We start from the raw sequence: 115,343 nt of genomic DNA on the forward strand, positions 1-115,343 counted from the left end.
ATGTCAGCAAAATTTTGTGTCTGGAAGATCCGCAACTTTTAAAAGGGGTGTTTCGCGGTGTCGAAATGGCAATTGGAATGCGTTTGCACAGCTTAATTATGGCGGCTGCTGAAGGCTGTCGCTGTTTTGCTTTGAGTTACGATCCTAAGGTAAATCGCCTGATGGAAGAATTGGCGATACCTGGGTGGGATTTAGCAACTTTACCAGATGACACCAATTTGATTGGTAAAACTTGGATGGAACATTATGCTAATGGCGATCCGTTATCACCTGAGCAAATACAATCTTTAGTTGATAGAGCATTAATGCACCGTGAAGTTTTGTATGAAGCATTAACTTGACTTTAAGTCAACCAGATTTAGATTTACTCGATAATTAAGACTATGCTACCGCGTACATTTTATTGATATGAAACAGGTATCCCATCCACGACGCACCCGCATTCTACAAGCATCATTAGCACCTGAAGAAGTACGTAACCGTCAAAAACAGCGCGACCATCTTGCAATGCAGTGTCGTGCCATTTTTGAGCGTTTACGTCCAACTTTGATTGAAACACATTACAACTGGCATATTGCTATTGACCCTGAAACAGAACAGTACTTTATCGATCCAACGCTCTTGGGGATAATGCAAAAAATCCACGAAGCTTATGACAACATTAACAAAGTTAAACTTACTATATTTCGACTCAACGACACGGGAACCTGCGGCAGGTTATGATTGCAGGTTCATTTGGTGATAATGGCGAGCTATTATTTGAAATTCAGCTTGTTGCTACTAATAATGAACTATTTGCTGTTGAAGCTTTACTCGATACTGGCTTTACAGATGGGTGGTTAGCTATTAATACTCAAGACTTGGAAGTATTAGGGTGGCCATTGATGGCCGCACAAATTGAAATGCGAACAGCAAGAGGGGAAGCACGATTCGATATTTATGAAGGCAAACTAATTATCGATGGAACTGAAGTTATAATTCCTGTTCATGTTGGAGATGAAATTCCAGATACCATAATAGGCTCATTGTGGCTCGACACTATGCAGCTAGTAGTTAATAAACCGAAAGGAATATTAACCCTTGAAATGGTAGATGGTATTAATACGTCGTGTGATGAAAATATAGGCTAATGAATCGTTTTACCGCTGACAATTCCTGACCACTGGACTTTTTTCTCTTGTTCCCGGCGGTAAGAAAAGAAATGCTCTGGAGTTTGAAAAGTACAATAAGGAGCGATCGCAATTTGTTCTCCACTAATTCCCAAACTTTCCAGCTGTAAAACATTTACTCGCCGCACATCAAGTTTTACCTTTCCTGGATTGGGGTCTTCTAATAAGGGTGAATTAGGCAGATTTTGTAATGCTTGGACAATTTTTTGCTCGTCATTATGTGGTATAATGCTGGCTCCGACTTGGGCAGCTACCTCAAGAGAAACTTGGTAAACTTCACCTGCGATCGCCGGCCCCATTGCAATACGTAAATCATCGAGTTTGCTGCCTTGGGATTTGAATCTGGCGATCGCTTGAGGGACAATCTTCTTGGCAGTACCCCGCCATCCGGCGTGTATTGCTGCCACAAGTCCAGTTTTCACATCGCCAATCAGCAGGGGCGTACAATCTGCACTAGCGACCCAGACAGCTTGTAGAGGCTGTTCGCTAATTAGAGCATCTGCCGAGGCTAAACCATCCTCAAGAGTGCTGCTGGCAATTTCTTGGGGGGTGAGAACACTATTACCATGTACCTGCTTTAAGCGATAGACTGATGCCTCTGGTTGCAGTATGAGTGTAAGATCTTGTGGCGATCGCGGCCAAAACTGGTGAGTAAAGAAACCGTGATGCCAATTTTCCAGAATACTGCAAGTTAAATAGGGCAGTCCTTCCCAATTTCGCCAGTGCCAAGTGTGCATCATCAACCAAACCTAAAGAGAAAATCACTCATCAGCCAATTAATGCTAACTTGAACGAGGCCATTTAGGTTACTGCTGTGGAATTTAATCTGCAAAATTTAGAAGTAGCCTTGCAAGCAGGGCGAAAGTATCCGTATTTACCATTTTCTGTGCATTTTTTTGAAAGTGTCTCCTCAACAAATCAAATTCTCTGGGACATGCTAAACCTTGGGGCGACTTCGGGAACAGTAGTAATTGCAACTTCACAGACAGCGGGACGGGGACAATGGGGACGCCAATGGATTTCTCCAGTTGGAGGATTGTATCTTTCGCTGGCGATTTCTTGCGATGGCAAAATAGAAGCTACCGACAGCTACCAGCTAACTTTCGCTAGTGCTTGGGGAATTGCGTCTCAATTGCGCCAGCACAACGTGAATGTTGGGATAAAATGGCCCAATGATTTAGTTTTAAATGGTCGCAAGCTAGGCGGCATTTTGACAGAAACCAAAGTAAACAAAGGACAAGTTACACAAACAGTAATTGGCGTTGGTATTAACTGGATAAACCCAGTACCAGAAACAGGAATTAATCTGGAATCGTGGCAAGCTTCCCAAAATTACAGACCAATTTCTTGTTTGGAAATGCTCGCCTCTACGGTTTTACTAGGAATAGAATCCGGTATGCAGTGCCTCTTCCAAGAAGGAATAAACATACTCTTATCTCGCTATTTAAATTTGCTTACAAATATGGGCGATAAGGTGTACGTCAATAATCTTTCAGGTACTGTAGTCGGTGTAACTCCTCAAGGAAATTTACGAATTGATTTAGAAAATTATGGGACAAAAGAACTAATTACACCGGAAATTTATATTGAACCCGGTACAATCAGTTTGGGATACCATAAATCTTCGGTTTAAATTTCAGGTTTGTTCAAAATTTCGCTCTTTCGGCAAGGCAAACCACTAGCATCATCTCTTTAGGCTAATTACACACAACTGAGAGAACAAATGACGCAGCGCCAAAATTCTGCCCATCATCGTTTGCACTACTTATGGCAGCGAGGTGTGACAAAAAAACGTTTTGCCTCGACGCTACCAGCACAGAGTCTCTGTTGGCTAAGCAGCGTCAGTCTCCTAAGCGGCGGCTTCGTGTCTGCCCAAACGGAAACACAAATAGACAACATCGTTCCCACTGTTGAAAGTTCCCAGCCAGCAGTGGTGTTTACAAACCCAGTGAAAAAACAGACTGTTGCGCCGGAAACAGCTCAAACACAGCCAGACTTTGCTCAACGGCGAACCAGACTCAGACAGAGACTACGCAAGCCAGAAGTGGCTCAATCAAAAGAACCAATTAGGCAGTCTAAGCCTAAAATCGAAGCTGCTGAACCTGTTGTTATTATCAGACAGTCTCAGCCTAAACCAGAAACTTCGCAGATTGCTCCTGCAAGGGTGAGACAAGAAAAACCTAATGCTGCTCCTCGTCCCTTACCTGAAAAACTCCCACAAGTTGCTCAACCAGCAAACAACTCCAATAGCGCTGTCAGGGCAGCCATAGAGAAAGCCAAGGATTATAATAACGCCTATATTGACCCCAATAGTTATGATACCGGTGCAACGGGCACTTATCAAGCACCGAGTTCCGTAATCCTCACAGAACGTTCTAGTGGTTGCCGAGCCACTTTGCCTTCAGGGCAAAGCGTATCTGGTGGGGTTTGTGCTAAAGCACCCCAAACTGGGCGTGTAGCCAATTCTAATGGGAAATCAGCACCTAATTGGCTCAGAAGAAGTGAAAACGCTCAGCTGCCAGTAGTTCCACCAGTGCGACAGGTGGCAAGCGCTAGTAACAATGGCAGATGGCGTGCTGTTCAAAGTGTTTCTAGTGGTGACAATAAGACTGGATTCCGTCAGAATCGATTTATTCCTAGTCCCAGCGATTTTGGCCCCACCAAGGTTAGTGCGACTCCCATTGCCCCCAGTGGCGGTACTTTACCACCACCAATGGCAGATGGTAACATAGCACCCCGCCCCAGCACTGTAAGTTACGACTTCTCGCTGGCATCAGTATTGCCACAAATTCCCTACAGTCCTAGAATCGCCTATGGTGGTACGGGAATGATGTATCCGTTGTCAATTCCCGCTTCCATTACTTCTGTGTTTGGTTGGCGAATTCATCCCATTACAGGTACCCAACGCTTCCATGCTGGTACAGACTTGGGTGCGCCTACGGGAACACCGGTTTTGGCTGCTGCTGGCGGTCAAGTGGAAACTGCTAACTGGCTGGGTGGTTATGGTTTAGCTGTTATCATCAATCACAAATCTGCTGAACAAACTCTCTACGGCCACATGTCAGAAATCTTTGTTCAACCAGGTCAATGGGTAGAACCTGGAACTGTGATTGGGCGAGTCGGTAGCACAGGTAATTCCACAGGCTCTCACCTGCACTTTGAAGTCCGCCACCTCACGCCAAATGGATGGGTTGCAACTGACCCAGGCGTAGAATTACAAGGCGGCCTGGCCCAGTTACTTCAATCCCTGCGAACTGCTCAGGTAAATCAGGAACCAGGGAGTTAACTGGGGAAAAGGTTAAAGGTTAAAGGGAAAAGGAATAAATTTAATTTTTCTCCTTTTCCCCTTACCCCTTTCCCTTTACACATGCCTAATTACAAATACCCGTGTTCTGCTAAGAATGCGGGTGTAATGTCGTTTATACTATTATTATCAGGGTCTGTGGTGTGTGGTTTGCCAGAATAAAGGAATTTTTCCACGTATTTGCCGAGAATATCTCCTTCTAAATTGACTAAACTGCCAGGAGTCAAATAGCGAAGATTTGTCTCGGCATAGGTGAGAGGAATCACCGCCACCTTGAATTGGGAAAATTCCGGCTCATATGTAGCTACTGTGAGACTGATGCCATTGACGGTAATGCTACCTTTGGGGACAATATAGCGTGCGATCGCCTCTGATGCACTAAAGGTCATTTCCCAAGAAGTCGCCGTTTGTTCTGCCATTAACAATCGCCCGATGCCATCTACATGACCCATCACAAAATGACCGCCGACTTTGCTGCCAACTCTGAGCGACGCTTCTAAATTGACATATCTCTGTTGGGTTTGCTCGCCTCCCAAAGTCGTGCGGCGTAGGGTTTCTGGTGAAGCGGTGGCGATAAAGCCATCTTTTAAAACTTTCTCCACCGTCAAACAAACGCCATCCACTGCAACACTGTCACCATAAGCCAAATCTTGCATAATTACTTCACCCGATTGGCTAACACAAGTAATTTGCCAAGAATCGCCCCCTAAGGGTTTCATCGTTCCTAAAGCTTGGATTAATCCTGTAAACACCGCTTTTTTGCCAAACTAACTCTATTTATTGCCTAATTTTGGCAGAAATTAATTAGTAATTGTCACAGAAATTGAGAATATCTGAGTATATTTTCTGACTTTTTTTTCTATGAGGAATATTAACACATTATCATCCTTCACGAGGCATACTTGGGTAAGAAGCTTATTGTTTAAGCTGACCCATTTGAATTACTCTGGTGTACACCACAAGTTCGGAGTTTAATAGAAGCAATTATAGAGAACGAATGCTTATGTTTATTACTGTCGCTAAACCGCCTGGACAAGAGTACTATTTGTTACACACTATCCAAGGCTCTCAAAAAATTGTAGAGGCTTAGCCAATGATTGAAATGAAAGTCGCTGGCATAGCATTAGATGCCATAACCCGCAGCCCGATCGTCCTTTTGAAAGATTCTTCAGATCGACGGGCTTTGCCTATTTACATCGGTCAAGAACAAGCTAGGGCAATTATGGGCGCACTGGAAAATCAGAAGCCTCCCAGACCCTTGACTCACGATTTGATGGTGAATCTTCTAGAGACCTGGAACATGACTCTAGAGAAGGTGATTATTCATTCCTTGCAAAAGGATACCTTTTATGCAGCCTTAATTGTCCAGCAAGGTGAGGTGAAAAAGGAAATCGACGCCCGTCCTAGCGATGCGATCGCCATTGCCCTCCGCACAAATACTCCGATTTGGGTAATGGAAGAAGTCATCGCCGATGCCTCTATCCCAGTTGACCGCGATGCAGACGAAGCCGAACAGCAAGCCTTCCGTGAATTTGTTTCTAATCTCCGTCCTGAAGATTTGATCAAGCGCTTTGGTAATGGCGACAGTTAAAAAAGTTATGAGTTAAGAGTTATGAGTTAGGAGTTATGAGTTATGAGTTAAAAGTTATGAGTTAAGAGTTAAGAGTTATGAATTACATTATTCAACTGCTCATTTCTCACTCCTAACTCCTCACTCCTCACTCCTAATTCTCTTAACGATGCAATACCGACGCTTTGGGAAAACAAATTTGCGCCTCTCGGTTTTTTCCTTGGGAACAATGCGCTACCTGGCTGACTTTGAAAATGCCCAGCAGACAATCGAACAAGCCTTAGCCTTAGGAATTAATCATCTAGAAACTGCCAAAGGTTACGGTAAAAGTCAGGAATATCTTGGTAAGGCGTTAAAAGCTGGTTTGTCAGTCCCCCGAACGAGGCTGCACCTCACTACCAAAATCCCACCTACACCAGATTCCGACACCATGCGTCGGTGCATCGACGAATCCTTAGAACAATTACAAATAGATTATCTAGATTGCTTAGGCATTCATGGCTTAAACACTTGGCAACATTTGGAATGGGTACAAGCCAAAAATGGCTGTATGCAAGCTGTCGAAGAAGCCGTTGCTGATGGTCGAGTGCGACACGTTGGTTTTTCGACCCACGGGACATTAGAATTAATTCAGGCAGCGATTAATACAGATATTTTTGAATTTGTCAATCTGCATTATTACTATTTTTTCCAACGCCACGCGCCAGCGATTCAACTAGCTAACCAAAAAGACATGGGGATTTTCATCATTTCCCCTGCTGATAAGGGAGGACGCCTCTACACGCCACCCCAAACCCTTAAAGACTTGTGTCAGCCGTATTCACCATTAGAACTAAACTATCGATTTTTACTTGCAGATAACCGTATAACTACTTTGAGTGTCGGGCCAGCTAACCCAGATGAATTAATCGAACCTCTGCAAGTTGCTAACCGAGATAATGAACTTACGCCAGAAGAAATTTCTGCATTCCAGCGATTAGAAAATCAGCAAAAAATTGCTTTGGGAATTGATAAATGTAGCCAATGTTATGCTTGTTTACCATGTCCGGAAAATATCAATATTCCAGAAGTATTGCGGTTACGAAACCTCGCAGTAGCTTATGACATGAAAGACTATGGCCAATATCGTTATGGAATGTTTGAAAATGCCGGTCATTGGTTCCCTGGAATGAAAGCTAATCGATGTACAGAATGTGGTGATTGTTTACCCCGATGTCCTGAAAATTTAGATATTCCAGCTTTATTGGAAGATGCTCACCAGCGATTAAATGGCAAACCAGGTAGGAGATTGTGGGGATAAAAATATAAATAGGAGTTGGAATTCAGAATATTCGTTAACCTAAGTATAAAAGTCACCACTCAGTCGAACACTTGCCATTCTCGCTCCTGAGTTATGAGTTCTTTTTTGCTACAATTTATAAAGATTAAATAAAGTCAGGAAGATCCGCTGTACTTGGGGTATCTCGCAATACGGTTCGGTTAAGATCCCCCCGCCTACGGCGACCCCCTTAAAAAGGGGGTAAAAGAGGGTTGTAAACCCCCTTAAAAAGGGGGGTTGGGGGGATCTTCGAGGAATAAACCTGTTAACCGAACCGTATTGGGGTATCTCGCGGCAAGTAAAGATGAAAATTAAAAAAAAAGAAATATTCTACGCCAATCACTGACGGTTTTCCGGTACAGTGGACGGGCTATAAGCTTAGTATGGACTACTAGCCGATCGCTTACTATTTTTCTGGCTAGTTTAACTTTAGTGGCTGGTATTTTACCGGCAGCGATATCTTACATAAGTAAGTTGATTGTTGATGCAGTGGTATTTGCCTCTCAGGTTAGCTCAGGCAGCAACGGTTCTGTTAATATTTATCCTTCTTTGTTGTATGTAGGATTAGAAGCGATCGCTGTAATTTTACTAGCAGGTAGCCAACGGGGAATCATCATTTGTCAATCGTTATTGCGGGCGCTACTGGGTCAGCGAGTGAATGTACTCATCTTAGAAAAGGCGCTGACACTCGATCTTAGACAGTTTGAAGACTCAGAATTTTATGACAAATTGACCAATGCCCGACGAGAAGCATCAGTGCGTCCCCTTTCCTTAGTAAACCGCACCTTTGGCTTAGTACAAAATGCCCTTTCGCTGATTACTTACGGTATTTTGCTAGTTAATTTCTCAGTTTGGGCGGTGCTAATGCTGATTTTGGCCGCCATACCTGTATTTATTGCCGAAACAAAGTTTGCAGGAGAAGCCTTTCGCTTGTTTAGTTGGCGTGCATCAGAAACCCGTCAACAGCACTACTTAGAGAATCTGCTAGCAAGAGAAGATTTTGTCACAGAAGTCAAACTCTACCAACTCGGAGAGATGTTGCTAGGACGTTACCGCAACCTGTTCGATACACTTTATGGCGAAGACCGCGATTTGACTCTGCGGCGAGGATTGTGGGGGTATCTCCTGAGTTTAGTCAGTACTGGCGCTTTTTACGTAGCTTATGCTTGGATTGTGCTGGAAACAGTGCGAGGTAAGATTTCCTTGGGAGACATGACAATGTATCTGACTGTGTTTCGCCAAGGACAGTCTACTTTCTCCAATGCCCTGACTTCTATTGGAGGGATGTATGAGGACAACCTTTATCTATCAAATCTCTATGATTTTCTGGAAGAGAAAGTACCAAAGTCTTGGGGTAAGGCAACCGTTGGTTTAAATCCCCAAGATGGTATTCGTTTTGAGAACGTATCATTTACTTATCCGGGAAGTTCCAAGCCAGCATTGAGAAACATTTCGCTGCACTTGAAACCGAGAGAGAAACTGGCAATTGTCGGTGAAAACGGTTCCGGTAAGACTACTTTAATCAAACTACTTACCCGACTCTACACCCCAGATTCTGGGCGAATTTTCTTAGATGGTTTGGACTTGCAAGAATGGGATGTGGATGTGTTGCGGCGTCGCATTGGTGTGATTTTTCAGAACTTTGTCCGCTATCAATTTACTGTGGGTGAGAATATTGGCGTCGGCGATGTAGAACATCTCGAAGATAATACTCGTTGGGAAACTGCTGCCCAAAAAGGCATGGCGCAATCCTTTATCGACCAATTACCGCAAAGCTTCCAGACTCAACTCGGCCGTTGGTTTAAAGGAGGACAGGAACTTTCTGGGGGACAATGGCAGAAAATTGCTCTGTCTCGTGCTTTTATGCGATCGCAAGCAGATATCTTGGTGTTAGATGAACCAACATCAGCGATAGATGCCCAAGCTGAGTTTGAGATTTTCAATCATTTTCGGGCTATTACTCAAAAGCAAATGGTACTTTTGATTTCGCATCGGTTTTCTACGGTACGAATGGCTGACAAAATTTTAGTAATAGAAAATGGGGAAGTTATAGAACAGGGAACTCACGAAGAACTGTTACAGCTAGGGGGACGTTATGCCAAATTGTTTCTGTTGCAAGCAGCCGGTTATCAATAGGAAAGGGGTTAACAGGCTTGATTAGAAGTTGTTTATGAAGTGAGTCAGGTAGTATTTTGCGTAAACTCATAATGTTTTTAAACGCAAAGTAAACGCAAAGGAACGCAGAGTTTTGCCTAATTTATTTCACTAGGAATTAATGAAATATTGTACTTAGGGAATTCAGATAGGGAACATAAAAACTCTATCTAACCTGTTAACCAGTTCGGTAAACATGGATAAAATATTTTTAGTGCCTAGATACTCCATATCGTTAAACATTGTTACCCCATAGAGCTATGCAAATAACACAACAGCGATACTATACTCCAGAGGAATATTTAGAGCTAGAAGAAGCTGCTGATTACAAAAGTGAATATATTGATGGGCGAATAATTCCTATGGCGGGTGGAACAGTAAATCACAATCAAATAGCACTTAACTTAAGTGCTGAGTTAAATTTCGCATTTAAAAAGCAGAACTACCGGGTTTTTATGGGTGATGTTCGTCTATGGATACTCCAAAAGCGTACCTACACTTATCCAGATGTGATGATTCTGGCGGGTGAACCGGAGTTTTTTAACAACCGAAAGGATATAATTCTGAATCCCCAGATTATTGTTGAGGTTTTATCAAAATCTACCAAAGGCCACGATCGCCAAGATAAATTTGAAGCTTACCGGACTATTTCTACCTTCCAAGAATATCTGTTAATTGACCAAACTCGAATTCGTGTAGAGCAATTTTCCAAAACTGGGAAAAAGCAATGGACGCTTCGTGAATATGATGAAGAAGATGAAGCGATCGCACTTACAACTGTACCCTTTGAAATTTCATTGCAGGATTTATACAACAAAGTAAATTTTGAACTTGTTGAGTCGGAAGAGGAAAGTGCTGATGTTGAGCGATTTGGGTAAGATGCGATCGCCCCTTTTTGGTAAGGTGAGAGGTGTTAGGATTACCATTCCTAATATCTGTGATTACATCTTTGTTGTCTCGGACTAGCTTTCATTATGTTGAAGACAATAAAAATAGACAATTTCCGTGGTTTCTAGTCCTTCGAGCTTCAGCAACTTGGTAGAGTCAACTTACTTGTTGGTAAAAACAATAGCGGTAAAACATCAATACTGGAAGCTATTCAATTTTTATGCTCACGAAGTAATCTTGACCCACTACGTCAGACAATGGCAATATGCTCAGGAAGTTGTAGCAGAAGCAAAAAATAGAGGAGCATTATTTATAGATTCTCATATTGATAAAGCTTACATTTACACATGGTTAGCTTGGCAAAAGCCACCAGGACGACAACTACATAACGCTATCGAAGAAGAAATTCTGAATCCACAGCATCCGAAAGCAAAGACATTCGTAACCTGGTTTAAGACTTTATACGATTTATAACCGTGAGATATATTGAGTGATAAAATTTAAATTGCTCAAATTTATTAAATATTGTTGAGGTCAAACTTGTCTTTAGCAGAAAGCCTTAAGATTAAAATTTATGAAATTGTAGAGAAAACTCCAGATTGGTTTCCAATATGCTTTAATTTTTACAGAAATGCAAGTAATTACTTAATAGATGAAGGATATCCAAGTCAAATCTCTTATAAAGACTTGTTCCTCCAAGAATATACAACTGGAGATGCTTTAACTTCAGGTTACATTATAGGTCAATTTCACTCCTTCATAGTGTCCCAAAAGGCGGCATTCATTGCTATTGAGGTTCCCGGTGTACCTTTTGCAAATTCACAGAGGGAACATAACAATTCTATTTTGAAAGAGATAGCTCAACCCTTTAAAGCAGAGTTTGATGGTACGTCATGGGGTGAAGACGGAATCATCCAATGGGATGCTCAAGATCCTCTTACACCAATTCATCCAGAGCTGGCGTTAAATAGGGATGTTTGGACATTTCCTCTGGAAGTAGGTACATGTTCACCAACAACTCTATGGGTTCGCTTTATGGATTGGGGTGGTTGGGCGAGATGGCCTTATCATTCTCAATATATCTATTTATTTGCAGCCCCCAAGCAGCTTAGTATAATGAATAACTCTCTCTTTAAATTTAATTGAGTCGTAGTCAAAGTTCCACAAATAGTTACCATCTAGTGTTAATTTTTTTTCAAACTACATTTATAAATGCAAAGTTTAAATTTTTTCTGCTGATTTTTTACTGCTTCAAAGAGATTACTCGTCTAGAGAAAGAATAATTGCTCTAGGTTAGCAAGGATAAATGTCTACCATCCTACATAAGCTTAGATAAGATCGCTCTTGAATTTTGTCGCCTTTGATATTTTCCTGATTAAGCTAAGCAAACTCTCTAATTATCGTTGCTATTGGCAGAAATAGTGAGAGTTCATTGTCTTGAAAAGGAATAAACTCATACTTGAGATAAAATTCCTTTGCCTGAAAATCGATCGCATCAACTCTCACAGCATATATTCCAATTTCTTGAGAAGCACGAACAGCGGGATAGAGAGCATCTGCTAACAATTCGCCTCCCAAACCTTGTCCTTTAACCGAATTATCTACTGCTAATCTTCCAATCAGCATTGCTGGAATTGGATAGGCAGGCATTCCACGATGATAAGCTTCTGGTAATGATTCATACTCAATAACGCTGGCACTGACAGTATAATAGCCATCTATCTTCAAGCTTCCTGATGCCGGCATTGCTACAAATGTTTTAGCAATTCCTTTATTATCATTTTGCCGTGCATATTTCTTGAGATAATCATTCAAAATTCCATAACCACAATCAAAAGAATCTCTTTGGTATTTTTTATCAATTGGTACAAAATTCCATTTTGCTTTGCTATTATTTGCCATATTTCTGTCTATATTGCTGAATAGCAGATTTGAGTTTTCCCTTCAGTTCTGGCGGGTTTTCCATTACTGATATAAACAAATCTCTATCAAGATTAGACAGCACCAGCCTTTCATTCGCATCTATATCTTGCTTGGCGATCGCTAATACATGAAAAAGTGTATAAGCACTCAACGAAATTCCTTTAAGACTTGCAGCACGTTCTAATAGTTCTTTTTGTTCTTGGGTGACTCGTAAATCGATACGGCAATCTTTTGCAGATGATGTTTCTGACATGGGTAATTAATACTTTTAGCTGAGTCTATATTTACAGCATAACCAATATTAGTGGACAATGTACACACAAAAATTTGAAACAGGCTAGTTTTTTCATCACCTCCAGGTGAATTAAAACACTAGCGTGGAGATAACGATCGCCCCCACCATCCCCCATCAACTTAGGTAAGATCGCTATGGTGCTACTTAACCCCAAGTCTAATGAAAAGCGATCGCTCCCCTTCTTCACTCTCCCTTCAACGTCCCGAACTACTTGCGCCAGCAGGTAATTGGGAATGTGCTAAAGCTGCTGTAGAAAATGGGGCGGATGCGATTTATTTCGGTTTAGATCGCTTTAACGCCAGAATGCGGGCGCAAAATTTCACAGAAGCAGACTTACCCAGCTTGATGAAATTTCTGCATCGTCGCGGCGTAAAGGGTTATGTCACTGTAAATACACTCATATTTCCCAAAGAACTAGCAGAAGCACAACAATATCTCCGCACGATTATTGCAGCGGATGTGGATGCGGTAATTGTTCAAGATGTTGGTATATGTCGTCTTATCCGTCACCTATCGCCCGATTTTCCCATCCATGCTTCTACGCAAATGACCATTACCAGTGCAGCTGGGGTGGAATTTGCCAAATCCCTTGGCTGTCAATTGGTAGTGCTGGCGCGTGAATGTTCTCTCCAAGAAATCAATAAAATTCAGCAGCAGATAGCCCAACAGCAGACATCGCTACCTTTGGAAGTTTTTGTTCACGGTGCTTTGTGCGTGGCTTATTCCGGCCAGTGTTTGACGAGTGAAGCTTTAGGCGGACGTTCTGCCAATCGAGGTGAATGCGCCCAAGCTTGCCGGATGCCTTATGATTTAATCTCTGATGGGAAAGTTGTAGATTTAGAGAATCGCAAATATTTACTCAGTCCTCAAGACCTCGCAGGATTAGATGTTTTGCCCGATTTGGTGAAATCAGGCGTAACTTCTCTCAAAATTGAAGGCCGCCTCAAAGCCCCGGAGTATGTTGCTAATGTCACCCGTGTTTATCGGCAAGCTTTGGATCGGGTGATGGAGGAATTGGACGCGGGGACGCGGGGACGCGGGGACGCGAGGAAAAAATCGGAAAAAATTTCTTCTTCTCAGGAACACTACAATTTAGAGATGGCATTTTCTCGTGGACTTTACACGGGTTGGTTTGGCGGAATTAATAATCAGGAATTAGTTCATGCGCGTTTTGGTAAAAAACGTGGAGTTTATTTAGGTGAAGTTACTCGCATCCACAACGAACAGATAGCAATCAAACTAGAAGCGCCTGTTAAACCAGGAGATGGAATTGTGTTTGACTGCGGTCACCCAGAGGCCAAGGAAGAAGGCGGGCGAGTGTATGGGGTAGCCTCCAAAGGTAACGAAACTCTGCTGACCTTTGGGAGAAGCGATTTAAACTTACGTCGGGTGCATGTCGGCGATAAAGTTTGGAAAACCAGCGACCCGGAACTTGATAAGCAACTGCGTCAAAGTTTTGCAGGCGAAAACCCACAATTCCAGCGTCCGATTGACTTGGAGGTTTATGGAGAAGTTGGTCAACCATTGATTGCGATCGCCCGCGATCGCCTTGGTAATATTGTGCAAGTGGAGTCTGAAATTTCACTAGTAGAAGCCCACACTAAACCCTTAGATACAGCCCGTATAAAAGAACAATTCGGTCGTCTTGGTAACACCCCCTTCTATTTGGGAACCCTAATCAACCACCTCAGCGATGCCATCATGCTACCCGTAAGCGAATTAAACCGGATGCGACGGGAAATCGTGGCACAGTTAGAAGAGTTGCGAAGTCAACCCAAATGTTGGCAATTACGTCCTAATGTCTCCTTCCAAGACTTACTCCCCTCCTCATCTCACTCATCCCCATCATCTCCCTCTCTCATCGTTTTGCTGCGAAATCTCAAGCAATTGCAAGCCGCACTACAAGGAGGTGTTGAAACACTCTACTGTGAATTTGAAGACCCCCGCGCCTACCAAGAAGCCGTACAGTTAGTACGCCAACAAGCGCAAACAGACAAAGAAAAATTTCTTTCCCATCTTCCCACCATCTGGGTTGCGCCACCCCGAATTACTAAACCTGGGGAAAATTGGATTTTGCAGCAGGTACGCGCGTGCAAAGCAGATGGTTATCTAGTACGCAACTATGACCAACTGCAATTTTTTGCCCAAGACCGTTGTATTGGAGATTTTTCGCTCAACGTTGCTAATCCTTTAACAGCAGACTACTTTCGGCAGCATTTTGGTTTGGAAAGATTGACTGCATCCTACGATTTGAATATTACTCAACTGGAAGATCTGGTTAAAAGTTGTCCGCCCCAGTGGTTTGAAGTGACAATCCATCAACATATGCCAATGTTCCACATGGAACACTGTGTATTTTGTGCTTTCCTATCTCAGGGAACAGACTACACTAACTGTGGACGACCTTGCGAAAAGCATGAAGTGAAATTAAAAGACCGCGTTGGTAGCGAACACGTCCTCAAAGCTGATGTAGGTTGCCGCAACACTGTATTTAATGGTACTGCTCAAACTGGAGCCGAGTACGTGCAACGTCTCATAGAACTTGGTTTAGCGAACTTCCGCATCGAATTTGTTAATGAAACACCAGAGCAAGTGAGTAAAACAATACATTGCTACAGTCAATTATTGCAAGGTGAAATTACAGGTTCCCAACTTTGGCGAGAGTTGAAACTGCAAAACCAGCTAGGTGTGACTCGCGGGCCATTGGGAGTGTCTGGACTGCGGTAACCATTATTACAAGCCGCTACATTCAACACTGGCGAGCAACTTGTCTAACTATTTCCACAAGCCTCTGCACTATTGGGGATGTCTCGTTTTTTCGCCAAATCATTGCAATGCCCACTTTTGGGGTAGATACTTGTAGACTTTTATAAACTACCCCAGTACGTTGGAGATTTTGCAAAGATGCTGGCACGATCGCCACACCCATTTCGGCTGCTACTAAACTGACAATTGTTTGCATCTGGATAGCTTCCTGGGCAACATTGGGGCTAAAGCCTGCTTGCTGGCAGAGACTGATAATTAAGTCGTAGAGTCCTGGTGCTAATATCCTGGGAAATAAAATAAATGGTTCCCTAGCAAGGGATTTCAAACACACAGTAGATTGATTGGCAAGCAAATGTGTTTCAGGTAATGCCACCATCAGCGACTCTTGAAAAATTATTTCCCAAGTAAATCTATTTTCTTCAACAGGTGGACGCACGAATCCCACATCCATTCGACCTTCTCGCAACCATTCTAACTGTTGGTCTGTAGTTAGTTCGTGTAACTCTAAGCTCACACCAGGAACCAAACTACGAAAGGTTCGCAGAATATTTGGCAAAATATTATACGCGGCAGAACTGACAAAGCCAACCACTAACTGTCCAATTTCGCCCCGACTGGTTTGCTGCCCAACTTGGATTGCCTGTTGTAATAGCCTCATAATTTGCTGGACTTCACCTAAAAACACTTGTCCCGCTTCAGTTAACTGCACATTTCGTTTCGTGCGGTGAAACAGTTCAAAACCTAACTCCCCTTCTAGCTGCCGAATTTGTTGACTCAGGGGAGGTTGGGCAATATGCAAGCGTTCTGCTGCTCGCCCAAAGTGCAGTTCCTCTGCCAAAATAACAAAGTAGCGCAAGTGCCGTAGTTCCATCTTTTACCTAAACTCATATCTTTTAAATATTAGTTAAGGTCAAAATATATATTGGACATAATTAAAAAATTTTTTTACTGTAGTGATTAGCCAATCAAACAATTTTGGATTTTAGATTGATACAATGCTTTTCCCTAATTTAAAATCTAAAATTCGGTCATTAACTTCAAGTTGATAGTTGACGATTGGCGAATTAACACATTGTAATTTCAGAGTTTATGAATAATATTTCAACACTCAATAATAATTGGGATACTTCCCTTTATGAAGATAAGCACGCCTTTGTTTGGCAGTACGGCGAAGACTTATTGCAATTACTCAATCCCCAGCCAGGAGAATCGATTTTAGATCTCGGCTGTGGTACTGGGCAACTCACACAAAAAATTGCCCAAACTGGTGTCCAAGTATGGGGAATTGATAGCGCACCTGCGATGATTGAAAAGGCAAGAGAAAACTATCCTGATATCCGCTTTGATGTTGCTGATGCGGCAAATTTTCAAGTTGAACAGCCTTTTGATGCTGTGTTTTCCAACGCTGTACTGCATTGGGTGAAACAAGCAGATAGCGCGATCGCTTCCATACATCAAGCCCTAAAACCCGGAGGGCGTTTCGTCGCAGAATTTGGTGGTAAGGGGAATGTGCTGGCGATCGCCACAGCTTTATCCAACGCCTTAGAAGCAATTAATATCCCCGCACAAGCTCTAAATCCTTGGTATTTCCCTAGTATTGGTGAATACGCCACCCTATTAGAACAGCAAGGCTTCGATGTCATCTATAGCACCCTATTTCCTCGTCCAACTCCTTTATCAGAAGGAGAGGCAGGTATGGCAAACTGGATTCGGATGTTCGGTAGCAGTTTTTTAACAGGACTTTCTGATGAGCAACAAATACAACTAATTCGCGTCGTGGAAGAATATCTTAAGCCAACACTGTATCAACAAGGAAACTGGTTAGCAGACTATCGAAGAATTCGCATCGTTGCTATTAAGATTTAGATTGTGCGAATTTTGACTAGTGCCTTAATTATGAATTAGTATCAGTTATGCATATACCTAAATTGTGCGGTCAGAAATCATTTTCATTACTACTAACTATTAGCCTCGCTGCTTTAATAGTTCCTCCCTCACTAGCGCAAACGTCCCCAATACCGTCGCCTTCTAGTGCGCCTTTAGAACTAGATTTATTGACCAAGCCAACAGACTACATAATCACAGCTAACACCATTAACCCAGTACAATTAACCGTTCCTAGTTTATGGTGGGCACAACAAAATTCTGAGAAAAAGCTATTGGATAATTGGATAGCATATCCAGCTTTTGAAAAAGAACCTGCGCGAGTTGATTTGATAGTGAATCAGCAAATTTGGAGCTTATTAGACTATGTGCAGCGCTATGATTTTGTGAATCGTTTAGGTAGCACTGCACGAAACTTTGGCTACAATATGCGGGTATTTAATTATCAAAAAGAATCTTTAGCGACCTACACTTGTAACTTTGCTACAAGCCCAGCTTTATGCAGCATCCAGATGGGTACTCAAAACAAGATAGGATTGGGGCGTTAGAATGCGATTTCTAAACGTGCGCTAGTCATCCTCAAGGCTGGCCTTAGGCTCATAGCGACTACACAAAGATGCCCATTTTTTAGGATACAGTAGGTATTAAAACAGACCCAATACTTCTGCGTCTTGTACCCCATACCCATCCCCAGTTCCTAGTATTAAACGGACACGCGGGTAATTGTTATGTCCCAAAAAAATGAAATACCTATTCTTGTTTTATCTCTCCTAATTACCGTTGGCTTAATAGCTGGCGGTTTTTGGTGGTTCAGTAGAAAATCTGGTCTTGACTTAAATCAAATTAATTCTCGTAGTACTAACACACCCCAACCTCCATCAGCACAACCTAGTGCTAACACTTTCGCCTCAGTCCAGGATGTTCCCACTGGATTATTCAATTACGGAGGCAGTACGTCTTGGGCACCAATTCGATTAATAGTTGACCCAGCGATTCAAGCAGCGCGAGGAGAATTTAGGCTGCGTTATGTAGAACCAAGCAATACATCTCCTGGTTCTGGTACTGGTATCCAGTCGCTGATAGATGGTCAACTAGCTTTTGCCCAGTCTTCTCGACCAATTTTAGACCAAGAGTTTAGCCGCGCCCAGCAGCGTGGGTTCGCTTTGAAACAAATTCCTGTAGCAATTGATGGTTTAGCAGTTGCAGTTAACCCAAACCTGAACATTCCAGGACTGACGGTAGACCAATTAAGGTTAATTTACACTGGCAAAATCAATAATTGGAGCCAGTTGGGCGGTTCCAACATCCCAATTAAGCCTTATTCCCGCCGAATTGTTGATGGCGGTACGGTAGAACTTTTTGTCCAAGACATCTTGGGTGGCCAAGCTTTTAGCTCCAATGTGGAATTTATTTCCACCACCACCCAAGCCTTGCAAAAATTGGCTGGTAATCCTGGTGGCATTTACTACGCTTCTGCCCCAGAGGTGATTCCTCAATGTTCGATTAGAGCCTTGCCGTTGGGGCGCACACAAGGGCAATATATTGCTCCCTACCAAGAACCATTTGTCCTCCCGTCTGAATGTCCTGGTAAACGGAACAAGTTAAACATTGAGGCTTTTCAATCAGGAAAGTACCCCATTACCCGGAATCTGTTTGTGGTGGTCAAACAGAATGGTCAGACTGAGCAGCAAGCAGGTGTCGCTTACGCCAACTTACTGCTGACTGAGCAGGGGCAGGGACTGATTACCCAAGCTGGGTTTGTCAAAATTCGCTGACACTGCGATGGCATTCAGGCAGAGTGGCGGAAATCGCCCCTCTGAACTGTGCTTTAACTGGCTCTATTAATCGACTCTGCTGGTAAGCAAATGAGATTATCGCCTTGGGTAAGGATTAAGCCACGTTGACGCAGCTTGCCCATTAAGCGGGTGACGGTGACACGAGTCGAACCAATCGCGCTACCAATTTGGGCATGGGTAAGGGGGAAAGGCAGACAATAGCCGCGAATTACATCCGGGTCGGTGTCGCTCATTGCAGGCTCTCCATATTCCTCAATCAACAATGTGAGGAATCCCAAGAGTCGGTCAATTGTGCGGCGTTGTCCCAAGGCACTCAGCCATAGCAGCTTACGCTGGTGCTGATATCTAAAGGCATCCATAACTTCCCGGCGGAAGTGAGGCCAGTTATCTAAGTCGTGCCAGTACATCCACAGCACCGCAGTTTGGTCAACATGAGCGTAAGCTTGGAGTGTGAATGGTGACTGAGCAACAATTTCAAAGGGCTGTCCCGCTCCAACAAAACCCAAGAACGCTTCCTCTGGAGTTCTGTTGATTCGTCGAGACGTTAGCTGGCTGGCAGTGGCGCTAACTTGGGCGGTTCCTACCATACGGATTGCACCCCTTTGCACCAAATATAGCAATCCAGGCCGGGCTGGAATGCGCTCATCTTTGCTGAAGGTGCGGCAGCGGTAGTGTTCCTGAGCCCAGTCAAGAATCCGTTGCCAAGTTAAAAAAGGCCGTGATGCCTCAGAAAAAGAAGATGGAGATTGCATAGGTAACAAAGAGCGTTCGGCTGAAGACAAAGACGTAATCGAAAGGTGCAAGGAGTGTCTTTGTGTTGGCTGATGCAGGCTTAACGCCTAACAGCGCCAGCCATCCAAAGAATAGAAAGCAAAGAATTACTCTCTACTCTTTTGTTATACTTCTTACTGTACAATGATGGTAGTAAAGTTTACTCACTATTCATCGATTATTCATCAAATTTTATCCTACTCTCATTTTTCTTCATCTAGATTAAACCTATATCCGGAGATAGGTGACACCAAATTAACAAATATACTTTACAAAGCTATTTACGTAAAATTATGTGTTTAATAAAATACAAGCATTCAGTTACGCGTCATTTAAACAGTTACTGTATGAATGTTTAAACAAATATTTAAGTATTAATACTGAAAATATCAAAAATGAATACATAAAAGATAAAAAAATTCTTCTATATAAAGATAGAAACAATAGAAAAATTTTCTATACCTCAAGTGTGGCGTTGCAAGTGTCAAACTCTCAGAATCGAAAAGCGATGGAGCTTGCCAGTGCGATCGCCCTTCATCTATCTGCAACCTGTGGCGACGTTTTTAACGTGCAAATCGTTCCCTCTGGTTTGATACATTTTGAATTAGCTGACTCAGCCTTAGCAGGTTGGTTACAAAGTCTGGTAGGAGAGTGGGGAGATGGGGAGATGGGGGGCAGGGGAGCAGGGGTGCAGGGGAGCAGAGGAGCTTTAGGTTTCCCCTCTGCCCCTCTGCCCCTCTGCCCCTCCGCATCTTCCGATGCCCAATACCCCATATCCCATACTTCGGCTGCGCTCAGTACAAGTGCCCTATTTCCCGTTCAACATGCCCATGCACGTTGCTGTTCGCTAGTGCTGCTGGCTCACCGAGAGGGATTGATTCAACTTAAAGAACCACTTGCAAATACTAATCCAAGTGTTTGGAGTGTTCTCTCCCCCAACCCCATACCTTGGTTCGACCGCGATGGAAGATTGCGGCTAAATCATCCAGATGAGCGTCGTTTAATTAGCGAGTTAGTAGGGATGGTGGACAACATCGAGTGTCCAAATGTTAGGGGTTCTATGAAATGGGAAAAGGCAGCATTGACTTTGAGCCAAGCTTTTGAAGACTTCTGGCGTAATTGCCGGATTTGGGGTGAAGTAAAAATTATGTCACCAGAGTTAGCCCAGGCTAGGCTGGGATTGCTTATGGCTACTCAGTCGGTCTTAAAATTTGTGCTGGAGGAAAAGCTGAAAATTTTTGCACCACCGGAGTTATAAAAAACTTTCATCAGAGCTATTGACTCAATGCATCACCTCGGCTACATTAGCTCTTGTGTGAGGAGCGAACCAGCAGGGGCACCGAGACGAAACACGGCCAGTCGTCGGTGTCCTTTCTGATTAGTATGGGTTAGGTTGGAAAAAGTACCCTCACTGGAGCAAAAACTTTTCAATTGCCACTGCTGCTCCGTCATGGTCTACACTAGGGGCTACCCACTGACCGATCGCTTGCACTTCTGGCGGTGCGTTTCCCATAGCTATACCAATACCCGCATACTCTAGCATTTCCAGGTCGTTGAAGTTATCGCCAATAGCCATGACGTTGGCTATTTCTAATCCCAGCAATTCTTCGGCTAGATAACGTACAGCAGTTCCCTTATTCACAGAGGCGTTAGTTGCTTCCAAGAAGGTGGCAACAGATGTTGTTAAATAAAGTTCAGCGGGTGTATATTGGCGGCGCAAATTCCCCAGTACCTCGCTGATGAAATTTGTGTCATTGCACAAAGCGAGAATTTTTGTCGGTTCATTTGTTAAAACTTGGCGTAAATCGCCCACGGCAATCGGGACAATATTAGAACGCCCAGCATAAATTTCGGTTTCTTTGGTTATTTCCCTGACGTAGAGTTGGTCATTGATGTAGAAGTGGATAGATAAAAGCGATCGCAATTGAGGGTGTTCAAAATAATCGAGTAGTTGGTGGGCAAGTTCTCTAGAAAGCACTAAATGGCGATGAATTTTTTGGGTAATGGGGTCTTGAATCCAAGCTCCTTGATAAGCCATTAATGGTAAATTAGAGCCGATTTCTTGGTGAAAGCGCAAGGCTGAACGATACATACGGCCTGTAGCGATCGCCACTTGAATGCCTCGTGCTTGTACCGCAATCAGGGCTTGTTTTACAGGTTCGCTGATGGTGTTGGAGTGTCCGGCGATCGTCCCATCGATATCTACAACCAGTAGTTTAATATTTTTGGCAGATGCGTTGTACATAAATTCCTTAAATTTAAAGTTCCAGTTAGAGGTTATACCATTTTGGATTTTAGATTTTGTAAAAAATTTGAGACAACACTTCTTTTACTCAAAGTTTTTGAACGCAGGAAATCGCGGAAAAATCAACTAAACATCAAAAAGGTTTTCTACCCTACTCCCCACTCCATAACCACAATAAAAAAACCCGATTCTCGAAAGAACCGGGGATTTACATTTAAGTTAGGAAATTTGATTTATAGGTAGAATAGAAAAGATTTACCTATTCAACTAAAGTCTATGAATTTAAGACTTTAACCAAGATTTTTTTGCGTTGTGACAACAGACAAAGCCCAGCAACTAAGCCAATTCCAAGGGTTGTCGATCCTTCAGGTACAGACTTTAATTCTTCATAGTTATAAGTTACTTTGACACCTGCTTTGGCATAGGTATCAATATAGGATCTAATGTTGCCCGATCCTGAAACTAGGGAGTCGGCTATAGCTGTGAATAAAAAGTCTACGTTGCCATTACCAGTGAAAGACTGCAAAAATGTGGCATCAGTGAAAGTCTTGATACTAGATTGTGTGGCGGTTAAGTTAGAGATAGTCTTTCCAGATGTGCCGCTATAATCGGTGACGCCATCGTATTTGGTAACTTGATACTGGGAAGTATATTTTGGATTTAATGCCAACAAAGACTGATTATTTAGTTCTAAACTCAATTGGCTGCCAAGGGTTACTGTAGCTTGACTTGCGCTTGGGCTTCTATTTTCAAAACCTGCATTGCCAAGTATATCGCCAGTAAATTCTATGGTTACACCTTGGAGTGTTCCAAGAGATGAATTGAATTTTTGGACGCTCAAAGGTGCATCAATAATATCTGTAAAATCGTAATTAGTGGAGCTAGTGTACGAGAGAGAACCAGCATTAGCTATTCCAGACGTTGCAACAATTCCTGCTAAAGTCGTGGCAGCACCCAGAGTGTTCAATAGTTTTGTTTTCATGATGGAAGATGCTTTTGAAAAGACGAATCATTACGGGATTACTAAATTATTTCTAACTCGTAACTTTTGCTTCTAGGCTTGATAAATACACGTAAATTTATATGAATTTTTTATGTTCAAATTCCTTTAAAAAACATACATTTTCACCAATATATGAAGTTTTGTTAAGAAAGGCATCTTAAGGTAGAGGAATTTCAATAAACCAACTGATGCAGTATGTAAACAAGGAGGCTTCTGGCTAGAATAGGGCTATGTCTGAAACTACTGCTACTGCAACCTCAACACGTCCGACGTTCATCCTCGTAGATGGACACTCCCTGGCTTATCGTTCATACTTTGCTTTTGCTAAAGGGCGAGATGGAGGACTACGTACAAAGACGGGGATTCCTACAAGTGTATGTTTTGGTTTTCTTAAGTGTTTATTGGAAGTAATGGGAACGCAACAGCCACAGGCAATGGCTGTAGCCTTCGATCTGGGTTTGCCCACCTTCCGACATGAAACAGATGATACATATAAAGCCGATCGCAAAGAAACACCAGAAGACTTTATTCCCGACTTGGAAAATCTGCACGAGTTACTCGATGGCTTGAATTTACCAATTTACACAGCTGCTGGCTATGAGGCGGATGATGTTTTGGGAACCCTAGCACAACGAGTAACGGCTGCGGGGTATAGGGCGAAGATTTTGACTGGCGATCGCGATTTATTTCAACTGATAGATGCTGATAAAGAAATCACTGTTCTAAATTTTAGTCCAGATGCCTTAAAGCGTTCTACAAATAGCATCACTGAATTTGAGGCAGAACAAGTTAAACAAAAGTTGGGCGTTTTACCTTCACAAATTGTCGATTACAAAGCCCTTTGTGGTGATAAATCAGATAATATTCCTGGGGTTAAGGGAATAGGAGAAAAGACAGCAGTACAGCTACTTAATACCTATGTTTCTCTTGACAATATTTATGCTGCTTTAGATGAAATTCCAGGCGCAAATCAGAAGAAATTGGCAGCAGGGAAAGAAGATGCCTATAAGTCTCAATATTTGGCAAAAATTGTTTTGGATGTTCCTCTAGAACTTGATTTAGAAGATTGCAAATTAAAAGGATTTGATACGGATGTTTTATCGCCAATTTTAGAAAAGCTAGAATTTAAATCGTTTTTAGCTAAAATAAACGACCTACAGCAACGCTTTGGCGGTCAAGCTGAAGAAGCACCAAAAACAGAAACAGCAAAAATAAAACCAGAATTTGAAGACCCAGATCTTTCATTTTTTAGTTTTGCAGAAACACAAGCTGCACAAGAACAACCTGCATCATCAATTCAACCACGCATTATTGATACTGAAGCAAAGTTAACTGAATTATTGGGAATTTTGCAAAAATTCACTAATCCAGAAACACCGATTGCTTGGGACACGGAAACTACAGATTTAGAACCAAGAGATGCTGAGTTAGTAGGAATTGGTTGCTGCTGGGGAACGAAATTAGATGAAGTTGCTTATATTCCTGTTGGTCACAAAACTGGAGAAAATTTAAACAAAGATGTGGTGCTAGAAGCACTACGCCCAATTCTGGAAAGTGCTGATTATCCCAAAACTTTACAGAATGCTAAATTTGACCGCTTAGTTTTCAAGTGTCAAGGGATTAACTTGGATGGAGTGGTATTCGATCCCATGCTGGCAAGTTACTTGCTAAATCCAGATTCTAGTCATAATTTGATGGATTTAGCGCAGCGATATTTGGGATTAACGGCGAAAAGTTATTTAGATTTAGTTCCAAAAGGTAAAACCATCGCTGATGTAAATATTGCCGAAGTAGCAGATTACTGTGGTATGGATGTTTATTCTACATTTGGTTTAGTTACAAAACTGCGTGCGGAATTAGAGAAAATTCCAGCTTTGTCTAAGCTATTAGTGGAAGTAGAACAGCCGCTAGAAGCAGTTTTAGCACGAATGGAATATATAGGGGTTCGCATTAACTCAGATTATCTACAAGAACTTTCGCAGCATTTAGAAACAGAATTAGCCAAATTAAAAGAGAAAGCAATAGAGATTGCTGGGGAAAACTTTAACTTGGGTTCTCCTAAACAGTTGAGCCAAATTTTGTTTGAAAAGTTGGGATTAAGTACAAAATATTCTCGGAAGATTCAAACAGGTTATTCTACAGATGCGGCAACATTAGAAAAACTCCAAGAAATCGATGGAACTGGATTTGTTGAAACGATAACTGAATACCGCACTTTATCTAAATTAAAGTCTACTTATGTAGATGCTTTACCTGCATTGGTGCGTCCAGATACTCAACGGGTACATACTGATTTTAATCAAGCAGCTACATCAACTGGTAGGTTATCTTCTTCTAATCCAAATTTGCAAAATATCCCGATTCGTACAGCTTTTAGTCGTCAAATTCGCAAGGCATTTTTGCCAGAACCTGGTTGGTTAATGGTGGCTGCTGATTACTCACAAATCGAATTACGAATTTTAGCTCATTTGAGTCAAGAACCCATATTAGTGCAAGCATACCAGCAAAATGAAGATGTTCACTCTGTGACAGCACGATTAGTATTTGAAAAAGAAAATATCACATCAGAAGAACGAGCGATCGCAAAAACTATTAATTTTGGCGTGATTTATGGAATGGGTTCTCTAAGGTTTTCTCGTTCAACGGGGATAGATAAAAGTGTTGCCAATGAGTTCATTAAGCGGTTTAATGAAAGGTATCCTAAAGTTTTTGCTTATTTGGAGCGAGTAAAAAAAGAAGCGATCGCTCATGGTTATGTAGAAACTATCCTCGGTCGTCGTCGTTATTTTGATTTTACTAACAACAGTTTGCGCCACTTAAAAGGCAGCAACCCAGAAGATATTGATTTGACTAAATTGAAGAATTTGGGTGCTTATGATGCGGGTTTACTACGCTCCGCTGCCAATGCACCAATTCAAGGTTCCAACGCTGATATTATCAAAATTGCGATGGTGCGGCTGCATAAAATTTTGCAAAAATATCAAGCGCGTTTGTTATTACAAGTTCACGATGAATTAGTATTTGAAATCCCTCCTGATGAGTGGGAAGAATTACAACCGCAAATTAAATCCGTGATGGAGAACGCAGTACACTTAAGTGTACCGTTGTTGGTAGAGGCGCGTGCGGGTGAAAATTGGATGGAAACTAAGTAAGTTGAATATCTGGAAGGGACTGGAGACTGGGTAAGGGTTCTCAAATTTGAGAGCTTTAAACCCAATCATCCTAGTCCTTTTAGTTATTCCCCTAAGTAATCCCACTTTATTCAAAGATACCAAGCTCAAGTTAAAGCTTTGGTTAAATATGGCTTTTTGTAGTCGAAAATACCAACATAATCAGCCAATTAGTATAATAATGTTTATTGTCAAGTGAGTAATCACTGACGCCACTATAAATCCATAATTCAAGAAAGCTTTTTTAAATAAACCTTGTATAGATATTGGGGGGTAAAACAGTCACAAAATTCTTTGGGAATTTTGAACTAGTTTTTACTCGCCTTTTTTTATATCAGCAGGACTAGGCAAAAGTCTGCAAAGCTAGTTTCTAGTTTTGAACGTATAACTACTAAGAGAACTAATGAATTTTTGCACTAAATAGTGCTGAGTTTGTTCTGGAATTCTTATAGCAATTGTGCGTGAAGATGCGCGAAACTATATGAGGAACAAAACTCACAACGGACTTGATTATGTATCATCGTTGGCTTTTATCTGTTTTAGCATTTTTTTTGAGTATAACCTTAGTTGCTTGCAACACTGTTAGTACTCAGCAGCTACCAACAAAAGTAACAGATACTACTGAAAAAACTAACTCAAATTCGCAGCAATTACCAAAACCAACAGCAAAAAGAGTTGTTGCTCTTTCTTCTCTATCAGCTGATATTATCGCTCAACTTGACCAAACAAAAATTGTCGGAATTACTGGTAGTAAATTATTTAAAGATGACTCTCGTTTTAAAAACATTCCTCGTGTTAGCGAAGGTCAAAATCCTCCTAATTTAGAGAAAATTGTGGCACTTAAACCAGATTTAGTTATTGGCGCAGAAGGTTTTTCTACTATTCCGATTCAAAAAATTAAGCAATTAGGAATTCCAACTTTGCTTACCCAGGTTAATAATTGGGAATCTCTAGAAAAGTTGACTAAAAGACTAGCTGAATTAATTGATGCCGATCCTCAGCCTTTGCTAAATCGTTACAAAAGTTTCTTGCCAGATGGTGCTAATCAAAGTATTACGGCTTTGGTGCTGGTTAGCCGTCAGCCAATTTTAGCACCTAATAAAAATAGTTGGGCGGGAGATTTACTAACGCAATTTAAGGTGAAAAATCTGGCGGCAGAATTACAAGGAAAAAGCCCAGTTGGTGGTTATGTGACGCTTTCGGCTGAGAAAGTTTTAGAGGCAAATCCGGATGCGATAATTTTGGTTAATCCTCCGCAAGGTAATTCCGAAGCAGGAGTTTTAGATTCTTTGAAAAAAGAGAGTTTTTGGAAGCAATTACAAGCAACTCAAAAGAACCGAATTTATGTGTTTGATTATTATGGTTTGGTGAATCCAGGGAGTATAGATGCTATAGAAAAGGCTTGTCAGCAGTTGAAACAAGATTTGTTTGGAGCAGAGCGTACTTAGGGTAAAAAATATAATTTAAAAATTGACATATTTTTGTCTCACGCAGAGATGCAGAGGCGCAGAGAGGGTTAAGAGGTTGTTTTAATCTTTTGCAGAATTGATTGGTTTTTGACGAGATGGAGTGTTATTTTTACCTTGAAAAAAGCCTCCTCCAAGACTGCGGAAATATAGCCCGCCTATGGCGAGTAAAAAACCAATATATGCCACGGCTTGGACGAGATAAATTTTGTCGCTGTAGCCAAATAAAGATTTGAGAATAATGCCAGGAAATTGTTCTTCTGGCAAAATTGTGGAAGTATTTGAGACAATTGGGCCTAAAATACAGGAGTGGATTTTAGTAAAGCGTTCGTAATAGAAACAAAGGCTTTGTGTGGCACGACTGCTAAGGGCAAAGTTCGCCACGGCGTCGTCAAAATTTTTCAAGGCTGAAACTACTAAGCCAGCGACAATCAATACTAATAAAACGCCCATTACTTGGAAAAATTGGCGGATATTAATTTTGATGCCCCATTTAAATAAAAGCACACCTATGGCGATCGCTACTGTCAAACCTGCAACTGCGCCGATGCTGGGTATTAGTCCTTGTTGAAAGTTAGCAGCAATGAACAAAACAGTTTCAAAGCCTTCCCGAACAACGGCAATAAAAACTAAACTAAAAACACCCCAAGCGGCATTTGAGTTTTTTGTCAGTGCTTGTGTAACTGCTCCCTCAACTTGCGCTTTCATAAATTTGGCTTGTTGAGTCATCCAGATGAGCATCCAACTGAGCATTGCGATCGCTAATACGCTAAATACACCTTCTAGTAGTGGCTCAACTACAGAAGTATATTGAGGATTAGCAGCTCCCACTACTTGAATTATCCAACTGAATAGCACACCTATCAAGCCACTAACGGCAATACCAACGCCAACACCAGCATATACCCAAGGCTTCAGATTGGATTTTTTAGCTTTTTTGAGTAAAGCTAACACAATTCCCACAACGAGGGCAGCTTCTACTCCTTCTCGGAGTGTAATTACAAAAGTAGGTAGAGCAGTACTAAAATTCATCTTTTGTCCTTTGTCATGCGTCTTTTGTCATTAGTCAGTTGTCATTTGTCCTTTGCAAATGACTAGTGACTAATGACTAATGACTATTAACTAAAATCACGTAACATCTTTTTCAGTTCGAGATTATGCATCTCCTCTTGTCCTATCATGCCACGAGCGAATTCTTCTAGATAAACACTGGCATTGTTGACAGTTTCTAGGAGACTTTTGTAGAGATCTAATGCCTTTTTTTCATGGGATAAGCTTTCTGCCAAAATATCTTTGACTGTATGCTTATAAGTTTCTTCCATCGGGGCAATTTTTAAGGAAGGATGCCCATCTAAACCTGTGAGAATTTCTCCTACTTGTTGGGCATGAAGTAAGGATTCGCTTGCTTGTGCTTTGAAGAAAGCCACTATAGGAATGCGGTTTGGGCCAGTCACCATTAAGGAATAATGTGTATACCGGACTACTCCTGCTAATTCAAATTCCATGATGGCATTAAGCAAATCAATGGTCTTTTTTTGGTCAAGTTCTTGCATCAGTTGTTAATTGAAGTGACTAATAGAGTCCAATTAGTTAGGAATTAGGAGTTATGAGTTGGAAGTTGATAATTTCTTAATTCTTAACTTTTCACTTTTTTACAGACGCGGCTAACCGCATCTGTACCTCACTCCTAACTCTTAACTATCTCCCAATTTTAAACACCTTATTCTCAGCTTCCCATTAAATCAAAATGTTATCGTTGTGCTTGGGAACTTGATTTATCAATCACTTTTTGAGAGTTTTCCTCAATGGTTTTCACCAATTTGGTAACATCTTCTGGAGTCTTGACTGGTTTAGCTGGTGGAATTGCGGCAGGCCAAACTTTTATGAGTTCGGCAAAACTGGTATTAATTGCTTTATCTGCTTCGGCATCTTGTTGAGCTACTTGGCTGGAAATTCCTTTGTATAATTCATTGGCATAGGTGACAAATCCACGAGAGTCTTGATACTCAATTGCAGCGGATATCTTACCATTTGCGATCGCCGCGCCATATTCTGAGTTCGCTGCATCCAGCAATTCGTTAACTACCTGTAATACAAATCCTGGTTTTGAACGTTCTGGTGCTGGTAAAGCTGCGATCGCTCCATCAACTGCTGCCACTGAAGAAGTAAAATTAGTTTTAACTTTACTATCCTTGGGACTAGATTTTACTAAATCTTGCAAACTCACCAAAGTTGTCTTAAATTCTTTAACTTTGCGCTCATTAAGTTGGTCTTCTACATCAACATAAATCTCCTCAACAGGATGCCCAATATGAGGTTCTGCCTGTTTCGGCTGATTTTGATCTAGGAGTTCTTTTGCTACTAAAAGATGTCCTTTCATTAAGCCTAATTTAGACATGTAGTCAACATCTTTTGCTTCACCTGTAAGTACCACATCTTGAACGCCAACCTGGTCTTTAATTTGGTCGAATTGCTCTTGAGTAATCACTTTTTTTGTGACTAAATCTTCTGGACTACCGTAGGGCCGATTCGCTTGAATTTTGTTAGATAAAGCCGGTACGCCGAGTTTGGCTTCAAATTTATCTAATTCTGACAATATAGCAGTATTAATGTTGATTTTTTCTTTACCACCGTGACCGCTATGATTGCTATTATTTGCTGCTGCCTCTGTTGCTTGGGGAGTGGCAGCTGGCACTGAGGGATTTTCTGCGGTTGGCGTACTGCTACAGGAACTCAAGGTAATTATTGCCGCAGTCGCAACAGTTAAACAGATATAGCGAAATTTTATCATTTTTGTTCCTCACACAATTTAAATTTATTAATTGTTGTATTGCCAAGCTAGCCGAAGGTGGTTGACGGATTGTCATAGATTGTACTTTCGCATATAATGATATTTTTTATCAACTAGTTAATTTAAAATTTTCAGCAATTAATTACAAATTATTTAGCTTGTGGATACCTTGGCTAGAAATAGTTAATTCTTTCGTCAATAATTTTTAACTTTCTTTTGAGATTTACTGTCAGGAATTACTTCAAATTGACCCATACAGCCGTTTTCGGCGATCGCATCTTGATGGGGATGAAACATATATTTACCTGGGTAGCGAAAAGCAAATTCTAAAATGTGCCTTTCTGCTATACCCATCGTCAGCACATCAGTTTTTTCGCTAGCTGTCATACTCATGCCATAGCGATAAACATCAAAAAAGTTAGCGTGGAGGTGAAAGGTGACAGCCGGATCGTATTCAATAATGTTGAGGACGTACAGCCGAATCAACTGATTTTGATAAATAGGAATGGGATGATGCATGTAATGATGAGGCAGGCCGTTAAAGGCGTAATAATCATTATGGCTATCATCATTCACGTCATACCCAGCCATCACTAGTACAATTTCATCGGCTGGGGGACGGGGAGTCGGAGGATCGATGATAAACATGCCGTACAGTCCCTTGGCAATGTGACGGGTAACTGGTTCGATATGACAGTGGTATAAATGAACGCCATAAGGTTCGGCATCAAATTCATAAATTGTGGCTTTGCCGTTGCTGACTGGACGAACACCATCCATTTCTGCTGGATGAACCCCATGAAAATGCAAAGAGTGAGAATGTCCGGCGTTATTGAGAAATAATATTCGCACGCGATCGCCTTGTTTGGCCCGTAGCGTTGGCCCTGGTATGCGGCCGTTTAAATCCCAGATGTTGTAAGAGACAGCACTATTGAGCTGAATAATGGAAGTACCCGCAGTTAACTGAAATTCTCGGATAGTACGCCCATTTTCTTGCTTTAGCGTCCCATAGTCAAAATCCCTTAGCATCTTCATCGGGTTAGCAACCTTGTCTGATGCTTCCATATCGAATGGTGGTACCTTGACTATTGACTGACTTTGTAAATTTAGCGTTTGCCAAAGTGCAGCTGCACCACTCACTCCCACACCTGCTAAGCCCAGCTTTAGTAATTGACGACGACTCCAAAGTTTTTCCTTACCCAAAGCGAAGTTGTAGGGCATGACAGTTAACAGTTAGCACCAAAAAAGAATTGAAAATCATTTGCAATTGTCCTTGTGTATATTATATGAATTAAAAATCATTGTCAATAAATTTGAAGTGCTTCAAAACGGTTACCAAAGTTATTAAATTCACATCAAGTTAAAATCTACCTTGAAAATAAAAAGCAGAGTCTTCCTGTTTCGTTCTTAGTTGTGCGTTTTCCTATAATTAGCTGCCTTGGAAGACTCTAGGCAAGTTTTATATATGTTTCAGCATTTTTACTTAAAATAAAGTATAAATAAAATCGAAATAATGACTTTTTTTGTATCTATTTTTGATATAGTTAATACCTTAACAGTAATTAAATTTCAAACAATGTATACCATAGTACCTGGTTGAACCTCAGCAAAAAACTGTTGGTAGGGTGTAGCATATTTAATTGGGTAAGAGATAAAATAAATCGGAATTTTAAAGACTTTCGATATTTGGCAACATAATATTTTGAATTTTTAATTAATCTCGTGTCATCTTCGCGTTAATCAAAACCATATGTCATTGTTTTGTTATTTGTATGGACTTTGTGTGTAGATTTCTGCATCACCCTTAGCCAATATTGAAAGGATAGTATAGTATTCACTAAGGGCAAATTAGCCAAGACATTTCATACCCACTTGTCAAATAGGAACTTTATCGTATATCTTTTTGCAATCAATAGGCATTATGCCCTTTAATTGATGAATTACCCAAATTAATTATCGGAGATCAAAATGAGTAGTTTTTCTCATATTTCACTATTGCAGAAGACCGCAACTATTACGTTGTCCAAGCCAGTGCAGATAACGCTTTATATGCTGCTATCTTCTTTGATTATTTGGACTGCCTTATTCTCCACCTATCCTGCGGCGCACAACGCAGCACATTCAGCGCGACACCACACTTTAGGCGTTGCATGTCACTAAATTATCTAATTCCAAAATGTTGCTGGTGGATTAGACAATTGTTTGGCAGTTAATAAAGCGATCGCAACGGAATTCAGGAGTCAGTCGTCAAAATTTAAAATGAATTTTGACGACTAATGGCTCAAAATATAAAGTTTTTGTACTTCAAGCAAATAATAGTTTGTTACTTGTTAATTAGCATCTTCATCCTTCCCCAACATCAGCTTTTATGAAAAAATATCGACTTTTTGGAGTTATCAGTGCTGTTTGCGTCACGTTGTCAATTCTTTATTCCTTAGTAGGTAATTCTCAAACTCCTACTTCTAGAGTGTTACTTTCCACCAACCCGTCTTTAGAACGTATTCTTCCCTTTGAAGCAGGAACAGAAAGACATCAATCTCCTGTTAATTTGACACTACAAGCTGTTGATGCGGCGGGTAAATCTTTAGAAAATGCCAAAATCAGCTTAGAGATTTTAACGCCACCATCTAATCCCTGGTTAACAACAGATTTTCCAATTGTTGAGGGGACAAAACTGTTGCAAATGAATGCTCTAGCACCTGATGGTAAGCTAGAAATTCAGCAGATGTTACCCATACGAGGAAACTATCAATTACTGGTTAAAGTGTCACCGTTGGTAGCAAATACCTTTGCTCCTTACGAGCAAAGTTTAAATCTTAATGTTCGAGAAAATCCAGTTAAATATAAATATTTTGTTGTTATCGCAGCAATTTTATTAGCAGTTGGATTGTTGGGTGGTTGGGTTATTGGCGGACAACAAGAACTTCAACAAGGAGAAATTGCACCCCAATCAGTGCGCCTTTTATTAAGTAGCTTGACTGTGGTAGCAATATTAGCTTTATTATTTATTAATGTTAGTGCAGAAGTCGCCGAAGCTCATGGCAGCGGACACCACTCAAGCGATACCGAAACCATCGCACCATCATCTCAAAAATCGCAAGGATTAGAAATCCAACTCCAGGGAGATAAAAACGCCACTGTCGGTAAACTTGCGAATTTAGGGTTACAGGTAAAGGATAGTACCACAGGACAACCTATCAAAGATGTAAGCTTGCAGGTAAGAGCGATCGCTCTTGAAGATAATTTAACAGTCTTTGCCTACAAAGGACTTACCGACCAAGAAGGTAAGTTAACATGGCAAGAACAATTTTTTGATGGTGCGCCACACAAAGTCGAGGTGGAAGCAACTCCCAACCCAGGATCTAGCCGTCAATTTACACCAGTAAAAGTAGCACAAGAAGTTGAAGTTGAAGCGATCGCACCACCAATTTATATTCGATTGATTGGTTTATTCTACTTTACTGCTATTGTCGGTATTGGTATGGGCATGGGATTGCTAATACAGCATCGACGAACACCACAAGCAAGGGGAAATTCGTAATATCCAGTTTTATAGTGAGAATTTCAGCCAATATAATAGTTTGCATTAAGTAAGTGTAAGTAGGCAACAATCAAACTATATTACGCAATCTAAAAATATTATATTGGCTGTTAATAAAGGCTGGAATTGTTACTCCAAACCTTTAATTATTGAACCTTGATATTATATGTTAAACAGACAATCAGTAGTTGCCAGACATTTTCCCCCAACAGCAATTACAAAATATTTTCCTCCTATTTGGCTACGATTTTTAATCGTTATTTTGTTAATATTAGGGATATTTTTTCGCTTCGCATATCTGGATCGAAAAGTCTACTCACACGATGAAGCGTATACCTCATTACGAATTTCTGGTTACACGAAGACAGAATTTGTTCGACAAGTATTTAACAGCCAAGTGTTTGCTGTTGGAAATATACAAAAATATCAACAACCTAATTCTGAAAAAGGTTTAATTAATACAATCAACTCTTTGGCAGTGGAGGATGCTCAACATCCTCCACTTTATTACGTAATGGTTAGATTATGGATGCAACTTTTTGGCAATTCAGTAGCGACTACAAGAAGCTTGTCAGCCATAATTAGCCTCCTAGCTTTTCCTTGCATTTATTGGCTATGCTTAGAATTATTTCAGTCACCCATAGCAGCATGGATAAGCGTAGCTTTTCTAACAGTCTCGCCTTTCCATCTGCTATATGCACAAGAGGCAAGAGAGTTCAGTTTGTGGATGGTGACTATTTTGCTAGAGAGTGCTGCACTGCTGCAAGCAATCAGGCTGAGTAACAAGAAGTTTTGGGGGATTTATGCAGTAACAGTGGCGCTAGGATTATACACTTTTTTGTTTTCTGGGTTGCTGGCGATCGCCTACGGTATTTATGTATTTGCTATCGAACGCTTTCGATTCACTAAAATTGTTAAAGCTTATTTAATAGCAACTAGCATCGGCTTTTTAGCTTTTATTCCTTGGATTTTAATTCTTATTAATAGTTTATCTGAAATTGAGCGCACAACAGCCAGCGCTCAAGCTAAACAATCTCTGTCAATTTTAGTTTCTGGTTGGATTAGTAATATTAGCTATTTATTTGCTGATTTTTGGCGCTACGAACCATTTTTTCCAGATTTAAATTTGCCAGTTTTGCGCTGGGGTAGATTTTTAATTCCCTTAATACTAATCTTGGTACTATATTCATTTTTATATCTTTACGATCGGGCAGGCAAACAAGTTTGGTTATTTATTTTTCTCTTAGGTGGAGTACCTGCTTTAGCTCTCATTTTACCCGATCTAATTATTGGAGGTAAGGTCAGTCTGCGCCCTAGATATGTCACTCTGTCTTATGTAAGCATTCAGCTAGCTGTTGCTTACTTACTGGCGGCTCAAATTATTTCTTCTAAATTAATAGTCCGCAACTTTTGGCGATTAGTAATGATAATACTAATTTCCAGTGGAGTTTTATCCTGTGCAGTCAGTTCTCAAGCCGAGACATGGTGGAATAAAAGCAGCCATACCAATCCTCAAATAGCTCGAATCATCAATCAAACTAAGGAGCCACTACTAATTAGTAGTAATTATTCCTTAAATATCGGCGATTTAATGTCTTTAATTCATCTTTTAGATAACAAAGTACAGATGCAATTGGTACTTGAACCAAGCATACCAAAGATTCCTAAGAATTTCAGTAAAATATTTTTGTATAATCCTTCCAAAAAATTTAGAATCGAACTGGATAAAAAATACAAATTAGTTGATGTTTTTCACAATAGTAGGTTATGGCAACTAGAACATAAAAGCAGCTAAATTTTTATATAGTATTTCTTTTTGATTCTCAATAATTTAGTATACTTATTAAGTAAAATTTTATTATTAGCAAAGTTATAAAATTAAAAATTTTCGGATAAATTAAGAGAAAAATGCTGACAAAAATTTCTGTTGAAAAAATTCTTGACCGTGCCTTGATGGGGTACGATTTATCTCCCCAAGAGGGAGTGGTATTGTTACAACAAACAGAACCAGAGGCGATCGCTGCAATACGCATCACATCTGATACTCTACGCCACGCACAAGCAGGCGATACAGTTACTTACGTAATAAATCGTAATATCAATTTTACTAATATTTGCGAGCAGCACTGTAGTTTTTGTGCTTTCCGTCGCGATGATGGCGATACAGACGCATATTGGTTGGATTGGACGCAAATCTTGGAAAAGGCCGCAGATGCAGTGAAACGGGGTGCTACAGAAATTTGTATGCAGGGGGGATTAAATCCGCAAGCACAAATCAACGGCAAATCTTTACCCTATTACCTGAAATTAGTAGAAACCATCAAACAGGAATTTCCCCAGATACATCTACACGCTTTTTCTCCCCAGGAAGTGCAATTTATCGCCAGACTTGACGGACTGGAATACACTGATGCGATCGCTGCTTTGCAAGATGCTGGGGTTGGTTCAATGCCAGGAACAGCAGCAGAAGTGCTAGATGATACAGTCAGGCGGATACTCTGCCCAGAAAAGATTGATACAGCTACTTGGTTAGAAATTATCAGCACCGCTCACAAATTAGGCTTACATACCACCAGTACCATGCTATCTGGGCATATTGAGAGCCACGAACAGCAAATTGGACATTTAGACAAATTGCGATCGCTGCAAAAAATAGCCATCGAAAAGGAATATCCAGCACGGATTACAGAGTTTATTTTATTACCCTTCGTTGGGCAAGAAGCACCCAAACCCTTACGTCGCCGCGTCGGACGCGACCAACCGATATTGCAAGATGCACTACTACTAGGCGCTGTAGCCCGGATTTACTTAGGAAATTGGATTCCGAACCATCAGCAGAGTTGGGTAAAACTAGGACTAGCTGGTGCCACAGAAGCCTTAGCTTGGGGTTGTAACGATATCGGCGGCACTTTAATGGAAGAACACATTACCACAATGGCAGGTGCTTTGGGCGGTACGTGTATGGAAGTGGAAGCATTACAGGGTGCGATCGCTTCTTTAGGACGACCTTACCAACAACGGGATACTCTTTATCAAAAAGTCATTAGTCATTAGTCATTGGTCATTGGGCATGGGGCATGGGGCATCGCTTATTAATTCATCTCCCCATCTCCCCATCTCCCCATCTCCCCACCTCCCCATGCCCCAATCCCCACTAAATTGATCCCCAAGATACCAATCCAAGATACGATGGACGTTGATTTACGTATCTTTTAGTTAATGCATATGAAGCGCTATTGGTCGCGTCTGCTTGCGCTCGTTTTGGTTCTATCTATCGGCTTGATGGGTTGTTCTGGCAGTCCAGATAGTTTGAGTGGTGATTATCGCCAAGACACCTTGGCTGTGGTCAATATCATGAGAGAAGCCATAAATTTATCACCAGATTCACCAAACAAAGCAGCAATTCAAGCAGAAGCGCGTCAAAAAATTAATGACTTTTCAGCTCGTTACCAACGAGCTAACTCTGTTTCTGGTCTTGGTTCCTTTACAACTATCCGAACAGCCCTCAACTCCCTAGCTGGACACTATAGTTCTTATCCTAATCGTCCCGTACCCGAAAAACTCAAAAATCGCTTAGAGAAGGAGTTACAACAGGTAGAATCAGCACTCAAGCGTGGCGGTTAACTCTTAACTATTACCTATTCCATGATTAAGAGTCAGCAGTCTCAAGTTTTGATTCTTCAATCTTGAGTGGAGCCGGGGACACTCTGCCTCCACTCTTGGCTACCTTCTCAACTTGAATCTCAGTCTGAGTTTAAAATTTTATACTAAACTCATTAATACTCCCTGAGATGATGTTTCAAAGCTTCTCTCCTACTTGGAGAAAGTTTGAAAGTATATATCTTGACGTTCAATAAATATTATTAAGTGTAAGTCACAGTATTTTTAAGTTCAAAAATTACATTTACTTTGGCAGATTTTCAATAATTAGGGCAAAGTAGAGTTTATCAAATACCAGGATAAACTCGCTTTGTATTTAGAGGTTGTTTGAAAAGTGATTGGCTGTGATTTTAATCGCATTGTTACCCCCCTTAGTCCCCCCTTATCAAGGGGGGAAACAAGAAAAATCCGGTTCCCTCCCCTTTCTAAGGGGAGGGTTAGGGAGGGGTAAAAAATATTTGATACATCAATCGTGAGTTTTCAAACATCCTCTTATGTGTTTTATATTCAAGTTTATGTATTTATTATGTTTACAAAAAAATACGGCAACACAAATAGATGTTTGCCAGTCTTGAAAAAGTAGGTTTTAAAACCCCGATCGCTCAACTATATAATTTGATACAAGTTGCTTATGACCATCTGAGTTGGAGTAATTGATTTTTGTGTCCATCTACTAGCAGGTATGTTTAATCGTCCTTTGAACGTTGCAAGATCGAGATTATTTTGGCGACGCCTATTCGCTGTTGTTTTCAGTAGTAGCTCATTACTTTCTAGCTTTGGGAGCCAACCAGCAAAGGCGCAAGTAACCCAGTATTGTCAGTTATCACCAGCGGCGGCGCGAGAAAAAGAAAACTTACGTTTGTCAGCCCTCAAAGGCAATCAAAATGCCCAGGCTCGATATCAAAAAATATTACAAGAACAGGCACAGGACTTACGCGAGTGCCGTAGTCGGACTTGGCCCCAAGTCCAAGCCCTTTGGTTGCGCTTGTATCCCTGCGATATTCAGCCAGGAACAATCGATCTGGTTATGGATCGGATTGTTAACGGTGGCTATAACCAGGTCTATTTAGAAGTATTTTACGATGGGCAAGCGTTATTGCCAGCAAATGGTAATCCGACGGTTTGGCCTTCTGTGATTCGTACTCCGGGAGCAGAAAACATCGATTTGTTGTCTCTAGCAATTAAAAAAGCTCGGCAACGGGGTTTGAAGGTTTACGCGTGGATGTTTACCACAAATTTCGGCTATACTTACGCCCAGCGAAAAGATAGAGAAGCTGCGATCGCTCGCAATGGCAAAGGTCAAACAAGCTTATATGTTGTAGACAACGGCTCTCAAGTATTTATCGACCCCTACAACCCCCAAGCAAAACGCGACTATTACCAATTGGTGCAGGAAATTTTACGCCGTCGTCCAGATGGCTTGTTATTGGACTACGTGCGCTATCCCCGACAAGCAGGAAGTGATTCCATCGCCACCAAAGTCTCAGATTTATGGCTATTTAGTCCCGCAACTCAAGAAGCTTTATTTAAACGGGCACAGAATTACAAAGGACTGGACTTAATTCGCCGCTTTTTGAGCAAGGGATATGTCACTGTTGGAGATGTCGCAGAAATTGATAAACTTTATCCTCAAGAAGGCGAACCCCTTTGGCAAGGACGCATTCCCCCAACAGCCGGAAAATCAATTCAGCCTGCAACTGATAGACAACCGCTTTTACAATGGGAATTGTGGCAACTCGCCGTTGCCCACGCCATGCAAGGAATTCTAGATTTTGTCACCATCGCCAGTTATCCAGCAAAACAGCAAGGTATTCCCACAGGAGTGGTGTTTTTCCCTGACGGTAACCAAACTGTAGGACAAGGCTATGATTCCCGTTTGCAACCTTGGGATAGATTCCCTACTACACTGGAATGGCATCCCATGTCTTATGCAACTTGCGGTAATGCTAGTTGTATTGTGTCGCAAGTGCAGCGGGTTTTGAGTATGGCAAAACCGGGTACAAAGATAATCCCTGCTTTAGCCGGTCAGTGGGGAAAACCCGTTAGTAATCGTCCACCGCTAGAAGTGCAAATGCAAGCACTTCGTCAATTTGCTCCCCAACTCAAGGGAGTTAGCCATTTTGCCTATTCTTGGCAATATCCTCAAGATGATAGCGATCGCAAATTTTGCCGCAATCGCTAAGCTGAATTCTGAATTCTGAATTCAAGCCAAATCCTCTGGTGTATTACAGTTAAACAACATTTCTGGTTCTGGTAGCGGCAAAACTTCCACAGGATATTGCCGCAACCACTCTTGAAACGATCGCCCCCCTTGGTTGATAAAATCCAAGAGTTGTGGCAAACACCGACGGCGATAAAAACCACAAAGAGGTTCCCAGCCTTTGGGATGATGAGCTAAAGCGGCGATCGCATTATCCCCCACGCCATCGAGTCTAGTTGCCCATTCTTGCAAAACTTCAACCTTTAATTTCGGCAAATCGCAAGCCAGCAATAACACCCATTCTGTCTGTACTTGGGCTAGTCCTTGAGCAAACCCAACTAAAGGGCCGTGGGCTAGAGATTCTCCAGATATCGGCACTTCTCGGATAAAGTGACAACCAGATAAAAGCAAGTCTTGATAGCGTTCTGGCCAAGGAGTAACTATATAAACAGTATCGGCACAGCCTTTAGCAATCCGAGAAACTCGCTCTAACAATGGCATCCCTTGGACTGAAATCAAGGCTTTATCCTGACCCATACGAGAACTCTTGCCGCCTGCTAAGACTATGGCAGTTAATTCGTTGCGGGTCGTCATTTTCGCTTCACCTAATTCATCTTATTTTTCTGGCTCAAAAAAGGTAATACACACACCAGCTACATCAATAATCGCAAACTCTTTCATTCCCCAAGGTTGTGTTTGCAGCTGACCGTTGGGATGAATAATTTGTCCGCCTTGTGCTTGAAATTCTTCATAAAGTTGCTCAATGCCATCAACTTCGATCCGCAAAGTTGTCCATTCTGCAAGGCGTCGGTCGTCATTTTTTTGCAGAAAAATTTCTGCACAGTCGCGTTTGATAATTGCCATAGTGACGGGATCGCCTTCTTGATAAATTGTTGTAAAACCAAGTTTTTCATAGAAAGCGATCGCTTTTTCCATATCGCCACCAGCAGGAATAATGGGAGTTATATTTCCAAGTACGGGCGGTTTTTTCATGGTTATGCGTCCGATGTTGTCAAAATTATCCCCTATTTTGACTTTGCTGGACTTGCTGCAATAACCGCTCTACACTTTCTGCTGGTGCAAGGCATTTCAAACCTTGGCAAACTAAACCAACACTTCCCTCTGGTAAATCAGATACCACAGTAAAAACAGCACTCGGCAGAAAGTCGGGAATAAGAGAGTTTATTTGCTCTGTTGTGCTGCGGATCAAAGTTGAATTCCGATACCAATCCAAGGCTGTAAATAAGCTCGGACAAGCTTGGGGAGCGCGATGCATTACACTCCTAAAAGCTTTTAAACCTTGTTCTGCTAAATCCAAATAATGTAGATTATCGGTGAGTAAAGCCAAACGTACAAGGTTAGCGATCGCTACTCCATTGGCTGATGCTGTGGCGTTATCGGCATAACTCCGTTCGCGCACAATTAAATCTTGACTTGCATCGCTTGATGCGTTATAATAACCGCCTAGTTCTACGCTCCAGAGAAATTCGTTAAATTCATCTTGGATAGCGATCGCTCTTTCTAACCATTGCTTGTGTTCGGGATTGGCAGCTTGTAAATCCAAAAGAGCTTTAATAAAAAAGGCGTAGTCTTCAGACTGGGCTAAAAGCGTTGCTTCTCCTTGATAGTTCAGTCGGTGAAAACGCCCATCAACAAACTGACGGTCTAAAATGAAATTCGCTGCTCGTGCTGCTAACTCCAGGTATGACCCTTGTCGAAATACTCCCGCAGCCCTAGCCAGCCCAGAAATCATCAAGCTATTCCAAGCGACAATCATTTTCGTATCTGTCACCGAGGGAATGCGACCCGGCCAGTTAGTGGTTTTCGCTTCTTGGTTGTTACGAGCCGGGGGAAAAATTTCAACTGACTCAGGGCTAGCGCCATAGCGAATTGTAAACAATTTGCTCAGTGCTGTTTCTAGCGTTGCACTCAGTTCCCCGGTATGGCGTCTTTGCAAAACATTCTTGCCTTCAAAGTTACCGTTAGGGGTTACCGTAAACTGTTGTTGTAATTCCGTGAGTTCTTCAGAGCTTAACAGTTGTTGTAATTCGCTGTAACTCCAAACATAAAATGCTCCTTCCTCTGGCTCCACTGCTGTGGGTTCGGCGAAACTGTCGGCATCTTGAGCTGCATAGAAATAACCTTCAGGGGCGGTCATTTCCCGTTTCAGCCATTCTATGGTACCAGCGATCGCCCTTGCAAAAGCTGGCTCTTGTATTCCTCCACTCCACAAACCAGCTAGATACTCGACAATTTGTCCGTTGTCGTAGAGCATCTTTTCAAAATGGGGTACTGTCCAAGTCGGGTCAACAGTATAGCGATGAAACCCGCCAGCTACATGGTCGTAAATTCCTCCCAGTGCTAGGTCTAGTCCCCGCTGCGTACAAACTTCCTTGCCATCATAGCGAGATTCAAAATTAAATCGAGTTCCCCGCAGTGCTAATTCTGCATAGGGAATCATCGGAAAGCTATTGCCAGTTTGATTGGGAGTAATTATGCCTGTGCTGGTTTCCCAACCTTGTCGCAGTAGTTCGCGATCTTCAAGCTCGTTTGTTGTAGCATCTTGCAATACCGCAGACGCAAGCAGCGACTCAATAATAATGGCTTTGCGTTGCTGTAAGTCTTGTTTTTCTGTATCGTAATAACGGCGTAGTGCTTGTAAAACTTGTAAAAATCCAGGACGACCATAGCGTTGGTCTACAGGAAAATAAGTACCAGCATAAAACGGCACTAAATCCTCAGGGGAAAGAAAGACATTTAAAGGCCAACCCCCTTGACCGCTCATCATCTGTAAAGCCTGCATGTAGATGCTATCGAGGTCTGGTCTTTCTTCTCGGTCTACCTTGATGGGAAGAAAGTTAGCATTCATGTAATTGGCGATCGCTACATCCGAAAAAGCCTCGCCTTCCATAACAGTACACCAGTGGCAACTGGAGTAACCAATGGAGAGAAAAATTGGTTTATCTTGCGCTTTTGCAGTTGCAAGTGCTTCGTCACACCAAGGCCACCAGTCAATCGGGTTTTCGGCGTGTTTTCGCAGGTACAGGCTCTTAGCTTCAGCAAGACGATTAGTCATAATCAAATGCAAATAATTGCCTTCTTTGCTCAGTCTACCTTGTTGCCAGGAATGTTCGTCTAGATTGCTATGTATACAAGGGACTCCCAATTAAAAAAATAGCCATTTTTGTAGGGTGTGTTAGCACAGAGAGTACGGCACCGCCAGGTATTTGGGTGTGCTACGCCTTTCGCCTAACTACTGTATATTTTATTTTTTGGAAGTCCCTAACAAAAAATCCTACAAAAAGATAATGCTTCAAGTAGGAAAAAATAAACTTCAGTTAAAGCTAAAAACTAAAACCGATACAGTTTGAGCTAAGAAAGATAGGCAACCTGAGGATAACCCAAGCGTATTGGAGTAAAAGCACTAGTGTTAAGTTTTGAATACCGCCTAAAGATGTGCAATTTGTAAATTATTTTTACTCAAAAGTACGCAATAGCAAACTGACGATAATATTTGTTGGCCTTTCAGGTACAGGTGATGCTGTTTTTGTCTGAGCTATAGTATTCGGGCTAAGTCCTGCTATCAGGTGGAGCAAGAAGGTGATGATGGCGGCTTGTAGAAATTTTTCCCGCATGGCACGTCTCTCTCTTAATGAATAGCATTTCAATTAGGACTGGTTATTCTAAATACACCTCGTAATCTCGATTTACCGAATCTAACAAAAATAATTTGACAAATGTCGAGGTAAATCCTGAAAAAATGTTTAAAATGTTACTTTGATTTAATAGAATTTCCCAACAAGTCAAATCATTAAATGACCAAAGTCACACAGGAAACGTTGAAATATGACTTTGGTAAGACTCGGAGTTTTTTAATTGTTCTTCCCCAAACAGGGACATTTTGAAAGACAGCCTTTGGCTTGAAAAAGTGCCCTGAGTGCAACTAACGATTAAAAGGGTTAAAATTCTATTTCCTAATCCCCCAGAGAATAGGAGCGATCGACTCCAGTTTCCTGTTCTCATCGATAAAATGTATTTAATATAGCCACAAACACCTTTCCAATGATTCCTATCGTTATTGAACAATCGGGCCGAGGTGAACGCGCCTTTGACATCTACTCACGGCTGTTGCGTGAGCGCATCGTATTTTTGGGACAACAAGTTGACAACAATATCGCCAACTTGATTGTCGCCCAATTGCTGTATTTGGATGCTGAAGACTCGGAGAAAGACATTTATATGTATATCAATTCTCCCGGTGGTTCGGTGACGGCTGGCATGGGCATTTTTGATACTATGAAACAAATTCGCCCTGATGTCTGTACAATTTGTACCGGATTAGCCGCGAGTATGGGCGCTTTCCTCCTCAGCGCTGGCGCCAAAGGTAAGCGGATGAGTCTACCTCATTCTCGAATTATGATTCATCAACCTCTAGGCGGCGCTCAAGGACAGGCGACTGAGATTGAAATCCAGGCGCGGGAAATTCTCTACCACAAGCGTCGGCTAAACGAGTATTTAGCCGAACATACTGGTCAACCAATCGAGCGTATTGCTGAAGATACCGAACGTGACTTTTTTATGTCACCTGAAGAAGCTAGAGAATATGGCTTGATTGACCAAGTGATTGACCGTCACGCTGCTGGTAGTCGTCCGGTAGCTCTTGTTTAGTCATTAGTCATTAGTCATTAGTCAATAGCCAAAGACACAGGACTAATGACTAATCAAAGTCCTGTTGGCGGATCTGGCTGAGATTGCAGGTATTCCTCGAATACCTGCAATTCTTTATTGGCGACCAACATACGCGATCGCTTCCCATAAGTTTTAATTAGATATTCCCGTTCCTGGTCTGTTGTCCAGCCTAACCGCTGCATTTCGATATTTGTTTGAGCAATGATTTGAGAAATATTCACAGGTTCCATAGCTTCATTCAGTATTTCAATAGCCTATGTCTTTTGTCATTAGTCTTCACTAATTACAAATGACAAAAGACAAAAGACAAATGACTAACTAAAATCCCGCTATCGGGTCTGGCTGAGATTGAAGATATTTAAGAAATCCGTGTAATTCTTCTTCACTGAGCAAAGTACGCCCCCGCTTGCCGTAAGTTTTAATTAGATATTCCCGTCCTTGCTCTGGAGTCCAGCCTAAACGCTGAAGTTCGACATCTGTTTTGGCAATTACATCAGATAAATCCACGGGTTCAGCTTTTTTCTTTCTCTTGCTTGTACTTATTTGCGGAACTGCATCCTCTTGAGAACTATAATTCCGGGGTGTAAATGGTGTGACATTACTGGCAGAAATTCCTGGAATGGTTGGATTTTCTATCTGTTTACCAGATTCCATTTCCAAATTTTCGGCTGGCGGATCGAATTCTAGTTGTCGGTTAGCAGTCAACGCAAACTCTCGGCCTAAATCTTGGCTGTATGTATCGTTTGTGCTTGGCGTGTCAGCTGTCAGTTCTATTCTGCTACTAGCCGCTGGCAGATCTAAATTTTCGTTTGTTATCGGTTCTAGTTTGATATTCCTTTGTTTAGAGGATGGTGTGGATATTTCTTTGTCACTGACACCTGACCATTGAGGAGCAACAAAATCCTCATTTTTTGCAGGAGAATGAGTAGACTCATTCAATCCTGCTTTAGCGTTCAACGAAGGATTTGGTTGTGTTTGAGAAATTGATTCCTGTGGTGCATTTGTAATTCCCAAAACCGTCAAGGCTCTGGTTCTGGCTTGGTCTTCTGCTGCTTCTATTGTTTCTGCTGCTGCCATACCAGTAGCACGGGTTACACCTTCAATTTGTACGCTTGCCCGAACAATAAATTTTCCTTGAAAAATTTGGACTAATTCAGAAATCAGGCTGCCGTTGGGATACAAGCTCTGGAATTGAGCCAACATAGTACTGTTACCAATCTAAAGGGAGTGGGGAGTGGGGAATGGGGAGATGGGGAGATGGGGAGATGGGGAGATGGGGAAGTGTGGGTAGTGTGGGTAGTGTGGGGGGAAAGATTTGTTCCCCATCCTCCCACACCTCCCACCCTTCCCACACTTCCTGCTTGCCCAATGCCCTAAAGTAATATTCTTGCTTTGCCCCGTGTCCCAATTGTAGCAGTAGCTCTTTTTTGGGGAAATTTTTGGCTAGTGTCAACTTACCTGGGTAGTTTTGTCTGTAATGCTATACTATTTACCCAACTTAATGTGTATAACTATTTTCTGGAAGTGCGCTCTAAATCTACAATAATGTAGATAAGGTTCGCCCTCACTGCTTATTAAGCTGCTCGCCTAATTGTTACCGATTCTACGTGTGGAAAAATTGGGTTTACCAGCAGTTCCTCCTAGTTAAAAATCAGAGTCTAATGGCGTAAAATTACCTTCAATCTAGACAATCAAACACCTGTGGTTTCCACGCCACTTGACGGCAGTTGCTCATGGGAGAAACCACGCCAGTTGCTCATTTTGGAAACCAAAAAGACCGCGCTGGCTTCCCAAGAGCGCACTGGCTCCTTCACTTGGGGAGACCCCTACGTACCCGTCAGTGGCTCCCCTGCATAGCGCTTTGGGCAGTATGGATTCTCCAAACCCAGCTTCTCAAGAACCGTCGCATAATTACCTAGCGGGGCCAAATCTCTATCAGGTGTACTTTCTAAGTTTAGTTAGATGAAGGAATTTAAACCAAGCAAACTTTGAGAGCATCGTGCAGTGAGAAGTCTAAAATACGCTCAGAGTTGTCCGTTGGTCGGGTTTTCGGCTCAACACAACTTCGGGAGCATCCCGCAAGGGTAGGTTGGCTTCCTTTCTTCGGAAATTAGGAAGCCTTGCCTCAGGGCAATTCGTTTCCAGCTTGTTTCTGTAAGCCTTCAAAACCCTTTAGGCTCTTAATCAGGGTAAAGGTGAAAGGGAAAACACAAGAAGGGAAAGGTTAAAAGGAAAATGGGAAAGGTCTTAAGGCTGGTCTTTTTCCTCTTTGTCAACAGACAAGGGTCACTTTTCGCCTTCTTTGGTGAGGGCATACAGGAAAGAACCAGATAAAAAAATGATGTTTTGACCAAAGGTCGGTTCACTGCATGGAATTTTCAATCGCTACACTCCTTGCCAATTTCACCGATGATAAATTGGTGGCTCGTAAAGTTTTGGAAAAGAAACTTGGTTGTGAAGATGAAAAAAGTTTACAAAAGCTTCACATAGCCTTAGATGTTCTGGAAAAAATCGGTATTTTGGTGAAAGAACGCGGCAAGTATCGCCGTGTTATAGAAGAGGGAATCATCGAAGCAAAACTCCGTTGTTCTAGTAAAGGTTTTTGCTTTGCGATTCAAGATGTGGAAGGTGCTGAGGATATTTATATTCGTGAAAGTCATCTGAGTAATGCTTGGAATGGCGATCGCGTTTTGGTAAGAGTCCTCAAAGAAGGCAGTCGCCGTCGCTCTCCGGAAGGAGAGGTGAAGCTAATATTAGAACGTTCCAACCACACATTATTGGCACGAATTAAGCAAGTAGAAAGCGGTTTTCGGGCTGTACCTCTAGACGATCGGCTGCTGTTTGAACTCAAGATTCAGCCTAATGGTGCAAAATTAGAAGACGCCATCGATCACCTCGCCCATGTGGAAGTCTTGCGTTATCCGTTAGCTCAATACCCCCCTTTGGGTAGAGTAGTGCAAATCCTCGGCAGTGATGCCGAAGCTGCTGCTGATATAGATTTAGTAACATGCAAGCACGATTTATCACGTGGTTTCCCGGATAACGTCGTTGAACTCGCTGCCAAGTTGCCCAAAAAGCTCTTAAAAGCAGACCTGAAAAATCGCTTAGATTTGCGTAATGCGTTTACAATCGCTATTGAAGGTGTAAATGGAGACACAAAAGTAGTCGAAAATGCCTTCAGTTTGGAGAGAAACCCCAGTGGAAATTGGCTTTTAGGAGTTCACATCGTTGATGTTTCTCACTACGTACAACCTGATGAAGCCCTAGATAGAGAAGCACTCAAACGAGGCAAGTCAGTATATTTGGGAGAATTAATACTGCCAATGTTGCCATCAACTGTGGCAGAACGCTGTTCTTTAGTACCGGGGAGCGATCGCTTAACTATCTCTTTCTTAATTACTATCGATCCGAAATCAGGACAAATAGTAGAGTGGGAAATTCAACCTAGCGTCATCAAAGTCGAGACTGCACTTACCACAGAACAAGCCGAAGAAATTCTTGCAGGTGAATTTCACAATCAATCCCCAGAGGTATTGGAGATTCTGCAAAATCTCCAAGCCTTGCAAAGAGATTTAAGACAAGTAAGGTTAAATCGCGGTAGCCTCCAATTGAATCTCCCACCCAGCCAAAACCCGTATTACGATGAAGGAATTCTGGGGGCTGTGGTGGTAAATGATTTACCAGTGCGATCGCTACTGACTGAGTTGGTGCTGCTAGTGAATCAACTGATGGCGACTCACTTAAATGCCCTTGGAGTTCCGGCTATCTGGCGAGTCCAAGGCACGCCGGATATCGAAGATGTCCAAGAAATGCTGAAACTGGCAGTTAATTTAGGCGTTGACTTAACCTTAGATCCAGAAGCGGATATTCAACCTTTAGATTATCAACATTTGACTAGAGCTTTTGCTGAATCTGCCTCCGAGCAAGTTCTTACCTATTTGTTGCAAGATACTCTCAAACCGTCTGCATACAGCACCACCAAAGGGCCTCACTTTGGTCTGGCGCTAGGGCAGTATGTCCACTTTAGCGCCCCCTTGCGGCGTTACCCAGATTTGCTGATGCAGAGAGTGTATTATACATTACTGGAGCATGGACGCGATCGCCGTAACACCCGCGTGAGAGAGAAAGTTAACTTGCGCCATTCCTCCAGCCACGAAGAAATTAACTGGAACGTTTTACCCCCAGAACTGCAACAAGAACTCCAAAGCGATTTGACTAGGGTAATTGTCCAAATCAACGACCGAGAAAAAGAAGTCCAAGAAGCCGAAGCTGATTTAGCAGGGCTGCAAAAAGCCCAACTGATGAAGCAGCGCATTGGTGAAGTATTTCAAGGCGTGATTACTGGCGTTCAATCCTACGGTTTCTTTGTGGAAATTGAAGTACCAGCAGAGGCGGTTGAATCCAGCAATAATCCTGGCGTACCCCTGAGAGTAGAAGGATTGGTACACGTCAGTTCTCTCAAAGATGATTGGTATGAATATCGCGCCAGACAGCAAGCACTGTTTGGTCGCAAAAATCGCGCTTCCTATAGATTGGGCGATCGCGTCGCCGTGCAAGTTAAGAGTGTCGATTACTACCGTCAACAAATTGACTTGGTAACTGTCGGCAGTGATGGCGTACCCAAAGGTTTAGCTGGTAGTGGTTCTAATGAAGATATTTCAGACCTCTATTTAGCAAATGACATTGAAGGTGATGACCTCGACCCTTATGGTGAGGACGAGTAAATACATTTAGGACTTATGTGTCGAATAAAACTAAGCCATTGATTTTAGGCGTATCGGGCGCATCTGGTCTGATTTACGCCGTTCGCGCTATCAAATTTCTGTTGGAAGCAGAATATAGTATTGAACTGGTTGCCTCTAGATCCACTTACATGGTTTGGCAGTCAGAACAGGAAATTCGGATGCCACCAGAACCAACAGCGCAAGAACAATTTTGGCGAGAGCAAGCAGGAGTCCCACTTTCTGGTAAGCTACGCTGTCATCCTTGGGGTGATGTTGGTGCTGGAATTGCCAGCGGTTCCTTTGCCACTCTGGGGATGATAATTATTCCATGCAGCATGAGTACAGTGGCAAAGCTAGCGGTTGGGTTGAGTTCCGACTTACTAGAACGCGCAGCTGATGTTCAACTCAAAGAAGGTCGGAAATTGGTGCTTGTACCCCGTGAAACCCCTTTTAGCTTGATTCATCTGCGTAACTTAACTTCCTTAGCAGAAGCTGGAGTGAGAATTGTCCCTGCGATTCCCGCTTGGTATCACAATCCTCAAACCATCGAGGATTTAGTTGATTTTGTAGTTGCCCGTGCTTTAGATCAATTAGATATTGACTGCATCCCAATTCAGCGCTGGCAAGGAAGGAATTGAGGTAATCTCACTTCTAAAAGGATATAGGATTCGCGTTGACCGTTAACAGTCTTTTTTTGATACCCTCCCATCCCTTGAAGGGGTGGGTTTCCTCTTTCTATGATTCTTTGATGCTTGCGATAAGCGTTAAAAAAATATTTTTCCAAAAACACTAGCGCAATGGGAAATCTTTTGCTATATTATATAATCGTGAGACAAAAGGGCGGTTAGCTCAGTTGGTAGAGCGCCTGCCTTACAAGCAGGATGTCATCAGTTCGAGTCTGGTACTGCCCATAAAACAAAAAGCCGCCTGAAAGGGCGGCTTTTTGATTGGAAGCATAGTGTAGTGGTAAAACTTACCGAGTTTTAGAGCGATCGCATTTGGATCGGAGTTTGCGATCGCCCACAGTTACAACAAAAGGATTTTGATGACCCCAAATCAACCAAACAGATTAGACAGGATAGAAGCTGTTTTAGCTGTTGTAGCGACGCAGCAGCAAGCGAATACTACGGCGATCGCTCAACTAACTCAAGATGTGAATTACTTACGAGAAATCACACTACATAACATCGAATTTACTCAACAAAATAGAGAACAAGCTGAACGCGATCGCCAAACATATCTAAGAGGAGATTCGACGGATTTGCGAATATTTATTGAGGCAAGGTGGTAATGGCAATAATCCCCTGACATAGCCAAAACCTGTGGATCTTCCTCAAATAACTAAGGGTATGGGGCATGGGGCATGGGGCATCGGGCATGGGAAGATGAAGGACTTTTAAAACTAGAAGTTTAAAGCTCAAATATTCAACGACGAACCTCAGATATTTAGCGGCGAATCTCAGATATTCAACGGCGAACCTCAGATATTCAGCGACGAACCTCAGATATTCAACGGCGAACCTCAGATGTTCAAAAGTTTGACTCTTATCTCCCCATCTTCCCAGTCACCAATCCCCAATCCCGTCAATCAATAAATCGTATAGAAAAAGTCAGACTTTTTTTTGATACCATGAAAACTCTGACTCATTAAACACCGATTGACGTATGAGTAAAGGTACTTTATTCGATAAAGTTTGGGACTTACACACCGTTGGTACACTTCCCTCAGGGCTGACGCAACTATTTATTGGGCTTCATCTAGTTCACGAAGTCACTAGTCCCCAAGCCTTTGCTATGTTACGGGAGCGGGGTTTAAAAGTTCTGTTTCCTGAGCGTACCGTCGCCACGGTAGACCATATTGTGCCTACAGAAAATCAGGCACGTCCTTTCGTCGATCCCTTGGCAGAAGAGATGATCGAGGCGCTGGAACAGAATTGTCAAGAAAATAACATAACTTTTTACAATATTGGTTCCGGCAGTCAGGGTATAGTTCACGTTATCGCTCCAGAACAGGGACTGACCCAGCCGGGAATGACGATCGCTTGTGGAGATAGCCACACATCAAGTCATGGCGCATTTGGAGCGATCGCATTTGGGATTGGTACTAGCCAAGTCCGGGATGTTCTCGCTTCCCAAACCCTCGCCCTCTCGAAACTGAAAGTCCGCAAAATTGAAGTTAACGGCACTCTTAACCCCGGTGTTTACGCCAAAGATGTAATTTTACATATCATCCGCACCCTTGGCGTTAAAGGTGGCGTGGGTTATGCCTACGAATTTGCAGGCACCACCTTTGAACAAATGAATATGGAAGAAAGGATGACAGTCTGCAATATGGCGATCGAAGGCGGTGCCAGATGCGGCTACGTCAATCCGGATCGAGTCACCTACGATTACCTCAATGGCAGAGATTTTGCTCCCAAAGGTGCAGATTGGGACAAAGCAGTGGCTTGGTGGGAATCGATTAAAAGCGATGCTGATGCTGAATATGACGATGTGGTAGTTTTCGACGCTGCTGAAATTCCTCCCACCGTTACCTGGGGAATTACTCCTGGTCAAGGCATCGGTGTAAACCAGTTTGTTCCTCAGCCAGAAGAATTGCCCGAAGAAGACCGCTTTGTTGCCGAAGAAGCTTACCGCTACATGGATTTATACCCAGGTCAAGCCATCAAAGGTACTAAAATCGATGTCTGCTTCATTGGCAGTTGCACTAATGGCAGAATTAGCGATTTGCGGGAAGCTGCCAAAATTGCCCAAGGTCGCCATGTTGCCGAGGGAGTTAAAGCTTTTGTCGTCCCTGGTTCCGAACGGGTGAAGCAAGAAGCAGAAGCTGAAGGATTAGACAAAATCTTCCAAGAAGCTGGATTTGAATGGCGCGAACCTGGATGTTCTATGTGTCTGGCAATGAATCCTGACAAATTACAGGGAAGACAAATTAGTGCCTCGTCTTCTAATCGCAACTTTAAAGGCAGGCAAGGTTCCTCCTCTGGTCGCACATTATTAATGAGTCCGGCGATGGTGGCTACTGCTGCCATTAAAGGCGAAGTATCTGACGTGCGCGAGTTGTTGTAATTTTAAAAGGGGCATTGGGAGAGACGCGATGAATCGCGTCTGTACAAGAGTGAAGAGTTATTATTCTCTCTTGTGCCTCTTTGCCCCAGTCTCTAATCTCCAGTCCCCAATCTCCAATCCCCAATCCCTAATATGGTGAGCGAAGTTAAGACAGTTTCAGGACGCGGTATACCTTTAGTAGGCAATGATATAGATACCGATCGCATTATTCCCGCCCGCTATTTAAAAGCCGTTACCTTTGATGGGTTAGGCGAAGGTGCGTTTATCGATGACCGTAAAGCATTAAACGGCGAACATCCCTTTGACCAACCGCAATACCAAGGGGCGAATATTTTAATAGTTAATAGAAATTTTGGCTGTGGTTCATCACGGGAACACGCACCCCAAGCGATCGCTAAATGGGGAATTCAAGCACTAATTGGTGAAAGTTTCGCCGAAATCTTTTTCGGTAACTGTGTGGCAATGGGAATACCTTGCGTGACAGCCGATGCTGCCAATGTCAAACAATTGCAAGAATTAGTAGCAGCCAATCCCCAAGCAAATGTAACAGTGAATTTGGAAACTTTGCAAGTAGAAATTGGCGATCGCACTGTCCCAGTTTTCATTGGTGAAGGTACAAGAAGCACCTTCATTTCTGGTACTTGGGATGCTTGCGGTCAGTTAGTAGCTAACGCAGACCAGGTTCGGGCAACAGCCGCAAAATTGCCCTATGTCGGTTGGGGAAATTTAGCTGCGAGTTAGCTTAAACCTCTGATGAAATATAGGCAGTGGGGAATAGGGAGTATTGATATAGCAATCCTCAGTGATTTGTAAAAAAAAATCTATTGCCTATAGCCCATTGCCTATTCCCTATTCAGTTTTTTGTTGACAATTCCCATTAAAGTCAAAATCCTGACATTCTTTACTTTCTAACAATTGCCTGACTGTAATGCCAGGTTGACAACTCATTAAAGTTGCTGCCAAAGCAGCCAAGGTCATTACAGTAGCTATTCCCAATACAGTAACTCGTTTTAAAGGTTTAATTGTCCTGATTAAATTTTCTATCCCAGTGCCGCTACCAATAACCTCAATTGGCTTGAGTGCTTCCAAAGCGACAGTCGCATTGGCATAGCGGCCTTTGCGATTGCGTTCCACCATTTTCATTAACCACGACTCAAAACGCGGGCTGATTTGAGGAACTAATTTCTGGAAATTAAAGCGATAATTATCATTAATTAGCTTACTAATATCAACAGAACGGGTATTACTAAGTAAGCAAATTAATGTTGCTCCCAAACTATATAAGTCTGACGCTTCTGTGAGAGGATAACCAAATTGTTCCTCTGGTGGCATGAAGCCTGGGGTTCCTGTGACGAAGCTGCTAAGAGCTATTTTTGTATTCTGTATCTTAGCCAAACCAAAATCAACTAAGTAAGCATTTAGTTGTTCGTCAATCAAAATATTCTCTGGTTTAATATCCCGATGAATAATTGGCGGAACTTGCTTTTGCAAATAAACCAAAATTTCTAAGATTGATATCGCAATTTGCTTAATTTGTTCGGGAGAAAAGCTGCGTTTTGAACCTAAGGATGGGGCATTTTTATATTCTTGAACCATATAAAAAAACCCTGGCATTTCAAACGAATCTATATAGCGAGGAATGCGGGAATGATTCAGTTGTCGCAATATTTCAATTTCGCGTTCATGGGCTTTCACACCCGACCAATCAGCGATCGCACTTGCGAAACGAAATTCTTTAATTACTACTTGGCGATCGCAATTGAGGACATTAGCTAGGTAAGTAACGCGTCCTCCTTCTTTGTTGCGTCCTAGTTCGCTGATGATTTGATAACCTTGTTTGGAAAAATCTGGATGGTGACTCAAGGGAACTACCCCTTTATGTCCATTACACACATCAAGCTCCATTATATCCACCACATGAGTTTGATTTTGTCAAGGTGCAATTCAAAATTAAAAGTGACTCACCCAGATTGTTAACCGAATTTCTACTCTACTCGCCCCAAAGCGCATAAACACAAACTGATGCCCTTGTTTTGATAATGCCAGCTACTTCAACTTTGGAAAAGTTCGGCAGTGGCTTGTCTATGCGCCAAATTGTCAAATTTGCCCTAACCATTGGGTAATCTGGGCGTTAACAACGCCTGGAACTTCATCGTGGGGACAATGACCGGCATTGGGAATGGGAACAATTTTGATGTCTTTGCCCTTCTCACGTGCCTTTTCGTAAATCTTTGCCCCAGTGATTGGCGTCCAGGGATCGTCAGCACCCCAAATTACCAAAAGAGGACGTTCTACTTTCGGCAAAAGTTCCTCTGGACTGGGGCCGGGAGGCGCGGTGAGAATCGAGGCGAAAACTTGTTGCGCTCCTGGATCGCAAGAGGGAGTATAAAGTAGATCCACCAATTCATCGGTAACGGCTTGGCGATCGCGGTAAACTTGGTATAGAGTGCGGCGAATTTGGGCTTTTTGGCGGATGCGATTGTAAACAAAGTTGCCTGTAATTGGCGATCTTACAACCCGATTAAAAGCTGCCATTACAATCCTTAGCGGCGGGTTCAATTCGTGGGGACGATGACTCAAACCACCCGCAGAGTTAATTAAAACACCGCCAGCAGCAATTTCTGGATGTTCTACCAGTACTATCAAACTCAAAAGTGCGCCGATGGAGTTGCCAATAAATACAGCCGGTTGCTGGATATGTGCAGTGCAAAAATCTTTCAGCAGTTCCACCCACACTTCGACGCTGTAATCAATGGGTGCTTTATCAGAACCACCAAAACCCAAAAGATCCAAAGCAAAAACTTGGTAGCCAGCATTGGCTAAAACGGGGATATTTTTCCGCCAGTGTCCAATGGAAGCACCAAAGCCATGAACCAATACCAGAGGGCGTCCCGTACCCATGACGGTATACTGAATTTTATAGCCCCGCCAAGTCCAAAATAATTTTTTAATGGTAGTACCTGTTGTTGGCTGCTGTGTAGTTCCAGTCATTATAAAGATTTATAAACTACTCTTAAATATAGTAATGTTCTCTGGCGTCAGATCTCACATCTCGCCATAGAATTTGCAGGCAATAGTTAAGAGGTAAGAGGGTAGGGTGATAAAAAATTGAAGTGTACGGAATTTTTTTACCCAATTAAATAGGAATCCTAATATTTGATGTTTCTAAAACTAGGTACGACTCAAAAAGCTTTTTTTACTATTGCCTCTTGCCTCTTACCTATTGCCTATTGCCTCTTGCCTCTTACCTATTGCCTATATTCAAAATTGAGATGTTAGTTTTATCTATTACCAGGGATTAATAAGTTAGGGACACCAAATACCCCTTTGACTTTTTAGACGAATGGTAGTGTGAGATGAAAAACACAAATCATAGTAACTTTGGTCATTTGAGCAAATTTGTTCTTGCTGCAACTTCTGTAGCAGTGTTTTCACCAATATTTTCTGCTTACGCAACTTCAGGGTTTTCTACCGTCGTCGCCCAAAGGCCTGATAATTCCACCGAACAACAAATTTTAGCCGATAATGAAGTAGAAACAAGAAGTAGTACTACTACTATCCAACAACAAACTGTAACCACAGAAAGCCGCACTCAAGTAAATACTAGTAGGGTTTCAGTAAAGGGACAAAAAACAGGTTTTAGTCTGGCAATTTGGGAACCAAGTGGTAATTTGTCAGAAGTAATTGCCCGTGTTTCTGTTAAGAGTAAACAGAACAAAAACTTTTTAAAAGAGCGATTCTTGGGCGATTACAAGTACAAGATTAAGCAAAAAGCAAAATTTGTTAAAGGGTTAAAAGCTAGCGATCGCATTGTTGTGCGATTATACGATCTACAAAACCGCTTCATTGGCTACAGCGAATTTGAATGTTTATCGGCAAACTCCGCAGTTAACCTGATTTTGTCAGGTAAACCAACAGAATATCAAGTAATTCGCACTGTTTATGGTATTGATGCTGACCAAGACGGCGCTATTGATGCAAATACTACCACTTACGACTACTTCACCCAAGTCAGCAATCAAAAGGTGACTTTCCTCAGCGGTTCCCAAACCTTCCAAGCTAATCAATTCCAAGTAGAAGGTTTATCAACAGTAAAAACAACCAGTATTTACCCTGTATCTTTCACCCAAGGTGAATTCGCTTTAGTCCGCCAGTCTTCCTTTAGCATCTTTAGTTCAGACTTAGCACGGGCTTTGCAAGCTACTCCTGGTAGTTTGGTGCAGGTAACTGAAGTCAGCGATAACTCTAGCTACGATGTCAGCCAACTGCTAATGAATTATCGCGAAGTTGGGGTATCTCGCAATCTCCAAGTTGGATTTTCTGATGTTTCCACAAATCACTGGGCTAAAGATTTTATTGCCGAATTGGCAGCAATGGAAATTCTTGAAGGGTTTCCTGATGGAACTTTCCGCCCAGATGCCCCGGTAACTCGTGCCCAATTTGCGGCAATGCTACGGAAAGCTTTTACAAAGGGCAAAATTCGCCAAGCGATCGCTTTTAAGGATGTCTCAAGCCGGTACTGGGCTTACAATGCCATCAGGGATGTTTACCAAATGGGCTTTTTAAATGCTGTGATTGGTAAAGATTTTAACCCTACTCAAAGCCTTTCTCGCTTAGATATTCTGGTAGCTTTAGCACAGGGATTAAATTATCAAAGCAGTGGTTCCACGGATACGATTTTATCTGTTTACAGCGATGCAACTAATATAAGTAGCGAACATCGCAGTCTCATTGCTGCCCTTACACAACGCGGTATAGTTGTCAACTATCCCGACGTAAATTTACTGAATGCCGAACGCATAGCAACTAGGTCTGAAGTCTCTGCTTTGTTATATCAAGCACTTTCTAGTACTGGACAGGTAGCAAATATTTCCTCACAATACGTTGTTGGACAACGGCAGGAAGTTGCAGTTGAGGAACGTACTGAAACTTCAACGGAACGCAAGGGAGAACGTCGCCATTGCAATCAAGGTATTGGTAATGGTGCTGAAGGCTGCGACCCTGGTAATTCCCACCCACATGGTGGTAGTAACGATGAAGGAGGGCGTACTCCTGGTAAAAGGTAATACCTATTAATTTGTAGAGACGCGATTAATCGCGTCTTTAACTGTAAATTGAACTACCTGACCGTAAGAAATTTCTAGTGTATGGCCATCTGGGTCTCGAAGATAAGCCCAGTAACCAACTGGGGGGCCAAAGTCATTTGGCCCATTCAACAATACTCCCTCTGTGCGTGCTTCATTGCACAGGCGATCGATGTCTTCCCGATTTTGATAAGCTACTCCCAGATGGGATTGTGGTAAAAGTACGCCTTCTACTTGAGTTGATTGGATCAGGACAATTACAAAAGGTCTGGTAAGGTCGCTAATCCAAGCAACATCTGATTGAATCGCTTCATCAGTGCGCCGATGTACAACGGTCATTTGGGCATACTTTGTATAAAATGCGATACTTGCATCGACATCAGTAACTGCAAGTGCAATATGAGTGAAACCAAGATCGGACATTACAGATATTTTCAGGTAAATGAACCACTTCTTTTTGATCTCATGCCAAAACGCATAGACGCAAAGGAAGAAATTTGTGGTTTGAAGTGAGTTGTTGGAAGGGTCTGCAAGAGAGCTAACACGATTGATAATGAAGATAGGCGTTATCTTCATAAAAATTTATGTTCTTAACTTGGTTTGATAGCAATAGCTGGCTGCTGGAAATCGGCGAGAAACGAATATTAATCGACCCTTGGCTAGTTGATTCGTTAATTTTCAGTAATTTGGATTGGTTATTTAAAGGGCGGCGATCGCAAAATCGCCCCATACCTGAGAACATTGATTTAATTCTGCTATCTCAAGGTTTAGAAGACCATTCTCACCCACCAACACTCAAGCAGCTTGACCACAATATCAAGGTTGTAGCTTCTCCCAATGCAGCCAAGGTGGTACACCAACTAGGTTACACCCAGGTAACTACTCTTGCTCACGGTGAAACTTTCACTTTAGATAATCAAATTGAAATCAAGGCTTTTCCTGGTTCGCCCATCGGCCCCATGCTGGTAGAAAATAGTTATCTCCTCAAGGAATTGGCAAGCGGTTTAACTTTATACTATGAGCCTCACGGTTATCATTCTCCAGAAGTGAAGCAAGCTGCACCTATAGATGTAGTGGTTACACCGTTTATTGACATGACATTACCTTTGCTTGGGCCAATTATTCAAGGAAACAATAGTGCTTTAGATGTAGCAAAATCGTTACAGCCTCAAGTAATATTACCCACAGCGGCTGGTGGTGACGTGATATTTGAAGGATTGCTGATGAAATTGATTCAGACTAAAGGAAGTGCTGCGGAATTTCGTTCGTTGTTAGAGAAAAACAATCTTTCGACGCAGGTGATTGAACCGACACCAGGCGATCGCTTTCAAGTACCATTGGAAAAGCGAGCATTAGCAATTTAACTCTCATAGTCTCCCTTAAAAAGGGAGATTTAGAGGGATCTAAAACTTTCGATCCCGACAAGAAGACTTTTCAAACATCCTGTTAATCAGAATTTAAAGTCGAATTTCCATTCATATTATGTTGCACATAAATTTCTTTGATGGGAAAAGGAATTGTAATCCCTGCTTCTTGATAGCGTTTGTGTAATTTTTTAATAAATATATGTTTGCCAATCCGCTGGTCGAAAAATTCACTGACTCGCATATAAAGCGTGAAATCTATACTAAAATCCCCAAAAGTATGAAATCTAATATATGGTTCATTTGCAATTAACTTCGGTGCAATTTCTTGCATAACTTCTTTCGCAACTTCCACAGTTACTCTTTCAACTTGTTCCAAATCGCTATCATAACTAACACCGACATTCATCGTTAAAGTTATTTCCTTGGCGGGTAAATGATAGTTAGTGAAAATTGCCGATGCTAACTTAGAATTTGGTACAATTACCACGTTATTTGAAATTTCTTTGATTGTCGTATTGCGCCATGTGATGTCTGTAACATAACCTTCATGTCCGGCATCTAATTTTACATAATCTCCAGTTCTGACTTGTTTAGAAATAATTAAGTAAAAACCAGAAAACAAATTTGCTAAGGTGTCTTGAAGAGCCAAACCAACGGCTAGACCACCAATGCCTAAAGTTGTCACTATTGGTGTAATTTGCACGCCGACAGTTTGTAATAAAATTAATGTTCCCAAAAGTAAAACAACGGCTTTAGCAAGATTAGAAACTAGTGAAGTGGGAACTCCTTCTGTTCTGCGAACCAATAAGTTAACAAAACCAGCAGCCAGCCTTGCTAAGACTAAGGTCACTGAATATAGAAATGCGATAGTGAGAATTTTTTGCAGTACATTGACAATATCTGGTCTTAAAGGTGAACTGAGAACTGCCCAAAAAAAACCGCCAATTACAAACCAGATAAAGGTCATGCGATGCAGGGAATGAAATATAATATTCCCTCCAGTAATGTGTTTATTAATAACGAATCTTTCGATTTTTCTGAAAATAACCTTTTCACCAATTATTCCAGCTAGAAAACCAGCTACAATAAAAGCGATGGGCAGAATCCATTGCATAATATCCATTTTCATTTTTAGATAAAATAATTTGCAGTTTGATTGTAATTATGTTCAAAATTTACCGTAAAAATTTTAAATTATTTTGTTTCATGTCAGACTAGTCCTTATGGATGAAAATGTAGTTTTAAAAAATTAATTTTATGGATATTCAGGATTGATTTAGCTAACGGCGATCGCAAATTATTCGCTGTTGCCAAATAATCTGTTGGTGATTGAATTTTGCCAGACATTGGCCGATGTTATTTAAGTAATTGTGATTTTCTCCATTGCTGTGACGCTGTTGCTAGAAAATTTTCATAAGTGCTGGGTAAGTGCTGTTTGCTTGCATTTAAACCACTTTTACATGAATTTTGTCAGGTAAAAACAATCTGATGATTGATTATTAGACAATCTCTAGATGTATTTGGCACCAGACTATGGTTCAAAATTAATAACATGGACTTGCCAATTATTTACCACCGAGATTACGTTGCGCCATTGCCTGAAGGGCATCGCTTTCCGATGTCCAAATTCCGGCAACTCTACGAATTGCTATTAGCTGACGGTGTAGCAAATCAAGAACAATTTCATACGCCTGAACGCCCGCCAAGAGAGTTGATAGAGTTAGTTCATACCCCAAACTACGTTCAAGCTTATTGTGAAGGAACTCTAGAACCCAAAGCACAGCGTCGCATTGGCTTACCTTGGAGTCCAGCGTTAGCCAATCGTACCTGTGTAGCGGTTGGTGGTACAATACTGACTGCTAAGCTGGCACTGAGTCAGGGTTTAGCTTGTAATACCGCCGGTGGAACTCATCATGCTTTTCCCAGTTATGGATCTGGTTTTTGTATTTTCAACGATTTAGCGATCGCCTGTCGCGTTTTACAAAAACTCGGACTCGTGCAAAAAATCCTCATTGTAGATTTGGACGTTCATCAAGGAGACGGCACTGCTTTTATCTTCCAAAATGATGAGAGTGTTTTTACTTTCTCCATGCACTGCGAAGTCAATTTCCCAGGTACTAAACAAACCAGCGATTTAGATGTTCCTTTACCAGTGGGAATGGAAGATGATGCTTATTTGCAAACATTGGCTAGTTACTTATCAGATTTATTATCTCAAGTCAAGCCAGATATAGTATTTTATGATGCAGGTGTAGATCCTCATGTAGGCGATCGCTTGGGAAAATTAGCCTTAACAGATGCTGGCATTTTCCGTCGAGAAATGCAGGTTTTAAGTACTTGTATGAGTACTGGTTATCCTGTCGCTTGTGTAATTGGTGGCGGTTATGCTGATGATATGAAATCTCTTGTTTGGCGACACTCTTTACTGCATCGCGCCGCGAGTCAAGTTTATCAACAGTACAAACTTTAATATCAAAATTCTGTGGGCAAAGGCAACATTGGATGAACAAAGTAAAAGTAAGAATTTATGAACTATCAAAAGAATTGAATTTAGATAGTAAAAAACTATTAGCAATTTGCGAAAAACTCAAAATTGTAGCTAAAAGTCATACAAGTTCCATCTCAGAATCTGAGGCGGAACGCATTCGTTTAGCGATAAATAAACTCGCAGCAAAATCCACAAAAAGTAAAACATCCTCTGAAGATTGGGGTTATACATTCGTAGGTTCAACAATTGATAAATTAATCCGCAATCTTGAAGGAGAAAGCGCCCTACAAGCATATCCTGAGTTTCGGGAACGACGCGAACATGCTAACGAATTAATGTTTGAATGCGTTGGGAAAAAGCCTTGTCTATTTTATGTACGTCGCAAAGGTGCGGGAAAAGATCCAAAAGAAGAAATTTGGGATTTAACGATAGCAACAGATTCTGATAATTTTCAATTACCACCAAAACTTGATAAACTAAGAAAAACATTAGGATTTACAGCAGCTGTCCAAAAAGATGGACGCGACGGTTTAAAGATACTTTCGGCTCATTTATTACAAATATCACGGGGAAATGCTGATAGCTATTCTCTAGCTTTTCCCTTACGTTTGCTACCTAATCACCAGTATCATCTCGACATTCCACCAGCGACATTGACGCGCATAGCAGCCGCACCAGTTTGTGGTGATAATGTACCTACAGAAGATCAACTAAAAGCTTGGAAAGCGTTTTTACAAATTGAAGAAAAGATCGCTAAAGCGCGTCAATTTTGTGTACGTTATATACGTAATAACTATAACTTAAAAAGGCGAATAAATTTTGAAATTGATGTAACTTCAGCTACCCTTGATGGCTTTTATCAAAATTCCTTGGAAATAGAAAACTTTTGGGAACGCGCAAAGCAAGCAAAAAACGAAGATTTAAAACTTTTTGAAACTGCTCCCATTGGAAAAAATTGGCTAAGTGGTCGTCAATTAGGAACTATTGAAGAAATAGACCCCAACCGTTGCATTATCAGCGTTAGATTAGAACGAGATTTAGCTGAATATATCGCAACAGAACGTTATAAGTTTCCAACTACCGGGTTTTTGTGTTTTGAAGCAGTTGGCGATATTCAGCAGATTCAGCGTAAGAAAAAAGCCTTAGAAGATTTGAATAATGGTTACACTCAAAATCCATATTTAGGTAACTTTTTATTTGATGCTTACCAAGCTAGAAAAATCAAAACAACTACCGAACTCCAACCACAAGATTTGCTATTATCTGCTGCAAATCCCGGTCAAAAAGCAGCAGTAGAAAAGGTACTTGCAGCTAAGGATCTTGTTTTGATTCAAGGGCCGCCAGGTACTGGAAAAACTACCGTCATAGCTGAAATTTGCTATCAAATTGCCCTTCGTGGCGGACGCACTTTAATTGCTTCTCAAGCTAATTTAGCAGTAGATAACGCCTTGAGTCGATTAGTTCATAACCCAGTGATTCGTGCTGTACGCAAGGGAAAAGCCGAAAAAGTTGGTGAGGAAGGACAACCCTTTTTAGAAGACCAAGTAATTGGTAGATGGCTGGAAAATACTGCAAATGACTGCGAAAATAATCTAACTCAAAGATTTGAAAATATTCAAATTTTTCGTAAAATACTCTCATCATCACAAAGATTTACATCCTACTTGCAAGCAGAAGAAGAATTCGATAAAGAACAAAGCAAATTCCTGAAAAATAAGTTAAAAATAGAGTCAGAATTTAAAAATCAAGAAAAATTTTACAACGATTATTTAGCAGCACAAAATGAGCTAAAATCCTTAATTTCTGGTTTGGATAAAATACTAAGTACTATTCCCAATATCGATTGGGAATCTCCAGAAATCACAAATTTTTTGCCACTCCTTAAACCCTACGCGGAAGGTAATACTTTAGTAGAAGAATTTTTAGCCAATGTTCGTAAATCTATTAAATATAGTGATGAACTTGGCTTTGTGCGTCCAGCGTTTGGTGCTTTTGGTTTAGCGATTTGGTTGCGTGAAACTATCGCAACAGAAATTTTGCAATTTAAAGCTGCTTTGAATTATGCTCAAAATGCCAGTGAAACTATGTCAGCAGTTGCAGCATTAGCGCAGACTGTGAAAGAGAATTTTGACTTGTTAAGTCAGTTACAAACAGATTATCAGAAATTTCTGACCAAGCAGCAAAACCTACAGCAAACAATTCAGATATGGCAAAACCGTCAGAGAGAAATTGATTATATTATTTCAGCAGTTAAAGAATGGAAGTCTACAGCACATTCTCATCTCTATCAAACTTTAAAAGATTGCCACCAATCAGGTTTACCCTTAACAGATAATTTAGTAGACTTGCCGCTAGGCTTATTGATGTTTGCTAATACATTAAAATTACTGATAGTACCAAAAAATTACAAAATTAACTTGCCTGATTGGGATTTATTGACAAAAGCGATCGCTTATGAAATAGACGGAAATTTTAGCGATCGCCAAGGCAAACAGCATAATTTTAGTTACTTTTTACAACAAAATTTTAGTCAGATTCCAATGGTGCTATCACAAAGCGATCGCGCTCAATGGCAAGAGACTTATCAACAATTTAATAATTATCAGCTACTCAACCCAAAACAGCGAAAGTTATTGGTTGAAAATACACAATTTTTCTTAATTAGAATCCAAAAAACTTATGGCGGATCGTGGGAATGGAATAATATCGACTCTACTCTCACTCGAATTACACAAGAATTGCTAGAAACTATCCTGGCAAATGCACGTCAATGCGTTTTAAAAGTCAAAACTGAAGCAGAACAACAACTTCATCATTTACGCCAACAATTAAATGAACTGCAAAAAAATGAAATCAGCCAACAGCAAATTTCTGCTACTCAATATCAACTAGAAAAAGCGCAGCAAGATGCTAATTCGCAACTTGCACAAGTTATTAATATCTTGCAAGAACTCAGCCAAGAACCAAACATACCTGCTCAAGTACGCACTTTAGCTGAGCAATATCTCACCACACAATCAAAAATTTGGGAACAACCCCAAGAATTTACTAAGCAAGTGCATTCCTGGGTAAATTGCATCACTCAGCTTGAAAGTTTGATTTCATTATTAGAACCTTTTGCTGTGTTGGAGGTAATCAAAACTTCTCTAAACGAGTATTTAGCTAAACTAAAACAAGAGACTGAAAATTCTCTACAGCAGCTTCAAAAATTGCAAATTAGCCTCCAGGAATTTGAACAACAATTACAACCACAGCCATCAGAAAGTTTAATTGCAGAAAGAATGTGGTGGTCGGCAGAATGGCAAAATCTACCCGATAAATTTAAGCCAGAAAACTCTAGTGGTGATTTGTTTAATATAGAGTTTTTACAGACTTTAAATCTTAAGTTTGAATCTTGGCAACAACAACTCCAAAAAGAAGAGACTTATCTCAGTAAATATCAAAATTTTGTGCAAGATTGGATAGAAAAGTTAAGAAACCCAACAGAAGGCGATCGCAACGATTTAAGACGCATATATTTAGATAATGCCAACGTTGTAGGTATCACCTGCGTTCAAGCTGCCAATAGAGGTTTTTCTGAAGAATTTAAATCTTTTGATGTCGTCATCATCGACGAAGTTAGTAAATGTACTCCACCAGAATTACTAATTCCAGCATTGAAAGCCAAAAAATTAGTCATGGTAGGCGACCATCGACAATTACCGCCGATGCTCGATACTAGCACTTTAGAAGAAGTTGCCGAAACAATTGGTAATACGCGAGACGAACTCCAATTTTTAGAAGAATCGCTATTTAAAAGTCAGTTTGAATCTGCCGATGACAGTATCAAGCAAATGCTGACTACACAATATCGAATGCATCCCTATATTATGGGTGCAATCAATCAGTTTTACGATGGTAAACTAGAATCTGGAATTTTAGAGCCTGATATAAAACGCGCACATAATTTAGCAGGCGAAATCATCCAAGTATCTCACCATATTCTCTGGGTAAAAACGCCTATAGAAAAGAAATTTTTAGAAGAACGCCAAGGAACTTCTTACTTTAATACTCCAGAAATTGATGCAATTGAACATTTGTGTCAGCAGTTCGAGAAAACTTGGACTTCTAAAGTTGCTAATGGCGAACCAAAAAAAGAAATTGCCGTGATTACATTTTATGGCGCTCAATTGAGAAAAATTGATGAACGCCTGCAATCTGAACTTTTCCCTTCTCTAGAAATTCGTACTGGTACGGTAGATAGATTTCAAGGAATGGAAAGACCTGTTGTAATTGTGAGTATGGTTCGCAACAATAATAAAGGAGATGTGGGATTTGCGAAGAAACCAGAACGCGTAAATGTTGCTTTTTCCCGCGCTCAAGAACTGCTAGTAATTGTTGGCTGTCATGATTTATTTACCCAGCAACCAGGTAAGGTAGGAAGTATGTATTCCGAAGTTTCAAATATTGTCAGTTCGCATGAGGGTTTCGTGGATATTTCTCAACTAATAGTAGATTATCACTGATGCATAAAAATAATTATGAATAATGACCGTCTACCAAGTATCCATCCTGGAGAAATCCTACAACTAGAATTTTTAGAGCCATTAAATATCACCTCTAATCAATTAAGCAAAGATATAGGTGTAGCTCAGACACGAATTAATGATATTTTATCTGGAAAGCTTAGTATTACAGCAGATACAGCTTTACGTTTATCTCGCTATTTTGGTAATAGCGCTCAGTTTTGGTTGAATTTACAAACGCAATATGATATACGCCAAGCTCTTGAAGAAAATTCAGAAGTTTACAATCAAATACCTAAGCTTCCCTTTAATGATGTAGCCTGAGTTTCTCCACCAAAATATTAAATCTTCTGTGGTGTGTAATTGCTACATTAGCAATCCCAACGGTAAATTTTTTTTAGCAAGTATAAAAAACTGACTCATTCATTAAGTACATAGAGGTTTTTTTGATGTCTCTTGCTTCTTCTAATAAACCAATTGATGATAATCTTAAAAATTTGGTCAAGGAAATTGAAGCAGAAAACCCTAATTTATCAGTTTTAGCAGCATGTCAATTTCGCTATAGCTGGCACCAAACTCCTATAGAAGTAAACATCAAAGAACCCCGGCAATTTAACGTACTTGAAGAATTTATTATTCGCGCTGCAATTGAATTTCAACCTCCGCCAACAGAAGAGGAATTAGCCTCAGTACTTGCGCTCGATCCTGTATTCATTCGCAGTACTACTGCAAATCTTCGCTCTTTACAAACTCTATCAGCAACATCACCACTAACAGTTACTTCGGAAGGACGTTCATTTTATGAAAAAGGTTCTGTACCTCAGCCTCCATATCCCGTACAGCTTAACGCTATTGTAGATCCTTTGAATAACAAGCTAACCTTTCAATTTGAATCATTAAACGAAACAGCAATAAATTTACCAGATATTGCAGACTTTATAAATTTTGATAATAAAATTGATATTTCGGTGTTACCGCTTGAGGAAATCCAAAAAAATATTCAAGCTTCAGATTTAGCACTTCATGTACCCGAAGAAGGAAAAATTGTCACCTCTTTTAAGGTACTACTTTCCACTCAAAAAATTTGGCAAAAGATATCAATTTTCGTCATTTTTAATTCAAGTGAAGATAAATTGAGTATTCAAATAAGAAGCGGCAAACAAATTTTAGAGTCAGCATCCAATTGGTTAGAAATGCTACATAATAAAGGTAAAATAAACTTACAAACATTATGTAATTTGTCAACAGAAGCCATTGATTTTGAACGTGAAGCAGTTCTCAAACAGAAAAACGTGGAAAATACCACCTGATTTAATAAATATTAAAACGTTCCTGATAGCAGAAATGGCGTAAATTTCTCGGCGCGATCGCAATTAACAATCCTCAATAATTCTTGTAGAGAGGCCGATTAATCGCGTCTATTCCCTTAATCGATTCAAACGAGCGCGGCAGGACTCGAACCTGCGACCAATTGCTTAGAAGGCAATTGCTCTATCCACTGAGCTACGCGCCCAAGATAATATTCTGGCTCCCAAAAGAGTCATCTGGAATATTATATCGTTTTTCTCGACTAAGAAGCAATCAAAAATTGCAGATTTCTCGCTAGCAAGGCTAAGATCCAAGTCGCTAGTTATCAATCTACATTAAAAACGAAGCAGATGGCGTATTGGTTAGATATATTGTCTTGTCAAGGGGTTACTTACCCCAGGCCGAGTCCTTCTAGGCAGCTTAGTCTAATGAAATATCCAGCGAAGCGAGCGGCTTCGACCATTTTTACATCACGCTAGGTAATTTCAGCCTTGGCGATGCTGTCAAATGCCATTATATATTCCATATTAAGAATGCCCCTGTGAGGAGTTATTTGCTAGTGCCATGTTTATTCTCAAACGGCAGGATGTTGAAATATCAAGCATTCAGCACCCAAAAAAGGATCAGCAGGTGCCGATCCTAGATTATCAAGGGCAGACTTTTCGCTTGATTAGTGTGTTCAAAGCTAGTCAAGAAGAAGAAGCTAGAGCCTTATGGAGAGAATTAACGGATAACCGGGGTAAAGCCTGTGTCTTACTGGAAGAACCCGAACGTTTTAGCGTTTGGGGGAAAATCCGTTTAGAACAGTTAGGTAATGACACAGGTGGTAATCAAGGCAAGACGGGGATTTTGATCCAAGCCACTGTTTTACTGTTGCAAGCTGTTTATATCGATATTGAAGAGTTTTTGGGTGCTAGGCAAGCTGCATTATTTGAGAAAGATATTGCGGAGGTATTCCAGCAAAAGCAATTTCCCCAAGCATCTCCTCCAGAAACAGTTAAATCATTGGTATCAAACAATCCTTTGCTTGGAGCCAAACTACCTCCTTGGCAAGAAAATCACGTAGTTACCCTTTTGCAAGAATTACATCGATTAGGCAAATCCTATTTTGGCAATGCCAATTTTACCAAACAAGTGATTTATAAGTTAGAAGACATGCCAGAAGCCGAGCGATCGCTATTTCTTTCTTGGCTAAATCAATCAGCACTGGGTAAACTATGGCAGTAGTCTGGAAATTTTTTTCAAAAGTTCCTACTGTCGGCACTTGCTATTGGTGTTCGATTGTGTCTTATTTGGCAGACACACCGCTAGCTATACAATCCTTTAACTCAAAATACTGCCAGAGTGCATCTACATAGTCAAGCCCTATGAATAACTCTTACGACAATTCCTTGGTTTCTAAATCCATTTTCAACACTCAGAACATTGTTTTGGCTAATATTGGTTGGGGCGTGCTGGCACTGTTATACTTTTTGTTGTTTAGTGCCAAAATCCCCGGAGCCGATGGCATAGAAAGCCGAGCCGAGTGGTATGTGATTGGCACAAATATTTTTGAAGCCTTAGCTTATTTGGGCGCCGGTATCTTATGCTTGAGAAACTGGCTTAGTCCGCAAATCGTCAGTGGTCGGAATGTTTGGCTCTCTATTGGCTTAGGTATGCTTTCCTATTTCATTGGAGGGATAATTTTCGGTTACACGGAAATAGTTTTAAAAGAAGAACCGGATGTGTCTTTAGGCGATATATTTTTTGTATTGAGTTATCTGTTACTAGGCGCAGGCATGATTTTAGCTGTGGCTTCCAGGCGAATCAATCTGGAAAAATGGCAGTGGCTAATTGTGTTAGCAATTGCTGTATTCGGTAGTTTGTTAGCATGGTGGATTTCTATGCAACAGGAAACATCGTCAGAACTTTTGGTCGCTATTTTGAATTGGTTTTACGTAGTTAGCGACGTAGTTCTGTTAATTATTGCTACCACTCTGCTGTTAGCCTTTTGGGGAGGAAGAGTTTCCCAGTCTTGGCGAATGATTGCCGCAGCGGCCTTTTCGCTCTACATTGCAGATATGTGGTTTAAATACGCCCAAGGCCCCAATTATCAAAGTGGGGAGATACTAGAAGTGTTTTGGGTGTTTAGTGGAGTGTTATTTGGTATGGGCGCAGCCCTAGAATATGACGCATCACTAAGACGAACGCGGCGTACCAGCACACGAAAACGAGCTTAGCAAAGATTTTTGGTATCTACCGTGAGAAAACTAACAGACTCTGACAAACAAGAAATTCTCAAGTTATATCGAGAAAGTGCCGAAACAACCTCTACTTTGGCAGAACGCTACGACGTAAGTAACTCGACGATTAGTCGTTTACTCAAAAGTACTTTGCCAGAAGAAGAGTATGAATACTTAGTTTCTTTAAAGCGAGCTGCCAGAACTCCTGAGGGTAGGGCACAGGTAAACTATGAGCAGTTACCGCTGCTGATAACTCAACCACAGCCAGAAATCGAAGTTCCACCTAGCGACACCCAGCCGAAAGTGGTAGAAGTTGAACCACCACAGCTACGTCGTGTAGTAGAGGTAGTAGAGGAAGAAACCGACTCAGAAGATACTGACGAGTCAACTGCTGCAAGAAGGGTACGGCGACGCACCTCAGCCACAGAAAAACCGAAGCTAAGAGTTACAGAAAAATCAGAAACTCCACAACCAAAACCCTTGGAAATAGCCAGTATCCCCAGCCCCATACTCAAGGATGAACGTCCAGAGGTAACTGTCATAGCACAGATGCTGGGAGAAGACTTGCTAGACGAGTCAGAAGATTTGGATGATTTAGAAGATGACGATTTAGAAGATGATGACTTTGAGGAGGAGGATGACTTAGAGGAAGATGACTTTGATGAGTTAACGCCTTTAGTTACAAGACGCAGACCGGGTGAAGCATCGGTTCAAGTTTTGCCACTATCGGCAGCACATTTGCCGAAAACTTGCTATTTGGTAATTGACCGTTCCTCGGAATTAATTACGCGACCTCTCAAGGACTTTGGCGACTTGGGGCAAATTCCCAACCTGGAAACCCAGCAAAGAACTTTACCGGTGTTTGATAATCATCGAGTAGCCAAGCGTTTCTCTACCAAACGCGATCGCGTGATTAAAGTCCCCGATAGTAAAATGCTGCATAAGGCTCGTACTCATCTCCAAGCCAAGGGAATCACCCGATTGTTAATTGATGGTCAAGTCTACTCTTTGTCTACGGTTTAAAAGTGAGGAGTGAGGATTGAGGAGTTGGGAGTGAGGAGTGAGGAGTTGAAAATTTTATAATTTATCACTTTTAACTCCTAACTCTTCACTCTTAACTCCTAACTCTTAACCCTTAATTCCTAACTCCTAACTCCTCACTCTTAACTTTAAGCGTAAACAGCCCTTGAAAAACGTTCTGCCAAGTAGATAATGTCTTGCTTGCGGGCAATTTGGTTTATCCATTGTCGGGGAATGTTTTCCACCCCGTAGTAAATTCCCGCTAACCCTCCGGTGACGGCGGCGGTTGTATCTGTATCTCCGCCTAAGTTAACAGCTTTGAGTACCGCTTCGGAATAAGATGAGCTATTTAACAAACACCACAGGGATGACTCTAAGGTATCAATCACGTAGCCGCCAGAATTAATCTCTTCTACTGGTAATTTGGCAATCTCACCGCTGAAAACTCTGCCAAAATGCGGCTTTTCTAACAAAAATTCCCGCATAGCATAAATTGGTTGGATATCTTGTAATCCTTGGAGATAAGCCGTTTGGGGGTCAGCGCCTTCTAACAAGCAAACTGCAATACTAATATAAATGCCGCAGGCCATTTGCGATCGCGCATGGGCATGGGTAATCGCTGAAACATCATGCACCCGCGCTATTAATTCGCCTAAACTTAAGTTTCTATGACAATAAGCCATCGGCAAGATTCTCATTAACGAACCATTGCCATTACTATTTTCAACTTTGCCACCCGCCTGATGGGGTACAACTCCCTGTTTCAAACGCATCAGTGCTGTATGAGTCGTTTGACCGATATCAAAGACATCGCCACGAGGAGTCCAGTAAGCTTCCTTGTACCAGCGCCAGAAGGAATTAGCTATGGCTTCTAGGGAATACCCCCTACAAAGACTTTCTGCCAAGCAAAAGCTCAAAGAACTGTCATCTGACCAAGTTCCCGGCGGTTGATTCCATGTGCCATAACCCAACATAGTTGTCACTGGAGATTTGATTCGTTCTGCACGGCTAGTAAACTCCACTGGCACACCCAATGCATCACCGACACATAAACCCATCAAACCAGACAACGTTTTTGCAGCGGTTAGCATTATTCAATCTCCAATAATTGCTAAAAATTAACTTTATAGATTTACTCTCTCGCTTGTTGCCATAGATGCTACAGGCTACTTTTTCACCCTATGTGAAATGCAAGAGAAAAAATTAGTTGACTGGCTGTTGTCCAACTAGATTGCAGCTAATTTTTAGTTCCCCTAACTATGCCACTTTTAAAAGCGTCTGCTTTTTAGATACAAAATTGGGAATCGTTGAAAAGTTAAGTGTAATTATAACATTTTGTTCAAAATTATTCATCTAATTATTCTTGAATCTAGTGGAGCGATCGCAACAGCTACTTAAGAAAATTCCAGAATTATCTGGAACATTTTTACTGAGCTTTCGACTGGGAATATAACAGTAAAAAATACAAAATTTGGTCACAATTATGAAAAGCTTACTCAAGTCTATCCTGACAATTTCTGCATTATCTTCTTTAGTAATTGCGCCTGTTCTTCTATCACCTGACCAAGCTTCTGCCCAAACCAAAAAGGGTACAGATGCTAGTTATGTTGGTGCTGGTATTGCAGCTGGCGTTACTAGCGGCGGACAAGGAACTAACGATGATGCGACATTTGGTGGTAATGTCACAGGTCGCCTGAAATTAGGAAATACCCCATTTTCTGCACGTGGAAATGTTCTTTGGAGCGATCAAACTAGCGCCATTATTCCAGAAGTTTCTGTAGATGTGCCAATTGCAAATAGAACTAATGCCTATTTAACTGGTGGTTATTCTTTTGTAGAAAAAGATGGTTCTGCAACTCCTATAGGTAACAAAGATGCAGTAGTATTAGGTGCTGGTGTTGAATCGGAAGTTGCTAAAAATTTCCTCGTTTATACTAATACTAAAGTAGGAATTAATGCTTATCAAAATAGCGATACTCCTGCTGTTAGCATCAATGCTGGTATTGGCTATAGCTTTAAATAAAAGCTCAGCAAAACATTCCTCAGCCACCAAAGTTCAGATTTAAGCAAACCTTAGCTGCAATTTCTGGCTGAGTGAAAAAACTCGATCGCTGTCAACTCAAGCAGGATAAATTTTGAGACTGGGGTAGCACAGCTGTGCTACCCTACTTACTGGGCTTACTTCAGGTAACTCAAAACCGTTATAATTATCGAGAAAAAACTCTCTTTTCGTTGAATCGAACGATTTTAATCATTAAGCTGAACTAAAGAGTATTCGATCGCTCTATACTTTACTCAGCACTTTGCACTCTCAAGAGCAGGTTTTGTTAAGTGTTACATCACTGAGAAAGCCGACTTTTGCCGTGTTAAAATAAAACTATTCCTCATTATTCCGGCCGGATTACCGGGGATAATTTAGCCGAAAAGATACTAAATATCTTGGAATTCGGCGTCCACGAATGCTTTATTGAGAATACTATACAAGTCTAATGGTTAACTCTGCTCCTTCCCCCGTCGCTAGCCGTAAGCCTTCTAAAGTAGAAGTAATTAAAGAAAATAGCAATTTTTTGCGCGAACCTGTAGCAACTGAGATTCTTGAAGATACTACTCATTTTAGTGAAAATGCTGTGCAACTGTTGAAGTTTCACGGCTCTTATCAACAGGATAACCGCGACAACCGCACTAAGGGACAGGAGAAAGATTACCAGTTTATGCTGCGGACGAAAAATCCCGGTGGTTTGGTGCCGCCGCAGCTGTATCTAGCTTTAGATAAACTGGCTGATGAGTATGGTAACCAAACATTACGAGCCACCACCCGTCAAGGTTTCCAACTGCACGGAATTTTAAAGAAGAATCTTAGAACAGCAATTGCTACCATTGTCAATAATCTGGGTTCGACTTTGGCGGCTTGCGGCGACGTTAACCGCAACGTGATGGCTCCTCCAGCGCCGTTTAAAAATCGCCCAGAGTACCAGTATGCTTGGGAATATGCCCAGAATGTTGCTGATTTGCTTACCCCACAAACAGGCGCTTATTACGAAATTTGGTTAGATGGCGAAAAGGCAATTAGCGCTGAAAATCCAGAGGTGACGGCAGCGCGATCGCGCAATGGCAATGGCACAATTATTCATGACAATCAAGAACCGATTTATGGCACTCACTACATGCCCCGTAAGTTCAAAGTTTGCGTGACTGTACCGGGGGATAATTCGGTTGATTTATATTCTCAAGACCTGACTTTGGTGGTAATTACCAATAAGAAGGGAGAATTAGAAGGATTCAATATCTTTGCTGGCGGTGGCTTAGGTAGAACGCACAACAAAGAAGAAACTTTCGCTAGGTTAGCAGATCCAATTTGTTATGTAGCCAAACAAGACGTTTACGACATAGTAAAAGCGATTGTAGCCACCCAAAGAGATTACGGCGATCGCACTGACCGCCGTCACGCCAGATTAAAATATCTAATCAACGATTGGGGTGTAGAAAAATTCCGCACCCAAGTTGAAGAATACTTTGGCAAACCACTTACACCCTTCAAATCACTACCAGAGTGGAAATATCACGACTTCCTCGGTTGGAACGAACAAGGCGATGGCAAGCTATTCTTAGGAATTTCCATTGACAATGGTCGCATTAAAGATGAAGGTTCGTTTCAACTAAAAACCGCTTTACGGGAAATTGTCGAGCAGTTTAACTTGCCCATCCGCCTGACACCCCACCAAAATTTGATTTTTTACGATATCGAACCAGGTAACAAAGAAACCATCGACGAAATTCTCAGCCGTCACGGTATCGTTTCTGACCCCAGTAAAATCGAACCTTTAGAACGCTATTCAATGGCTTGTCCTGCTTTGCCTACCTGCGGCTTGGCAATTACCGAGTCAGAACGCGCAATACCAGGAATTTTGGAACGAGTTCGCGCTTTATTAAATAAAGTAGGTTTACAAAAAGAACATTTTATGGTAAGAATGACAGGCTGTCCTAACGGCTGCGCTCGTCCTTACATGGCAGAATTGGGCTTTGTTGGTAGCGCCCCAGAAAGTTACCAATTGTGGTTAGGGGGTTCGGCAAATCAGACACGACTGGCACAACCTTACGTCGATAAGTTGCACCATAACGACTTGGAAAGCGTCCTAGAGCCAATTTTTGTCTACTTTAAGAAATCAAAGAAATCGAAAGAAAGTTTTGGTGATTTTTGCGATCGCGTTGGTTTTGATGCCATCCGCGAATTTAGCGCCACCTACGAACCGGGCACATTCAATGGTGCGAACAAATCACGCCATCGGGTAAATCTGAAAGCTGATATCTACGGCAAGTTGAAGGAAGTATCCGAAAGCCAAGGTAAGCCAATGACTCAGTTGGTAACTGAAGCTTTAGAGGTTTACTTCCAGAGTCTTTCGTAAGCTGGAAAATTGAAGATAATGAAATTAAAAAGAGACACAGATAGATTTATCTGTGTCTCCTCGCATAAGTCCTAATTTATAGTTAGGCAACACATCCACAGGAAAACTGAACTATGGTAAGCACAGCAAAATTCGCAGAAACTAGGAATGTGCTGCAAAACATTAGCTGGCAGACATTCAAAGCGATGCTGGCAGATATGGGATGTGGGAGAAATACAAGGCTAGCTTATGACAACGGAATAGTAGAAATTATGACCCCGCTGATGCCACACGAGAATTCAAACCGTCTAATTGAGGGTTTTGTTCTTGTGTTGTGTGAAGAATTTGGTTTAGAAGTTAAAAGCACTGGCTCTTTGACTCTGACGCGGGATGATTTGGAGCAAGGAGCCGAGCCGGACAGTAGTTACTATATCCAAAATGAAGTCTTAGTCCGCAACAAAGAAAATATCGATCTAAATATAGACCCACCACCAGACTTGGTATTAGAAGTAGAATATTCAAGAGCCAAAATAAACAAGTTAATTATTTATGCTTCAATGGGAGTCCCAGAATTCTGGCAGTATAACGGAACTGTGTTGAGAATTTACACACTTGACAATGGGCAATATTTCCAGAGTGAAAGCAGTCCAACTTTTGCGCCTGTGCTGGTGACAGAAATTCCTCGATTTATCCAAGAAAGCAAGAAAATAGGACAAATAGCGGCCACTCGTGCTTTCCGTAGCTGGGTTAGACAGCAAATGTCTACAGCAGAGTAATTTATTCAGAAAAATGTCTCAACTGCAAAGAATTGCGATCGCCCCCTCTCAACTCCAGCAACAGCAAATTTTACTCACCAAAGAACAGCAACATTACTTAGGGCGGGTGTTGCGTTTGCGTGAAGGCGATCGCTTTATTGCAATGGACGGTAAAGGAAAATCGTGGTTGGCACAGCTAGCAGGGGAACAAGCACAAGTTTTAGAATCAATATCAGTAGAGAATGAATTACCTGTATCAATTACACTGATGGTGGCATTACCCAAAGGTAATGGATTCGATGAAATCGTGCGGTGCTGTACGGAATTGGGAGTAACTTGTATTGCACCAGTGTTGAGCGATCGCACTTTGCTTCATCCCAGTCCCCAAAAACTCGAACGCTGGCGGCGCATCGCAGCGGAAGCCGCCGAGCAATCAGAACGTTCGTTCGTGCCGACAATATTGGAACCTGTCACTTTTAGCACGGGTTTGTCATCAGTCACTTGTACTGAGCGACTTGTGCCGAGCGAAGTCGAGGTAAGCCGAAGTATTAGTCATTTGTCATTGGCAAATAGCCAGCAATATATCTGTGTGGCTCGTGGTGACTTTCCTCATTTAAAAGATTGCTTACACCACAAAGGACAAATGACAAATGACAAAGCGCAAAGTCAGAGCGGAGGTTTCCGACCATCTGAACTTTGTAAGAGAGGGCAAATAACAAATGACAAGGGACAAGAAACAATTGTCATTGCTACCGGCCCAGAAGGCGGATGGACAAAACAAGAGGTTGAAAATGCGATCGCAGTTGGATTTCAACCTGTTTCCCTTGGTCGCCGCATCCTCAGAGCAGTGACAGCGCCAGTAGTAGCATTATCCTTGATTACCGCAGCTTGTGAAGTATAAATGAGTTATAGATCACGCGCAGACGTGAGATGTTTCTCTAGTGTGGATTGAAACATGATTGAGCAAGTTGCGATCGCCTTTGACAATAAAGACTATCAAACAGCTGCTAAATTACTCAAACAGCTGCAAAAAGAATCGCCAGAAAATCCTTGGGTGCAATTTTATCTCGCTAGGCTACATGAAGTATCTGGAAAGTACGAAGATGCAGAAAGAATTTATCGACAGCTGCTGCGAGATACGAGGAATACTAGAATAGTGACGCTAGCACGACAAGGTTTGCGGCGACTGCAAGAAATTGAGCAAGAACAAAGACAACGGGCCATTGCAAAAGCAACATCCGAAGCTAGTAACACCGAACTTGGCGTACTAATCTTAGAACCTCTTAATAACGAACTAAAAGCAGAAGCATCTCGAAAATTTGCCCAGATTATGCAAATAGATCCTTACAGCGCACGGTTAATGCTACCGAGTCGCGGCTGGAAATTTTACCGCACTGGACAAGTGGGAGAACTAAAATTTTATGGCGAACAGCTACAGCAAGCTGGTATTCCCTGTTTTTGGACAACAATAACCGCCATTCAACAAATTCAAGTTTTTCAAGTCAAATATTTTTCAGAATCTCAATTAAAAGCTACTGTTGTTTGCTCGAATCAAACAAATCAGCTCGGTTCTTTAACTTTTGATTGGTCAGAAGTTACAGCAAGAGTAGTAGGACTTTTGCCGATTTTTGAACAAGTTGTAGATGTTGATGCTCGCGGGAAACTAGAACGGAAAACTCAAACACAAGACTATGCTCAGTTTTGCGATCTACACCTACCTGGTAGACGTTCTATTTTGCGACTTTATGATAACGGCTATGAATTTCACCAAGGTTTAGAAATCACTCCTCAAGCTAGCCAAAATACAATCAGAATTAATTGGAATAGTTTATCAAATTGGATTGAGCAGCAACTACCTCAAGTCAAAACTTGGTCAGATTTCACACCCTTTGCAGATACAGCATTAGATCAGACAGAAATGTTAGCTCGAATTGAATCTCACATTCACCTATTTCGTAGAGAACAGACTAATTGGGACTCCGCTTTTCATTTATATAGTGGATTAGTGTTTGTTAAATAAGTAGATTAATTACACCACATTTCAAGCAAACTGAAATACACAAGCTAAATCCCAAAGCCAGGTATCAGTATAAATAAATCTTATAAGTATAATAACTTATTTGTATAAATTTTGTGTTTCCTTTGTCAGGTTCAAAGGATATTTTGGAAATTAAATGTCATGGAATCATGATATTTTGTAGTAATCAAAGTTTTTAAATCAATGAATTGGAATTTTTTACTCACAAAAATACTGATTTATGGCTTAAAGATTCTGTTTGCCAGATGAAAATTTTAGCTGATAATTGTAATTTAAAATTCTGTCTATTGACATAATTTACGTACTTTTTTAGCTAATTTGTTGACAAAGATTAGCTAAGGCAGTAAATACAAGGAATTTTTTTGTGTTGAGGACTGTTGGTTGTAGTTGCTCTGGAAAATTATGAAAGGTTATTTACCCAAAGGGCGGATTTATTCAAGCTATCTAGCGAGGTTAAATTATCAAAATGTTCAGGAGAAATGGAAAAAGTACTGCTTTAAAATACGTGGAACTAGGCGTTCATTTTGTTTAGATAGACCCCACCACAGACATATCTTTTGGAGTTGGTGCGGTAGTTTTATTGGAATAGCAGTAACGGCTTACCTTTCTGTAAAAACTAATTCTCCTTTGTTGATGGCTCCCTTTGGTGCTACTAGCGTATTAATCTTTGGTGTACCTGAGAGTCCTTTAGCTCAACCCCGGAATGTAATTGGTGGGAATCTTGTGGCGGCATTAGTTAGCCTAACTATTCTGCATCTTTTCGGTTCAGAACCTTGGGCAATGGGAATGGCTGTAGCTACAGCCATTGGTATGATGCAGCTTACTGCAACTTTACACCCTCCTTCAGGAGCAGTTGCATTAGTTGTGATGATGACGAAACCATCCTGGCAATTTCTTTTAACTCCTGCCTTAGAAGGTTCGATAATTTTGGTACTCTGTGCAGTGGTATTCAATAATTTGGCACACGAGAGAACGTATCCCAAATATTGGTTCTAAATTCGTGGCAATGTCCCAACGAAAGTTGCTAAAAACCATCTTTTTAATAGACTTCTTGCAGAAGTCAGGAAAAGGGGAAGGGTAAAGGGGGAAAGGTTTGGTATTTTCCCTTTCCCCTTTAACATGAGTCCCTTTTCCCACAAAAGTGCAAAAAGCAATTGATTGCAAGAGGTCTAATTAACTCGATGACACTATAAGCTCTCGCTCTTTGACTTTAGTTTTTGCTGATGGATTTAATAAAGCGATCGCAGGTTGTTCTTCCTTTTTGTACACCGAGCTTAATAGGATATCTAGCACATCAGCTTTCCGGGCAAGTTCGATGGCACGATGGGTAATGATATCGCCCGGACTTAAAATCACGCTATCATCCTTGTTTAAAATGATTCGATTCACGGTACGTCCTAAAGCATCTTTGATGCGGTGTTCTTCTAATGTTTGAATTGCCTGTTGGCGTACCTGTTCAAACCTTTTTTGCAAGATTGTCACGAAGCTAGTTACATTTTCTTGTACGCGAGCAACACTATCAACCACCAATTCGCTTGTATCGGAAAGTGTGCGATTGGCACTAGAACCAACTGCATCAATGAAGGTTAAGCCAACGGCATTGAGTAGCGCCCGTTCTTGCTTGTAACTGCGGCTGCGCTCAATTACTTGTTGGGTAACAATTTGTCCTGGTGCAGCTACGACTAATCCATCATTAGTCCGAACTAACTGATGCACTCGTCGTCCTAAAGCTTGTTCTACTAAATAACTAGCAACAATATTGCTGGTTGAGTTACTCAACTCGGCTGTTAAGCTGCCTTTTGTTGCTTGGAACAGTTGGTTAAGTATTCCCTGATGCTCGGCTCGTTTGGCAATCTCCAATGTAATTGGCTGTCCTTGAGCAATTAGCAATGTTCCATTCGGAGAAATTACGTTGCAATCAACTACTCTATCAATCACCAATGCTTTTTGTTCTTCTGGATTGATAATTACATTCATTAATTTGGTGGCAGTGTTGCGTGCTGTCAGTCGCAACTTTTCATCGGCGATCGCAGTTGTTTGTTTTACAGTTTCCTGGAATTGATTGCTAGTTGTGTCTACAGTTTCTTGAATTTTGCGTATTTATGAGTTTCATAATTAAGCATTAACTTATTACACCATCATCTTTTAAGTTAAAATTGAAAACTTTCCTCTACGCTCTGTACAAAAATTATCTAGAATAAAGTTTGCGTGTCAAAAATCTGCACCTAGCAAATATCAGAAATTACTTTCAATAGATCGAAATAACAATCAATATGGAACGCTTATCTGACGCATTACGGAATCGGATAAAGGTTACAGTAAAACGAACAAGAGAAGCGATCGCAGATTCCTTAGTTAACTTAGAACAAAAAAGTCAAGTCAGTTTAGTTGACGTAAAAAAGCAGGTTAAAACACAGCTTTTTGAAACAAAAAATCAAGTTAAAACTCAAATTTCTGAGGTTCAACAGCAGGTTGAAACACATCTCGTCACTTGGAATAATTTTCGTCAGATTGAGAGTATCCAGTCCGATCGCTTTGCGATTTTCCTGCTGAAACTACTACTTAAAGAGCAGAAATCTCCAACCGATAAACCAAGGTTCAAAGCAGGTTCTTTATTTCCTGATGGCTGGACAACATTAGCAGCATTGACGTTGGTACTGCGAGGTGTGGCAGAAGTTTTGTCACAAAAATCAGATTTATCCTGGAAAATTAGGTCTGATTCGATTTTGAGTTACGAAAAACCTGTTAATAAAGGACGTAGTGGCAAAATTGAGTATTATATCAGCGATGAAAGTTTTTCTCCACAAAAGCAAGCATTAACAATAGATGCTGCTCTTACCACCATTGAGGAGTTCGACCCAAGAGCGGGTGCTATTCATTTAATTTACTGTGCTAAAGCAATTGAGCTTCACGAACCTTGTAATCAAGCTTTTGTAATTGACGATAAACAGTTGGTTGAATATACAGGTTTATCAAAGCGCCGTGATTTGAGCAAATCACAAAAATTAGAGATTCTAGATAGTTTGGTAAGACAACCCGCTCAAGTGTTAGCAGAAATTACTTGGTTCAATACAGATAAAGTTCCAGCGTTTACAACAACAGATTGGCAAATTTGGAATGTTTCTGTGGAACACAAATTTGCTGAAGCAGAGAATAGCCATTGCAAATTGATTGGTTTAACTGTTACCGTCAAACCCGGCGAGTGGGCAAGATACTTTTTGAACAAATCAGAATATTATTACCATACAGGCATCATCACCAAGAAAACCGTACAAACGCTTTTTAGTATTGGTAAGCATAACGTCGGTGCTGCCAGAATCCTGATTTGGCTAACTTTTCAAATTGTACCCGGATTACAAAACCGCTTGATTGGCAAAACGCTGTTAGAAATTGCCTATGGAGAAAAACGAGTTACAGCAGCAGCAAGCGATCGCCAACTGCGTCGCTGTTTAGCTGACGACTTTGAAACTGATATGAATGTTGTTAAAAAAGCTGGATGGCAAATAGAACTTGAAATTGGGCCAGATTGGTTGGAGAACAAGCAAGGTAAACGTCCCACTGGATTTTGGCAAGAACTTTTAATGTCACGCTGGCGGTTCAATTTGCCGTCAGAAGCACAACAACGGTTAAACTACCCGCAAACCCAAAACAGAATTAACCGCCAAACCAAAAATCAGCCTCAACTGCGATCGCCATCAGGTGAGATTATTCGCAAAGTTAGAAAAGCTAAAGGCTGGTCGAGGGCGTTTTTTGCCTCAACGATGGGAAAAAGCATCTCTTGGGTTGACGCTGTAGAAACCAATCACCGCCAAGTCTCTGCTAAAGATTTACCCATGTTAATAGAACGTCTCGGCCTTCACCCTAAAAATTAAACTTCTTGCAGAAGTCGGGAAAAGGGGGGATGGTAAGTACTGGCGTCGCAAGTTTAAAACAGTGCATTAGTAAACTCTTGTGGGGTGAGCCGGAAAGCCCGCCCGGACGGGTGAGGACACCCATCCCACATTAACAATTCAAAATTCAAAATTCAAAATTCAAAATTAAGTAGGTGGACACAATTATTTATAAGACGCATTTCGACTTCTCCCAAGGGGAGACGCTACGCGTAGCAAGATCCCGAAGGGTACGCTCAATGCTCGATAGCTTGACTCAAAGAGGGTTGAGCGAAGTCGAAACCCGGCAATGTCAAGTTAGGTTTAATTTAGTCCTTCTACTTAAAGACATTTGGAGCGTTATGCCGTAGGCTAACGCACTGCTATTTTTATTAAAGAATTTAATGATGAACTCATAACACTTTTTATTTTGGCTATTGCCGTTAGTAACTCTAGATTCTGCTGACTCCATTTTTTCATTTCGGTGGAAAGTTTAGAATCAGATTCTGTCCAAAATTCTCGTGTCTCTAGATTTTCAGAATATTTTGGTTCTAGCAGAATAATTAAATCAGAAGATTCAATACTTTTATTATCTTCATCATAGATAAGTTCTATTTTAAAGTTATAAATATATGATGTACGTACCAAATATGGTGAATATTCATTCCTAGAAACTTGTTGCTCATTTTCTGGTAAAAATAAAGTAAACGTAAATCTATCTACATCATTACAACTCACGCACTGGGAAATTTTAAAGTTTTCAGTATAAACAATTTTTTGTTGCGTGTTTAAATAATTTTCTCTAGAAAAACTCAATGGTAAAGCAATATCAAAATTTAAATTTGCTGGTAAAAAAACTTGGTAATCACAGCTAGGTGGAACAGTTCTACTCCGCTGCATCGCCATAGCAGGTGCTGGTGCATAAGCTTGCTGCTTATTTATTTCAAGTTTAGGTAAAACCCAACTTTTAAGCATCCAGACATCATGAAATAAAAACTTAGCATTTTTCAAAAAAGCAACGCGATCGCCAATATTACGAACTTTCAAATCAATTACACAGGAATTAACAGATCCTTCAAGAGAAACATCAACAATTTTAAGTGCCGAATCATTATTTTGCGAATTATGATGAGAAAAACTGATTTTATAGTTAGCTTTCGCTAACCAGTCAGCAACTTCTCTCCAGTCTTTTAAAGTATTAGACGGTCGATTAGTTAGTAATTCGATATAGCGATACAATCCTCTAGATAAATCAACTCGTAAACCCCTAACTTCCCGATTCATTGCAGCAGCTATTTCACTAGGGCTATAGCCGCAAAGCAATCCCCTCAAGCAATTTATTTCCAATGGTGTAAGTTGTTTGGGTTTACCAGAAATTTGCTGTTTGGCAGAGGTGATATCTTGACACAAGCTTGCTAAATTCCAGTCATTTTCAGCTTGTGCAAAGAGTTGGGGAATTGGTGTCATTGTTGGATTTATCAACTTCTCCCCCATATCCTAACAAAACTCCTAAGAGTGGTTAGGTTACAGTTGCTTGTTGCTTTGGTTAGTCTAGATTTACGTTCAATACAACAGAAATTATCAAACCTATGAATAAAGTAACTGCTAAAAACGAACAGCTAGGGGGTTTATATGTCCAATCCCCTCAAGGAGAAAAGCTAGTTTTTCCCCTCAAGCATACAGAAGTATTAGCCAAAGTTGCAGGTAATTTGTCACGAGTTGAGGTGATTCAAAGCTTTGAAAATCCGTTCGCGCAGCCTTTAGAAGCAGTGTATATCTTTCCGTTACCTGATGAGGCGGCGGTGGATGATATGGAAATCAAAATCGGCGATCGCACTATCAAAGGTAATATTAAAAAACGTGAACAAGCGCAACAAGTCTATGAGAAAGCAAAACAAGAAGGACGCACCGCAGGACTTCTAGAACAAGAACGAGACAACATCTTTACCCAATCTCTAGCTAACATCAAACCTGGCGAACAAATTGATGTCACAATTCGTTACACTGAAAGTTTAAAATTTGAAGCCGGAAACTACGAATTTGTTTTCCCGATGGTAGTGGGGCCGAGATATATTCCCGGAACACCGATAGATAATAGCGGCGATACAGATAGAGTTCCTGATGCTTCTCGCATTACACCGCCTGTACTTCCAGAAGGAATGCGTTCTCGTCACGATATTAATGTCACAGTCGAAATTGATGCAGGTTTACCAATTTCTCAAGTGCGTTCTCCTTCCCATCAATTAAAAATTGAACATTCAGGCCAAATAGTCCGGATTAAATTAGCTGGAGAAGATACAATTCCCAACAAAGATTTAATTCTCCGCTATCAAGTTTCCGACCAAGAAACTCAATCCACAGTATTAACCCAAGCTGGCGATCGCGGCGGACATTTTGCCATATATTTAATTCCAGCTTTAGAATACTCTACTGATGAAATTGTCCCCAAAGATGTCGTGTTTTTGGTAGATACTTCTGGTTCGCAATCAGGCGATCCGTTAAAAAAGTGCCAAGAAATGATGCGGCAATTTATTAATGGGTTGAACCCCAATGATACTTTTACAATTCTCGATTTTTCCGATAGAGTCAGGGAGTTATCAAAGAAACCTCTACCGAATACAGCAGAAAATCGTGCCAAAGCGATCGCTTATATTAACAATTTACGAGCTTCTGGCGGCACAGAAATGCTCAGTGGCATTCGTAAAGCCATCAATTTCCCCACACCAACTGGAAGATTGCGCTCTGTTGTACTCCTAACCGATGGCTACATTGGCAATGAAAATGAAATCTTGGCAGAGGTACAAAAGCACCTCCAACCAGCAAATCGCCTTTATAGTTTCGGTGCTGGTAGTTCAGTTAACCGTTTTTTATTGAATCGCATTGCCGAAATTGGCCAGGGAATATCTAGAATTATTCGTCATGATGAACCTACAAAAGAAGTTGCCGAAAAGTTCTACAAACAAATCAACAATCCCGTACTTACGAATATTCAAATTTCTTGGCAAGGTGACACAGAATCACCTGTAATTTACCCGAAGATAGCGCCTGATTTATTCAGCGAACAACCATTAGTTTTGTTTGGTCGCAAACAAGATAAAGCCAGCGGTAATCTGCAAATTTCCGGCATCGCTGCGGGCGGTAAGCACTATGAAAAAACGTTTCACCTCACATTTGAGGAAACAGGAAATCCAGCTGTAGCGCAGTTATGGGGACGTGCTTGTATTAAAGACTTGATGAATCAAATGGTGAGTTTTGAAACCAAAGCTAGTGTAGAAGCAGTTACACAAACAGCTTTAACTTATCAATTGCTTTCTCAATACACGGCTTTTGTTGCTGTTAGCGATGACGTGCGAGTTGAGCCAGGAAGCGAATATGTGTCTATGCAGATGCCAGTGGAAATGCCGGAAGCAGTTAGTTACGAAGCAGTATTTGGCAGTCCTCCTGCTGGTGCTGTTGCGCGTCAAATAGCATTCTCAATGGCAGCAGCGCCAGCCCCAGCTGATGTTCCAGATTTTCTCAAACAAAGGGGGCGGTGGACAAAGCGAGAAGAATTAGCGCCGCCATCTCCAAAAGTAGCAGCTCCCATCTTTCACCAGTTAGAAGTCGTCAGCGCCACTGGCTTGGATGAAGCGGCAATTGCCAACTTAACTCAACACTTAGAACTAATAAATTTACCCCCAGGCTTTAGTGGTGAAATCGTCTTTGAGTTCACCGTTAAAAATGGTCGGGTAGGGGGGATAATGTTGGATGAACAAGCATCAACCCAAAAAGATGCAGCTGTAGTGGAGAATATTAAGCGATCGCTCTTGCTTTGGATAGTTCCCACATCTACAACTGCTAAAGTTGTCTTAACCTTGCGTATTCACGTTTAACAAATTTGTAGAGACGTAAAATACAACGTCTCTACTTATTATTAGCAGGGGTTTTAACCTGACGTGCTAGTTCTAGGTAAGAATTCATGTTTGCCCCTGGACGGCGACGACCATTAGAGCCATTAGCCGAAGGAGCTAGATACTTAGGCGCAAAGGTGGTTTCAGTTGGCTGCTCTTTAACGACTTTAGCTGCCGCAGCTTTTTCTTTGTTGCCAGGTTGAACTTTTAGACCCTCAGCTGTCTGGACTAGCTCAACATCAGCGGGTTTCGGATTTTTATCCGCTGATTTTGCTTCTTTAGTTGATTTAATCGATTTTGCCTTAGCTTTAGTTGTGTCGGCTTTAGCTCCGTTCAATGAAGCTGGTTCGGATGCGGCTGGTGCATCTGATGTAATTGTTTCCGTTACTTTTTTCGCAGTTGAAGCAACTGTCTCCACTGCTTTCTTCGCTGTTGATGCTGCCTCTTTAGCTGCTTCTTTAGCAGTATCCTTGGCCTCATCCAATTCTAAGAAGTAGCCGTTGCTTTTTTTCTTTCCCGGTAATAAGCCAGTAACGAAACCCAGAATACCGCTTAGAAAACCAAGAATTCCTGAAACCAAGTTTTTGATAAAACCCATTACAATTTACTCCTGTCTTTTATATTTGAAATTTGACCGCAATTGTTAAAAATCACGACAATATGTTACATTTTCTGCTTTGCGTCACCCTATTCTGGTGACAACCTCTATAGGTCTGTGTTTAATTAACATTGTAGTAAAACTACACTATAAATGCTTTGTTGCAAGCACTTACCAGCTATATACACCGAGAACTAATTATTAAATTTTACTGTAACTAAGAGCAAGATTCTGAAAGCTAGCTTCATAAAAATTAACATTTCTTTGTTAAATCATCAGCCAGCCGACCGCTTTTTCACTGAGTTAAATTTATTACATAAGTTTAGCGATCGAGCATCTTAACGTTTGCTAAGTATCTTTTTGAGAATCCGAAAACTAGCAACTCCAGCTTGTATAACAGTATGGGTCTATATTTTTTGATTTTGAATTTTGGAAAATGGAATTGAAAATTCAAAATCTGTTCGCGCAGGCTACCATTTCAAATAAAAGTCAATCTAAAATCTCAAATCTAAAATTGAGTGAAACTTAACCTTATAATTCAGCTAGATTTAGTCGATGAGTATTATAAATCAGCAGCGCAATCCGGTTTTATTAATACACGGGATTGGCGATACAGAGATAGTTTTTCGGAAAATGAGGGCGTACCTAATACAACAAGGTTGGTCTGTACATGCCTTGAATTTAGTGCCTAATAATGGTGATTTGGGTCTTGATAAATTGGCAAATCAGATAGTCGATTATGTTACGGCTAACTTTGCACCCGAACAACCAATAGATTTAGTAGGCTTTAGCATGGGAGGAATTGTCAGCCGTTACTATGTCCAACGGTTGGGAGGAATTAAGCGCGTACAGCGGTTCATTACAATTTCTTCTCCGCATAATGGAACTGTGCTTGCTTATGCTTCCCAGCGTCCTGGCTGCATACAAATGCGTCCCAACAGCCTTTTTCTCCAGGATTTGAATTCTGATATTGATATGTTAAAGCAGCTACACTTTACATCTATCTGGACACCTTACGATTTGATGATTGTACCAGCAAAAAGTTCGCAAATGCTGGTGGGAAAAGAAATGATTGTGCGAGTTGGTTTACACTCCTGGATGTTGACAAACTTAAATACTTTAGCAGCAGTATCAGAAATATTGGCACAGCCTATTAACTAAATTCAGACTTATTAAGTTCTATCGCCAATTTGCGTGTGTTCTGCACTTTCAAAAATTGCCTCCGGATAGTGATAATACTTAAATTCCATGAGGTTATAAAAAGGATCTTCTAAAAAGAAAGTACGATGCTCAAGAGGAGAACCGACGAAGCGATTTTTACTTTCTTCACGAAAAATTAACTGCTGCTTTTGTGCCCTTTCTAGTAAGCCCTCCCAGTCACTTTCCTGGGTAAAAATTAATCCAAAGTGTCTGGGATAAATTGTTTGTTGTGGTGTCAAAATTTCTTTGGTAACATGAGCTACTAACTGATGACCGTGGAGATTAAGAATTAGAGCGTGGCGGTTTTCACGACCGGGAATACAGCCCAAGCCATCTACATAATATGTTTTTGTCTTGGCAATGTCAGTCACCGGAAAAGCAAGATGGAATATAGTTTGGTTCATAGATTCTATGGAAAAAAGTAATAGTTGATGCTATCTAGAATTTATGCTGTAAAGTTTTAATTGGGTCAATTACAACACAGTTTTAATTGACATTAATCGATATACTTTATAGCAGTACTATCGAAATGGCGCACTGAGTATAATTTCAATATTTTTCTTGTAGTATCGGCTTTTTAATTGTTTAAACGGACAGATGCCTATCCCACAAGATAAAGAGCGAATCTTAACAAAGCAAAGTTTTGCATTTTGTTTAATCCATGTTTTTTAGCCAAAATTGCATTGTATATCTAGAACATTGTCTGCATTTGTTGTATATCGAGCTTTCAGAGCGATACCGATGCTAGACATTTAATAATACAAAGATATTACTGAGTCTGTAAAAATATCATAAATTAAGGACTAAGCGCCGCAAATTGGTTATTCTGTTGATATTCAGATAAAATTACTCTTGACTAATTACTGATGTTACCGTCAATTAACGATCTAAATCCCTGGCTGGTGGGAGTAGGATTAAACACAATTTTATTGGGTTTAGCTGCGATCGCTCCTAAAAAGCTGCTGACCCCAGCTGGATTATTCCACGCCTGGTTACTAGCCATACTAATTTGGGGAACATTAGGCTGGCAAGGTTACGCAGTGGTAATGTTCTATTTTTTAGTTGGTTCTGGCGTTACCCGCATTGGCATGGCCCAGAAGGAGGCCGAAGGAATTGCCGAAAAGCGTTCTGGTGCAAGAGGCCCGGAAAACGTCTGGGGTTCCGCTTTAACTGGTGCCTTGTGCGCCTTAGGAGTAGGGCTACTCAATTCGGGAGTTCTTGTACCTAATCCCCAATCCCCAATTCCCAATCTCCAGTCCCTATTATTATTAGGTTATGTAGCTAGTTTCAGTACTAAGCTTGCTGACACCACTGCCAGCGAAGTTGGTAAAGCATACGGTAAAAGCACCTTCCTAATTACCACTCTTCAACCAGTGCCTCGCGGTACAGAAGGAGCGGTAAGCTTAGAAGGAACTTTAGCCGGTATTGTGGGTTCTGTAGCGATCGCCCTTGTTAGCTGGGGAGTTGGTTTAATTGATATATTGGGCGTAGCTTGGTGTGTGCTGGCAGCATTTATCGCTACTAACTTAGAAAGTGTGATTGGAGCAACACTGCAATCAAAATATACCTGGCTGACCAATGAAGTAGTCAATATTTTTAATACATTAATTGGTGCGATCGCAGCTGTAATATTTGCCTGGGTGTGGGGCATAGGGTATGGGGCATAGGGCATTGGCAGCTTCAAAGAAATAGCCCAGAAAATGTTTTCGTTGATTTTACCGATATAGCTAATTTTTTGCCGAAATTTATACAGCGTTTTTTAGAGAATTTGCTTTGACTGGCTTGGAGGCGATCGCTAATATTTTCAATCCTGTTCTGCCTTCCCAAGAGCGTATAACTAATCATGAAAGATTATATTATCAAGAAAGCGTAGGTACACACCAGAATTCCCGCTTAATTTCCCACATCTGAGCCTCAGAGCGTCTATTGTTGAATTAACAATATATTTTTTTGACCATTTCCATGTAATTAGTTTATAAAATCTTTATCATAATAATCCATCAATGACAAGATGATTTCTATATGATTTAATTTAAAAGCCCTATGAGTGTTTAACCATTTTTACATAATTAGTTCATGGAATCTTTACCATTTTTGATAGTCGATGACCAAACTATTTCTATTGAGGAAGCAGTAAAATACCTGCAAGTCTCTGGAAAATTGGGACAGTACATAGGGGATATTCTCCGCCAGTACGTAATCGATCGAGAAATCAGAACCAGAGACGATATCGAGATTGGCACAGCTATAACTGAGCAAGCGATTATTGATTTTCGACTCAACAATCAATTAACTGACCCTCAAAGTTTTCAAGAATGGTTAAAGAGGAATAACACAGATTACACAACATTTCATGCATCGGTTACTTTTGGCTACAAACTAGAAAAACTCAAAGCTGTAGTCAGCGAACCAAAACTTCCAGAATATTTTATTGAACGCAAAATTGTTTTAGATCGGGTGGTACTTTCTCGGATTGTTGTTGATAATCGCGAACTGGCAGACGAACTACAAATCCAAATTGAAGAAGGAGGCAGCTTTGAGCAATTAGCTAGAGAGTATTCACTTGCAGACGATCGAATTGTGAATGGCATGATGGGACTCATTAGCCGAGGAAGTCTGCCTGACACACTACGGGCAGCTATTGATGTAGCAAGTCCTGGGCAAGTGGTAGGCCCAATAGAACTGGTTGGCGGAACCTCTTTGCAAGGAGAAGGGCCTTATGGTTTGTTTCGAGTAGAACAATTTCTGCCAGCCTCTTTAGAAGATACTCAACTAAAGCAAGCACTACAAAATGAATTGTTTGAGAAATGGCTAGCAGAGAAAATTCAAAAACTGACAGTCAAATTACAAGTGAGTTAAAAATTCTGGATAATGAATCTCTACGATTAGAAGTGCTGGCTTCTTTACCTTGGAATCAACCACCGCTGTGTTGGTTGACTCCCGAACAGCAATCCCGATTGCAAGAGGAATCCCAAGCCCGTCAGTATCGTCTAGGAGATAAAATCTGGTCAAGCGATATCGGCGGTTACCAATTCTTTATTGTGGCTGGTAAAGTGCGTTTGCGAGATGGGAGAAACCCATCCAACGGGCTATCTCAAGAACGAGTTGGTAAACCCATAGCCGCCCTTGAAGCAGGAGATTGGTTTGGCGATTTACAAAAGCTATCTGCGGATTTTAAAGCTGTAGCTGCTAGTAAAGAAGTAATAGTACTGTCTTGGGAGACAGCACTGTGGGCAGAATTTTCTCACCCACAAATTCAGGAATTTTGGCAAGCGTTACCAGTGGAAAGGGAACCAGAAAAGGAAACATTTTCTTTTTCTCCCACAACAATTCCACTACCCCCAGCTTCCGAGGAAACTGTCCCCCTCCAATCTCAAAAAGGACTCCCAGCCGCCAATTTGATTGCTCCCAATTATCCTTTTGTTGGTAGTTGGAACACCGCTGCTGCATGTTTAACAATGGTGGCGCAACAACTAGAAAATTCCGTGCAACTGGAATGGGTGCAACGCCAACTCAGAGGACAACGCCCAAAAAATGTTGTGGAAGCAGCAGAAAAAATGGGCTTAGTGTTGCGGCGCTTACAACTGAGTTGGGGTGACTTGCGGCAAATATCATTTCCAGCTTTATTGTTGTGGAATTCCGAATTACCTCAGAGTCCTTCTTGGGTGGTAGCCTATGGAGTTAGAGGCGATCGCCTGATTATCGCCAACCCTCTAAATCCCGATCGCCTTTGTGAAAGTTTGCCTCAGTCAGTAGTTGAAGCATCTTGGGACGGACAACTCTGGCAAGTAGAACTTATATCCCAGCAAGAAAAATTTAACCTCAGTTGGTTTACCCCAGCAGTTTGGAAATATAAGGGATTGCTAGGGGAAGTATTGCTAGCATCTTTTACTTTGCAGCTTTTGGGCTTAACAACACCACTGATTACCCAAGTTGTTATTGATAAAGTCATGGTGCAGGAGAGTTTGCCGACTCTTGATGTCATGGCGATCGCTTTGCTGTTTGTCGCCATATTTGAGTCCATACTCGGCATTCTGCGCTTATTTATCTTTACCCACACAGCTCGTCGTCTGGATTTAAGTTTATCAGCACAGCTGTTTCGCCATTTGATGCGTTTGCCTTTGGCTTATTTTGAGTCGCGGCGCGTGGGAGACACAGTAGCACGAGTCCAAGAACTCGAACAAATTCGGCAGTTTCTTACAGGTACAGCATTAACTGTAATTTTAGATAGCATCTTTGCTGTGGTGTACCTGGCATTGATGTTTTACTATAATATCCCCCTCACCTTTGTCGCCTTAGCGGTATTGCCACTGTTTGCAACCTTGACAATAGTTGCAACACCAATTCTGCGTAACTGGCTCAACGAAACTTTTAACCGTTCTGCTGATAGTCAATCGTTTTTAGTCGAAACAGTCACCGGCATACACTCCGTGAAAGCTCATGCAGCCGAACCAGTAGCACGCGATCGCTGGGAAGGCTTATTTGCTCGCTTCATCCGCACAGGTTTTAAAGCCTCCACCACCTCCAACATTAGCAGCAATATTGGTGACTTTCTCACCAATTTTTCCACAATGTTGATTCTCTGGTTTGGAGCCAAATTAGTCATCGAGCAAAAGCTCACAGTCGGACAGCTTGTTGCCTTTCAGATGTTGTCCGGTAGAGTCACAGGGCCGCTTTTGCGCTTAGTGCAATTGTGGCAAAACCTCCAACAAGTCCTACTTTCCGTAGATCGCATTGGCGATATTCTCAACGTTTCTCCAGAAGCAGAACCGGGAACTGGGTTAGTTTTACCACCCCTGAAAGGTCAAGTCAGCTTCGACCAAGTATTTTTCCGCTATCGACCTAACTTTGAACCAGTTCTGCGGGGAATATCTTTCAATGCCGACCCAGGACAATTTGTTGGCATTGTCGGACGTAGCGGTTCTGGTAAAAGTACCCTTTCAAAATTATTACAACGCCTCTATCAAATTGAATCAGGACGCATCCTGATAGATGGTTTTGATATTAAAAGTGCCGATTTAGCATCACTGCGGCAACAAATTAGTGTAGTTCTCCAAGAAGACTTTTTATTTAACGGTTCTATTTTGGAAAATATCACTCTCGGCAATCCTGATATTAGCGCAGAGCAAGTGGTAGAAGCAGCAAGGCTAGCCGTAGCACACGACTTCATCAGTCAATTACCCTACGGTTACGAAACCAATGTTGGGGAACGTGGCACAGCTTTATCTGGCGGACAAAGACAACGCATTGCCCTAGCAAGGTTATTTCTTTCCCAAGCGCCGATTTTAGTTTTGGATGAAGCTACCAGCGCTTTGGATAGTGAAACCGAACAACAAGTACTACAAAATTTGCAAAAAATTTCCGCTAACCGTACTGTCTTTCTGATTGCTCACCGCTTTGCTCCCCTCAAACGTGCCGATTTGATTTTGGTGTTAGAGCAAGGCGTGATTGCCGAACGTGGTACTCACTTACAGTTATTGCAACAAAAAGGTTTGTACTGGTCATTATATCAACGCCAGCAAGCGAATATATAGTATATTTAACTAGCATCAAGCTTGTGGGTAGATAAAAAATATACATTTTAAGAGTGGCTTTTGGGTACTCTTTGGCGAATGGAGCATAATTCCATTCGCCTTTTAAATTTGATTTTTTATATAGCAGTTGAAGCATAGTTTAGGACATTAGCCAACCGTAAAACCCAGGCATAAAAAGACTTTGTATTGCTTGTTATAAATTTTCTCCCCTACTTCTCCCCGATTATTTCCTAACCTCTAAAAGTGACCAACTAAGGTTAAATTTGGTTGAAGATCTGAATATAAACAAAAAATGTAGTATTACAAATTTATATTAAGTTATGGCTTATAAATTAGCGTAAAAGATAAATTTTGTAATATTCAAAACTGTGATATTACTAACTAAATTATGTTATTTTCTAGTCAAATATATTTGTAGTATCTGTCTTATACTAAAATTTTTCTCCGGCTCCAGTTCTTAAACAAAAAGAATTTGGGCAGTTATATAGTGCAAATTTACTTGAATATATGGAGTTAAACTGCTGATGCCTTTTACTAAAGAGCGTAATTCTAATAATCAAAATATTGGTATAGAAACTAGTAATTTATCCTTAAAAGTAGCTGATATATTTGATAATTCTAATAATTACTTTAGCAGTAGTGTAACTAATTTTAGAGCTAGCGATCGCAGTAGTAACACTACAGATCAAACCGATAAAGACTTAGCTAAGAGTAGTGAAAATACTACACAGGCAATATCTCTGGTAACCTCAAGTGCTGTTGTCGCTGCTGTTCAACCAGATCTAATAATTCAAAATGCTATCAATCCCACTGTTGGGTCAGTGGGTGGAAGCATTGAAGTTAGCTATCAAGTAAAAAATCAAGGGACTACTAGTAGTGGTAGCTATCACGAAACTAAGTTTTACCTCTCAACAAATACAACCTTAAGCAATGACGATACTTACTTAGATTCTGACTACTTTTTTAGCTCAATTGCTGCGGGTGCTTATACTGCCTCAACAACTACAATCAATATAAATAACAGCATCGCCGCAGGTAATTATTATCTGGTATATCAAGCTGATGGTAATAATAATATTGCCGAAAGTAATGAAAGTAATAATATTGTTGCTAAAGCGATCGCCATTAAAAAAGCCGATCTAATAATCCAAAATGCCATCAATTCCACTGTTGGGTCGGTGGGTGAAAGTATTGAAGTTAGCTATCAAGTAAAAAATCAAGGTACTGGTAATGCTGGCTATAACGAAACAAAGTTTTATCTGTCAACAAATACAACCTTAAGCAATGATGATATTTACTTAGGTTCTGACTTCATGAGTCCAATTGCTGCGGGTGCTTACGATGCTGTAACAAGTACAATCAATATCAGCAACAGCATCGCTACAGGTAATTATTACCTGCTATATCAAGCTGATGGTGATAACGATATTGCCGAAAGTAGTGAAAGTAATAATATTGTTGCTAAAGCGATCGCCATTAAAAAAGCCGATTTAATAATCCAAAATGCCATCAATCCCACTGTTGGGTCTGTGGGTGAAAGTATTGAAGTTAGCTATCAAGTAAAAAATCAAGGTGCTGGTAGTGCTGGCTATAACCAAACTAAGTTTTATCTGTCAACAAATACAACCTTGAGCAATGATGATATTTACTTAGGTTCTGACTTCATAAGTCCAATTGCTGCGGGTGCTTACGATGCTGTAACAAGTACAATCAACATCAGCAACAGCATCGCTACCGGGAATTATTACCTGCTATATCAAGCTGATGGTGATAACGATATTGCCGAAAGTAGTGAAAGTAATAATATTGTTGCTAAAGCGATCGCCATTAAAAAAGCCGATTTAATAATCCAAAATGCCATCAATTCTAGTGTTGGTACAGTAGGTGAAAACATTGAAGTCAGCTATCAAGTAAAAAATCAAGGTGCTGGTAGTGCTGGCTATAACCAAACTAAATTTTATCTCTCAACAAATACAACCTTAAGCAATGATGATATTTATTTAGGTTATGACTTCTTTAGCCCAATTGCCGCGGGTGCTTACAGTGGCGTAACAAGTACAATCAACATCAGCGATAGCATTGCAGCAGGTAATTATTATCTGTTATATCAAGCTGATGGTAATAATGATATTGCCGAAAGTAATGAAACTAATAATATTGTTGCTAAAGCGATCGCCATTAAAAAAGCCGATTTAATAATCCAAAATGCAGTCAATCCTACTACTGCGACAACGGGTGGCAATATTCAAATCAGCTATCAAGTGAAGAATCAAGGCGCTGGTAATGCTGGTTATAGCTACACCAAGCTTTATTTATCCAAAGATGGAATTCTTAGCAATGAAGATATCTTATTGAATTCTGAATACACCAGCAGCATTGCATCTGGAAGTTATAGCAGCGAAACATTTTCAATTCAGATTAGCAAAACTATTGCTGGGGGTAGCTACTACATACTGTATCAAGCTGATGGTAGTAACAATATTGCTGAAAGCAATGAAAGCAATAACATTGTTGCCAAAGCTATTACCATCATCAAAAATATCGGTTATGACACCACCGATGGTTATGGCTTAATTAATGCAGCAGCAGCAGTCGCTAAAGCCCTTGGCCAGACTACCTTTGCTGATGTTCCTAACCTTGGCGGTAATGATTGGGGAGCCGACCTCGTAAAAGCTCCAGAAGTCTGGGCAAAGGGATACACAGGTAAAGGAGTTGTCGTCGCTGTGGTAGATACTGGCGTCGATCGCAATCATTCAGACTTGAGCAATAACATCTGGAAGAATACCAAAGAAATTGCTGGTAACGGCAAAGACGATGATGGCAATGGCTACATTGATGACGTTTATGGCTGGAACTTTGACAGCAATAACAACAACACCCTAGATGGAAATAGTCATGGCACCCATGTTGCTGGCACCATCGCCGGAGTGAAAAATGGTGTCGGTGTTACAGGCATTGCTTATGATGCCAAGATTATGCCGGTGAAAGTCTTGGGTGATAATGGCTCTGGCGAGGATAGCGGGGTAGCTAAAGGCATTCGTTACGCCGCGGATAATGGAGCTAATGTCATAAACCTCAGCTTAGGTGGCGATGAACCCAACAGCGAAATACAATCAGCCATTCAATATGCTGCTAGCAAAGGTGTAATTGTCGTCATGGCAGCAGGCAATTCTAGCGGTTCAGAACCCATTTATCCTGCCCGCTACGCCAAGAACTGGGGGCTGGCTGTTGGCGCAATTGATAAATATCAAGAGATGGCTTACTTCTCCAACGAAGCTGGAGCAACTACACTCCCCTACGTCACAGCTCCGGGAGTCGATATCTACTCGACATTACCAGGCAACAGCTATGGTTTTAAAGACGGAACATCTATGGCAACTCCCCACGTAGCTGGGGTAATAGCGTTGATGTTGAGTGCAAAGAAAGGGCTAACTGATGCCCAAGTGCGTCAGATTGTCACATCAACAGCAGGAAACAGTTTAGCGTAGAAAAATCCGGCATTTATGCAATGCTGGATGATTTGCGATGTAGAGACGTTGCATTGCAACGTCTCTACAAACTGCGTCCTCTGCGGTTCCTTTTTTCATTTATATATGAAATCAGCAACGCCATTACCTCTGCTGTATTTCCTTCAGAGCCTCAATCATCCCATCATTAGACCTCTTGCAAAAGTCCCCTAACACCCCACCCCCAGCCCCTCCCCACTCGCGGGGAGGGGAGACTTTGACGTAAGTCAAAGGCGGGGTGGGGTTCTTTTTTTTGATTTATGCAAGAAGTCTATTCAGCAAAACCAAAAATCCTTAAAGCAAACATCTGCATAGCCTTGCTACTTGGGAAACTACCTTTTTCTTGAAATTAAAGTGATATCATTTTAATATCAAAAAAGATTGTAGGAATAGACAATGAAGCACCAAATCAGGGAATTTCCTGCGTTTAAAATCAACGGCTTCATAGCTTTGGGCATAGTCCTAGCTTTAGCGATTTTTGGCAGTTGGCAGGTTTGGTCAACAATACAAGGATTAATAGAAGTCTTAGGCAGAAGCCTGAGGGTGGGAGATTTTGCCGATTTAGCAGAAATAGGCGCATGGTTAGGAACAGCACTTATAGCGCTAGTTATTCCCTCACTATCAGGTTTCTTAACAGTCGAGCCAAATCAAGCAATAGTACTAGTCTTTTTTGGGCGCTATGTAGGTACTATTCAAGAAGCAGGCTTTTGGTGGACTAACCCTTTCACTGATAAACGCAAGGTATCTTTACGGGTTCGCAATTTTAACAGCAAAATATTAAAAGTCAACGATGCTCAAGGCAGCCCAATAGAGATTGCGTCTGTCATAGTGTGGCAAGTAATAGAACCAGCCAAATCTAAATTTTCAGTTGATGACTACGAGCAATTTGTCGCTATCCAAAGCGAGACAGCGATACGCGCCTTAGCAATTCGCTATCCCTATGACGCACCTGACGAACAATCAATTCCTTCATTGCGTGCAGTACCAGATGAAATCGCGCTTTTCCTGCAAAAAGAATTGCAAGCCAGACTTGAAGTTGCAGGAGTTGAAGTAGTAGAAGCAAAACTTTCTCATCTTGCATATGCTCCAGAAATTGCTCAAATGATGTTGCGTCGTCAACAAGCCAAAGCAATGATTGATGCGCGGCGGCAAATTGTTGAGAGTGCAGTCGGGATGGTTGATGAAGCACTTAAACGCATAAGCCAACAACAAATGATTGACTTGGACGATGAACGCAAAGCCGCTATGATTAACAATCTGCTGGTTGTCTTAACCTCAGAACAAAATATCCAACCAGTGGTTAATACTGGCAGCCTTTATACCTAATACCAATTCGTAATTTTTAATTAAGAAAATTTAGGTTATATCGAGGTTTCAAGGTTTGAATCTGTTGCCGAATTTTAAATAATTGCTATAAAACATGAGCCAGAAAAAACGGTTTTTACTGCGTTTAGACCTTGAATTATACGAAGTCCTGGAAAAATGGTCTGCTGATGAATTAAGGAGCGTTAACGCACAAATTGAGTATTTGCTAACAGAAGCAGCACGTAAAACAGGGAGATGGAAAGAAAGTAAGGCCAAAAAAAATACTAAACGGCAAACGAAGGATACACAAATCCAAGACAAATCAGATGATTAAAAAGAAGAGTTCATAATTCTAAATTCTCTATTCTGGCTTCTCTTTATTTTACAGAATCGTTAAAATACAGCGTTTTTCAGGTAAATCAAGTACACGGGTAGGGGCTTTACATCTGTGCGCCTCTACTACGATCTATACCTCACCAACTTGCAATCTGCTGTAAATATATAAATGCTGAATGATGGCTCATAAACAAGATCCTCAATTTCTTGGCGAAGTTGGGGATCTGCTGTTTAAAATTATCAAAATACTATGACTTTGTGATAATAAGCTCATATTTAATTGATAATTGTAATCTTGATAAAGCTGCCGAATTTCAAAATATTTTTTGTAGTAGAATTAGCAACTTTTTCCGAAATTACATAGTATTTATTGACAATAGAGGTTCTTCACAGATTAAAATCTTTTTTTACAAGATTTTAACGCTTCAGACTGTCAAAAACTATTGCTATTTTTGAGAAAAATACTCATGCTCAATAATGATGTTAATAACAATTTATTTTCCAATAAAGCGTTAAACACCAATTCAATCTCTTCATTGGATACCTTTAATACTAGAGATAACTACAGTCTGAATTTCATTGGTCGTAGTAGCTACAATTCAACTGAAGCTGATGTACAGCAGCTAAATAAAAATAATTCAAAAATTAGCACTAACAATACTGCTACTAGCAGTGCAACTTATAATTCCACCACTGGTTATGGCTTAATTAATTCAGCAGCAGCAGTGGCTAGAGTTACTGGTCAAAATACCTTTGCAGATGTTCCAGATCTTGGTGGGAATAATTGGGGAGCAGACCTTGTTAAAGCCCCAGAAGCTTGGGCGCAGGGATACACAGGTCAAGGCGTTGTTGTCGCTGTTGTAGATACCGGGGTTGACCGCAACCACGAGGATTTGAGAAACAATATCTGGACGAATGCTAACGAAATTGCAGATAACGGGATAGATGATGATGGCAATGGTTATGTTGATGATAATTATGGCTGGAACTTCTCCGGTAATAACAACAACACCTTAGACGGAAATGGTCATGGGACTCATGTTTCTGGCACGATCGCAGGAGAGAATAATAACTACGGTGTCACCGGCATTGCCTATAATGCCAAAATCATGCCTGTCAAAGTTTTGAATGACTCTGGCTCAGGTTCCTATAATTCCATAGCTAAAGGCATTCGCTACGCTGTGGACAATGGAGCCGATGTCATTAACCTCAGCTTAGGAGGCAGATATTCTAATCGCACTCTAGAGTCGGCCATTAATTATGCCAGCAGCAAAGGAGTAATTGTCGTCATGGCTGCTGGAAATGATGGCGGCTCATCACCAGATTATCCCGCCCGCTATGCCTCCAAGTTTGGAATTGCCGTTGGCGCAGTAGATAGAAATAATAACATGGCTGACTTCTCCAACCGTTCTGGAACAAGCGAAATCAGCTACGTCACAGCCCCAGGAGTTAACGTCTACTCCACAGTTCCGAATAACCAGTATGACACTTATAGCGGCACTTCTATGGCTGCTCCTCACGTTGCTGGTGTAGTTGCTCTGATGCTGAGTGCTAATCCCAACCTAACTGATGCCCAAGTACGTCAAATTGTCGCAGAAACCTCAGGAAATAGTACACAAAGTACAAATTCTAGTTTAAACATTTCTAATGTAAATTCTCTGACAAGTCAGGCAATGACACAAACAGCAGAATATCTATCGCCCAAGACTATCTCTAGTTTTAATAATTCTGATTTCGGTTCTATCGTCAATCAGACATTTACACAAACAACAAATTATGTGATATCAGATATCTCTAGTTTTGATAATTTCGATATTGGTTATGCGGGGGATAAAGCAATTACAGAAACAAGAAATTATTTAACCCCATCTGAAGATAATAACGAATTAGTTAATCCGCAATCCTGGGATATATCTCTAAACTACGACACAATATTCAGCAACGTTAATATTAATAGTAATGAGAATAATCAGGATGGGAATAATATTGATTTTGGTAAACTAGTAGAGCAAATGCAAAAACAATTAGAACAATTAGAACAAATTAGAAAATTCTTTGGTTTTAGTTGAAGATTAGAGCGGGGAATAGGCAACAGGCTTTGAAAGTCACTTTTATCATAGTTTGACGCTCAATTTATTTTCTAATATCAATTGTTCCTTTTTACCTGTTCCCCATTCCCTGTTTCTTGCGCTGCACTGAGCTTGTCGTATCCCTACAATACGAGCAAGCTAAGCGGCGCGTCTAGATAGGGAAGTGTTCCCTCTCTCTACGAGTTATTCAGGAATAAAATCTGATTCTTATACAAACTTACCTGACTGAAAATGCCTCGCTGAAGCGCCGGGTTACAGGCTCAGTAATGAAGGTCAAAATTGACTTTTTACGAGTCACAATTTCACCTGTAGCAGCCATCCCTGGTGTAAATTCCACTTCTTGACCCCGAACATTCACTGCGTGTTTACTTAACTTAATTCTTGTGGGAAAAACTAAGCCCAATTCTTTATCAACTATTGCATTGGGACTGACTTGTACAACTTCGCCATCCACAGTACCAAATTCTTGAAAGGGGAAAGTTGCCATTTTTACTTTAGCTCTCATTCCTTGACGAATAAACCCAATATCGCGGTTGAGAACTTTCACCTCTAGGAGCATTTCTTCGCCTTCTGGCAAGATTGACAGCAATTCTTCACCGGGTTGTACTGGCCCCTTGGTAGCTTTGACTCTGTAAATCGTACCACTAACGGGAGCGTCGATGGTTTCCAAAGCTTGCTGCTTTCTCGCCTGCTCTAATTGACCTTGAACGGTTGTCAGTTCTTCTTTACGCTTGTTTAACTCGGTCAAAATTTCACTTTGGCGTTCTGATGCTACGCGCTGAGCTTGATTTTTTGCAGCTTTATAAGCTTCTTCGGCTTGGCGAATTTCTTGGGCTTGAGCAGCAATATCTTTTTCTAATGATGTAACTTTATCTTCAGCCTCGATTATTCTATTTTGGGCGTTGGTGACTTCATCTTGTGCCCTAGTGATTTCTGTCTTTGTACGAGTTAATCTTTCTTGGGCTTCTAGGTAATCAACTCTAGGTACAGCGCCGGGAGTTATTAAGGTGCGTAGACTTTTTTCTCTTTCTTCGGCGATCGCCAAATTACCCTCAATTCTAGTACGGATGCTTTCGGCGTTGGCAACGTTGGTTTTAGCATTGGTAACGCTAGTTTTAGCAGCCACTAGGTTGTCTTGCAACCGCGTCAAACGAACTTTGGCTTGATCGATGAGTGCTATTTGGCGATTTGCTTCGGCTTCAGCTGCGGCTTGACGTGCTTGGAAATCTTGCAGGCGGGAACTTAAAAGTTCGTCTTGCAGTTTCGTACCAGCTATTTTGCTTCCAGTGCGTTCTGCATCCAAACGTTGCAAATCGTCCTGAATCAATCTCGTAGATTTGGCTAAACGGGAAACATCTGTTTTCTGTAAATCTGGATCTTTTTGAACCAGAACTTGACCTTTGGTAACGCGATCGCCATCTTGCACTTTCACAGCGACAATTGACCCTCCACCCAAGGATGTCACCGGTCTTACCTGTGTAGAAGCAATTAATTCCCCCGGCGCTGTTGCTACTTCATCGATTTGGGAGAAGTGCGCCCACGCGATCGCCCCAAACACTATAACGCTAATCGTTCCCGCTAATAATCTCGTGTACAGAGGTGGCAATTCCTGTACAGCTTTCCCTAATTCATAGGTGAGTTGTTCCTCAGGCTGGGCGAATCGCTCTTTTGTCTGACGTGCTTGAGCAGCATTTATCATATATTTTTGTCCTTTGTTATTTGTCATTTGTCATTTGTCAGTTGTCCTTTGTCCTTTGTCCTCTCTTACAAAGTTCAGATCGGAGGAAACCTCCGCTCTGACTTTGCGCTTTGTCATTTATCAGTTGTCCTTTGCTAATGACAAATGACCAATGACTAATGACCAATAACCAATGACTAATGACTAATGACCAATGACTAATGACTTGTATTTAATTCAAACTGTCAAATAGCGCCGCAAAAAACTTTCTAATGTTTCCAATTGGAAGTTAAAAATTGCTTCTAAATTGGCAATTTCATCTTTTGTGCAGAAAAATTCATTTGCTAGCAATGTGCGAAAGGTTCCGAAAGCTTTTTGAGTTTGGGGATTAAATAAACCTAATGCTCCTTGTAAACCATCAATAAGAAACAGCGGTGAATTTATTATTACTGGTTCTTTGGCAAAGATCCGACCAAAAATCCGGGGAATATCTTCTCTTAATAAAATCTCCGGCCCTCCCACCGGGAAAATCCGGTTGCGAGCGCCTTCAACTGTTACAGAATCTACTACTATCCTGGCCAAATCATCGGTACTGACAATTGAGGTACGATTTTTGCGATCGCCAATCAATAAATACAATCCTGTTTCCCGAAATCGTTCTACTAATGGCAGCAAGTTAGATGCTAATCCAGATGGACGCAAAATTGTGTAATTTAAGCCACTAGCTTCTAAATATCGCTCTACTGCTCGTTTAGCTTTGAAAACCGGAGCGTCTTCATAACCGCGATCGGCTCCTAGTACCGAAATGAAGACAAAGTACTGCACGCCATTGGCTTTTGCTTGGTCAATCAGTTCAATATTGGCACGGTAGTCTAAGGATAAAGCATCGCTATCAGAACCGTGGGCGCTGATAATGTACTTCACACCTTTACTAGCTTTTTCAATATCTTTTTCTTGCTGCAAATCACCGATAAAGATTTCTGCACCGCGATGTTCTAACTCGCTGTAGCGCGAGGTTAGACGGGCAAATGCTCTCACAGACTGGTCTCGTTGGCGTAGGAGCCGCACAACTCTGCGACCAATTCCCCCCGTTGCTCCAGTTACTAGAAACATATAAATACCTAAGTTGAATAGTTACAGCGTTTATAGTTATCGAAATGCTCGGTATATTTAAACAGGAAATATTTGCATATTTTTATACTTTGTAACCATGCTCAAGATATCCTCACGCCAAGTAACTCAATAGGTCACACTTTATTTATCTTAATAGTTGTTAGTTTCATGACAACCACAAATTCTTAAATTTCTGGTTTATATTCACTCATTAATTTATACGATCGCACTATTTATATATACTATCCAAGCAGTCCACCGCCAGAACGTGACTGCGTTTGGCGGCGATTAGATGTTAAAACTATTCCGATACTTTGTTACTAGCTCTATTGGCACGCGCCTCAGCTGAAGCCATTACCTCATCGAAATTCTCTAGCACTTCGCCAGGGAAATTTTCCAAAACTCTAGTAGAAAGAGCAACTCGCCCTTTACCTTCATCCAAATCAATAATTACAGCTTTAATTGGTTGACCAATTTGAAATACCTTTTCTAAAGATTCGATAAATTTTTGGCTTACCTGCTTGATATGAAGTAAAGCGCTCATGCCATCTAAATCAATAAACACACCAAAAGGTTTAATCCCAGTAACTTTACCTTCTACCAATTGACCGAGTTCTAACAAACTAAAGTTGCTAGAACGAGTTGCTAAACGTTGAGAAAGTATCAGTTTATTGGTACTTTTATTAATTTCTAAAAAGCCCACAGTCAGAGTTTGACCTTTGAGTGCTTCTAGATTATCGCGCTCAGCCAAGTGCGATCGCGGAATAAATCCCCGCAAAGACAAAACCTCGACTGTGACACCACCTTTATTCACACCCATAACCTTGACTTGCACTGTCTGGGCATTTTCCTGCATTTGCGCCAATCGTTCCCAGATGTGCTGAATTTCCAACTGCTTTCTAGAAAGAGTAACTTGACCTTCTGCATCCTGATCTCGGATGATCAAAAATTCCAGTTCCTCTTGCAATGGCAGCACCTCCGATAAATCCGTCACTGCTCTCAAAGAAGCCTCATCGCGCGGCAGAAAAGCTGACGATTTGCCACCAATATCAACATAAGCTCCATCATGGTCGAGTTGGAACACTTTGCCATGTACAACCTGTCCCTTTTGAAACTGGTAGTCGTGCTTTTCTAGTGCTTTGGCAAAATCGTCCATTGTAAACGACGAATTGGCTGTTTGAGAAAGTTTCGATTCGGAATTCATGACTTTTGAAGATTAATTTTTATGTCAGCTGATGCCACTGGAGTTTAAATTGTGATTTGTTCCTTGCCCTTTGTTATTTGTCAGTTGTCATTTATCCTTTGTCCTTTGCTAATGACTAATGACTAATGACTAATGACTAATGACTAATGACTAGTTGACTAAAGAGTTCTTGCACCTGCTCCCAAGCATCGGCAGCAGCTTTAGGATTATAACTGCCACGATGGTCGCAGAAAAATCCGTGGTCAGCTCCATCGTAGCGGAACACACGATGAGGAATTTTATATTTTTCTAACTCTGCTTCAATTTCATCTACTTGTTCGGCTGGGATGCTAGGGTCTTCTTTACCAAACAAGGCATAAATAGTACCTGCGATTTCTCTGGTGCGCGTGAGTGTAGGAGTGCCACCTCCAGGGGTGCGCGTGGTAATTCCAGCGCCGTAAAAGGAAGCCGTAGCTTTAATATCTGGTAAGGTAGCTGCCAGATACGCGACATGACCGCCGAAGCAGAAACCAATACAGCCAAAGCCATCTTTTTTAACCTTGGGGAGGCTTTTAAGGTAGTCAATTGCTAGTTGAACATCGCTCAATAATTCTGATGCTTGAGTCTGCTCCCAAGCGTATTTTCTGCCAATCTCAATATCTTCTGGGGTATAACCGGTTTCAAAACCAGGGGCAATACGTTCAAAAAGAGCAGGTGCGATCGCTACATACCCAAGTTTGGCAATTCGTTCTGTAACTTCCCGAATGTGAACGTTGACACCGAAAATCTCCTGCAACACCACGATTCCTGGATAAGAGCCAGATTCTTCTGGTTCTGCCAGATAAGAAGACACTTGAATATTATCTTGCAAAAGTTTAACCGTTGTGGTACTTATTACTTGCTCTGTCATAATAATTTTTACCAGTATTATGCGATCGGCGGTGTATTTCTTTGATATAACTATGCCAGTATGTCTAGGTTATTTCCAATTAAATTATCAATTACCATAGTGAGCGCATTCAAAATTTGTACCAGAAAAATTTCATATGTAAATCAAATATTTGACATCTAAATCAGCCGATCGCCAAAGGAGTGCTGACTTGCAAGTGCTAGCACTCAATGTTCACCACTCAGTATTCAGGAGGTTTGGTGATGATTCAATTCCGCATTCAGCCAGACAGCGAAATTCCCGCATCAACGCAGTTATTTAATCAAATTCGGTTTGCGATCGCTTCCCGACAATATCCACCTGGTTACAAATTGCCAAGTACGCGGGCGCTAGCAATGCAAACTGGGTTACACCGTAACACCATCAGCAAAGTTTACCGTCAACTAGAAGAAGACGGATTTGTAGAAAGTCTGGCTGGTTCCGGAATTTATGTACGCGCCCAAGGTCATGAGGGCGGTAGCAGGCTACAATCACCAATTCTCAAACAACATCCCGATGCCTATAAAATTGTCCAGCAAGCACTAGATGAACTACTTTCACAAGGATGTTCCCTAAGTCAAGCTAGAGAGCTATTTTTAGCAGAAATTGACTGGCGTTTGCGTTGTAGTGCGCGGGTATTAGTTGCAGTTCCATCTTATGATATGGGTGCTGGTGAGTTGATGGTATATGAATTAGAGCGATCGCTAAAAATACCAGTACAGTTGGTAGCAATGGAAGAGTTAGCTGCCGTGCTAGATAAAACTACTTCTGCGACAGTAGTCACGAGTCGTTATTTTATCAATGATGTGGAAGCGATCGCAGCTCCCAAAGCTGTACGAGTGATTCCTCTGGATATCTACGACTACACCAAAGAACTCAACTTCTTGAAAACCTTACCAAAAGAAAACTGTGTAGGCATAGTCAGCCTCAGTTCTGGAATTGCCCGCGCCGCCGAAGTCATCCTCCACGGTTTGCGGGGAGATGAACTACTAATTATGACTTCTCAACCAAAAGATGCTTATAAGCTTCAAGCAATGGTGAAGCGGGCTGAGGTGATTATCAGCGACTTAGCCAGTTTTGCAGCCGTGCAAGCAGCCGTGCAAGCAGCCGATGAAGATATTATTCGTCCGCCAAAGCTAATTAAGGTTGAGAATTATATCGGCGCTAACTCGATTAACTTGCTAAAACGAGAACTAGGTTTGAGTTAATCTCAAGATAATTCGACCAACATCTTTGACAGGAGGAACGCAGTGGCACAGATTGTGATTGTAGGCGCAGGGCCAACAGGTGCAACACTCGCCCTGCTCCTGGCAAAACGCGGTATTGCTGTAACGTTAATTGAAGCAGCAAGAGACTTTCATCGTGTATTTCGCGGCGAAGCATTAATGCCCAGCGGCTTAGATGCACTAGAGCAAATGAATCTATCAGCATTATTAGAGGATATCCCCCATCGGCAACTTGACGCGTGGGAATTTATTTTCGGAGAGAAGCAATTTTTTCGAGTTGATGAACCAATGGGGGCAGATCGGCCTTGTACTCTGCTTCCACAACCACCATTGCTCAAAGCACTGATTTCCCAAGCTCAAACCAATGATGGGTTTGAATTTATCCAAGGTGTTGCTGTTAAAGATTTACGCTGGAATAACCAACGCGTTGCAGGTGTAGTACTCAGCGATGGCAGAGAATTTGCTGCTGACTTAGTAATTGGGGCAGATGGTCGAAGTTCTCTTGTGCGACAACGTATAGGATTGGAATTGGTACGCCAACCCAAAAATGTGGACATTCTCTGGTTTAAGCTTGCCGCCAGCCCTGAATTTGCAGCCGATAATGTGTTTCGTACTATTTTAAATAGCGATCGCGCATTTAGCATTTTTCATGGAGCAGAATCAGGAAAACTGCATCTAGCTTGGGTAATGTCCGCCAACGAAAACCCCGACACCAAGCAAGCCAATTGGGCAGAAATTTTTGCATCGCTATCACCCTCATGGCTAGCAGAACATTTCCGTACTCATGCAGATACCATCGAATCCCCCATTCGTCTTTCTGTTGTGGTCGGTTATTGTCCAAAATGGCACGCACCAGGAGTACTACTTTTAGGCGACGCCGCACACCCAATGTCTCCCGTGCGTGCCCAAGGAATTAATCTCGCATTGCGTGATGTCATTGTTGGCGCTAATCATCTCGTACCGCTGTTCCATAAAAAAGCTCAGCACGAAGAGATTGATATGGCATTGCAGCAAATTCAAGCCGAACGCCAGCCAGAAATTATCCGCGCCCAGCAACTCCAGTTACACGAAGCCAGACAAGGCGAACTACTGCGAAAAAATCCACTGCTGCGATCGCTCTTGATTCAACTTGCTCCCTTACTCGGTAAAATAATCCAAAAGTCTTGGTTAAAGCGCCAATATGAAATGCGTCAAGGTATAACCCAAGTACACTTAACTGTCTAAAACCAATTCTCTTGTAAACTTGCACAGAATAATTGGCGTTGCTGATTAAAAATATGAATTTAGCTCACGCAGAGGAGCCAGTGCGTTGGGCGGCTTTGCCGACTTGAAGAAACTGGCGTAGCGCAGAGTCGCAGAGAGTAAGAGTTGAGAAGAGTTAATTTTTTCATTTCATATTCAAATTCAGCAACGCCGAATAATTAATTCTCTTCCTTGGCGTTCTTCTCTTCGAGACGCTTCGCGAAGGCGTCCTTGGCGGTTCGTTTAATGATAATTGGTATAAAAAACTGTTTTAATTATCCCACTTGTGCTTCTGCTGTCTTAATTTGCAAAAACTCTTGTACTCGCCGCAAATAAGTTGATGCATCTTCCAACATCGGAAAATGGGCAGTATTGGGAATCACGACAAATTCAACTTTGTCACTGAATGCTGCTGCTTGACGCCCCATCTCGGCTGGAATAATTTTGTCATACTCACCCGCTACCAGCAAAGTTGGCACTGTCAGCTTCGCAAACTCTTGCGGCATCAATTCAGATTGTGCCTTAGAAACTGAAGTAAAAATTGTACCTAATGCTGCATCATAATCTGCTTGCAGAAAATCTTGCAAAAAAGCCTGCCGTTCGGAATTCGGTATGGGACTATGCAGAAATCTAGCCATAAACATCCGGTCAACAAATGGTATTTTATCTAACCATTTGGGGCGGAATTTAACTACATAACCGCCGAATTTATGAAAGGCTGTAAATGCTTTTTCGTCATACTCAAAAACACCGCTACAAGTTAAAATTCCTCGTTCCACCCGTTGAGGATAGCGGTTAAAAAATAAAGTAGCAACAGAAGCACCCATTGAATGGGCATTAATATAGACACGCTGAATATGCAACCCATCTAACAAAGCTGCCAAATCATCAGCGTATTCTTCTAATTCATACGTCAAGTCTTTTATTGCCTCTGATTGTTCCTGAAGTGACTCAGACTCGGCAACAGATTCACTCGCTTGGACTATGGTTGGCTTACCACGAGAACGCCCAAATCCCCGCAAATCGTAGAGTAAACAATCAAATTGCTCAGATAAAGCATTAGCAGTACTTCGCCAATATCTAGCCGAACCAGCCCAACCGTGGATGAAAACCATCACTGGTTTTGTCAAAGAACCAGATGGTTTTTTCACCCATTCGTAGTAATGCTCAACGCCACGAACATTAATGTAAGGCATTTGTGCTTTGTCCTCCGTCTTTATGTCATTCGTCGTCTCTTACAAATTCCCATCGCCAAGGACGATGAGAATTTGCGCTTTGTTATTAGTCACTTGTCCTGGTGCATTTTTATTACTCGTTAGTTTTTGACTAATAACCAATGACCAATGATTAATGACTAATGACCAATGACTAATGACTCTTAAGCTGATTCTGGCTTCGGTAGTGAAGATGGATGTACGATTAGTTCGGCAGTCGATCGCTTTTCAACCATCTCGCGCGTTACTGTACAGCGTGTCACGTCTTTACGAGACGGTAACTCATACATCACATCCAGCATCAATTCTTCCACAATACCCCGCAAAGCTCTAGCACCAGTTTTTCGACGGTAGGCTTCTTGAGCGATCGCTTTTAGAGCATCTGCTTTAAAGTCTAACTGGACATTATCCATCTTCAGCAGTTTTTGGTACTGCTTCACTAGGGCGCTACGTGGTTGAGTAAGAATCGCCATCAGCGCTTCTTCATCTAGGGGATCTACTACTGCTACCATTGGCACGCGCCCGATAAATTCTGGAATCATGCCAAACTTAACTAGATCGTCTGGTTCTAGATGGCGGAGAGTGTCTGCCGCTCGTTTTTCCTTTGACTGCCCTTCTCCCGGCTGCACAAAACCTATTGCTTTTTTGCCAACTCTCTGATCTACAACCTTTTCTAAGCCTACGAAAGCCCCACCACAGACAAACAAGATATTGCTAGTATCAATTTGAATGCAGTCTTGGTACGGGTGCTTGCGTCCTCCTTGGGGTGGTACGTTGGCGATCGTTCCCTCTAACATTTTCAGCAAGGCTTGTTGCACGCCTTCGCCGGAAACATCGCGAGTAATCGAGGGATTCTCGCTCTTGCGGGCAATTTTGTCAATTTCGTCGATGTAGATAATTCCCCGTTGGGCTTCCTCTACGTCTAAATCTGCCACCTGCAACAGTCGCAGCAAGATATTTTCCACATCTTCTCCCACATACCCTGCTTCCGTCAGCGTCGTGGCATCGGCTACGGCAAAGGGCACATCAAGGATTTTCGCTAGGGTTTGGGCTAAGAGAGTTTTACCGCAACCAGTAGGCCCGATTAGCAAAATATTAGACTTTTGCAACTCTACCGCATCATCAGCGGCAGCTTTGCCATTGGCTTTAGACTGAACGATCGCCAACCGTTTGTAGTGATTGTAAACGGCAACAGATAACACTTTCTTGGCTTCGTCTTGACCAATAACGTGTTCGTCTAGATACTTTTTAATCTCTCTTGGCTTGGGTATTTGATTAAACGAAATACTCGAAGAGCGGGTACGGCGTTTTTGAGGTGGTTCTGCTCTTGGTGCAGGTTGGGCCGCTGCACCATTCGTATCGAGTAACTCCTCGTCTAGTATTTCATTACACAAGTCAACGCATTCATCGCAGATGTAGACTCCCGGCCCCGCGATTAATTTACGCACCTGCTCTTGAGACTTGCCGCAAAATGAACATTTTAAATGGGAGTCGTACTTAGACATACCAGCCTCTTATTTCAGAATGGTGACGTTTTCCCCTGCTGTGGGAAGATTTTGCCTGGAAATGACCTGATCGATCAAACCGTAGTTTTTGGCCTCTTCTGCCGACATGAAAAAGTCGCGCTCAGTGTCTGCTTCGATTCTTTCTAAAGGTTGACCAGTATGGTGAGATAGTAACTGATTTAGCTTCGCTTTAACGTAAAGAATTTCTCTGGCTTGAATTTCAATGTCAATAGCTTGCCCTTGAGCGCCACCAAGTGGTTGGTGAATCATGATTCGGGAGTCGGGAAGAGACATTCGCTTACCCGCAGTCCCGGCTGTTAACAAAAACGCTCCCATGCTCGCAGCTAATCCAAAACAGATGGTAACAACATCGGGGCGTATTTGCTGAATTGTATCATAGATTGCCATCCCTGCGTAGACGGAGCCACCGGGAGAATTAATGTACAGTTGGATATCTTTTTCGGAATCTTCAGCATCCAGGAATAACAACTGAGCGACAATTGAGTTGGCAACAGTGTCGTCTATTGGCGTTCCCAAAAAGATAATCCGCTCTCGCAGCAGGCGGGAGTAGATATCGAAAGCCCTTTCTCCCATACCGGATTGTTCTACCACCATCGGCACGATGTTGTTAGGGCTGTTCAACTGGGAGTTAATGTTTATTTTACTTAAGTTGCTGATGGGATAATTTCGCGACTGCGATACAAGCATAGAAAATTTAACGATAGTTGGGACAGAACTCTCGGCAGCGGAAGCTGCTTTCTTGACGAGTGAGATTTTTATTTAAGCTACGTGTTAACCATTATGCCTCATATAAATTCCTCTCGTGTAACACAGTATCAAGCCCAGACGCAAACGGTGTCACTATTTCCTGAAAATCCTTTAATTTTTCTTTTTATTGTAGGGTATGGGGCATCGGGCATCGGGGAGATGAGGACATAGCTTCGCTAAGGGAAAAGGGTAAAGGGAAAAGAGAGATCTTTCCTTTCCCCTTTGCCCCTTCCCCATACCCAATGCCCAATGCCCAATGCCCTTCACCTCTTTAGCTTACCCATTTCACAAGTACTTTAACTCAAGACTGGTGAATGATGGTTGTAGGGTTTTCACGACTCTGCTGCGGTTTCTGTGGGAGGTTCGCTGCTTTCTTGTGTCTCAGGTGCGTCGGCATCTGCATCTGATTGTGTTGATTCAGTTTCCTCTCCTGGAGCCAAGGAGCCTTCGGGTACAAGTTCAACTGAGGAGTGTTCTAAGAGCCAGTCAACGATTTTATCGGTTAAAAGTTCATTTTCCACCATTGAGCGCAATCTTTCTTCATCAATGTCTTGCTCATCTGGATACTGTTGTAAAAGTTCTGTGACTCTGGCTGCGATTTCGTCTGGCGTGACTTCGATAGATTCGCGTTTACCAACTTCTCGTAAGGACAAAGAGCGTTTGAGGCGCTCAATTGCTTCAGGGCGCGATCGCTCCCGCAATTGCGGAATAATATCTTGAGTAAACAACTTTCTCACATCTAGCCCTTGCTGAGACAGGCGAATTGCCGTTTGAGTCAGCATTGCATCCACTTCTTTCTCAATTAACGTTGCTGGCAAGTCAATTTCTACGTGCTTGAGCAGTTCCGTTAACAAGGCTTCTTGCTTATTGGTTTTGGTTTTTTCGTCAGCTTCTTTTTGATATCGCTCTACCAGAGAGGTGCGTAACTCTTCCAAAGTTTCAAAATCGCTGACTTCTTGGGCAAAGTCGTCATTTAATTCTGGTAACTCTTTTTCCTTGAGTTCTTTGACTGTCACTGTGAAGGTTGCTGCTTTTCCTGCTAAATCTTCATTGGCATAAGGATCTGGGAACTGCGCTGCAATTTCCTTGGTTTCTCCAGGATTCATGCCCACGATACCAGAGACAAAACCTGGAATAAATTTATCTTCTTGCAACTCTAATTGAAAATCAGTTGCTTCGGCTCCGGGAATCGCCTCTGGTTCGCCTGTTTCCTCTTCGCCTTCGGCTTTTGCGAACACACCTTTAAAATCAACTACAGCAACATCACCGATTTGGGCTGCACGTCCTTCTACAGGAATCAATGTTGCCAATTCTTCACGTTGCTTGTTTAAAGTGTTCTCTACTTGTTCTGGATCGTACTTGATTTCCTCTGCTTGGGAACGCAAATCAGTGTACTGCACTAGATTTACTTCTGGTTCGACATCAACAGCCGCCGAAATCGTTAGAGGCTTTCCAGGTTCATAATTATTAATCAAATCCTCAAACGAGGAGCGCAATTGCGGCTGACCGATTGCCTGGATGGATTCTTGTTTAACTGCTTGCTCAATACCATCTTGAATTAGTTCTTCTAGGGCTGCTGCCTTTATTCGAGTCGTACCCAGCCGTTGTAGCAATATTGGCCGAGGCACCTTGCCTTTACGAAACCCAGGAATATTGGCAGTACTCGCTAAGTTTTTAATGACTTGTTCGTAAGTTTGCTTGGTAATTTCCGGCGTAATTTCTATTTCCAAGCCAATTTGGCTGGCGGGAAGTTTTTCCTGGGTGACTTTCATGTTTCGTCTCTAGTTTTCTGGTATTTTAAACTCCGAGTACACACAAGACGCAACTAATCGCGTTTATGGCTTGATGTCTCTTAGGGGCAATGGGAGGTTGCCACAAGGCTTTATGATATCCAAAAATGGATGGTTGTCTTGGGGCAAAGATCTAGTTTACTGCCAATGTTCAAAGACTCGATACTTTAGCTTCATAACAATTAGTCATTGGGGATAGGGCATTGGGTATGGGGAAGGGGCAAAGGAAAGATCTCTTTTCCCTTTAACCTTTACCCTTAGCGAAGCTATGTCATCAACTTCCCACTCCCACAAATCAACTGAGAACTCAGGAATTAATTATCCACTTGGCTTACACCGTGATATCCTGGTTCTCAACGAGTAGTTAGTACTCTAAAGTTATAGTTGTAGTATTTAGTCTAGCTATTAACTTGTTGTAGCAGAGTGCATCTGTTGTCTAGCCCAATAGCTAAGTTGAATGTTGTGTTAGCTTGATTTCGTTGGAATTTACAGTATATATGTCATTTTGATAATGCATTTTGCAACTAAGACATTTATACGTATAAGGCCTCTGAAAAGCTCAAGTGCAGATATACCAATATCATTAATTTAAATTAAATGGCGATTTGTTGTATAGTAATATATAGTTTAAAATTAATGTAAAAATTGAATAAAAATGATTGTAAAATGCAACATACTTAACTTAAATTGATGAAATAACTAAACCAAAAAAAATAATTATATTGGATTGATAAAGATAAAGAAAATTAGAAAAAAATCTAAATTTATTCAAAATGTATTTCCAGAGTGCGATCGCCATTTAAATATAAGTAAATTGACAATTGTTCTAAAAATTACACACAAACCTCTTAAAGGAGGAAGCGAGTTTGTCTAAATCCTATCGTGTAGCTATTTTGGGAGCGACTGGTGCCGTTGGCACAGAGTTGCTGGAATTAGTAGAAAGCCGTGCTTTTCCTGTTGCTGAGTTAAAATTATTGGCATCGGAGCGGAGTGCAGGGCGATCGCTGCGGTTTAATGGAGAAAATATACCAGTAGAGCCAGTAAGCGATGGCGCTTTTGAAAACATTGATATAGTACTGGCTAGTGCGGGTGGTTCCACATCCAAAACTTGGGCAGGCGTCGCTGTGGAAAAGGGCGCAGTGGTAATTGATAATTCCAGTGCCTTTCGGATGAACCCAGAAGTCCCCTTAGTAGTGCCAGAAGTAAATCCCCAAGCGGCAGCTAACCACCAAGGCATTATTGCTAACCCCAACTGCACAACTATTTTAATGGCGGTGGCAGTATGGCCATTGCATCAAGTTAAACCAGTGCAGCGTATTGTAGCCTCAACTTACCAATCTGCTAGCGGTGCCGGGGCAAGAGCAATGGCAGAAGTGAAAACCCAAACCAGCGCTATACTACAAGGACAGCCACCAGTTGCCGAAGTATTGCCGTATCCATTGGCATTTAATTTATTCCCGCATAACTCCCCATTAAATGATTTGGGTTATTGTGAGGAAGAAATGAAAATGGTCAACGAAACCCGAAAGATTTTTGGCAGCCAGCAAATCAGAATTACTGCGACTTGTGTACGGGTTCCCGTACTTCGCGCCCACTCGGAAGCAATTAATTTAGAATTTGCAACTCCCTTTAGTGTAGAGGCAGCTAAAGAAATTCTAAATTCCGCACCTGGAGTAAAATTGGTAGAAGATTGGAAAAGTAATTATTTCCCTATGCCAATTGAAGCCACAGGTAGGGACGAAGTTCTAGTGGGAAGAATTCGTCAAGACATCTCTCATCCTTGTGGCTTGGAATTATGGTTGTGTGGCGACCAAATTCGCAAAGGGGCAGCCTTGAATGCAATCCAAATCGCCGAATTATTGGTAGAGAAAAATCTACTCAAACCATTAGTTACTAGTCATTAGTCATTGGTGATTAGTCATTGGTTATTGGTCATTAGTCATTGGTCATTGGTCATTAGCAAAGGACAACTGACAAATGAGAAAGGACAAATGACAAATGACTAAGCGCAAAGGACAAATGACAAATAAAAAATGACATTTTAAATCAATTTGCTAATAGCTTATTACAATAGAAAACCACCAAGATATAAAAACATGGGTAATTAGGAGTGACAAACAGGGTGGGAGATTTTGGCAATGTTTTAACCGCTATGATTACGCCGTTTAAAGCAGATGGTAGTGTAAACTACGAGCTAGCGGCAGAACTAGCAGCGCATCTAGCCAACAATGGTACGGATACATTGGTGGTATGTGGCACAACAGGAGAATCCCCTACCCTGAGTTGGGACGAGGAATACCAGTTGTTTGTCGAAGTGTTACAGGCTGTGGCAGGAAAAGCCAAGGTAATAGCAGGTTGTGGTTCAAATTCCACCAAAGAAGCGATCGCTGCTACCCAAAAAGCAGCTAAAATAGGAGTACACGGTTCCTTACAGGTTGTTCCCTATTACAACAAACCACCGCAAGCGGGATTAAAAGCACACTTTCAGGCAATAGCACAAGCCTGTCCCGAATTACCACTGTTGTTATATAACGTCCCCGGTCGTACCGGGCAAAACCTCCAGCCAGAAACAGTTGCCCAGTTAGCTGAGGTAAGCAACATTATCGGGATAAAAGAATCTACAGGTAGCATAGATCGGGCGAGTGAAATTCGCCGCTTGACACCAAAAGAATTCCAGATATACTCTGGTGATGATTACATGACTTTGCCCATGTTAGCGATCGGAGCAAAGGGTGTAGTAAGTGTGGCTTCTCATCTGGTAGGCAACCAACTACAGCAGATGATCCAAGCTTTTAGTGCGGGT

Annotated in this window: 95 protein-coding genes and 2 tRNA genes (2 of these 97 cut by a window edge); 60 read left to right on the top strand and 37 right to left on the bottom strand. The window is 41.4% G+C overall.

What is annotated here, in order from left to right; all coding sequences use genetic code 11:
- From csaB to NSTC745_RS04095, 3 genes are all read left to right on the top strand, one after another.
- Positions 1-341: the 3' end of a polysaccharide pyruvyl transferase CsaB gene (gene csaB, locus NSTC745_RS04085; RefSeq protein WP_445638521.1), read on the top strand. 697 nt of this gene lie to the left of the window's left edge; only the last 341 of its 1,038 coding nucleotides appear in the window; its start codon lies off the left edge, out of view; its stop codon occupies positions 339-341.
- 67 nt (positions 342-408) lie between these two features.
- A complete protein-coding gene (locus NSTC745_RS04090; protein ID WP_445636010.1) occupies positions 409-723 on the top strand; it encodes a hypothetical protein in 315 nt (104 codons plus the stop codon).
- Entirely contained in the window at positions 720-1,130 is a 411-nt protein-coding gene (locus NSTC745_RS04095) for an aspartyl protease (protein WP_445636011.1), read from the top strand. Before NSTC745_RS04090 ends, NSTC745_RS04095 begins: the two co-directional genes overlap by 4 nt.
- On the opposite strand, the gene pgeF is transcribed toward NSTC745_RS04095, so the two are convergent.
- Entirely contained in the window at positions 1,127-1,906 is a 780-nt protein-coding gene (pgeF, locus tag NSTC745_RS04100) for a peptidoglycan editing factor PgeF (protein WP_445638522.1), read from the bottom strand. The genes NSTC745_RS04095 and pgeF overlap by 4 nt on opposite strands.
- A gap of 77 nt (positions 1,907-1,983) precedes the next feature.
- Here pgeF and NSTC745_RS04105 point away from each other — a divergent pair, with 77 nt between their 5' ends.
- Positions 1,984-2,802 carry a biotin--[acetyl-CoA-carboxylase] ligase gene (locus tag NSTC745_RS04105; protein WP_445636012.1) on the top strand — a complete coding sequence of 273 codons (819 nt, stop codon included), beginning with the start codon at positions 1,984-1,986 and terminating at the stop codon, positions 2,800-2,802.
- A gap of 90 nt (positions 2,803-2,892) precedes the next feature.
- Positions 2,893-4,455 (top strand): peptidoglycan DD-metalloendopeptidase family protein, encoded by a 1,563-nt coding sequence (locus NSTC745_RS04110; RefSeq protein WP_445636013.1) that lies wholly within the window; start codon positions 2,893-2,895, stop codon positions 4,453-4,455.
- 89 nt (positions 4,456-4,544) lie between these two features.
- Here NSTC745_RS04110 and NSTC745_RS04115 read toward each other — a convergent pair whose 3' ends face one another.
- Positions 4,545-5,225, bottom strand: a complete 681-nt coding sequence (locus tag NSTC745_RS04115) for a riboflavin synthase (protein WP_096536258.1) — start codon at positions 5,223-5,225, stop codon at positions 4,545-4,547.
- A 341-nt stretch (positions 5,226-5,566) separates the two neighbouring features.
- Between NSTC745_RS04115 and NSTC745_RS04120 the strand changes: the two genes are divergently transcribed.
- The 6 genes from NSTC745_RS04120 (at position 5,567) to NSTC745_RS04145 (ending at position 11,549) form a co-directional block, all read left to right on the top strand.
- Entirely contained in the window at positions 5,567-6,064 is a 498-nt protein-coding gene (locus NSTC745_RS04120) for a bifunctional nuclease family protein (protein ID WP_096536256.1), read from the top strand.
- A gap of 148 nt (positions 6,065-6,212) precedes the next feature.
- Complete coding sequence (locus NSTC745_RS04125) at positions 6,213-7,343, top strand: aldo/keto reductase (protein ID WP_445636014.1); 1,131 nt, start codon at positions 6,213-6,215, stop codon at positions 7,341-7,343.
- A 345-nt stretch (positions 7,344-7,688) separates the two neighbouring features.
- On the top strand, positions 7,689-9,497 hold the full coding sequence (locus NSTC745_RS04130) for an ABC transporter ATP-binding protein (RefSeq protein ID WP_445638523.1): 1,809 nt from the start codon (positions 7,689-7,691) through the stop codon (positions 9,495-9,497).
- Positions 9,498-9,775: 278 nt separating this feature from the next.
- Positions 9,776-10,393 carry a Uma2 family endonuclease gene (locus NSTC745_RS04135; protein ID WP_445636015.1) on the top strand — a complete coding sequence of 206 codons (618 nt, stop codon included), beginning with the start codon at positions 9,776-9,778 and terminating at the stop codon, positions 10,391-10,393.
- Positions 10,394-10,520: 127 nt separating this feature from the next.
- Positions 10,521-10,877: a DUF3226 domain-containing protein gene (locus tag NSTC745_RS04140; protein WP_445636016.1), complete on the top strand. Its 357-nt coding sequence runs from the start codon at positions 10,521-10,523 to the stop codon at positions 10,875-10,877.
- Between the two features lie 66 nt (positions 10,878-10,943).
- On the top strand, positions 10,944-11,549 hold the full coding sequence (locus NSTC745_RS04145; RefSeq protein ID WP_445636017.1) for a hypothetical protein: 606 nt from the start codon (positions 10,944-10,946) through the stop codon (positions 11,547-11,549).
- Positions 11,550-11,783: 234 nt separating this feature from the next.
- On the opposite strand, the gene NSTC745_RS04150 is transcribed toward NSTC745_RS04145, so the two are convergent.
- Positions 11,784-12,305, bottom strand: a complete 522-nt coding sequence (locus NSTC745_RS04150) for a GNAT family N-acetyltransferase (protein ID WP_445636018.1) — start codon at positions 12,303-12,305, stop codon at positions 11,784-11,786.
- Complete coding sequence (locus NSTC745_RS04155; protein ID WP_445636019.1) at positions 12,295-12,579, bottom strand: type II toxin-antitoxin system TacA family antitoxin; 285 nt, start codon at positions 12,577-12,579, stop codon at positions 12,295-12,297. The genes NSTC745_RS04150 and NSTC745_RS04155 overlap by 11 nt, the downstream gene beginning before the upstream one ends.
- Before the next feature lie 201 nt (positions 12,580-12,780).
- Between NSTC745_RS04155 and NSTC745_RS04160 the strand changes: the two genes are divergently transcribed.
- A complete protein-coding gene (locus NSTC745_RS04160) occupies positions 12,781-15,348 on the top strand; it encodes a DUF3656 domain-containing U32 family peptidase (RefSeq protein WP_445636020.1) in 2,568 nt (855 codons plus the stop codon).
- Positions 15,349-15,370: 22 nt separating this feature from the next.
- Here the strand turns inward: NSTC745_RS04160 and NSTC745_RS04165 are convergent, their stop codons facing one another.
- Positions 15,371-16,258 (bottom strand): LysR family transcriptional regulator, encoded by an 888-nt coding sequence (locus NSTC745_RS04165; RefSeq protein ID WP_445636021.1) that lies wholly within the window; start codon positions 16,256-16,258, stop codon positions 15,371-15,373.
- A gap of 218 nt (positions 16,259-16,476) precedes the next feature.
- On the opposite strand from NSTC745_RS04165, the gene NSTC745_RS04170 reads away from it, so the two are divergent.
- From NSTC745_RS04170 to NSTC745_RS04180, 3 genes are all read left to right on the top strand, one after another.
- Complete coding sequence (locus NSTC745_RS04170) at positions 16,477-17,253, top strand: class I SAM-dependent methyltransferase (RefSeq protein ID WP_445636022.1); 777 nt, start codon at positions 16,477-16,479, stop codon at positions 17,251-17,253.
- Positions 17,254-17,300: 47 nt separating this feature from the next.
- Entirely contained in the window at positions 17,301-17,819 is a 519-nt protein-coding gene (locus tag NSTC745_RS04175; RefSeq protein WP_445636023.1) for a hypothetical protein, read from the top strand.
- Positions 17,820-17,999: 180 nt separating this feature from the next.
- Entirely contained in the window at positions 18,000-19,046 is a 1,047-nt protein-coding gene (locus tag NSTC745_RS04180) for a PstS family phosphate ABC transporter substrate-binding protein (RefSeq protein WP_445636024.1), read from the top strand.
- Positions 19,047-19,099: 53 nt separating this feature from the next.
- Here NSTC745_RS04180 and NSTC745_RS04185 read toward each other — a convergent pair whose 3' ends face one another.
- Positions 19,100-19,819: a Crp/Fnr family transcriptional regulator gene (locus NSTC745_RS04185; RefSeq protein WP_096536235.1), complete on the bottom strand. Its 720-nt coding sequence runs from the start codon at positions 19,817-19,819 to the stop codon at positions 19,100-19,102.
- Positions 19,820-20,319: 500 nt separating this feature from the next.
- Here NSTC745_RS04185 and NSTC745_RS04190 point away from each other — a divergent pair, with 500 nt between their 5' ends.
- Positions 20,320-21,096: a DALR anticodon-binding domain-containing protein gene (locus NSTC745_RS04190; RefSeq protein WP_445636025.1), complete on the top strand. Its 777-nt coding sequence runs from the start codon at positions 20,320-20,322 to the stop codon at positions 21,094-21,096.
- Between the two features lie 150 nt (positions 21,097-21,246).
- Here NSTC745_RS04190 and NSTC745_RS04195 read toward each other — a convergent pair whose 3' ends face one another.
- Both NSTC745_RS04195 and NSTC745_RS04200 read right to left on the bottom strand, forming a co-directional pair.
- Positions 21,247-22,083: a Cof-type HAD-IIB family hydrolase gene (locus NSTC745_RS04195; RefSeq protein ID WP_445636026.1), complete on the bottom strand. Its 837-nt coding sequence runs from the start codon at positions 22,081-22,083 to the stop codon at positions 21,247-21,249.
- Between the two features lie 274 nt (positions 22,084-22,357).
- On the bottom strand, positions 22,358-23,065 hold the full coding sequence (locus tag NSTC745_RS04200; RefSeq protein ID WP_445636027.1) for a choice-of-anchor E domain-containing protein: 708 nt from the start codon (positions 23,063-23,065) through the stop codon (positions 22,358-22,360).
- A 251-nt stretch (positions 23,066-23,316) separates the two neighbouring features.
- Between NSTC745_RS04200 and polA the strand changes: the two genes are divergently transcribed.
- On the top strand, positions 23,317-26,238 hold the full coding sequence (gene polA / locus NSTC745_RS04205; RefSeq protein WP_445636028.1) for a DNA polymerase I: 2,922 nt from the start codon (positions 23,317-23,319) through the stop codon (positions 26,236-26,238).
- A 530-nt stretch (positions 26,239-26,768) separates the two neighbouring features.
- The gene (locus NSTC745_RS04210; RefSeq protein ID WP_445636029.1) at positions 26,769-27,704 is read left to right on the top strand and encodes an ABC transporter substrate-binding protein; all 936 of its coding nucleotides are present in this window, start codon (positions 26,769-26,771) and stop codon (positions 27,702-27,704) included.
- An 81-nt stretch (positions 27,705-27,785) separates the two neighbouring features.
- On the opposite strand, the gene NSTC745_RS04215 is transcribed toward NSTC745_RS04210, so the two are convergent.
- From NSTC745_RS04215 to NSTC745_RS04230, 4 genes are all read right to left on the bottom strand, one after another.
- Positions 27,786-28,754, bottom strand: coding sequence for an FTR1 family iron permease (locus NSTC745_RS04215; RefSeq protein ID WP_445636030.1), 969 nt, complete (start codon positions 28,752-28,754; stop codon positions 27,786-27,788).
- Between the two features lie 86 nt (positions 28,755-28,840).
- Positions 28,841-29,275, bottom strand: a complete 435-nt coding sequence (locus tag NSTC745_RS04220; RefSeq protein ID WP_096536223.1) for a ferritin-like domain-containing protein — start codon at positions 29,273-29,275, stop codon at positions 28,841-28,843.
- A 197-nt stretch (positions 29,276-29,472) separates the two neighbouring features.
- Positions 29,473-30,513: a helix-hairpin-helix domain-containing protein gene (locus NSTC745_RS04225; protein ID WP_096536221.1), complete on the bottom strand. Its 1,041-nt coding sequence runs from the start codon at positions 30,511-30,513 to the stop codon at positions 29,473-29,475.
- Positions 30,514-30,708: 195 nt separating this feature from the next.
- Positions 30,709-31,734 carry a multicopper oxidase domain-containing protein gene (locus NSTC745_RS04230; protein ID WP_445636031.1) on the bottom strand — a complete coding sequence of 342 codons (1,026 nt, stop codon included), beginning with the start codon at positions 31,732-31,734 and terminating at the stop codon, positions 30,709-30,711.
- Between the two features lie 828 nt (positions 31,735-32,562).
- On the opposite strand from NSTC745_RS04230, the gene NSTC745_RS04235 reads away from it, so the two are divergent.
- The 6 genes from NSTC745_RS04235 (at position 32,563) to NSTC745_RS04260 (ending at position 39,896) form a co-directional block, all read left to right on the top strand.
- Positions 32,563-32,673 carry a CbtB domain-containing protein gene (locus tag NSTC745_RS04235; protein WP_242057733.1) on the top strand — a complete coding sequence of 37 codons (111 nt, stop codon included), beginning with the start codon at positions 32,563-32,565 and terminating at the stop codon, positions 32,671-32,673.
- 208 nt (positions 32,674-32,881) lie between these two features.
- Positions 32,882-34,054, top strand: a complete 1,173-nt coding sequence (locus NSTC745_RS04240; RefSeq protein ID WP_445636032.1) for a hypothetical protein — start codon at positions 32,882-32,884, stop codon at positions 34,052-34,054.
- Positions 34,055-34,220: 166 nt separating this feature from the next.
- On the top strand, positions 34,221-35,849 hold the full coding sequence (locus NSTC745_RS04245; protein WP_445636033.1) for a glycosyltransferase family 39 protein: 1,629 nt from the start codon (positions 34,221-34,223) through the stop codon (positions 35,847-35,849).
- A 113-nt stretch (positions 35,850-35,962) separates the two neighbouring features.
- Complete coding sequence (gene cofH / locus NSTC745_RS04250) at positions 35,963-37,108, top strand: 7,8-didemethyl-8-hydroxy-5-deazariboflavin synthase subunit CofH (protein ID WP_445636034.1); 1,146 nt, start codon at positions 35,963-35,965, stop codon at positions 37,106-37,108.
- Positions 37,109-37,279: 171 nt separating this feature from the next.
- Positions 37,280-37,678 carry a photosystem II protein Psb27 gene (gene psb27 / locus NSTC745_RS04255; protein ID WP_445636035.1) on the top strand — a complete coding sequence of 133 codons (399 nt, stop codon included), beginning with the start codon at positions 37,280-37,282 and terminating at the stop codon, positions 37,676-37,678.
- A 718-nt stretch (positions 37,679-38,396) separates the two neighbouring features.
- Positions 38,397-39,896 (top strand): family 10 glycosylhydrolase, encoded by a 1,500-nt coding sequence (locus NSTC745_RS04260; RefSeq protein ID WP_445636036.1) that lies wholly within the window; start codon positions 38,397-38,399, stop codon positions 39,894-39,896.
- Between the two features lie 21 nt (positions 39,897-39,917).
- On the opposite strand, the gene NSTC745_RS04265 is transcribed toward NSTC745_RS04260, so the two are convergent.
- The 4 genes from NSTC745_RS04265 to NSTC745_RS04280 form a co-directional block, all read right to left on the bottom strand.
- Entirely contained in the window at positions 39,918-40,508 is a 591-nt protein-coding gene (locus NSTC745_RS04265) for a molybdenum cofactor guanylyltransferase (protein ID WP_445636037.1), read from the bottom strand.
- A gap of 21 nt (positions 40,509-40,529) precedes the next feature.
- Entirely contained in the window at positions 40,530-40,907 is a 378-nt protein-coding gene (locus NSTC745_RS04270; protein ID WP_445636038.1) for a VOC family protein, read from the bottom strand.
- A 25-nt stretch (positions 40,908-40,932) separates the two neighbouring features.
- A complete protein-coding gene (locus NSTC745_RS04275; protein WP_445636039.1) occupies positions 40,933-42,990 on the bottom strand; it encodes a thioredoxin domain-containing protein in 2,058 nt (685 codons plus the stop codon).
- Between the two features lie 400 nt (positions 42,991-43,390).
- Positions 43,391-43,549 carry a hypothetical protein gene (locus NSTC745_RS04280; RefSeq protein WP_445636040.1) on the bottom strand — a complete coding sequence of 53 codons (159 nt, stop codon included), beginning with the start codon at positions 43,547-43,549 and terminating at the stop codon, positions 43,391-43,393.
- Between the two features lie 427 nt (positions 43,550-43,976).
- On the opposite strand from NSTC745_RS04280, the gene clpP (NSTC745_RS04285) reads away from it, so the two are divergent.
- Positions 43,977-44,582, top strand: coding sequence for an ATP-dependent Clp endopeptidase proteolytic subunit ClpP (gene clpP / locus NSTC745_RS04285; RefSeq protein WP_445636041.1), 606 nt, complete (start codon positions 43,977-43,979; stop codon positions 44,580-44,582).
- Positions 44,583-44,635: 53 nt separating this feature from the next.
- Here clpP (NSTC745_RS04285) and NSTC745_RS04290 read toward each other — a convergent pair whose 3' ends face one another.
- Positions 44,636-44,833 carry a hypothetical protein gene (locus NSTC745_RS04290; RefSeq protein WP_445636042.1) on the bottom strand — a complete coding sequence of 66 codons (198 nt, stop codon included), beginning with the start codon at positions 44,831-44,833 and terminating at the stop codon, positions 44,636-44,638.
- A gap of 88 nt (positions 44,834-44,921) precedes the next feature.
- The gene (locus NSTC745_RS04295; RefSeq protein ID WP_445636043.1) at positions 44,922-45,806 is read right to left on the bottom strand and encodes a hypothetical protein; all 885 of its coding nucleotides are present in this window, start codon (positions 45,804-45,806) and stop codon (positions 44,922-44,924) included.
- Between the two features lie 1,166 nt (positions 45,807-46,972).
- Here NSTC745_RS04295 and NSTC745_RS04300 point away from each other — a divergent pair.
- From NSTC745_RS04300 to leuD, 6 genes are all read left to right on the top strand, one after another.
- The gene (locus tag NSTC745_RS04300) at positions 46,973-49,327 is read left to right on the top strand and encodes a ribonuclease R family protein (RefSeq protein ID WP_445636044.1); all 2,355 of its coding nucleotides are present in this window, start codon (positions 46,973-46,975) and stop codon (positions 49,325-49,327) included.
- Between the two features lie 17 nt (positions 49,328-49,344).
- Positions 49,345-49,965: a flavin prenyltransferase UbiX gene (locus NSTC745_RS04305; RefSeq protein ID WP_445636045.1), complete on the top strand. Its 621-nt coding sequence runs from the start codon at positions 49,345-49,347 to the stop codon at positions 49,963-49,965.
- 200 nt (positions 49,966-50,165) lie between these two features.
- A tRNA-Val gene (locus NSTC745_RS04310) sits at positions 50,166-50,238 on the top strand.
- 134 nt (positions 50,239-50,372) lie between these two features.
- Positions 50,373-50,618, top strand: coding sequence for a hypothetical protein (locus tag NSTC745_RS04315; RefSeq protein WP_445636046.1), 246 nt, complete (start codon positions 50,373-50,375; stop codon positions 50,616-50,618).
- Between the two features lie 374 nt (positions 50,619-50,992).
- Complete coding sequence (gene leuC / locus NSTC745_RS04320) at positions 50,993-52,396, top strand: 3-isopropylmalate dehydratase large subunit (RefSeq protein WP_445636047.1); 1,404 nt, start codon at positions 50,993-50,995, stop codon at positions 52,394-52,396.
- Between the two features lie 132 nt (positions 52,397-52,528).
- Complete coding sequence (gene leuD, locus NSTC745_RS04325; protein ID WP_445636048.1) at positions 52,529-53,137, top strand: 3-isopropylmalate dehydratase small subunit; 609 nt, start codon at positions 52,529-52,531, stop codon at positions 53,135-53,137.
- A gap of 108 nt (positions 53,138-53,245) precedes the next feature.
- Here the strand turns inward: leuD and NSTC745_RS04330 are convergent, their stop codons facing one another.
- Both NSTC745_RS04330 and NSTC745_RS04335 read right to left on the bottom strand, forming a co-directional pair.
- Entirely contained in the window at positions 53,246-54,301 is a 1,056-nt protein-coding gene (locus tag NSTC745_RS04330) for a serine/threonine protein kinase (protein WP_445636049.1), read from the bottom strand.
- Positions 54,302-54,493: 192 nt separating this feature from the next.
- Complete coding sequence (locus tag NSTC745_RS04335; protein WP_445636050.1) at positions 54,494-55,387, bottom strand: alpha/beta fold hydrolase; 894 nt, start codon at positions 55,385-55,387, stop codon at positions 54,494-54,496.
- A gap of 365 nt (positions 55,388-55,752) precedes the next feature.
- Between NSTC745_RS04335 and NSTC745_RS04340 the strand changes: the two genes are divergently transcribed.
- Positions 55,753-57,462, top strand: a complete 1,710-nt coding sequence (locus NSTC745_RS04340) for an S-layer homology domain-containing protein (protein ID WP_445636051.1) — start codon at positions 55,753-55,755, stop codon at positions 57,460-57,462.
- A 6-nt stretch (positions 57,463-57,468) separates the two neighbouring features.
- Here the strand turns inward: NSTC745_RS04340 and NSTC745_RS04345 are convergent, their stop codons facing one another.
- On the bottom strand, positions 57,469-57,903 hold the full coding sequence (locus tag NSTC745_RS04345; RefSeq protein WP_445636052.1) for a VOC family protein: 435 nt from the start codon (positions 57,901-57,903) through the stop codon (positions 57,469-57,471).
- Positions 57,904-58,064: 161 nt separating this feature from the next.
- Here NSTC745_RS04345 and NSTC745_RS04350 point away from each other — a divergent pair, with 161 nt between their 5' ends.
- Entirely contained in the window at positions 58,065-58,844 is a 780-nt protein-coding gene (locus NSTC745_RS04350) for an MBL fold metallo-hydrolase (protein ID WP_445636053.1), read from the top strand.
- An 82-nt stretch (positions 58,845-58,926) separates the two neighbouring features.
- Here NSTC745_RS04350 and NSTC745_RS04355 read toward each other — a convergent pair whose 3' ends face one another.
- Together NSTC745_RS04355 and NSTC745_RS04360 are read right to left on the bottom strand one after the other, a co-directional pair.
- Positions 58,927-59,964 (bottom strand): mechanosensitive ion channel family protein, encoded by a 1,038-nt coding sequence (locus tag NSTC745_RS04355; protein WP_445638524.1) that lies wholly within the window; start codon positions 59,962-59,964, stop codon positions 58,927-58,929.
- 104 nt (positions 59,965-60,068) lie between these two features.
- Positions 60,069-60,194, bottom strand: a complete 126-nt coding sequence (locus NSTC745_RS04360; RefSeq protein WP_445636054.1) for a hypothetical protein — start codon at positions 60,192-60,194, stop codon at positions 60,069-60,071.
- 205 nt (positions 60,195-60,399) lie between these two features.
- Between NSTC745_RS04360 and NSTC745_RS04365 the strand changes: the two genes are divergently transcribed.
- The 4 genes from NSTC745_RS04365 (at position 60,400) to NSTC745_RS04380 (ending at position 67,150) form a co-directional block, all read left to right on the top strand.
- Positions 60,400-61,317: a histone deacetylase family protein gene (locus NSTC745_RS04365; protein WP_445636055.1), complete on the top strand. Its 918-nt coding sequence runs from the start codon at positions 60,400-60,402 to the stop codon at positions 61,315-61,317.
- Positions 61,318-61,349: 32 nt separating this feature from the next.
- Positions 61,350-65,840, top strand: coding sequence for a translation initiation factor IF-2 N-terminal domain-containing protein (locus NSTC745_RS04370; protein WP_445636056.1), 4,491 nt, complete (start codon positions 61,350-61,352; stop codon positions 65,838-65,840).
- A gap of 15 nt (positions 65,841-65,855) precedes the next feature.
- Entirely contained in the window at positions 65,856-66,164 is a 309-nt protein-coding gene (locus NSTC745_RS04375; RefSeq protein ID WP_445636057.1) for a HigA family addiction module antitoxin, read from the top strand.
- A gap of 125 nt (positions 66,165-66,289) precedes the next feature.
- Entirely contained in the window at positions 66,290-67,150 is an 861-nt protein-coding gene (locus tag NSTC745_RS04380; RefSeq protein ID WP_445636058.1) for a hypothetical protein, read from the top strand.
- Positions 67,151-67,280: 130 nt separating this feature from the next.
- Here NSTC745_RS04380 and NSTC745_RS04385 read toward each other — a convergent pair.
- A tRNA-Arg gene (locus tag NSTC745_RS04385) sits at positions 67,281-67,353 on the bottom strand.
- Positions 67,354-67,712: 359 nt separating this feature from the next.
- Between NSTC745_RS04385 and NSTC745_RS04390 the strand changes: the two genes are divergently transcribed.
- From NSTC745_RS04390 to NSTC745_RS04400, 3 genes are all read left to right on the top strand, one after another.
- Positions 67,713-68,375 (top strand): Npun_F0813 family protein, encoded by a 663-nt coding sequence (locus NSTC745_RS04390; protein ID WP_445636059.1) that lies wholly within the window; start codon positions 67,713-67,715, stop codon positions 68,373-68,375.
- Positions 68,376-68,515: 140 nt separating this feature from the next.
- Positions 68,516-69,367, top strand: coding sequence for a hypothetical protein (locus NSTC745_RS04395; RefSeq protein ID WP_096536166.1), 852 nt, complete (start codon positions 68,516-68,518; stop codon positions 69,365-69,367).
- 21 nt (positions 69,368-69,388) lie between these two features.
- Positions 69,389-70,393 (top strand): transposase, encoded by a 1,005-nt coding sequence (locus tag NSTC745_RS04400; protein WP_445636060.1) that lies wholly within the window; start codon positions 69,389-69,391, stop codon positions 70,391-70,393.
- 146 nt (positions 70,394-70,539) lie between these two features.
- Here the strand turns inward: NSTC745_RS04400 and NSTC745_RS04405 are convergent, their stop codons facing one another.
- The gene (locus NSTC745_RS04405; protein ID WP_445636061.1) at positions 70,540-71,481 is read right to left on the bottom strand and encodes an ADP-ribosylglycohydrolase family protein; all 942 of its coding nucleotides are present in this window, start codon (positions 71,479-71,481) and stop codon (positions 70,540-70,542) included.
- Positions 71,482-71,873: 392 nt separating this feature from the next.
- Here NSTC745_RS04405 and NSTC745_RS04410 point away from each other — a divergent pair, with 392 nt between their 5' ends.
- From NSTC745_RS04410 to NSTC745_RS04435, 6 genes are all read left to right on the top strand, one after another.
- Positions 71,874-72,413, top strand: a complete 540-nt coding sequence (locus tag NSTC745_RS04410) for a hypothetical protein (RefSeq protein ID WP_445636062.1) — start codon at positions 71,874-71,876, stop codon at positions 72,411-72,413.
- Positions 72,414-72,879: 466 nt separating this feature from the next.
- Positions 72,880-74,793: a sulfite reductase, ferredoxin dependent gene (gene sir / locus NSTC745_RS04415; protein ID WP_445636063.1), complete on the top strand. Its 1,914-nt coding sequence runs from the start codon at positions 72,880-72,882 to the stop codon at positions 74,791-74,793.
- A 113-nt stretch (positions 74,794-74,906) separates the two neighbouring features.
- Positions 74,907-75,548, top strand: coding sequence for a Uma2 family endonuclease (locus NSTC745_RS04420; protein WP_445636064.1), 642 nt, complete (start codon positions 74,907-74,909; stop codon positions 75,546-75,548).
- Positions 75,549-75,561: 13 nt separating this feature from the next.
- Complete coding sequence (locus tag NSTC745_RS04425; protein WP_445636065.1) at positions 75,562-76,428, top strand: 16S rRNA (uracil(1498)-N(3))-methyltransferase; 867 nt, start codon at positions 75,562-75,564, stop codon at positions 76,426-76,428.
- Between the two features lie 54 nt (positions 76,429-76,482).
- Positions 76,483-77,547: a tetratricopeptide repeat protein gene (locus NSTC745_RS04430; protein ID WP_445636066.1), complete on the top strand. Its 1,065-nt coding sequence runs from the start codon at positions 76,483-76,485 to the stop codon at positions 77,545-77,547.
- A gap of 420 nt (positions 77,548-77,967) precedes the next feature.
- The gene (locus NSTC745_RS04435; RefSeq protein WP_445636067.1) at positions 77,968-78,561 is read left to right on the top strand and encodes an HPP family protein; all 594 of its coding nucleotides are present in this window, start codon (positions 77,968-77,970) and stop codon (positions 78,559-78,561) included.
- Between the two features lie 177 nt (positions 78,562-78,738).
- Here the strand turns inward: NSTC745_RS04435 and NSTC745_RS04440 are convergent, their stop codons facing one another.
- Entirely contained in the window at positions 78,739-79,578 is an 840-nt protein-coding gene (locus tag NSTC745_RS04440) for a hypothetical protein (protein WP_445636068.1), read from the bottom strand.
- Positions 79,579-79,838: 260 nt separating this feature from the next.
- Between NSTC745_RS04440 and NSTC745_RS04445 the strand changes: the two genes are divergently transcribed.
- Positions 79,839-81,437 (top strand): helix-turn-helix domain-containing protein, encoded by a 1,599-nt coding sequence (locus tag NSTC745_RS04445; protein WP_445636069.1) that lies wholly within the window; start codon positions 79,839-79,841, stop codon positions 81,435-81,437.
- Positions 81,438-81,806: 369 nt separating this feature from the next.
- Here NSTC745_RS04445 and NSTC745_RS04450 read toward each other — a convergent pair whose 3' ends face one another.
- Complete coding sequence (locus NSTC745_RS04450; RefSeq protein ID WP_445636070.1) at positions 81,807-82,844, bottom strand: hypothetical protein; 1,038 nt, start codon at positions 82,842-82,844, stop codon at positions 81,807-81,809.
- Positions 82,845-83,023: 179 nt separating this feature from the next.
- Here NSTC745_RS04450 and NSTC745_RS04455 point away from each other — a divergent pair, with 179 nt between their 5' ends.
- On the top strand, positions 83,024-85,306 hold the full coding sequence (locus NSTC745_RS04455; protein ID WP_445636071.1) for a VIT domain-containing protein: 2,283 nt from the start codon (positions 83,024-83,026) through the stop codon (positions 85,304-85,306).
- A gap of 31 nt (positions 85,307-85,337) precedes the next feature.
- On the opposite strand, the gene NSTC745_RS04460 is transcribed toward NSTC745_RS04455, so the two are convergent.
- A complete protein-coding gene (locus NSTC745_RS04460) occupies positions 85,338-85,922 on the bottom strand; it encodes a hypothetical protein (RefSeq protein ID WP_445636072.1) in 585 nt (194 codons plus the stop codon).
- 555 nt (positions 85,923-86,477) lie between these two features.
- Here NSTC745_RS04460 and NSTC745_RS04465 point away from each other — a divergent pair.
- The gene (locus NSTC745_RS04465; RefSeq protein ID WP_445636073.1) at positions 86,478-87,083 is read left to right on the top strand and encodes an esterase/lipase family protein; all 606 of its coding nucleotides are present in this window, start codon (positions 86,478-86,480) and stop codon (positions 87,081-87,083) included.
- 11 nt (positions 87,084-87,094) lie between these two features.
- Here NSTC745_RS04465 and NSTC745_RS04470 read toward each other — a convergent pair whose 3' ends face one another.
- A complete protein-coding gene (locus NSTC745_RS04470; RefSeq protein WP_445636074.1) occupies positions 87,095-87,526 on the bottom strand; it encodes a VOC family protein in 432 nt (143 codons plus the stop codon).
- 462 nt (positions 87,527-87,988) lie between these two features.
- Between NSTC745_RS04470 and NSTC745_RS04475 the strand changes: the two genes are divergently transcribed.
- From NSTC745_RS04475 to NSTC745_RS04505, 7 genes are all read left to right on the top strand, one after another.
- On the top strand, positions 87,989-88,789 hold the full coding sequence (locus NSTC745_RS04475; RefSeq protein ID WP_445636075.1) for a TIGR00297 family protein: 801 nt from the start codon (positions 87,989-87,991) through the stop codon (positions 88,787-88,789).
- A gap of 409 nt (positions 88,790-89,198) precedes the next feature.
- The gene (locus NSTC745_RS04480) at positions 89,199-89,981 is read left to right on the top strand and encodes a peptidylprolyl isomerase (RefSeq protein WP_096536127.1); all 783 of its coding nucleotides are present in this window, start codon (positions 89,199-89,201) and stop codon (positions 89,979-89,981) included.
- Complete coding sequence (locus NSTC745_RS04485; protein WP_445636076.1) at positions 89,930-92,656, top strand: type I secretion system permease/ATPase; 2,727 nt, start codon at positions 89,930-89,932, stop codon at positions 92,654-92,656. The genes NSTC745_RS04480 and NSTC745_RS04485 overlap by 52 nt, the downstream gene beginning before the upstream one ends.
- 524 nt (positions 92,657-93,180) lie before the next feature.
- On the top strand, positions 93,181-96,144 hold the full coding sequence (locus NSTC745_RS04490; protein ID WP_445636077.1) for a CARDB domain-containing protein: 2,964 nt from the start codon (positions 93,181-93,183) through the stop codon (positions 96,142-96,144).
- 414 nt (positions 96,145-96,558) lie between these two features.
- On the top strand, positions 96,559-97,488 hold the full coding sequence (locus NSTC745_RS04495; RefSeq protein ID WP_445636078.1) for an SPFH domain-containing protein: 930 nt from the start codon (positions 96,559-96,561) through the stop codon (positions 97,486-97,488).
- A gap of 94 nt (positions 97,489-97,582) precedes the next feature.
- Positions 97,583-97,801: a hypothetical protein gene (locus tag NSTC745_RS04500; protein ID WP_445636079.1), complete on the top strand. Its 219-nt coding sequence runs from the start codon at positions 97,583-97,585 to the stop codon at positions 97,799-97,801.
- Positions 97,802-98,270: 469 nt separating this feature from the next.
- Entirely contained in the window at positions 98,271-99,872 is a 1,602-nt protein-coding gene (locus tag NSTC745_RS04505; protein WP_445636080.1) for a S8 family peptidase, read from the top strand.
- Positions 99,873-100,110: 238 nt separating this feature from the next.
- On the opposite strand, the gene NSTC745_RS04510 is transcribed toward NSTC745_RS04505, so the two are convergent.
- The 4 genes from NSTC745_RS04510 to NSTC745_RS04525 form a co-directional block, all read right to left on the bottom strand.
- Positions 100,111-101,619, bottom strand: a complete 1,509-nt coding sequence (locus NSTC745_RS04510; protein ID WP_445636081.1) for an HlyD family efflux transporter periplasmic adaptor subunit — start codon at positions 101,617-101,619, stop codon at positions 100,111-100,113.
- Positions 101,620-101,808: 189 nt separating this feature from the next.
- Positions 101,809-102,684 (bottom strand): SDR family oxidoreductase, encoded by an 876-nt coding sequence (locus NSTC745_RS04515; protein ID WP_445636082.1) that lies wholly within the window; start codon positions 102,682-102,684, stop codon positions 101,809-101,811.
- Positions 102,685-102,985: 301 nt separating this feature from the next.
- Complete coding sequence (locus tag NSTC745_RS04520) at positions 102,986-103,888, bottom strand: S1 RNA-binding domain-containing protein (RefSeq protein WP_445636083.1); 903 nt, start codon at positions 103,886-103,888, stop codon at positions 102,986-102,988.
- 136 nt (positions 103,889-104,024) lie between these two features.
- A complete protein-coding gene (locus tag NSTC745_RS04525) occupies positions 104,025-104,777 on the bottom strand; it encodes a dienelactone hydrolase family protein (protein ID WP_445636084.1) in 753 nt (250 codons plus the stop codon).
- A 242-nt stretch (positions 104,778-105,019) separates the two neighbouring features.
- On the opposite strand from NSTC745_RS04525, the gene NSTC745_RS04530 reads away from it, so the two are divergent.
- Both NSTC745_RS04530 and NSTC745_RS04535 read left to right on the top strand, forming a co-directional pair.
- Entirely contained in the window at positions 105,020-106,003 is a 984-nt protein-coding gene (locus NSTC745_RS04530; RefSeq protein WP_445638525.1) for a GntR family transcriptional regulator, read from the top strand.
- A 42-nt stretch (positions 106,004-106,045) separates the two neighbouring features.
- A complete protein-coding gene (locus tag NSTC745_RS04535) occupies positions 106,046-107,245 on the top strand; it encodes an FAD-dependent oxidoreductase (RefSeq protein ID WP_445636085.1) in 1,200 nt (399 codons plus the stop codon).
- Positions 107,246-107,538: 293 nt separating this feature from the next.
- On the opposite strand, the gene NSTC745_RS04540 is transcribed toward NSTC745_RS04535, so the two are convergent.
- From NSTC745_RS04540 to tig, 4 genes are all read right to left on the bottom strand, one after another.
- Complete coding sequence (locus NSTC745_RS04540; protein WP_445636086.1) at positions 107,539-108,459, bottom strand: alpha/beta fold hydrolase; 921 nt, start codon at positions 108,457-108,459, stop codon at positions 107,539-107,541.
- A 182-nt stretch (positions 108,460-108,641) separates the two neighbouring features.
- Positions 108,642-109,982, bottom strand: coding sequence for an ATP-dependent protease ATP-binding subunit ClpX (gene clpX, locus NSTC745_RS04545; RefSeq protein ID WP_096536103.1), 1,341 nt, complete (start codon positions 109,980-109,982; stop codon positions 108,642-108,644).
- A gap of 9 nt (positions 109,983-109,991) precedes the next feature.
- The gene (gene clpP, locus NSTC745_RS04550) at positions 109,992-110,690 is read right to left on the bottom strand and encodes an ATP-dependent Clp endopeptidase proteolytic subunit ClpP (RefSeq protein ID WP_445636087.1); all 699 of its coding nucleotides are present in this window, start codon (positions 110,688-110,690) and stop codon (positions 109,992-109,994) included.
- A gap of 392 nt (positions 110,691-111,082) precedes the next feature.
- The gene (gene tig / locus NSTC745_RS04555; RefSeq protein ID WP_445636088.1) at positions 111,083-112,522 is read right to left on the bottom strand and encodes a trigger factor; all 1,440 of its coding nucleotides are present in this window, start codon (positions 112,520-112,522) and stop codon (positions 111,083-111,085) included.
- 884 nt (positions 112,523-113,406) lie between these two features.
- On the opposite strand from tig, the gene NSTC745_RS04560 reads away from it, so the two are divergent.
- Together NSTC745_RS04560 and dapA are read left to right on the top strand one after the other, a co-directional pair.
- Positions 113,407-114,444, top strand: coding sequence for an aspartate-semialdehyde dehydrogenase (locus NSTC745_RS04560; protein ID WP_445636089.1), 1,038 nt, complete (start codon positions 113,407-113,409; stop codon positions 114,442-114,444).
- A 218-nt stretch (positions 114,445-114,662) separates the two neighbouring features.
- Positions 114,663-115,343, top strand: the 5' portion of a protein-coding gene (gene dapA / locus NSTC745_RS04565; protein WP_445638526.1) for a 4-hydroxy-tetrahydrodipicolinate synthase. The gene runs 204 nt beyond the window's last position; the window shows 681 of its 885 coding nt (coding positions 1-681); its start codon is at positions 114,663-114,665; the stop codon falls past the right edge of the window.

It is taken from the genome of Nostoc sp. DSM 114161 (assembly GCF_052692665.1).

What these genes read in the sequence shown, in the direction of transcription:
- NSTC745_RS04160 (WP_445636020.1), top strand. Translation starts at nt 12,781, where the DNA reads ATGAAAAGCGATCGCTCCCCTTCTTCACTCTCCCTTCAACGTCCCGAA.
- NSTC745_RS04360 (WP_445636054.1), bottom strand. Translation starts at nt 60,194, where the DNA reads ATGTCTGGCAAAATTCAATCACCAACAGATTATTTGGCAACAGCGAAT.
- NSTC745_RS04295 (WP_445636043.1), bottom strand. Translation starts at nt 45,806, where the DNA reads ATGTTGGCTCAATTCCAGAGCTTGTATCCCAACGGCAGCCTGATTTCT.
- NSTC745_RS04135 (WP_445636015.1), top strand. Translation starts at nt 9,776, where the DNA reads ATGCAAATAACACAACAGCGATACTATACTCCAGAGGAATATTTAGAG.
- polA (WP_445636028.1), top strand. Translation starts at nt 23,317, where the DNA reads ATGTCTGAAACTACTGCTACTGCAACCTCAACACGTCCGACGTTCATC.
- NSTC745_RS04220 (WP_096536223.1), bottom strand. Translation starts at nt 29,275, where the DNA reads ATGCAAGAACTTGACCAAAAAAAGACCATTGATTTGCTTAATGCCATC.
- NSTC745_RS04520 (WP_445636083.1), bottom strand. Translation starts at nt 103,888, where the DNA reads ATGAATTCCGAATCGAAACTTTCTCAAACAGCCAATTCGTCGTTTACA.
- NSTC745_RS04120 (WP_096536256.1), top strand. Translation starts at nt 5,567, where the DNA reads ATGATTGAAATGAAAGTCGCTGGCATAGCATTAGATGCCATAACCCGC.
- NSTC745_RS04510 (WP_445636081.1), bottom strand. Translation starts at nt 101,619, where the DNA reads ATGACAAATAACAAAGGACAAAAATATATGATAAATGCTGCTCAAGCA.
- sir (WP_445636063.1), top strand. Translation starts at nt 72,880, where the DNA reads ATGGTTAACTCTGCTCCTTCCCCCGTCGCTAGCCGTAAGCCTTCTAAA.
- NSTC745_RS04480 (WP_096536127.1), top strand. Translation starts at nt 89,199, where the DNA reads ATGGAATCTTTACCATTTTTGATAGTCGATGACCAAACTATTTCTATT.
- NSTC745_RS04230 (WP_445636031.1), bottom strand. Translation starts at nt 31,734, where the DNA reads ATGCCCTACAACTTCGCTTTGGGTAAGGAAAAACTTTGGAGTCGTCGT.
- NSTC745_RS04275 (WP_445636039.1), bottom strand. Translation starts at nt 42,990, where the DNA reads ATGACTAATCGTCTTGCTGAAGCTAAGAGCCTGTACCTGCGAAAACAC.
- NSTC745_RS04315 (WP_445636046.1), top strand. Translation starts at nt 50,373, where the DNA reads ATGACCCCAAATCAACCAAACAGATTAGACAGGATAGAAGCTGTTTTA.
- NSTC745_RS04460 (WP_445636072.1), bottom strand. Translation starts at nt 85,922, where the DNA reads ATGGGTTTTATCAAAAACTTGGTTTCAGGAATTCTTGGTTTTCTAAGC.
- NSTC745_RS04490 (WP_445636077.1), top strand. Translation starts at nt 93,181, where the DNA reads ATGCCTTTTACTAAAGAGCGTAATTCTAATAATCAAAATATTGGTATA.
- NSTC745_RS04405 (WP_445636061.1), bottom strand. Translation starts at nt 71,481, where the DNA reads ATGCTAACCGCTGCAAAAACGTTGTCTGGTTTGATGGGTTTATGTGTC.
- NSTC745_RS04445 (WP_445636069.1), top strand. Translation starts at nt 79,839, where the DNA reads ATGGAACGCTTATCTGACGCATTACGGAATCGGATAAAGGTTACAGTA.
- cofH (WP_445636034.1), top strand. Translation starts at nt 35,963, where the DNA reads ATGCTGACAAAAATTTCTGTTGAAAAAATTCTTGACCGTGCCTTGATG.
- NSTC745_RS04345 (WP_445636052.1), bottom strand. Translation starts at nt 57,903, where the DNA reads ATGTCCGATCTTGGTTTCACTCATATTGCACTTGCAGTTACTGATGTC.
- NSTC745_RS04330 (WP_445636049.1), bottom strand. Translation starts at nt 54,301, where the DNA reads ATGGAGCTTGATGTGTGTAATGGACATAAAGGGGTAGTTCCCTTGAGT.
- NSTC745_RS04150 (WP_445636018.1), bottom strand. Translation starts at nt 12,305, where the DNA reads ATGGCAAATAATAGCAAAGCAAAATGGAATTTTGTACCAATTGATAAA.
- NSTC745_RS04380 (WP_445636058.1), top strand. Translation starts at nt 66,290, where the DNA reads ATGTCTCTTGCTTCTTCTAATAAACCAATTGATGATAATCTTAAAAAT.
- NSTC745_RS04505 (WP_445636080.1), top strand. Translation starts at nt 98,271, where the DNA reads ATGCTCAATAATGATGTTAATAACAATTTATTTTCCAATAAAGCGTTA.
- clpP (WP_445636041.1), top strand. Translation starts at nt 43,977, where the DNA reads ATGATTCCTATCGTTATTGAACAATCGGGCCGAGGTGAACGCGCCTTT.
- NSTC745_RS04175 (WP_445636023.1), top strand. Translation starts at nt 17,301, where the DNA reads ATGCATATACCTAAATTGTGCGGTCAGAAATCATTTTCATTACTACTA.
- NSTC745_RS04200 (WP_445636027.1), bottom strand. Translation starts at nt 23,065, where the DNA reads ATGAAAACAAAACTATTGAACACTCTGGGTGCTGCCACGACTTTAGCA.
- leuD (WP_445636048.1), top strand. Translation starts at nt 52,529, where the DNA reads ATGGTGAGCGAAGTTAAGACAGTTTCAGGACGCGGTATACCTTTAGTA.
- NSTC745_RS04395 (WP_096536166.1), top strand. Translation starts at nt 68,516, where the DNA reads ATGAATAACTCTTACGACAATTCCTTGGTTTCTAAATCCATTTTCAAC.
- clpP (WP_445636087.1), bottom strand. Translation starts at nt 110,690, where the DNA reads ATGCTTGTATCGCAGTCGCGAAATTATCCCATCAGCAACTTAAGTAAA.
- NSTC745_RS04475 (WP_445636075.1), top strand. Translation starts at nt 87,989, where the DNA reads ATGTTACCGTCAATTAACGATCTAAATCCCTGGCTGGTGGGAGTAGGA.
- NSTC745_RS04095 (WP_445636011.1), top strand. Translation starts at nt 720, where the DNA reads ATGATTGCAGGTTCATTTGGTGATAATGGCGAGCTATTATTTGAAATT.
- NSTC745_RS04290 (WP_445636042.1), bottom strand. Translation starts at nt 44,833, where the DNA reads ATGGAACCTGTGAATATTTCTCAAATCATTGCTCAAACAAATATCGAA.
- NSTC745_RS04170 (WP_445636022.1), top strand. Translation starts at nt 16,477, where the DNA reads ATGAATAATATTTCAACACTCAATAATAATTGGGATACTTCCCTTTAT.
- NSTC745_RS04090 (WP_445636010.1), top strand. Translation starts at nt 409, where the DNA reads ATGAAACAGGTATCCCATCCACGACGCACCCGCATTCTACAAGCATCA.
- clpX (WP_096536103.1), bottom strand. Translation starts at nt 109,982, where the DNA reads ATGTCTAAGTACGACTCCCATTTAAAATGTTCATTTTGCGGCAAGTCT.
- NSTC745_RS04155 (WP_445636019.1), bottom strand. Translation starts at nt 12,579, where the DNA reads ATGTCAGAAACATCATCTGCAAAAGATTGCCGTATCGATTTACGAGTC.
- NSTC745_RS04515 (WP_445636082.1), bottom strand. Translation starts at nt 102,684, where the DNA reads ATGTTTCTAGTAACTGGAGCAACGGGGGGAATTGGTCGCAGAGTTGTG.
- NSTC745_RS04110 (WP_445636013.1), top strand. Translation starts at nt 2,893, where the DNA reads ATGACGCAGCGCCAAAATTCTGCCCATCATCGTTTGCACTACTTATGG.
- NSTC745_RS04215 (WP_445636030.1), bottom strand. Translation starts at nt 28,754, where the DNA reads ATGAATTTTAGTACTGCTCTACCTACTTTTGTAATTACACTCCGAGAA.
- NSTC745_RS04470 (WP_445636074.1), bottom strand. Translation starts at nt 87,526, where the DNA reads ATGAACCAAACTATATTCCATCTTGCTTTTCCGGTGACTGACATTGCC.
- NSTC745_RS04410 (WP_445636062.1), top strand. Translation starts at nt 71,874, where the DNA reads ATGAAAAGCTTACTCAAGTCTATCCTGACAATTTCTGCATTATCTTCT.
- NSTC745_RS04370 (WP_445636056.1), top strand. Translation starts at nt 61,350, where the DNA reads ATGAACAAAGTAAAAGTAAGAATTTATGAACTATCAAAAGAATTGAAT.
- pgeF (WP_445638522.1), bottom strand. Translation starts at nt 1,906, where the DNA reads ATGCACACTTGGCACTGGCGAAATTGGGAAGGACTGCCCTATTTAACT.
- NSTC745_RS04180 (WP_445636024.1), top strand. Translation starts at nt 18,000, where the DNA reads ATGTCCCAAAAAAATGAAATACCTATTCTTGTTTTATCTCTCCTAATT.
- NSTC745_RS04225 (WP_096536221.1), bottom strand. Translation starts at nt 30,513, where the DNA reads ATGATAAAATTTCGCTATATCTGTTTAACTGTTGCGACTGCGGCAATA.
- NSTC745_RS04455 (WP_445636071.1), top strand. Translation starts at nt 83,024, where the DNA reads ATGAATAAAGTAACTGCTAAAAACGAACAGCTAGGGGGTTTATATGTC.
- psb27 (WP_445636035.1), top strand. Translation starts at nt 37,280, where the DNA reads ATGAAGCGCTATTGGTCGCGTCTGCTTGCGCTCGTTTTGGTTCTATCT.
- NSTC745_RS04195 (WP_445636026.1), bottom strand. Translation starts at nt 22,083, where the DNA reads ATGTACAACGCATCTGCCAAAAATATTAAACTACTGGTTGTAGATATC.
- NSTC745_RS04340 (WP_445636051.1), top strand. Translation starts at nt 55,753, where the DNA reads ATGAAAAACACAAATCATAGTAACTTTGGTCATTTGAGCAAATTTGTT.
- tig (WP_445636088.1), bottom strand. Translation starts at nt 112,522, where the DNA reads ATGAAAGTCACCCAGGAAAAACTTCCCGCCAGCCAAATTGGCTTGGAA.
- NSTC745_RS04210 (WP_445636029.1), top strand. Translation starts at nt 26,769, where the DNA reads ATGTATCATCGTTGGCTTTTATCTGTTTTAGCATTTTTTTTGAGTATA.
- NSTC745_RS04235 (WP_242057733.1), top strand. Translation starts at nt 32,563, where the DNA reads ATGCTGCTATCTTCTTTGATTATTTGGACTGCCTTATTCTCCACCTAT.
- NSTC745_RS04525 (WP_445636084.1), bottom strand. Translation starts at nt 104,777, where the DNA reads ATGACAGAGCAAGTAATAAGTACCACAACGGTTAAACTTTTGCAAGAT.
- NSTC745_RS04420 (WP_445636064.1), top strand. Translation starts at nt 74,907, where the DNA reads ATGGTAAGCACAGCAAAATTCGCAGAAACTAGGAATGTGCTGCAAAAC.
- leuC (WP_445636047.1), top strand. Translation starts at nt 50,993, where the DNA reads ATGAGTAAAGGTACTTTATTCGATAAAGTTTGGGACTTACACACCGTT.
- NSTC745_RS04500 (WP_445636079.1), top strand. Translation starts at nt 97,583, where the DNA reads ATGAGCCAGAAAAAACGGTTTTTACTGCGTTTAGACCTTGAATTATAC.
- NSTC745_RS04185 (WP_096536235.1), bottom strand. Translation starts at nt 19,819, where the DNA reads ATGCAATCTCCATCTTCTTTTTCTGAGGCATCACGGCCTTTTTTAACT.
- NSTC745_RS04335 (WP_445636050.1), bottom strand. Translation starts at nt 55,387, where the DNA reads ATGACTGGAACTACACAGCAGCCAACAACAGGTACTACCATTAAAAAA.
- NSTC745_RS04260 (WP_445636036.1), top strand. Translation starts at nt 38,397, where the DNA reads ATGTTTAATCGTCCTTTGAACGTTGCAAGATCGAGATTATTTTGGCGA.
- NSTC745_RS04390 (WP_445636059.1), top strand. Translation starts at nt 67,713, where the DNA reads ATGTTTATTCTCAAACGGCAGGATGTTGAAATATCAAGCATTCAGCAC.
- NSTC745_RS04245 (WP_445636033.1), top strand. Translation starts at nt 34,221, where the DNA reads ATGTTAAACAGACAATCAGTAGTTGCCAGACATTTTCCCCCAACAGCA.
- NSTC745_RS04240 (WP_445636032.1), top strand. Translation starts at nt 32,882, where the DNA reads ATGAAAAAATATCGACTTTTTGGAGTTATCAGTGCTGTTTGCGTCACG.
- NSTC745_RS04430 (WP_445636066.1), top strand. Translation starts at nt 76,483, where the DNA reads ATGATTGAGCAAGTTGCGATCGCCTTTGACAATAAAGACTATCAAACA.
- NSTC745_RS04300 (WP_445636044.1), top strand. Translation starts at nt 46,973, where the DNA reads ATGGAATTTTCAATCGCTACACTCCTTGCCAATTTCACCGATGATAAA.
- NSTC745_RS04125 (WP_445636014.1), top strand. Translation starts at nt 6,213, where the DNA reads ATGCAATACCGACGCTTTGGGAAAACAAATTTGCGCCTCTCGGTTTTT.
- NSTC745_RS04280 (WP_445636040.1), bottom strand. Translation starts at nt 43,549, where the DNA reads ATGCGGGAAAAATTTCTACAAGCCGCCATCATCACCTTCTTGCTCCAC.
- NSTC745_RS04425 (WP_445636065.1), top strand. Translation starts at nt 75,562, where the DNA reads ATGTCTCAACTGCAAAGAATTGCGATCGCCCCCTCTCAACTCCAGCAA.
- NSTC745_RS04495 (WP_445636078.1), top strand. Translation starts at nt 96,559, where the DNA reads ATGAAGCACCAAATCAGGGAATTTCCTGCGTTTAAAATCAACGGCTTC.
- NSTC745_RS04375 (WP_445636057.1), top strand. Translation starts at nt 65,856, where the DNA reads ATGAATAATGACCGTCTACCAAGTATCCATCCTGGAGAAATCCTACAA.
- NSTC745_RS04270 (WP_445636038.1), bottom strand. Translation starts at nt 40,907, where the DNA reads ATGAAAAAACCGCCCGTACTTGGAAATATAACTCCCATTATTCCTGCT.
- NSTC745_RS04465 (WP_445636073.1), top strand. Translation starts at nt 86,478, where the DNA reads ATGAGTATTATAAATCAGCAGCGCAATCCGGTTTTATTAATACACGGG.
- NSTC745_RS04485 (WP_445636076.1), top strand. Translation starts at nt 89,930, where the DNA reads ATGGCTAGCAGAGAAAATTCAAAAACTGACAGTCAAATTACAAGTGAG.
- NSTC745_RS04365 (WP_445636055.1), top strand. Translation starts at nt 60,400, where the DNA reads ATGGACTTGCCAATTATTTACCACCGAGATTACGTTGCGCCATTGCCT.
- NSTC745_RS04265 (WP_445636037.1), bottom strand. Translation starts at nt 40,508, where the DNA reads ATGACGACCCGCAACGAATTAACTGCCATAGTCTTAGCAGGCGGCAAG.
- NSTC745_RS04350 (WP_445636053.1), top strand. Translation starts at nt 58,065, where the DNA reads ATGTTCTTAACTTGGTTTGATAGCAATAGCTGGCTGCTGGAAATCGGC.
- NSTC745_RS04165 (WP_445636021.1), bottom strand. Translation starts at nt 16,258, where the DNA reads ATGGAACTACGGCACTTGCGCTACTTTGTTATTTTGGCAGAGGAACTG.
- NSTC745_RS04530 (WP_445638525.1), top strand. Translation starts at nt 105,020, where the DNA reads ATGATTCAATTCCGCATTCAGCCAGACAGCGAAATTCCCGCATCAACG.
- NSTC745_RS04540 (WP_445636086.1), bottom strand. Translation starts at nt 108,459, where the DNA reads ATGCCTTACATTAATGTTCGTGGCGTTGAGCATTACTACGAATGGGTG.
- NSTC745_RS04435 (WP_445636067.1), top strand. Translation starts at nt 77,968, where the DNA reads ATGAAAGGTTATTTACCCAAAGGGCGGATTTATTCAAGCTATCTAGCG.